Source organism: Anaerobacillus alkaliphilus, assembly GCF_004116265.1.
GTDB classification, from domain to species: Bacteria; Bacillota; Bacilli; order Bacillales; family Anaerobacillaceae; genus Anaerobacillus; species Anaerobacillus alkaliphilus.
In genome coordinates this window covers 1-115343 of the sequence record NZ_QOUX01000046.1, presented here as the reverse complement: position 1 = coordinate 115343, position 115343 = coordinate 1, and the positions used below count along the sequence as shown (strand labels likewise).

The window sequence follows — 115343 nt, the reverse complement described above, 5'->3', positions numbered from 1 at the left end:
TATCAATCTTATTGGTGGATTTTGTTTTTTGGTATTCTCATTGCGTCGCTACAGGCCGGGGGTGTTGTCACGTTTATTTATATGATGGCAAAATCGATACGTAGATGGGGTTGGTTAGTTGGAATAGCAATTGTCATTGCAGGTAGTTGGTTATGGGTGAAATTTCAGGAAACGGTTGTTTATCGAAGTGTAACAGAATGGGGAGCACTCCTCAGTGAAAAAAACATCATGGAAACTTTATCATTTCATTTTGACTCGTTCAAAAACGATCCAAACATCCACATGGAAGTGACGAACAATGCTGTTTTATATGTAGGAACAGCAGTTGTTGATGTTCTGATTGTCGTGATTATTTTATACGCTTCTGCATGGCTATTAGATCATAAGGTAGAAGCTTAACTAAAGAAAAACCATTACTTTTAAGGAGTAATGGTTTTTTTATAGGTTAGTTATTGTCTCTAAATGGCAAATAAATCATAATTGCAAGAGTAACAATTGATAATAATACAAGAGGCCCCTCATATGCTGAAACAGCAGCAGCTTCTTTTTCTCCGCCACCACCAGCAGCTAATGTTGTACCAGCGAAAACAGTTAAAAACGCAAGTAAAGTAGTAAAAAGTGCAAACATCTTTTTCATGTAAATTCCCTCCTCCAAAAATTTCAATCCTATGTATATAGTATTAATACTAACATTATAGAATTAACTTACCTGAATAGCAATAAGTGAAAGAAAATGGCAACAAATATGTTGAATTTTATTGTTTTCTTTGGTGGATAATCTGTGGAATATTCAAAAAATTATTACTTTATAGTATCATAATAAAAATAAAACCATGCTATAATGATTTAATCAAATAAAAGTACTATGGGCAAGTTGTTCGTAAGTAGGAAAGGGTTAAAAATGAAGAAGGTAAAAATTGAGGATATCGTAATTGCACACCATAGTTTAAAGGATGTTGTGGTTCACACACCACTTCAATATAACGATGTTTTGTCTGAGAGATATAACTGTACCGTCTATTTGAAAAGAGAAGATTTACAAGTGGTCCGTTCGTTTAAAATTCGCGGAGCTTATTTTTTCATCCAGAGTCTTACAAAGGAAGAAAGAGACTTAGGAGTAGTTTGTGCAAGTGCTGGAAATCATGCGCAAGGTGTCGCTTACTCTTGTAGGCATTTAAAAATAAATGGAAAAATATTCATGCCAAAAACAACCCCAAGGCAAAAGGTTTCACAAGTAAAACGTTTTGGTGGTGACTTTGTCGATGTTGTACTCTGCGGGGATACATTTGACGATGCCTTTCATGAAGCGATGGAGTATAGTACAGCAAATAACAATATTTTTATCCACCCATTTGACGACCACAGAATTATTGCCGGGCAGGGAACGGTAGGTATGGAAATCATGGATGATATGGATGAACCAATAGACTTTCTATTTATGTCAATAGGAGGCGGGGGGCTTTCCTCTGGAGTTGGCACTTATATTAAAGGTGTTAGTCCAACTACAAAGCTAATTGGAGTTGAGCCTGAAGGAGCACCTGCAATGAAATCTTCAATTGCCAAAGGTAAAGTTCTCTCATTAAAGAAAATTGATAAGTTTGTGGATGGAGCAGCGGTGAAAAAGGTTGGTGAGCTTCCCTTTGCCATTTGTCAATCTTTACTGGATGATATTGCTATTGTCCCAGAAGGAAAAGTATGCACGACAATACTAGAATTATATAACGAGAATGCGATTGTAGCAGAACCAGCAGGAGCATTACCTATATCCGCTCTTCAATTTTACCAAGATGAAATTAAAGGGAAAAATGTTGTTTGTATCATAAGTGGTGGAAATAATGATATCGGTCGTATGCAAGAAATTAAAGAACGATCGTTAATCTATGAAGGGCTTCAACATCATTTTATTATAAACTTTCCACAACGTGCAGGGGCTTTGCGTGAGTTTTTAGATGATGTTTTAGGACCTGATGACGATATTATACGTTTTGAGTATACAAAGAAGAATAATAAAGATAATGGTCCAGCTCTAGTAGGGATTGAACTCAAGCGTAGCGAAGACTATCATGATCTAATAGTCCGAATGAAGGAACACGAAATTGAGTTTATAGAAGTAAACAAAGATGAAAATTTATTTAACCTATTGATCTAGTAATTCAAGATTGTTCTAGAACATTTAATTAATTAATGGTACTCTATGCATATACAGGGGAAGTAAAACTATTTAACGATAAACCCTTTGATACAGAACTGTTTTATACTTAAGGAGGAAATCAGGGTGGCTAGCGATCATAAAGGAATTTTATTAGAGAGTGGAACAAATGAACTAGAGGTCATAGTTTTTTCAATAGGAGAGGGCGTATTTGGTATTAATGTAATGAAAGTTAGGGAGATCATTAACCCCCTACCAGTTACAAAGATGCCTAACGGTCATCCAAATGTAGAAGGAATTATTAGGCTAAGGGATGAAGTAATACCCGTAATTGACTTAGCAAAAGTTATTGGATTTCCAGCTTCTGAGCGACCAGAACAAGATAAAATTATCGTTGCAGAATTAAATAAAATGAAAGTGGCTTTCCATGTTCATAATGTATCTAGAATTCATCGCATTTCATGGGAGCAAATTGAAAAACCAACAAAGCTTTCACAAGGCCTTGAAGGCTCGACAATTGGTGTTATAAAAATGGATGAGAACATGATTTTGCTACTTGATTATGAGAAGATCGTTGTTGATATAAGTCCAGAGTCAGGAATTAATGTCGGTCAATTGAAAGCATTAGGACCTCGTGAGCGTTCAAATAAAAAAATTGTTATTGCTGAAGATTCGCCTGTCTTACGAAAATTATTAGAAGATACGTTGTCTAGTGCAGGGTATAAAAACTTGCATTTCTTTGAAGACGGGAGACAAGCATGGGATTACTTAGAACAATTGGGTAATAATAAGAACACAATCTCAGAACTACCGCATGTGATTATTACTGATATTGAGATGCCAAAGATGGACGGGCATCATCTAACAAAACGTATAAAAGAACATAAAGTCCTAAATGACATTCCAGTTGTCATCTTTAGTTCACTAATTACTGGAGATTTATTTCACAAAGGTGAGCGTGTAGGTGCAGATGCTCAAGTAAGTAAACCGGAAATTGTTCATTTAGTTCAAAAAATTGATCAATTGTTATCATAATAGACAAGTGAAACATACCTAACCAAGGTATGTTTTTTTATTGCCTATTTTCCAAAAAAAATAAGATTTGTTGTTGTAATACAGATATTGTTGTAGTACAATTATGTTATAGTACAAAAGACAATCATATTTACAGGGGGAATGCAGCGATGACTTTAGGATCTGTAGTCGAATTTTTTAGGAATTTACCACCGAAACAATGTTCATGTTGTGGAAAAGAAGTACGTGAAATGCATGATTGTTATACTCACGAGTGTGAAAAGTGTGAAACGGAAAATCTAAAATAGTGAATGAATGATATTCCCTACAAGGAACCTTGTAGGGAATTTTTTTGTGTTATAACAGACAGGTTAAGAAGATGACTGAATAAGACCAAACGTAGTTACAAAAGCTATCACTACTAACGAAGTAAATCGGGGGGAAAAACATGAGAGGAATTATCGCAGCAATCGTTTCGATCGGACTTGCCCAATTTTTAAAGGTTCCAATCAACGGGATAATTACAGGGAAATGGGACTGGAGGCAACTAGTTGGGTCTGGTGGTATGCCTAGTTCCCATGCCGCAGGAGTGACCTCGCTAGCTACATATGTTGGTTTGAAGCTTGGATCCCGTTCATTAGATTTCGCATTATCTGTCATCTTCGGGTTAATTGTCATGTATGATGCTCAAGGTGTTCGAAGACATGCAGGAGATACCGCTATAAAGGTAAATGAACTTGAAAAAAGAATAGACCAATTAAGCGGGCAAGACAATGATTCTTCGCATGATAACAAGACGAAGGAATTAAAAGAAAGTATTGGGCATCAACCAGAGGAAGTACTTGGTGGAGCTTTATTAGGCTTCTTTGTAGGATTAGTTTGTTTCTTTAACGGAAATAAGAAATAAATAAAAACGAAGGCTTAGCCTTCGTTTTTGCTATTCAAAAGGGGGGAACCTTTATGAATGAATTATTTAGTTGTAGTTAATTGCAACATAGTAGCCATGTCTTCTTGTGCGTTACCAATTAACTGCAAGTTAAATGTTTCTTGAAGTACGTTTAGAACACCTTCACTAATGAACTCTGGTGGTTTTGGTCCGATACGAATATCTTTAATTCCTAGTGAGAATAAACCCAAGAGGATAGCAACAGCTTTTTGCTCAAACCAGGATAAGACGATGCTAACTGGTAGGTCGTTTACTTCACAGCCAAACGCCTCAGCAAGCGCAATAGCAATTTTCACTGTTGACCCAGAGTTATTACATTGGCCTAAGTCAATATACCGTGGGATGTCTGTTCCAGGAACAGTTCCATAGTCTACATCATTAAATCTAAACTTACCACAGGAAGTGGTTAATATAACTGTCTCAGGTGGTAGTGAAGTAGCTAACTCTCGGTAATAGTCTCCACCTTTTCCAGGAGCATCACAGCCTGCAATAACGAAGAAGCGCTTAATTTTACCCGCTTTTACTGCATCAATAATCTCAGGAGCAATCCCTAAGACTGTTTCATGATGGAAACCAGTCACTAATGTTTCGTCTGATTCTATGTTTGCTTCTGGTAACTCTAACGCTCGCTCAATAAGTGGAGAGAAGTCTTCACCTTGGATTTTAGTTACCCCTTCTAAACCAGCAATTTCGTATGAGAAAAAGCGATCAGCATAGGAACCTTTAATTGGCATGACACAGTTCGTTGTAGCCAAAATAGCCCCCGGAAATTTTTCGAATAAGCGTCTTTGATCAAACCATGCTTTCCCAATATTTCCTTTTAAGTGTGAATATTTCTTTAAATGAGGATACCCATGGGCAGGCAGCATTTCTGAGTGAGTATAAATATTGATGCCTTTACCTTCAGTTTGTATAAGTAGCTCTTCCAAAGCAAATAAATTATGTCCAGTTACAACAATACATTTACCTTCAATTTTATTTTGAGAGACACGAACTGGCTCAGGAATACCTAATCTTTCTGTATGAGCACGGTCTAATAAATCCATCATTCTTACTGTTGCCGTACCTACTTTTAATGCCATTTCGATATGTTCTTGTAAGTTAAAATTTGAGTTCGTTAGTGTTAAATATAGTGCCTCCTGAGTAATTTTTTCTACTTCAGGATCTGTATAGCCTAATTGTCTAGCATGTGTAGCGTAGGCAGCTACCCCTTTTAGTCCAAAGATGATTGTGTCTTGTAAGCTAGCAATATCTTCGTTTTTCCCACAGACCCCAATTACTGTACAGCCACCTGTTGGCGTTTGTTCACATTGATAACAAAACATGATGATTTCCTCCTAGTACCCAGTTGTATTTTTTCTCTATATTGTTGTTAGAAACGACAGGTAATCGTTTCCTTTACCTGTACTAATCATACTTTGTAACTTCTAGAGAGGCAGTGATAATTATCACGCGAAATAACGTCTTGAAAAAATTTATTAATATTTTTACTGTGTTTAAGTTGAAAATTATAGAAATTTTAAAACAATTTTGAATAATGTAAAATAGTATATAGTAATTCATGAGTACAAAAATTGAGGTGGGGAGTTGTGGTTGTAACAGAAAAAGATGGGGAAATCTTATTGTTTGAGCAGCATGAGCATGCAAGAGTTTGTGGAGAGCTAGCACGTTTGTGGAGAGATGATTATTTTATCGGGCACAAATACAAAGACTCAGTCATTTATGCTATTGATGAGCATGATAACGGTTGGATTGAATTAGATCAATATCCACTAGTAAATGAAGAGACAAAACTACCGTATTCTTTTGTAGATTACCCATTAACACCGAAGCTTGAGGCATACGTAAATGGTATTAATCGCATAGCAGAATGTGATCCGTATGCTGGGTTAATTTGTAGTCTTCACTACGCTTCATTTTTTGAGCACTATACTAACGGTAGAGGGCAAGATTTTCTTTGTCAGGAACGACGTCGACAAAATAAGTTACGTCAGTATGTAAGTGTGAATTTTGCTAGCTTAAAGTTCCATTATGACCTATTGCAGTTTTGTGATAATTTATCTTTGTACTTATGTATGAACGATCCAGGGGTTAACAAAGAAGAAGAGTTTTCCTGGTTCAGACGAGGATTTTCACAGGTATTTCCTTATAACAACCATCAAAAAATAATAGCTCATTGGCTCGATCGAGAAACTGTGTCTGTTACTGCTTTTCCTTTTTGTCGAGAGGTAACGGTTTCGCTAGATTATAAAACTATAAGGAGAAGTCAACTTCCTTCATTACAGTATCAATATGAACATAGTGAAGTTAAACAAAGGGTCGTGACGTTAGTGAAGGGATAAAAAATCTCCTTATTAAATCATTCTATAGGTAACAATGAACGCTAGGTATTTAAAAGCCTAGCGTTTAAAAATTATATTAAAGTTTTTAAGTTTTTTCCAAGTGACGAAAAAAGCCTAAATCATACTTTTTTGGTAAAATAGAGATGTTACATAATCAATCCCACTACAATTTGACAATTCTCCCACATATAATCATTATAAATAGAGTGGATATTCCTGTTGTGATGGCAGTCACAGTTTTTTTAAAAATTTACGTTTTATTAGAGTACACATGCATATCTGAACCTAAAAATGCTAATTTTGTTGAGAATATCACTATAATTCAGAAGTTTATTTGTTGTATGACATAGTTGGGTTTGTAAGTGCTGGGGCTTGAAAATAAAAATATGAGGTGTTTTCCTGATGAACGAACTGAAGATATTAATAGAAGCAGAGCAATATGTAAGATCCATATTAGAAAATGATAGTAGTGGACATGATTGGTGGCATATCCACCGCGTAAGAAGCCTGGCTAGGCAAATTGCTGCCCACGAAGGAGCAGATATCTTTATTTGTGAGTTAACCGCGTTGCTTCACGATGTGGCTGATGATAAGCTTTTTGAGAATGAAGAAGAGAGGTTAGCAGAATTAGACGATTGGTTGTATAAGAATGATGTGGAAAAAGACATTCGTGAACAAATCGTGGCAATTATTAAAACGATGTCTTACAAGGGTGGAAATAATACGCCAGTTGAGTCGTTAGAAGGTAAGATTGTTCAAGATGCGGACAGGCTTGACGCTATAGGGGCAATTGGGATTGCTCGTACCTTTGCTTATTCAGGTGCAAAAGGACAGTTAATGTATGATCCATCGATCGCTGTGCGCGAGGAAATGAGTAAAGAAGAATACCGTAAAGGTCAAAGTACTGCGATAAATCATTTTTATGAGAAATTGTTAAAACTTAAAAGCTTAATGAATACTGAATACGGAAAACAACTAGCTGAAGAGAGACATCAGTATTTAGAGGGATTTCTAAATAAATTCTTAGAAGAATGGAACGCTTGATATGATATAAGACAAGGTTGGCCAAATGGCCAACCTTGTTTTTAATTTATCCGTCTAGCCCCTAAGTATCTTGAACTCCAATATGTCATTGTCATATCACTGATTGTCACCCCTGAGGATGACCCAGCATGGAGAAACTTCTTATTTCCTAGGTAGATCCCAGCGTGTGAGGGACCCTTCCGATAGGTCTGAAAAAAGACAAGATCACCGACCTGTAAGGTATTAACAGGTTTCCCGTAACTCCAAATATCAGCTACTGTTCGTGGAATAGTAATTCCTTGTTTTTTATATACATACATAAGAAAACCACTACAATCGAAGCCGTTCGGAGTAGTGCCTCCCCACCTGTAGGGTGTACCAATAAATTTCTTTGCATACTCAATGATTGTAGTAGAGTGAGTTTGGCCACTGTCAACAATCTTTTTTTCTGACTGAGCAGGTGGCGAGCCAGATCTAGAAGGCATTGGTGCTGATGGAGCAGTCTTTAGATGTAATATTGTATTTTTTCCTGCAATTCCATCTACAGCAAGATTATTTTGAATTTGATAGTTACGAATAGCAGCCTCGGTGATTGGTCCAAAGGCTCCGTCAACTAGTGAATGATAATATCCTTTATTTTTTAATAACCGCTGTAGATCTTTAACTGCCTGCCCTGTGTCACCGTTTTGTAACAGGTCAACGGTAGTAATATCATTTTTTTCTGCTTTTTTAATGGTTTGGTTTATCGTAGGTGCTGGAATGTCAATCATATCTTCACTAGCCGCAAAAACGGTAGAAAGCACGTTTTCATCCTTACTGTTTTCGTGAGTAACGGTAATGGAAACCCCTGCTAAGTGCTGATAGGTTTGCTCACCAACGATGCCATCAATAAAGAGACCATTATCTTTTTGATAAGATTTAACCGCTTCTTTTGTTCTTGAACCGAAAATCCCGTCCTTATCAAAATGATAGTAGCCAGCATCTTTTAATTTCTTTTGAATTTCTGTAATTGCATCTCCATTATCACCGATGCGGAATAATTGTCCTTCTTGAATTTCTAGTAAAACATGGTCTTCTACTTCAATTTCAGCAATATCTTTATTAATAAATAAAGCCGCTATTGTTTGAGGACCAGCAACTCCGTCGACATTTAGCTTTTTTAATTTTTGAAATTGTCTTATAGCTGCGTGTGTTTTAACACCATAGACACCAATTTCTTCTTGAGCAATTTCTAAATCATATTCTTTCAGTTTATGTTGAATTGAGAAAACTTTAAACCCAGTATGACCAAAACTAAAACGTTCACTAGGATCAAGCGTGACATCTTTAATTACTATTTTGTGGTCTATAGCTTCAACTGGTAAGGGATTAGTTAAAGCAACACTAGCAGCTAATGATGTTAATATTACCTTTTCACTAACTGTATCTACTTTCATAAAACCAGTACCTCCTTAACTAAGTTGTCGTAAAATTAATGCTGTAGAGGCTTTTTTGGCGTTGGCTTAAAACATTTTATGCAAAATAAGTTAAAATAGAACAAGGAGTATAAGTTAGGAGGAACCTAGAGATGAACGAGAATATTAAAGTATTCAATAATCCGAACGAGTATCTATCTTTTTACGGTATTAACACAGGGTTATCCTTTTACTATCAGAAAGAGAGACTAGAAGAGAAAACGTGTATTCATATTTTTGAGCCAGCCAGTAGTACCGAGAAAACAGTCTTACTTATCCATGGTTACTTTGATCATACTGGTTCTTTTAAACATGTCATTAATCACTTTCTTGCTTGTGGGTATCGGGTTATTGGCTACGATCTAGAGGGCCACGGATTATCAGCTGGAAAGAGGGGAGAAATTCAAAGTTTTAATGATTACGTTCAAGCCTTTAGAGGGGTCTTATCGTTTTGTAAGCAAAAAGACTATTATCCCAATATCGTGATTGCTCATAGCACTGGGGCGGCTATCTGTACACAATATCTATTACAGTACCGGGATAACTTTGAGAAGGTGATTTATCTGGCCCCTTTAGTTCGTGCTGCAAATTGGTATTATGTAGTAGCTTCTTCAAAAGTAGTACCGAAGTTTAAACAAGAGTTAACAAGGAAATTTGCTGAAAATTCCGGGGATCAATCTTATTTAGAATTTGCGAAGAAAGATCCATTACAATGTAGAAACATTTCAGTTCCATGGGTATTAGCGATGATCGAGTGGAATAAAAAAGTAGAAGAGCTTCCGCCTTCTACTCAGGATATCTATATAATACAAGGTACAAATGATAAAACAGTTGATTGGAAGTACAATTGTGAGACGTTACGAAGGAAATTTCCTTTTGCACAAATTGCTCTTGTAACGGATGGAAGACACCAAATTATGAATGAAGAGCCTATAATTAAAAACCTTATTATTCATTTGATCGAGAAATATCGCCTGCAGTAATTCGCCGATAAATAAGCGAAGCTAGCAATCCGATGCAAATGGCCCCAATTAACAAACCTTGATTTGGTAGGACGTTTAATGCACCTATGAAAAACGAACCAGCTACCACACCTAATGAGAAAAAAGCATAAAAAAGCCCAAACGCTCTCCCACGTTCATTTTTATCAGAATGGTCAATAACCAGAGCTGTAACTGAAGGGAAGATTAAAGCGAACCCAATTCCGTAAAAAAACATTCCGATAAAAAGCACGCCAACTAGGTTAAAGGAGCTAAGGATTATGAGGGCAATCGAAATAAATAACATCCCTATAATCATTAATCTTTCTCGTCTAACTCGGTCAAACACTTGGTTCGTAGGCAAAACAAAAACCAAAATGGCTACAATGCCAAATGTGCTCAAGAGAATTCCGGATAGCGCAACACTTTGGTCGGCAGCTTCAATTTTTAAGGGAAGCATATAAGCTAAAATTCCCATTGTTAACATCAACGAAAAAGCACCGATATAAGCATTTACTAGAGGCGGCAAGCGGAGTAATTTATTTATGCTTGCCATCGAAAACTTCTCCTTTTCTGATCTAGGGGAGTAATTCTCTTTTAATATTATTGATACTAGTAGAGCAGAAACAAAAAATAGAATACTAATGATATAGAACACCCAGTCGATTCCGAACGAATTTGTAATGATCGCTCCAAATGCAGGTCCAATAATTGCTGCTATGCCAACGCAAGCCCCTGAAAAAGCCATTGTTTTTCCTCTTGTGGTAGTACGAGAATGATCTCCTAAAAATGCAAAAGCAGCAGGAACAAGTAATCCTCCACCAATACCATGAATCGTCCGGATGGCTAGCAATTGAAGTGGGGTGGTTACCATTGTATATCCGAGTAGACAAATACTCACGAAAAAAAGACCAATGACAAGTATTTTCTTTCTTCCAAACTTATCAATCCATACACCGGCAATGATGTTACCGCCCATATTGGCAAATGAATACATTCCGATAATCAATCCAATTAGCAGGCTATTCGCCCCGAGGCTAAGGGCAAAAGGAGCGATAATTGGTAGTTGAGCAAATGTATCTAGAAATGCTATGACAATCATAACGTAAAGGAAATATAACACAGCTATCCTCCTAATTTGTAATACAGGGTAAAATACGTAATTATACATTACCTCACATGTAGGGATGATAACAACTGATAAACACATCATTTTGGTGTGTTTTTTTTCGGGAAAGTTTTTATGAAACATAGAGATATAACCGAAATTTACAAACACTAAACTAAATCTACGTATGTTTCTTAAAGAATTACCAAAACTAACAAAGGAAAAAGGAAGGGGGCTAACTGATGGGAAGTATCCCAGTCGAGCAAGCAATGCTAGCTATTCAACAAGCAAAAGTGGCGATCCAACAAGGATTGAAACGAACAGATAGTGAGCAGTTTTCAGCAGTCGAAAAACAGTTGCAACAAGCTTTGCAAATCATTGATGATGCAAAACAAAAGTCTAGTGCTAATGAAGGTCAGCTACTTGAACAGGCGAATGTTGCCGTTTTAGATACGATTGAACAGCTTCAGCAAACGAAACTCCCGCCTAATTTACAGAATGGTTAAACTACATCTAGATTGAAACTAAGGAGAATGAGGAAAGTATGTTAAAAATATCTCGATTGCTTCTATTATTAATTATCACATTATCAATAACAGCTACACCGGTTACTGCCTTTTATGAAAACGTTCCTGAAGCCGGAATTGCTATTAACGGGAAAATGGTAGACGGAATAAAACCTATTAGAATAAACGGCAAATACTACATACCCTTTACAACAGTTTCTAAGATATTAGGTTATAACTTTATCCAGTTTGAACGAAACACAAGTACGTTTGAAGTGACAGATGGTTCTACGGTTGTACGTATGACAATGGGGGGATCAAGAGCGAGGCGAGGCGATGAGTATATGAATATTGATCCAGCCCGCTGGGTGAATAATACGGCTTATGTCTCTTTAGATGCAGCAAGTAGCCTGTTCAATTCATTTATCTATTTTAAACAAGAGAATGGCTCCATTCAGGTTGAAAAGCCAGCAAGTCGCTATCGTGTTCAGGCTGGCGACACTCTATGGCTAATTGCGCAAGCTCACCATACTACTGTACAACGGTTAATGGCAGCAAACGGACTGACTTCATCCCAAATTTTTGTCGGACAAGTCTTAAGATTACCACCACGTGAACATACAAAGGAAATGGAGCCAATTAAAGAAAAAAGACCTGTTGAGAGAGCTCCTCAAGGAAGCACGACAATCCAAACTGAGGTAATAAATGTAGCGAGAACAGCCATTGGTGCTGGATATAAATTTGGAGCCACTCTAGCAGAAGCTCCACGCTTATTTGACTGCTCTTCTTACACACAGTGGGCGTTTGGCCAAAGAGGAGTAACAATTCCACGAACCTCAAGAGAGCAAGCTGGGATAGGAGTATCAGTAGCGACAAATTCATTAAGGCAAGGAGATTTATTGTTCTTTCAATCGCCAACCCTCTATTCCGACGGTAGAGTTGGACATGTAGGAATATACATGGATGGGGGACATATGATCCATGCATCCTCGTCCAATGGTGTACACATTACGTATAATGTATTAAATAACAGTTATTGGGGAAGAAATTATCTTTTTGCGAAACGTATTATCCAATAGAATCAAACAAACGAAGATCCTATAGGGTCTTCGTTTGTTATGCAGTAATTTGCTGTAAAGGTGTAGTCATATGTTCATGAAATATAATAATTTTACAGCCATATGAATAATGTTTGTTGTAGCTTCCGATGAGATTATGATAGAAATCAACAAGTAAGCGCACATATAGTAGAATTTCTTCGTTAAACATTCGGGAACGATTTAAGAGGATGTTTTCATACTTTTTAACCAACTTACCTGTTCGCTTAAGAAGCTTTTTTGCACTACGAATATTTGAAATGATAGAAATATCATTAAAAAGGTGCTGAAGGTCTTCTTTTAGTAAAGTTTTTAATCGTCCGTTGATGTCATCTTCTACGGTAACTTCTTGGTTCTGAAAAATAAATTGATTTAGCATAATTAAGTCAGTTTTCACAAACTCTTCGCTAAAGGCTAAATAAATACGTAGTGTGTTATAAGCATCGTACATTGGATTATGCTTATCACCCTCAAATTGTAACCCGTACAAGGCTAGTGCATTTTCTACAGAGGGATTTGTTTTTGAAACCCTTTTTGAAAAGATCGCTTGAAAATCTACATACCGGTTTTTAATAGGTGCTATTTTCGATCGAGGGACGTCATGACTGAAAGCATCTAGCTCTAACCGGGAAATATCGTTTGAAGACCATGAAAAGAAACGACTTTGCTTTATATTACCTATCCACTTGATGAAATCATCTAATACAAGAGGAAATGAGTCAGCGCTAGCAATATCATTATCACTAATTTGTGTTAACTCTTTACAAAAAATACTTAGTGGTTCCGTTTGTTTAGGTTTAATAAACCGATCAAAATAGGTAATTTTCTGTGTGTCAATATCGTATTTCGCTGCCCCAAGTCGGATACTTTCCATGTTCGCATAAGACATACCTTCTTTAGAGCAAAGCATCTCAAAGTCAAAAAAGACAAATTGTCTCACTTCAGTCAATAGACTCCCTCCTTTCTCACAATTGCTAATTATAAAAGAATCATATAGAAGATACAATGCGAAATTATTTCCATACAGTATTGGGTCTACTTAAAGTCATGTGAAAGTGTGTATTGGAAAAACTGAAAAATCACCTATTTTCTATTATAGGTGATTTTTTTCTATTAGGAATTTGCAGCATCTTGTAAAACGCTGGTGTCTTCAGTAACAACCCTTGTGGTCTCTATCGATTTATAGCGACCAATGATATAAGAAGCAATCACAATACTAATAATAGATACAATCGCACTATGCCAACCTACTAGAAATGCTGCAGCTATAATGATAAGCGAATCGCCAATCAAAATACATAGACCGCGGTTAATTCCAAATCTCTTATCTAGGTATAAAGCTAGAATATGTATACCACCTAGTGAGGATCCATTATTAAGTACAAAGGAAACACCGATTCCAATGAATATGCCAGCAATAATGGCAGCTACAATAGGATCCATTTGAATTGAGGGTACAAGTAAATCAAGAGAGTCCCTCATAATGGATATTCCGATAATCGACATAAAACTAGATAATGTGAACCAACGCCCTAACTGTTGGAATGAGATCAGGAAAAAAGGTAGATTTACGATAAAGAACAAAGCACCCCACGATAATGGAATTATGTATGTTAGGATTGTCGCTATTCCGGCTGTTCCTCCAAAAGTTAACATATTTATAGTTAATAACTTAATCCCTAGAGCAGTCAAAAATAAACCAAAAAGTACCAAAATAAACTTTTTCCCCATAACCAATCCCACCTAAAATAGTTTTATCATTTTAATAGGTTAAAGCAATAAAGGTTAGAGGTCAATATAGGAAACTTAGAAATATTAATAAAAGTTTATTCTAAATATTTAGTGAAACGGTAATAAAAAGCTAAGTAACTACAGGAAGCCCCTGCTGATACTTAGCTTCATAATTTAGGTGTAAGATGGCTTTGTTAGTGGGCATTGAGCAGCCTGATTACTTAATTCAGGCGCATAATAACTTAATTTCTTAATAAAATAACACGTTTCTGGAAGATGATGTTCAAGAAAACGAAGAGTTGTTCTTGTAAACATTTCTGAACCTAGGTAGAGTCCAATGACTTCTTTGACAAAATTATACATGTCTATTGTTGTTTGACCAATTTGTCTTGAGAGACGTTGTTGCCTAGGTGTATTAGGTGGGGAAAAACGCAAGATGGAACGCATTTGTTTATTTTGGACGATATAACCTTGAAATCTAGTAACATACATCTCTGTCTGACTAGATAATGTTAGTTCAATAGGATCAAGTACATTTCGGAACAGAACAGCGTGACCTAATTGATCTTCTAACCATAAGTCAAGAAGATCCACTAGTGGTAGTGGAGGAAAGTTCTGACCAGTAACATAATAGGTTAATATCCGGATGTATTCTTGGTTTTCTCCTAATGTGCCATTTAAATATGTCGGGGAAAGGTTTAAATTTACTTTATTTTGTACGCGTAAGCTTTGTAAATGTCCTTCAAATTGGAAATAACCTGTTACAATTGGCCAAGCCTCTTTAGAAAATTCAATTAATGCATTTGAACTAAATGATAAGTTAGGATCCAATTGGCTCAACTTGACTCGTAATTGCTGAAACGCTTGTATATATTGATTTGCAGTGTCTACGTATTGCTGTTCACTAGGTGACAAGTGGTCTCTGACGAAGTAAGCATGATCTTCTAATATCTCTAACCAAAACGCATGTTCTTCCCATGGACGAATTAAGTTTGCTGTATCTGTCACTGATAATCCCCTCTCACTAAATCATTTTCAACTCAAAACATTTATATGTCTAAATTCAGTAAAAAGAATGAAGAATTGCGAAGATTTGTACCCAATGGAATAATTTTGTAGGTGTTAGCAAACGTTAACGATAAGTTACATTTATTGGAGGACTTTTCACAATGAATGAAAAAAATTGGCAAAAGAAAAATAAATTAGCTTCACTTAATGAATCCTCAGAAAACGAAGCTAAACAACCAGCTTCCTCTGATGAAGATGAAAAGCCTTCGTTGGAAGTAATTAAAGAATTTTTTAATGATTGCGGAGATTTTTTAGAGAAAACGTATTGTGAAGAATCCGTTAAAGTGGTTTATTTAAGTACAATCATAGACGGAACCAGACTAGAAAAGGATATTTTAGACCCTATATCTTCATTAAAAAAAGAAGACGTTTCATCTTGGCTTAAGGAAAAAGATATATCGGAAGCCACAAAACTTAAAGATCTAAAAGATGAAATATTGGCTGGAAGTGCCGCGATTTTCTATAAGGATAAAGCCTATTTTTACAATGTCTTCGGGCCAGAACAACGAGGCGTTGAAAAAAGTGACACCGAGTCAATCATTATTGGTGCACATGATGCGTTTGTTGAAGACATAAACAAAAATTTATCCTTAATTAGGAAACGTCTAAGAAGTTCCAATCTCAAAGTAATTAAGCTTCGAGCAGGAGAAATCACCAAGACGAATATTTATGTCATATATATCGATGACCTGGCCAACATGGAGTTAGTGGAGTTGCTAAAAAGTAACATAGAGAGCATCGAAACTGATGCTATTTATGATTCAAGTATGGTAACACAATTAATTGATGAGGCGCCTGATTCATTGTTTCCACAGTATTATACAACAGAAGTTCCTGAGGTTGTCGTATCAAAGCTTGTAGAAGGAAAAATCGTGGTTTTAACGGATGGAAGTCCAATTGCGTTTAGTGCACCTACGAATTTCTTTGAATTTCTACAATCACCGGACGATTATAATCAGCGATATTGGATTGGGACGAGTTTACGGATCCTTAGATCAATAGCAATATTTATTACAGTGTTTTTCACAGCTCTCTATGTGGCAGTAATCACGTTTCATTATGAGGTGTTACCAGAAGATTTACTGATCACTTTAGCCGAGTCAAGAGCGAGGGTTCCGTTTCCGCCATTAGTAGAAGCACTCATCATGGAAATAACAATCGAGTTACTCCGAGAAGCTGGAGCTAGATTACCGACAAAGGTTGGTTCAACCATTGGTATTGTAGGTGGTATTGTTATCGGTACGGCGGCAGTTGAAGCAGGATTTACAAGTAATGTCTTAATTATCGCAGTAGCAAGTTCGGCAATAGCCTCATTTGTTTTACCTAGCTACAACATGAGTAATGCTATTAGGATTGTTAGATTTTTTATCATAATACTTGCAGGATACTTGGGTATTTTTGGAATGATGATTGGTTTAGCATGGTTTACGATTCACGTAGCTAGCTTAACAAGCTTACGAACACCGTATCTAATTCCATTAGCACCTTTTTATTGGAAGGAGTGGAAAGATATTTTTGTACGGTCGCCTTTTTACCTTTTGAAGGAACGAGGGGCTCAAGCGAAAACAGCAAACAAAACCCGAACGAAAATGAAGCAATAAAGGATTGATGCCGATGAATGAAAAAATCCATTTTACACAGATAGCCGTAATAGTTTATTTGATCCAATCAGGGATCATTCTCTTTGCTTTACCCCGGCTTGTAGCTGAAGCCTTTGGCACAAATGGTTGGCTAGGGATATTTGGATTATCAGGGATTGTCTTAGTGAACATATATTTGATTCATCTTGTCTACAAAAAAGGAAATGGAAGATCGATTTTTCTAATCCTAGAACAGAACTTACCAAAATTTTTGTTGTATCCATTGTATCTGTATTTAATTGTTACTTTGGGTTTATTAGGGATTTTAGTCGCGAAAAACTATTCGTTGTTAATTCAGTTAACAATGTTTGTTGATGTAAACCCAAATCTTTTACTATTCTACTTTGTGATTGTTTCAATCTTTTTTGTTTCAAAAGGAATTTATAATATGGGGAAAATTGCAATTGTTTTCTTTTTCTTTACGATATGGACAATATTTTTATTACTTATTGTCGCTCCGGAGTTCAGCTTTACTCGTTTAACACCGTTTTTGTTTCAAAATCCCTTAGATCCGATGAAAAGTGGTCTTGAGTCATACACGGCCTTTCTTGGCTTTGAGATAGTCTTGTTTCTGTTCCCATATGTCCAAAAAGATGGAAACTTCGGGAAAGCAATCGTGATTGGACATTTGTTCACTACATTTATTTATGCAGCTGTTTGTTTTATCGCGATGGGCTTTTTTAGTTTAGAGCAGTTGCGCAATATCCTTTATCCAACCCAGGTAATTCTTAAGCATATGGAGACGCCTTTAATAGAACGAATTGAGAACTTAGTATTTGGGGTGTTTCTATTAAAAATCATGGTGACGGTTGTTTTTTATCATTGGGCAGCATTAGAGGTTACAAAGCAAATTTTTCCTAAAACAAAAGAATTAAAGCTAATTATAGGTCTATTTATGGGTACTTTTTTGGTTGCGCTGATCCCAACGATTCAACGGGAAGTTAATGAGTTGTTTTCGATGGTTGTTACGCCGTACGTTTTCTTTGCTTTTTTCTTTCCGATACTCCTATTGTTCCTATTATGGGTAGAAGGAAAACGAGCTAGGAGGGAAAAAGACATTGCGTAAGTTATTGCTACTTTTTTATATCACATCACTCATTTTGTCAGGATGTGCCCAGAAACGGATTGTCGAGGATATGGGCTTTATTCATAGTATCGGTTTTGAGCTAAATGAAGCTGAAGATGCTGAGGAAGAGGGAATTTTAACTATTACAATCACTTTCCCACAGGTTAGACCATCAGCAGCGAAAGATCATGTCGTTTTGTCAACCATAGCCCATACAAGTAAGGAAGGCCGTACAAAGTTGGCGAGACAGACAGAGCGTGTCTTAGTAAGTGGGCAATTACGTAGTGTAATGTTTGGTGATACTCTAGCGAAAATGGGTTTTTTTGATACGATTGATACATTTAAGCGAGATCACGCAGTAGGATTAAATTTAAAAGTGATTGTTGTCAACGGAAGCCCAAAAGAGATGTTAATGACTGAATTTCCTGAGCATCCACGAATTGGTCGCTATATTTTTGAACTACTTGAGAAAGAAGCTCAAACACATGTAACCGTTGATACGAGCCTTCATGAATTTATCCGTGATTATTATGATGATGGGATTGATCCTATTGTACCTTTAATGAAAGCAGGGAAAGAGGAAGTGATTCTTGACGGAATTGGACTCTTTAATGGCGACAAGTTAGCTATGCAAGTTGACCCGAAAAAAGCTCGAGTATTTCTTATGTTACATGAAAATCATCTAGGAGGTACTCTCACAAAACAAATGCGCTTAAAAAATGAGACAAAAGAGGATGATTATTTATATATCACCTTTAACACGTTAGAATCAACTAGAAAAGTGAACGTGCAATCTCCGAGTGAAATACAAGTGAATATTGATGTGAAGGGATCTATCGATGAATTCACTGGTTATGTTAAGTTGTCTGATGACGAAGCACAAAAAGATATTGAAAAAAAATTAGCAGCCTACATTAAAGAGACATCTGAAGAGATTATTGAAGAAATGCAACAGAACCAGACGGATAGCCTTGGTTTTGGGCAGTTTGTACGAAATAGTTTGAGTTATAAAAATTGGAAAGAAATGAAGTGGAAAGAAGAAATTTATCCAGACGCAAAAATTGATGTAAACGTAAACGTAAAATTAAAAGGCTTTGGTGATGTAAAATAGAAAGACCTCACCTGTTTCCACGTGTATACTAAATGATTAAACTGTAACACCGTACACTGCTTTTTTTCATCCGTTCATAATTAATGAACATTTGGGAATAGTATAAGGAAAATAGAGGTAAAGGTGGTAGGAGAATTGGAAGTGAAAGACGTAGTAACTGAAACCAAAAATATCTTTAAAAAGTTAACGAATAAAGCGCAATCAATGTTTGAAACGTTAGGTGAAATGGTCCAACGGGGGGTTACAGTTGAGGAAGTTTCTGAAATGGTAAAAAACAATGAAGATACAAAAAAAACATCGAAAACATTGTTAGGGATAACATACGATTTTTATAAATTGAAAATTCAAGACCTTACGTTTCATTTAGAGGTCAAGAAAGAAGTAGTAGACCGAATTCTTTATTTTAAAGTATCAACGCCTGAACATACGGTTTTTACTTATCGTTCTTATGAGCAGGGAATGACCTTAAAAGACAAGATTAAGCTTGATCATCTACCCGAGGTTGTTAAACAGAACACATAGTCTAAAGAACCCTTAAGCTGGGTTCTTTTATTGTTGCTAGTAGTTTCTTCCTAGTAATTGTCGAGAGAGATACCTATCATTTTGTGTGTTAATCGGTTTCTAGCATTTGCACATTTTCTAATAATTAGGACGAAATATGGTTACTTAGTTTATACATGAGGTAAAGACCATTCATATTCTATCGTATAAAGGAGGGATAGAAATGGATTTTAATTATTTTGACGGTGATTGTCGTAAGGATCGTAAAGAACGTAGAAAAAAGCCAAGAAGAGGCGTTGATGGGGCTTTTAGTTGGCGTTGCTGTTTTGTCTCTAGACAATACCAACTAGATTTTTCAAACATTGATGATCCATGTATTCCGAAGAAAAAACACCGCCACCGTTGTGGTTGTTAATTCAATGAAAAGAGCGAATCAAACCGTTTACTAGGACGGTTTGATTCGCTTTTTTTCTAGTGAAATATCTATCACTACCATACTAATGTCATCGGCATTCTTCTTTTCCCTGACGAGTTCCCTTAACATGACTTTCATAATCCCCTCCTGTGAAAGAGATAAATTATTTTGAATTAGCAATTGCAATCGATCAATCCGCTCCTTAATGTTTTTATCGGCAGACTCGACTAATCCATCTGAAAATAACAAAATTCTCTCATTACCTGAAAGCAGTAGTGTTTCTTGCCGACAGTTATAATCAGAGGTTAAACCCAATGGTAAAGACAATGAGTGTAATTTTGTTGAGGTTTTACCTGTTGTTTTTATACCAGACACATGTCCTGCGTTTGCATAGGTTAACGTGTGTTGGTTTAAATCCAAGTGCAAATAAATGGCTGTTGTAAAGCTGACTTGATTGTTAGTCGTAAATAACTCAAATAAATGAGTATTAATTTTCTCCAGTACAGTTTTAGGTTCTTTAAGGTTTGTTCTTAGGAGGTAGTGTAAGAAGGAATGAATTGACATAGAAATAAGGGACGCAGGTATGCCGTTACCCATCACATCCAATAGCAGTACACCATATTCATTTGGACCTAACTCAAACCAAGAATAAGAATCGCCCCCTATTTGTTTACTAGGAAGTAGCATCCCACTTATTTTTATATCTTCATTAAGTATCGGAGTACTTAAGCTAAGTTCCTGAATTTTCCTAGCTAACTGAAGATCAGATTGAAACTCTATTTCTAATGTCTTTCTTCTAGTAATATCATTCTGTATTCCTACAAAATACTCTAGTTTTCCGTATTGACCATAAACAGGATTAACAATAAGTTCGTTCCAAAACGGATCGCCACTTTTGCGGTAGTTTAGTATTTCTCCTTTAAATGTCTTACCTGATAAAATGGCGTTTCTAATCTCAGTAACAGTTTCTGCATTTGTATCTTTCCCTTGCAGAAACCTACAATTCTTACCGACCACTTCTTCATGTGAATACCCAGAAATTTCTCTAAACGCAGGATTAGAATATAAAATTGGGTTATCTTCTTTCGTTGGATCAGTGATTAATATGCCAACTGATGTATGCTCGAAGATAGTTTCTAACCATAGCGACCTCTTGTTTGGATCTGCTTTCAATATCTCACGACCTTTTTGGAATTACTAGCTAGTAATTCTTACCAAAAATAGAGAGGATTAGACATTGGGAAACTAACTATGTACACAAAAAAAACCCCATGAGGGGGGATCATAGAGAGTAACTTAAACCGATAGTTTAGTATTTAATCACCAAATGTTTGTATCGCTTTAAATAATCCATCAGTACCAAAATATAGTGCATCAACAGGAATTCTTTCATCTTCTGCATGGACAGTTTTTAAGAACTTAAATTCAGATGGAAGTTTCATCGGTGTAAATCCATAGGTTTGAATTCCAAGGCTAGAAAAAAAACGGCCGTCTGTTACTCCTGGAAGGACGAAAGGAATAGGAATACCTGAAGGGTCACTCTCTCTTATTATGGATGCTAACCGGTTGAATAGCTTCATATCTCGTTTTGCAGAAGTTATATCAGAACGGATGACCTCTAATTTAATAGAAGGGTCGTTAATTAGAGCTTTTAACTCTACTAGAAACTCTTCTTCTTTGAAGCCAGGTAAAATTCTTCCGTCCAATTCAACTGTAATTTCTCCAGGGATAACATTGATTTTGTCGCTTGTTCGGATAACTGTTGCGGATACAGTGTGGTGCAATATCGCTTCAAACGTTTTTCCTTGCTCTCCTAGTAATTTTAAGACTGTTCGTGTCATTTTAGGATTAAGTAATTGCTTTAAAATTTGTTTTTTGGGAAAAGGCATTACGTTCGCTATACCTTCAATCATTTCGGTGATAACAGGAGTAATATGGACAGGTAAAGGTTGGTTCAATTTATCTAAAACCTCTGCTAGTTTACTCATTACTCCATCCCGGACAGGCATTGATCCGTGCCCACCTTGTCCTCTGATGGATATTTTTAACCAGCTCATTTGCTTTTCAGCAACCATAATTGGATAGAAGCGTTTTCCATCTAGTTCCATTGAAAATCCACCAAATTCTCCTAAAGCATATTTAACTCCTGCAAATAGTTCAGGGTGTGTTTCTACTAAGAACTTTGCACCAAAATTCCCGCCATTTTCTTCATCACTTAAAATGACTAAAAGTACATCTCCTGGTAGAGGGGTATTTTCTATTTTTGCTTTTAGAAAGGCAGAGATCATCATTGCTACACAGCCTTTCATATCTATGGCACCGCGGCCCCATACATAGCCATCAATAATCTCACCTGAAAAAGGCGGGTATGTCCAACTTTGATTTTCTGTCGTAACGACATCAACGTGTCCGTATAACATTAGAGGAGAGGCTGTACCTTGCCCTTTTATTCTTGCAATTAAATTGGGTCTATTTTCATCTCGACTGACAATTTTAGACTCAATTCCATACCCACTTAATAGCTCATTAATATAATCTATACAAGCTTTCTCATGACCTGGAGGGTTAGTAGTATTAAATTGAATAAGTTTTTGTAAAATAAGTTCTGGTCTATTATGAATATTGGTTTGTTGGTTCATTTTTGTATCACTCTTTCAATGATTAATTTTGGTTCTAACCATTCTGTGGTAGCTTTGAATTAAGATAAACACAAAGGGTTATTGTTACAAGGAGACTAACGAAAATATTTTGCAAAGCTGCTGGTGCGAGTAAATGTATGGAAAGTGCAGTAACAATTCCTACGACACCAAACAATGGCTTTTTAATCGCAAATTGTCCAACAATACCTCCAAAAATTGCAGGTAATATAAATTCAAACATTTTGTAAATGGTTTCCGGTAGAATTGATAAGAGGTATGAACCTAGAAAAATAATAGGTAATAGAATAGCTATATTAACAAGGGAAGCAGCACCAATTCCTAACGTAGCTGCAATTTCTCCTTTTTTTGTACCAGGTTCAGCTCCTACTGAGTTTTGTGCAGCAGCTGCTGAAGGAAGACACATATTTGATATATTGCCTGTTAAAAAGGCCAAATAAGTACCTGATGTACCTAAAGTTGGATAATACATGACGGGTTCCATCGTCCATGCTAAACCCATTAAAGCTGCGTAAGCTAGATACCCTGCAATAATAGGTTTCCAACCTGGGTGATAACCTAAGATGAAAGAGAGATAAAGAGGAAGTAATAGCGATAGAATAATAACTATCCATATGGATGTACGTCCCCAAAAGTGAGCTCTTTTATAATAGAACTCCATATTTTCCGATGAAGGTAATATAGTAGTATCTTCTTTTTTTACACCTTCCATAAAAATTCACCTTTTTCCTGTTAAATGATGATATAGCCGAAAAATAATCCACTTACTATTGCTAGACCTAGGGACCATTCTTTTAACCACCTTATTTGGAATTTATTAGAAATTAGAACGATACCCATCATCGTGATTCCAGAAGCAAAACCAACCATTGTATGTATGGACCCCTTTATCATTTCTCCACTAGCTAAAAAACTAAAAGCACCGATCATTGCAGCTGTTGTAACAACAATCATAATTTTTCCATCACCCTTTTTGGCAATGATTTTCTTTTCCATCTTTCCCATAGATTTTGTAAATGTGGCTACGACAAAAAGCCCACCAGCTCCTCCAAGGCATAAAACCCATACGACTGTTGTAAGAGCTTGAGGGCTGAAGTTTTCTGCGCCAAGGTCAACTCCATAGGCGTTTGCCCCAAGACTAGCACCTAAAGCCTCGATTGGTGCAGATCCGATAATTCCGATTCGCATAAGTGTAAGTGGGTCTCCTAGAAAAGTTATCAGCGAAATCGCAACGACCATAATCCCTAAAGAAGGCCCAATAGAGCTAATTGCTCCTGTTTTTAAAGCACTACTCACCTCGGAGTTGGTCATGCCTAGGCTCTTACCAGCATTAGTAGCTAGCTTAATAAAAATAACACCTTGAATGAATACCATAGTAATAACCAATGAGGCAAACAGCCAAATTACGTTGCTATTTGCTATTTCCATTACCTGTTGCACGTTAAAGACCCCATTTCTGCTGAAAGTATTAATTGAATTATCGGAATATTAGAATAATATCACAAAATAGCGATTTATGCTATAAGCAATCAAAAATGTACCAGGTGAGAAATTTTGTCCGTCTATTCCAATATTGTTATTTAACATAATAATATTATGTAAACAATAGCTGGAACTTTCCTCTTTACAAAGCAAACGTATATTCTCTATAATTTTACTATAGAGAGGTGTGGTCGGTTTGTTGAAAAAGTTATCGCTACAACAATTTATTGAAGAACTTAGAGATGATGAAAATGTCGTGCATTGGCATGAAATTGAAGGCCAAGAGGCAAAAACGGTTCCTTTTCCTTCGACAATAGATAGACGAATTATTGAGGCCCTTATTTCTAGAGGGGTTAACGAATTATATACACATCAAGGTTCAGCCTTTGAGCTAGCACTTGCAGGGAAGAGCTTTACAGCGATTACCCCGACAGCTTCAGGGAAGACGCTTTGCTATAATCTACCAGTCCTACAGCAAATTTGTGAAGATCCATCGAGTAGAGCCTTGTATATCTTTCCAACGAAGGCGCTAGCACAAGATCAACGTAGTGAGTTAAACGAAGTGATTGATGCTATTGGTGCAGATATTAAAGGATTTACTTATGATGGTGACACGGCACCTAATATTCGCCAAGTAGTTCGAAAAGCAGGACATATTGTAATAACAAATCCTGATATGCTACATTCAGCTATTTTACCTCATCATACAAAATGGGTCTCATTGTTTGAAAACTTGAAATATGTCGTTATTGATGAACTACATACATACCGTGGTGTGTTTGGAAGCCATGTGGCAAATGTTGTTCGAAGGTTAAAGAGAATTTGTGCCTATTATGGAAGTGACCCTGTGTTTATTTGTACATCTGCAACCATTGCTAATCCAGAGGAACTAAGTGAGACTCTGACGGGGAAAAAGATGACGGTTATTAATAATAATGGTGCCCCTCGTGGGAAAAAGCACTTTGTTTTCTACAATCCGCCAATTATTAATAAACCGTTACAAATAAGAAAAAGCACAACCGTTGAAGTAAAAAGACTCGCTTCTAAACTACTATCAAACCAAATCAAAACGATTGTTTTTGCGAGAAGTAGAGTTCGAGTGGAAATCATACTTAGTCACTTACAAGAACTTGTTGCGAAACAACTAGGGAAAAAGTCGATTAGGGGGTACAGGGGTGGGTACTTGCCTAAGCAGCGCCGCGAGATTGAGCAGGGGCTAAGGTCTGGTGATATCAAAGGGGTTGTCAGTACGAATGCCCTAGAATTAGGCGTAGATATAGGACAACTTCAGGCATGCGTGATGACTGGGTATCCAGGAAGCATTGCTAGTGTTTGGCAGCAAGCAGGTAGAGCCGGTCGTAGGCATGACGAAGCGTTAATCATTATGGTTGCTAATTCTACCCCGATCGATCAGTTTTTAGTTCAGCAACCAGAATATTTCTTTGAAGCAACACCTGAACACGCGAGGATTAATCCAGACAATTTAATCATCTTAGTGGATCATTTGAAATGTGCAGCATATGAGCTTCCGTTTAAACAAGGAGACTTATTTGATGGTGTAGATGTAGAGGATGTCCTTCATTTCCTAACGGAAGAGCAAGTATTACATCACCAACAAAATAAATGGTTTTGGATGAACGAGTCTTTTCCTGCTCACAATATTAGTTTACGGTCAGCTGCACAAGAAAACGTCGTTATTATTGATCAAACTGATGTGGCCAACCACCAAGTGATAGGTGAAATGGATACCTTTAGTGCGATGACGTTACTTCATGATGAGGCACTTTATCTGCATGAAGGGACGCAATACCAAGTAGAGAAATTGGATTGGGAAGAAAAGAAAGCTTTTGTAAGAGAAGTCGATGTTGACTATTTTACCGATGCGAATTTAGCCGTTCAATTAAAGGTACTAGAGGTAGATAAGCAAAAAACTCATGCGAATTGTTCGATTGAGTTTGGCGATGTCACCGTGAATGCCATGGCAACAATTTTCAAAAAGATAAAACTTTCGACGTTCGAAACCATTGGCTCTGGTCCAATTCATTTACCTGAGCAAGAGTTACACACGAATGCCACGTGGATCCAGTTTGAAGAAAGCGTACAAGAGGAAATTGGTAAGGAAGCCATGGAGAATGCGTTGCTTGGCCTTTCTCACGTCCTACAGGCAGTTTCAAGCGTGTATGTGATGTGTGATCGAAACGACCTACGAGTTGTACCACAAATGAAAGCAGTTCATTCCGGCAAACCGACTATCTTTTTATACGACAGATACCCAGGTGGGGTTGGTTTAAGTGAGGATGTTTATAAACATATCAAGGTAATCCTAGAACGAACAAAGCATTATATCAGAGCATGTACCTGTGAGGAAGGCTGTCCGTCTTGTGTTGGCGTAGGTTCGAAAGAAAACACGAAAGAACTCTCCCTAACATTACTAGCGAGACTATTAGAAGCGAGGGACGCTGATGTCATTAAAAAATAAGCTTTCTCGAATGAAAGGTCATATGCAGTTACCTGAAAGGCAAGTAGCCGAAACAAAACTAGTTGAAATTGGTGAAGATTGGTCCCAGTTAAATGGTCAAGCGCTATTTTTAGATGAGCAGTGGACAATTTACCGAGAGATAAACTATCCTCTTGATTTTCAACTAGGGGTACATCGCTTCTCGGAATTGAATGAAATTGTCCAGTTATGGAATGAGGCAGGAATGCAGCATCCTCTATCAACAAAAGGTGTTAGTGGCGAGCAATTGCTATTTTTTGATACGGAAACGACAGGACTTGGTACTGGTACTGGGAACACGATTTTTTTACTAGGTTATTGTTATTTAGCGAAAGATCATGTGAAAGTAAAGCAATTCTTTTTACCTGGTCCGGCTCATGAAGCAGCGATGTACTATCATTTTCTTGAAGATGTAAAAGAGTTATCGAATTTAGTGACTTACAATGGCAAGGCGTTCGATTGGCCTCAAGTAAAAACTAGGCATACTCTAGTCAGGGATCAAGTTCCAAAACTACCGAAATTCGGACACTATGATTTACTTCATGCTTCTAGAAGACTGTGGAAAGATACACTGCCGTCTTGTCGTCTTTCTATTGTAGAAAAGGAAATTTTGCAGATTCATCGAGATGGGGACACACCTGGAAGTCTTGCTCCACTCTTATATTTTGATTATTTACGAGAGAAAGACCCTACAATCATTGAAGGTGTTCTAAAGCACAATGAGATGGATGTCTTATCGTTAATCGTTTTATTTATCCATCTATCTAAAAAACTACTAACTAATACAAATAATACGATGAAGGAAAACTATGAAATTGCCCGTTGGTTTGAGAAAGAAAAGGAATTGGGCAAAGCAACAGAGCTTTATGAACTAGTTGCTAAAAACACTTCTAGTAGCCAAAGTCAAGCATTATTAGCTTTAGGTCTACTGCTTAAAAAGCAAAAACAGTTAGAGGAAGCAATGGATTGCTTTCATTTGTTAGCTGAAAGAGAAGGCACTACCTCGATTGCTGGCTGTATAGAGCTAGCCAAACTTTACGAGCACCAATGGAAGGATATCGAGAAGGCGTTCTTTTTTACTGAGCGTGCTTATCAAAGACAAAAGCAAATTAGCAGATTATTAAAAGAGAAAAAGCTCTTAGGTGATTTTAAAATACGGCTGGACCGATTAGAAAAAAAGCGGTAAATCATTTTTATCATACCTCCATTGCTTGGAGGAAAAGATAAATATGATTTTACCGCTTTTCTTTCTTCTCATTTTTTCGAAAATTCGCTATAGTAGAAGAGGTAAGGATGGTGCATATAAAGTGATCAAAGAAAAATTACAGTTAACCCTTGAGGGAGCGTTCCCTTTTACGAGTGAAGAAGAACACCGATTAGTAAAGCTCCGTGAGAAAGAACAGACATCAACGTTTGAAGTGGCTTTTTGTGGACATTTTTCCGCTGGCAAATCAACAATCCTAAATACATTACTAGGAGCGGAAGTACTGCCAACAAGCCCAATACCTACGAGTGCCAATATCATTGAAATAAAAAATGGCATTCAAGGTTTAACCGTTCACTCAAAGGAAGAGGAACCAAAAGTATGGCATGGCGAAATCCCTTGGAACAAAGTGAGAGAATGGGGAATGAATGGGCATGCGATATCGAAAATGACGATAACAGCGCCGCTCCCGTTTTTAGGTGATCATAGCTGTATACTAGATACACCAGGTGTTGACTCAACAGATGAAACACATGAGGCTGTCACTGTTGAACAGCTTTATACGACGGATGCAATTGTCTATGTGATGGATTATAATCATGTGCAATCAGAGACAAATTTATATTTTTTAAAACAATTATCCCTGGAAAAGAAGCTTATTTATATTGTCGTAAACCAAATTGATAAACATAACGAAGAAGAAATTCCTTTTTCAATGTTTAAGAGGTCTATGGAAGATGTTTTTGGTAATTGGGGAATTAAGTATATGGGCCTTTATTTTACGTCGATGAAAAACCAAAGCCACTCATTAAACCAGTTTCCTATCTTTGAAAAGCAATTAAAATCTTTGCTTTATCAGAGTAAACAGTTAAGTGAAAGTACTCAATTAAGGTTAGAACACGGGTTTTACCATGCAGTTGAAAACCGTCTTCAAGAAGAGAAGTTAGATAGTGTTAGTGAATTACTCACTGAAATGAAAGAAAAAGGCTTCCAAACAGAACAGCTACATGAAGAGCAAGAATTATCTGAGCAATTACATGACTTAACGAACTACGAGGAAAAATATTGGGAACATTTTGATCTCGAGCTTGGAAAGCTATTTAAAAATGTGACGCTTTTTCCTGCGACGACAACAGATAAAGCACGCGATTGGATTGAGAGTCTTCAACCAGATTTTAAAGTTGGTCTTCTATTTGCGAAAAAGAAAACGATTGAAGAGCAAGAAAGACGTTTAGAAAAATTAACGTCGGAACTTCAAGATAAAATTAAATCTCAGCTGATCTTCCATATTCAAAGCTATTTTCAAAAGGTCGATCGAACGCAGTTAAGTAATGCAAAAGAATTTGAAGAAGCTTATGGAAACTTATCTTTTGAAGTGACTGGGGAGTACTTGAAATCTCGAGTCCTAACAAATCATTCAAGTAGGGAATATGTGTACACGTTTACTGGAGAAATCACTAGTAGTATTGTGAGGGAATTCAGAGAAAAAACAAGAGCATTACAGCAATTGTGGATTCAAGGGATAAAAGAGTTTATACAAATAGAAATTAGGAACCTGGAAAAGCGGTTGGATAGGTTCAAGGAAATTAAGCAATACAGTGAAAAAATCAATCGTGTGGAAAACGAGTACGGTGCGCTAATAGAGGATGTCCAAGACATTCTTAAGCAATTTCCACTAGACCGACATTTTCAGGATCAAATCCTAAAAGCGATGGAAGGAACGTACCCTGAAGAGAAAAAAGCAGCTTTTACAAATGTAATCTTAGCTCAAGAGAGTGTGATTGAAGCTGAAGAAATGACGGAAAGAGAAGTTAGGAACATTGATTTCTCCGAAGAAGACACTCTTCATTGGTTGTCTAACGTTAAGAAAGCATTATACAAGCATCAGACAACGACCATCTTAGCGCAGGAACGAAATCAATTGCTGGATCGAATTGAACGTTATGAGAAACAGACGTTTATCATATCATTATTTGGCGCGTTTAGTGCTGGAAAGTCTAGTTTTGCCAATGCACTCCTAGGCGCACCTGTATTACCTGTATCACCTAATCCAACAACAGCGACAGTTAGTACTGTTCAACAAGCAACTGAACAATATCCACATGGCACGGTTGTCGTTTATGTTAAGTCTAGACAGAGCTTAGAAGCCGAAATCCAATCTGTTTCAGAACAATTAGATGTGAAACTCTCACTAGAGACGATTTCATCATGGACACCGAATATGAAAGTGTTTATCTCTAGTTGGCAAAAAACCTATGCGGAGTACCTTTTAACCATTAAAGAAAGTTTAGCAGGAACTGATTGGAAGTTAGGTTCGGAGCGGAGCGTTTCGGTTGATGACTTACAGGGACTAGTTGCTGATGAAAGTAAAGCTTGCTTAATCGAAAAAGTATTTATATACTACGATGCACCAATTACCAAAAAAGGGATTGTTCTTGTCGATACACCGGGAGTTAACTCTATCCACGGTCGACATACGAACGTGGCGTTTCAACAAATGAGGTCTTCTGACGCCATCTTCTATCTAACGTATTATAATCATGCGTTTTCCAAAGCAGACCAATATTTCTTACAGCAAATGGCCAAAGTGAACGAAAGCTTCCAGCATGATAAATTATATTTTGTCATTAATGCGGCAGACTTGGCTGGTAGTGAAGGTGAATTGCACGGTGTTCGTAAGCATGTTCATGACCAATTACTAAGAAATGGTATTCAGGAACCTCGTCTGTACCATCTATCAAGTAAAGAGGGTCTGAAGGCTAAGAAAGAAAATTTAGGAATTGAAACTACATTTTCAAAATTTGAAAGAGCCTTTTATGACTATACAATTTTAGAGTTAAAGCAGCTTAGCTTAACAATGATCACGAGCGAGTTAAAACAGTTCGTAAATAAAGCTAACGACAGCCTTTTATTTATGAAAGAAGAAACCACAACAAAGCAAAAGAAACACGAAGAGCTTAAGATTATTGTGCAGGAGCAAACCCTTAAGGTAGAAAATGCTTCGCTCACATATGCTGTTCGTGACGTATTGCATGAATTTGAACAACTAGTGTTATATCTTCGCGAGCGAATGCGTTACGTTCTGAGTGACTACTTCGGCACAGCGATTAATGTGTCTGTTATTACTGGAAACAGTAAAAAAGAACTTCAAGAACAACTAGTGGCTCAAATAAAGGAATGGCGGGGCTTAGGAGAATATTTCTTAAAGCAAGAACTTGAAGCAACAGTCATTCGTATGGAAGAAGCGATAAAGGAAAGAGCAAAGAAATGGTTGGCCGACGAAGCAACACTATTACAAAAAGAATTACCATTCTTATATGTAAATCAAGAACTTTCAATGGATCCAATTCAAGTAGATTTAGATGATCTTCATATCAAAATTGAGACGGGGAACTATCTATCGTTTATTAAATCTAAAAAGGACTTCTTTGAAAATGGAATGGTAAAAAACTTGAAAGAAGTATTAGTAGCTGATGGCGTAGAAAAATCTAGTTTCTTAATCAAAGATAGCTCTGAACGCTATATTCAAGCATTTGAAGAAAGCTTTGTTTCTGTTGAAGATGAATTAAAAGTGCAATTAAAGGTAGCGATAATTAACGAACTACGACGTTTTGAAGCGCTATTCGATCAGGGTGAACAATCTTCTTTAGAAGAGGAATTTGAAACGTTACGTAAGTATCTAATTTAGTGAGAGTAAAAAAGCGAAAGAGACCAACGTCATCTTTCGCTTTTTTGTGTTGGTTTGTTGGTGCTATCTGCGAGATAGAAATTGCTAGCATGTTGATATTAACCGAAATGTGATAGTAAAGAGTGCGAGAGGAGTTGCGGTGCTGAGGATATAGAGTCGCTAATTAGGCGGAATAGTAGTAATTGGATTTACTAGTTATTTACATACCAGGTCGCTAATCTTGGTTTGGACCGTAAGTTACTCAGTTTGGACTGTAAACTACTCAGTTTGGATTATAAAATTTCATTTTGGACTGTAAATCTCTCATTTTGGACTGTAAACTGATTTTCACCCATTAGTTGGACTGAAAATTCCTTCAGATATACATGAAAACGACAGTATCAACATAGATGGAGCGCGACATGAACCAATTTTTTAAGATTATTCTTATTTTTTTCTTACTAATAAGCCACTTTCCGATGCTGACCACGGCAAATTCGACCACGCTCTTGATTTATTATGTTAATCCCAGGTTCTAACCCAAACTACTAGATAAAATTCCTCAATCACTAACAAAGCGTTAATTAGAACACAAAAAGAGGTAGCCACAAATGCTACCTCTTCTTTCATTATGCTTTGAAAAAAATTACTCAACCGGTCTTGGTCCTGGTTCTAAGTTAGAGTTTGTTTTCGTCATCACAGGTTTTACCGTAGCGTCACCATTGACACGAATTTGACAGGATAAACGAAGGTTTTCGTCGGTGAACCCCTTATTTGCTAATGTTTGCTGTTCTTGTTCTGATTTAGGGCCGAAATCTCCTTCAATTACCTCTACACGACAGGATGTGCATTTAGCATTCCCACCGCAACGATGTAAGATATCGACACCATTATCTTCGAGAACATGTACAAGTTTCTTACCTTCTTCACCTTCAATAATCTGATAGTCAACTACATTAATTTTTACCATGTTTCTTTCCACCTTTCATTTGTTATAACAACATAACTCTTCCCATTTTTCGTGACAAATAAACAGGGAGCTATATTTCCTGGGTAAGCGCAAAAACAGCGTTAATTCGGGCTTTTTTGCTCTGGTTTTCTAGAAATCAAGCGAGTAATTTGTAGAAATAGTTAGAAAAAAATCACAAGACCGAAAGTCTAATGAAATATACATAAAATTTCCTGTTGTTTTTGCTTTATTTTCTAACTAAAATATACGAGGACAATATTATATTATTATATATCGGGGAGATAATAAATGGCTTTATATATATTAATTATGTTTTTCGTGATGATTGGAGTAACTTTTCTTGTAATGAGCGGAATTTCATAAGCTTCTGCTGAAAATAGGTGAATACACTAGTACATCTGCGGTCCTTCTTTCATAGGTTGTTATTGTACCAAGAAAAAAAAGGAGGAACCAAACATGTTCTATGGACCAGGAACAAGACCAGTTGTATTACCACCACGTATTCACCCAACTAAACAAAATGTAGTTTATAATTGCTGTGAGTATATCGTACCAGAGGTGCACCCTACTCATACAACTGTTATGAACAAACATTTATACAAACACTATCATAACTTCCCGCAAACTGTATCTCAAGTTGATCAGGTTGCAAACCAACAATTTATGTGCCCTCCAGGACCAGTAATGCCTGCACCAGGACCAGGTGTAGCAGGAGCTGGCTTCGGAGCACCAGGCGCTGGCTTCGGAGCGCCAGGCGCTGGCTTTGGAGCAGCAGGGGCTGGAGTTGCACCACGTCGTCGCTTCTTTTAATTGAATGACTACTAAGGGGTATGGCATAATGATTATGCCTACCCCTTTATCTTTAGAAATCGAATGACTGAAGGTGTTAAATATGATAAAAGTTGTAGCAGTGACTGGTTACAAATCTCACGAGTTAGGGATTTTTGATGAAAAGCATACAGGTATTAAATACATAAAAAAGGTTTTAAGAAAAAGACTTATTTCTCTAATAGAGGATGGTTTAGAGTGGGTAGTAATTAGTGGGCAGTTAGGGGTTGAACTGTGGGCTGCTGAAGTAGTTCTTCAATTAAAGCATGAGTACCCGCAAGTGAAACTCGCAGTTTTGACGCCTTTTTATAATCAAGAGAGTAACTGGAACGAATTAAGAAAAGAGCAATACAGCCAAGTTTTACAACAAGCTGATTTTGTCGATAGTATTACAAAGAGAGATTACGAAAATCCTGGTCAACTAAAATTAAAAAACCAATTTATTATTGAGAAGAGTGATGCTCTTTTAGTTATTTATGACGATGACAAACCAGGTTCACCAAGTTATTATCTAACGTATGCAAAGGCACGTAGTGAAAGTTCTAATTACCAGATATTTTATATTTTTCCTGATGAAATAGAACTCGCCTATCAAGATGAAATGTTAGAATGGTAAAGCTAAAAAGTAATAAATCATGTTTACAATTTAATTCTAGAAAATCTTGGTGTATAATCATATCATTAACAATTTTCTAGAAAGTGATTTTGGTAATATGTACTTTGATGAGATCTTATATAAATGATTGAGGTGATCTGAGCATGGTTGAAAAAAGGATTTCACATCTAACTCCTAAGGAAATATTAGAAAAAGAATTTAAGACTAGCTTGAAAGGTTATAATCAAGACGAAGTTGATAAATTTTTAGATATAGTTATAAAAGATTATGAAATGTATCAAAAGAGAATTGAAACATTAGAAAGTGAAAATGCCCGACTTAAGCTAGAAGCTGACAAGCTTTCACAACAGCAAACGCGCCAAACCCCAATAGCTGGTAACACGAACTATGACATCTTAAAACGCTTATCTAACTTAGAAAAACATGTCTTCGGTAGTAAACTTTTTGATTAAGGGGTATGAACATTGATTGAAGTATACATCGATGGTGCGAGTACTGGTAACCCTGGTTTGGCTGGTGCGGGTATATTTATAAAAGCAAATGGGACAGTAGAAAGTTTTTCGTTTCCTCTAGGAGAAATGACTAGCCATGAAGCAGAGTTCTGGGCATTAATCAAGGCTTTAGAAATTTGTACCGAAAGAAACTATACAATCGTGTCGTTTCGTACTGATTCAAAGATCGTGGAGGATACAGTTGAAAAACGCTATGCCAAACGTGAGCCTTTTTCCAGTCTCATGACAAAAGCACTGCCTTATATAGACAAATTCGACTTATTCTTTATTAAGTGGATACCTGGTAAGAACAACGTAAATGCTGATCAACTTGCCAAGAAGGCAATACAGTTGAATAAGAAATAATTACCAGTTGGTTTTGCTGAACAATAGTGGTATACTTAATTTTGTCGTCATGACGACAGCCATTAGGCGTTCAGGTAATTGCTGCATCTTTACGATGTTGAGGAAAGTCCATGCTCGCACGGTCTGCGATGACCGTAGTGTTCGTGCCTAGCGAAGTCATAAGCTAGGGTAGTTCGGTTTCGACTGAGCTAACGGCAGGGAACGCACCTAAGTCTTTTAGATATGGTGTTAATACCTTGAAAGTGCCACAGTGACGGAGTCTACTCGGAAACGAGTAGAGTGGAACGAGGTAAACCCCACGAGCGAGAAACCCAAATTTGGTAGGGGAACCTTCTTGAGGGAATTGAACCAAGAGAAGGACAGGAAGCAACTTCCTGTAGATAGATGATTACCACCCTAGTACGAGGTGAATAGCCGTTTGCAGTACAAAGGAACAAAACATGGCTTATCGAACGCTTATAGCTAAAATATTTCTTTAATAATGAGAACTCTACACAATGATGTAGAGTTTTTTATTTGTGCTTTCGTCAACAAAGATTTACACTGATATTTTACATTCAACATAGTTAAATCTATAATAGTAAGAGCAAATTTAACCGAAAGAGGAATTGTTTATGGGAAAAGTAAAATTAATTGCAACAGCTGCTATGGGACTTGAAGCACTTGTTGCGCGTGAAGTAAAGGACTTAGGTTATGAAAACGTTCAGGTGGAAAATGGGAAGGTAATTATTGAGGCCGATGAAAAAGCAATTTGCCGTACAAATTTGTGGTTAAGAACTGCTGACAGAGTTAAGCTAGTCGTTGGAGAATTTAAAGCGACAACGTTTGATGAGCTTTTTGAAAAAACGAAGGCACTCCCTTGGGGACAATGGATACCAGAGAACGGGGAATTCCCGGTGATTGGAAAATCAGTCAAATCTACATTGTTTAGTGTGTCAGACTGTCAAGCAATTGTAAAGAAGGCTGTTGTAGAAAGTTTAAAAAAGACGTATAAGCGAGCTTGGTTTGATGAAGATGGTCCATTTTTCCGAATTGAAGTTGCTTTATTAAAAGACGTTGCAACCCTAACAATTGATACAAGTGGAAGTGGTCTACATAAAAGAGGATATCGTTATTTACATAGTGAAGCACCATTGAAGGAAACAATGGCTGCAGCGATGATTATGCTTACAAATTGGCAACCAGACCGTCCTTTTTGGGATCCTTTTTGCGGTTCAGGAACACTTCCTATTGAAGCAGCGATGATTGGGCAAAACATTGCACCTGGCTTTAATCGCGATTTTGTTTCTCAAAAATGGGATTGGATTGGGAGAGAAAATTGGGATTTAGCGATGGAAGAAGCTGAAGATAAAGCAAATTACGATCAACCTCTACAGATTATCGGTACTGATATTGACCATAAGATGGTTGACTTATCAATTAATAATGCTCAAGAAGCCGGGTTTGGTGACATGCTCCAATTTAAACAAATGCAGGTAAAGGATATTTCTACGAAATTAGAGTATGGTTGCATTGTTGGTAATCCACCGTATGGCGAGCGTATCGGTGAAATCAAAGAAGTTGAGCAAATGTATCGAGAAATGGGTCAAGCATTTGCGAAACTTGATACTTGGTCTGTGTACATGTTAACTTCGAATGAAGGCTTTGAAGAGCTATATGGCAAAAAGGCCTCTAAAAAACGCAAATTATATAATGGAAATATAAAAACCGATTTTTATCAATACTTTGGGCCAAGACCTCCGAGAAATTAATGTAGAATGTAGAATTATGATTGAAGAATGTGTGGAATTAAGAATGTGGAATGGACAATGGTGTGGTGGGTTGCTGCAGATTTGTTCATTCTGCATTTTTTTATAAGAAGTTTCGGGGGTCTAAACTTTCATGATTTCTGATTATTTGTTACAATTATGATTGTATACATACAAATATTCGAATAGGGGTGTTACATATGGCAACGAAATTAAGTCAAGTGTGGGATTTAGACTCAATTTTCCCAGGCGGTAGTGAATCATCTGAATTCCAAGCTTTTTTAGAAACGATGGAGAAAGATTTAAAGCAGCTTCATGATCAAATACATGGAAATGAAGCTTCGGTAGAAGAAGTAACAACTTGGATTTTAGAGGTGCAAGAATTAGCAAAGCGTTCTAGACAAGCAGGTGCGTTTTTAAGTTGCTTAAGTGCACAAAATGTCAAGGATGCCAAAGCTAAACAGCTTTTAGGAACTGTAAGTCAAACTAGGACTATTCTTGAAGCTATTTTAACAAATATTGATGATCAACTATTAAATATGCCTGAAGAACAGTGGGCAACATTTATTGCGCAAGATGTATTTACGGAGGTAACACATCCTCTTTTAGAAAGACGTTTACGAGCGAAAGAGAAGTTGTCACCACGTGAAGAAACATTAATTCAAAAATTAGCAGTTGATGGCTACCACGCTTGGGGTCAACTGTATGATACGATTGTTGGTCGTATGAAAATTGCTGTAGAAGAAGATGGCAAGGTGGAAGAGCTTTCGGTTGGGCAAGCGGCAAATAAGATGAGTAGTGGGAATCGTGAACTTCGTGAGCACGTTTCTCAAAAATGGGAAGAAGCTTGGGCGAACGAAGCTGATCTTTGCTCAGATGCATTAAATCATTTAGCTGGCTATCGTTTACAGGTTTATGGTGAAAGAGGCTGGGAGCAAGTATTAAAAGAGCCACTTGAAATAAACAGAATGACCCAAGAAACGCTAGATGCCATGTGGAATACAATCACTGAAAACAAGCCTAAATTTGTTCAGTTCTTGGATAGAAAAGCAGAGTTACTTGGAATAGAAAAGCTAAGCTGGCACGATGTGTTTGCACCGCTCTCAAAAGATGTTCCTGAAGTAAGTTATGACGAAGCCGCTGACATCATTGTAAATCAGTTCGAACAACTAACACCTAAAATGGCTGAATTCACAAAAGAAGCGTTTGCGAAAAGTTGGATTGAAGCAGAAAGCCGCGCTGGAAAACGTCCCGGTGGTTTCTGTACTAGCTTCCCGTTAAGCAAGGAATCACGTATCTTCATGACATATGCTGGTACTGCATCTAATGTCTCTACGCTAGCTCACGAATTAGGGCATGCGTTCCACCAGCACGTGATGAATGATCTTCCATATCTAGCACAAGGCTATGCGATGAATGTCGCTGAAACAGCTTCTACTTTTGCAGAGATGGTTGTTGCCGATGCTACAGTTAAAAATGCGACAACGAAAGAAGAACATTTAACATTATTAGAAGATAAAATTAGCCGTAGTGTAGCATTTTTTATGAACATCCATTCACGGTTCCTATTTGAAACAAGATTTTATGAAGAGCGTAAAAATGGTTTAGTCAGTGTAACGCGCTTAAACGATCTAATGGAAGAAGCCCAAAAAGAGGCCTTTAACAATTCCTTAGGTGAGTATCATCCTCACTTCTGGGCATCTAAATTACATTTTTATATCACAGGAGTTCCTTTTTATAACTTCCCGTATACGTTTGGTTACCTATTTAGCATGGGGATTTATGCGCTTGCCCTTAAAGAGGGAGAAGGATTTGAGGAAAAGTACATTAACCTACTCCGTGATACAGGAAGAATGCGCGTAGAAGATTTAGCAATGAAGCATTTACATGTTGACTTAACTAAACCAGAGTTCTGGCAAGAGGCAGTAGATCTAGCTGCAGCTGATGTGGATGAATTCTTAAAATTAACTGAAAAGTAATCTTGCATAAAACCGTTGTAATTTGTGCATCCTATCAGGGAAAAATGTAAAGGTGGGATGTACGATGTCTGAACCGTTTAACGATATTCGCCAAGTAGAAATGGCTATAAAAGCTGCACAAAGAATGGTAGGTCAAGCGACGATGAGTATGGATGAAGATCAACTTAAGTCTGCAACTGATGCTCTCTCTCAAGCTAAGAAGCAATACGCAGATGCGCTCTCGCACGCAACAGGGGTTGATGAAGAGTTCTTTGAATTTTCTTCTGAGCTAATTGAAAGATTAGACCACCAGCTAACTGAAGCAAAAGAGTAAAAATATCTAAAAGGGTGTGTCTGAGAAGGCACACCTTCTTTCTTTATCCATTTTAATTGACAAAATCAAGATTTTAATCATATTATTGAATGTTAGGAAATAATGTAGTCACGAACGTTTAGTAAACTCGGGATTGTTCTACATTTACTATTTTACATTTATTTCAGGGGGAAGTTATGCAATCGTTTGAGAAGTTACCTTTTACATATGATCGGACAAAATCTTTTATCAGCCAGCTCGGAGATTGGGTAGGCGATGTTTTTTACGATATTCTGCCTGAAGCAGGATTTGAAATTCGTGATGAACAAATTTTTATGGCGTTTCAACTTGAACGGGCATTTGCAGAAAAGAAAGTCATATTTGCCGAAGCAGGAGTAGGGACTGGTAAGACGATTGCATATCTTTTATACGCAATTTGTTATGCACGGTACATTGGTAAGCCTGCAATTATTGCCTGTGCTGATGAGGCACTAATTGAACAGCTTGTTAAACCTGAAGGTGACATTGCTAAATTATCAAAAGTATTAAATTTAAATATTGATGTAAGGTTAGCGAAAGCTCAGGAGCAATACTTATGTGTCCAAAAATTAGAGAAATTACGTGAAGACGAAGACCATACGGAAGTTTATGAAGATGTTTCTGAGACGATACCAGCTTTCGTATACAATAATGCGCCAATGCAACAGTTCCATTTCTACGGCGATCGAAAAACCTATCCAGATCTAAATAATGAGACATGGAGAAAAATGAATTGGGATGCTTTTCAAGACTGTTCTGTTTGTGAAAAGCGACACCGCTGTGGAATGACTCTAACTAGGGAGCATTACAGAAAAGCAGGGGATTTAATTATCTGTTCACAGGACTTTTATATGGAGCATATTTGGACAGAGGAGTCTAGAAAGCGTAAAGGACAATTACCGTTTTTGCCAGAAGCTAGTAGTATTATTTTTGATGAAGGCCACTTATTAGAATTTGCTGCACAAAAGGCATTGGCATATCATGTTCGTCATGATTTGTTAGAAGAGATTTTGGAAAGATTACTTGCCAATGACGTTCGTGAGGAAGCTGCTGTCTTAGTGGATGAGATCATTTCACATAGCCTTTATATGTTTCAAGAAATTGAAAAAGGAACGACAGAGGTGAAAGGCTCTCTACGGAGAGAGTTACAAATTTCACCACAACTCATTTCAGAAATTAAGCAGTTTAAAAAGTTACTATCAGCTCTTGAAGATGCCCTAGTCTTTGAAAGTGAATTGTATACGATTGAGGATTACCAACTGAAGATCGTTGAGGAGCACTTAGAAATGCTACAATACTCCTTGTCACTCTTAGCTGAAAAAAGTAATGTGATTACATGGGTAACAAAAGTTGAAGGTGTAACGACACTTGTGATTATGCCTAATCTTGTAGAAGATGTTCTGCAAGAAAAAGTCTTTTCAAAGAAACTACCTATTATTTTTTCATCAGCTACCTTATCAACTAACAATGACTTTGGCTATATTTCTGGAAGCCTAGGAATTAAAAATTATCTTTCGTTTACTGTTCAGTCACCTTTTAATTACAAAGATAATATGAGGGTTCTAATACCAAGAGATTCTGAGAAAGAAAAGCTGCAAACTGTTATTGAGGTTTTAAAAGAAACTGAAGGTAGGTCGCTTTTGTTATTTAACAACGAAGATGAACTCGAGACCTTTAGACATTTATCTAAGACAAACAACGAATTAGCTGGGTATAAATTCTTATTTGAAGGCGATCAAGAACTAAGCAGCATTGTTCATACCTTCCAACATGAAGAGCAAACTTGCTTATGTGCCATCCATTTATGGGAGGGGTTAGATATCCCAGGACCATCGCTATCTAGTGTTATTATTTGGTCATTACCTTTTCCTCCGAACGACCCTGTCTTTAATGGGAAAAGGAAAAATGCTCATGATCCATATCAAGAAGTTGATTTACCATACATGCTCCTTAGATTGAGACAAGGGATTGGGAGATTAATTAGAACAAGTAGTGATCGAGGGATTATCGCGATTGTTGACGAACAACTGAGTAAGAATGAACAGCTCTTTGAAGAGGTAAGATCCATTCTTCCTGCAGAGGTTGATATTTCTAATAGATGATTGAAATAACAGGTACACCTTTAGTTACAAAAGCCCCCCTGTGTGATATAATTGGACTATTAACTATATGCTACTATTCTATGGGGAAATAGAGTAGTGGCATTTCTTACCAGTATATAGAGAAAAGTATTACGAAGGAAAAGGGGGAATAATTCAAATGGAAAAAAAGCGTTTACTTGATAAATTAGGACGCCCGCTTCGTGATTTGAGAATATCCGTTACAGATCGTTGTAATTTTCGTTGCAGCTATTGTATGCCAGCAGAAATATTTGATAAAGATTTTATGTTTCTACCAAGAAACGAAGTGTTAACCTTTGAAGAGATTACCAGGTTAGCTACTTTATTTGTAGAAGCTGCAGGTATAAAAAAATTACGTATTACAGGTGGTGAACCACTTGTACGAAAAGATTTGACTCGTTTAATAGAAATGCTCTCTGAAGTGAAGGGAATTAATGATATTGCCATGACTACGAACGGCTCACTTTTGGCCAAGCATGCAAAAGACCTAAAACAAGCAGGTCTAAACCGGGTGACGATTAGCTTGGATAGCTTAGATGATGAGCGTTTTCGTAAAATAAATGGTAGAAATATTGGTGTAGACCAAGTGTTTGCTGGTATTGAAGCGGCTCAAGCTGTGGGTCTAGGTGTGAAACTTAATATGGTTGTCCAACGGGGGATGAATGATGAAGATATCATCCCAATGGTCCGTCATTTTAAAGATACGAACATCATTCTTCGTTTTATTGAGTTTATGGATGTTGGAAATTCAAATGGTTGGAAATTAGATCAAGTAGTTTCGAAAAAGGAAATTTTTGACCGAATTAATAAAGAAATACCAATTGAACCAGTGAAACCTAACTATACGGGTGAGGTGGCTACTAGATTTCGCTTTAAAGATAACGAGAATGAAATTGGTATTATTTCTTCTGTCACAGATGCATTCTGTTCTACTTGTTCAAGAGCAAGGTTAAGTGCAGATGGAAAACTTGTTACCTGTTTGTTTGCTTCTGAAGGTCATGATCTTAGAGATCTTTTACGTTCAGGTGCAAGTGATGAGGAAGTTATGGATCGTATGGATGCTATTTGGAGTGGAAGACATGACCGATATTCAGAAGAGCGTCTTAATCATACAGACAAAAAACAAATTCGTAAGATTGAAATGTCCCACATTGGTGGTTAAAGAAAAAACACAAGGAAGGTGTCCTTGTGTTTTTTTGTATAGGTTATGAATTTGGGTTATCAGTATCTTTAATATTTGGATTTTCAAACGTTAGGAAGTTTAGATCTAAATCAAAGTCGATCGTCATACCATCTAAATACCAAAAATCTTCTTCCTCAACAAAGAATTTTATACTGTCTACTGTTCTCGCAAAAGCTTTAGGTGATGGCTGATCCTTTGTGACTCCTACTGAAAAACCACCTGAACCACACCCACCGACACGGACGTACAAACGTAAAGAGTCTCCTTTCTGTAAGCCCATTTCTTGTTTATATAAATTTGCAGCCTTTTCGCTAATTATAAATTCCATTTGTAAAACCCCTTTGCGTTCTTAATACTATGTTTATACCATAACCGTTAGGAAACTCAAAATAAAAGGTTCTTTTCGTAAATATTTGCTTTTTTACCCTAAAATAATCGGAAAAAATACTCTAGATTGAAGATATCAGCCAATAAATTAGGTAAGAAAAGAGCAATACTAACTAAATTAGTTGTGAATTCTTAGTATTTTTAAAGCAACAAACTTTGCGAAAACAGCCAAATAAAAGGGTTAATGATATCGCTTCATTTAGTAAAAAATAATCTCGTTAAGAAGGAAAGAAAGATACATATGAAGAATATGTTAGTTTGAGAAAAGAAGGGAGTGTCATTTATGCAAGAAAATATTAAAGAGATTGAACAATCATTTCTAAGCTTAGTGAAAAAAATGTCTAGCTACGGCGAAGCAATTTCTCTTATGTTTTGGGATTTACGAACAGGAGCACCAAAAAAAGGTGTTGAACAGCGTTCAGAAACGATTGGTACATTATCATCTGAAGTGTTTAATATGAGTGTATCCGAGGAAATGGGTGGCTATTTAGAAGCGTTGTCAGCACCTGAAGTGCAAGGAGAACTTTCTGATATTACAAAAAAGATGGTAGAAGTAACGAAGAAGGAATATGATAAAAACAAAAAAATACCTGCAGATGAATATAAAGAATTTGTCATCTTAACATCAAAGGCAGAATCTGCTTGGGAAGAAGCAAAAGAAAATGCGGACTTCGTTGGTTTTTCTCCGTACTTAGAGAAAATTGTTGACTACTTACGTAAATATGTAGAACGTATTGGTTATGAAGGTCACCCATACAATGCCTTGTTAGATGATTATGAGCCAGGAGTGACAGTTGACGTTCTTGATCGCGTTTTTGGAGAGCTTAGAGAAAAATTAGTTCCTCTAGTGAAAGCTGTAACAGAAGCACCAACTCAACCAAAAACTGACTTTTTATTTGAACATTTCTCGAAAGAAAAGCAGAACGCTTTTTCATTAGATATCCTAAAGCAACTACAATATGATTTTCAAGCTGGTCGTTTAGATACGACTGTGCACCCTTTTGCTGCAACGATTAATCGTAATGATGTAAGGATTACAACAAAATACGATGAGAAAGATTTCAGAACAGCCATCTTCGGAACCATTCATGAGTGTGGGCATGCTCTTTATGAACAAAACATAGCTGAAGAGTTAATCGGTACCCCTTTGTGTGACGGAACATCGATGGGAATTCACGAGTCTCAATCCCTTTTCTGTGAAAACTTTGTTGGTCGAAATTATTCTTTTTGGAAAAAGAACTATAGCCTCTTAAAAGAATACTCAAACGGTCAATTTGATGATGTTTCACTAGATGATTTTTACAAAGCAATTAATGTAGCCGGACCTTCGTTAATCCGTATTGAGGCTGATGAGATGACGTATTCTCTTCATATTATTTTACGTTATGAAATTGAAAAAGCATTGATTTCGGGAGAAATTGAAGTAAAGGACCTTCCGCAAATTTGGAATGACAAAATGGAAGAGTACTTAGGAATTCGACCATCTCATGACGGAGAAGGTGTACTACAAGACGTACACTGGTCTGGAGGAGCGCTCGGTTACTTCCCTTCATATGCCTTAGGTTATATTTATGCTTCTCAAATCAAAAACAAAATGAACGAGGCAATTCCAAATTATGATGAATTACTTGAAGCAGGAGATTTCACGCCTATTAAGGAATGGCTTGTTCAAAACGTTCATCAATATGGAAAAATGAAAAAACCACTAGAGATCATTCAGGACATTACAGGTGAAGGCTTAAATCCTAAATATTTAGTTGAGTATTTAGAACAAAAATATAAGGCTGTATATGAGCTATAAATTTTTTTATAAAAGATAGGATTGATCAAAAAACTCTCTATCCAACAGGATAAAGAGTTTTTTATTTTGGTAAAACATTTTGGTTTTTAACTTTTTTAGGAAACAATACGTAATAAGGAAAGAGGTGAGAATTGTTGACGTCATCAGAAAATCAATGCTTTTATTGCCAGGCTGAAATGGTAAGTAACATTTCTTATCATGCTCATTTTCTCAGTCAAGGAGAGCATGTAGAAAAACAATTATGTAAGGACTGTTATAGAGATTGGCTAGATGGAATGAAAGAGTAAATAGTTGATATCCATCATGCATAATGGTCACATGGAAGTTTCCGATGTGACCATTTACGTTTATTATAAAATTCTTTACTTTCACTTAGTGCAATGCCTATGCTGCTTAATTTGAAGAACAACCATCTTAGCGAAGTAACCTATTAGATAAACGAAAAGGAAGAATTCTCTGTCGATAAGATGAATTGTTTTAATAAATTTTTAGTTGCCTCTAAGTCCTTCAAATCAATTACCTCTACAGGAGAGTGGGCATAGCGTGATGGAATCGAAAGAACACCAGTAGGTATACCTTTGTTTGCTAAACTTACTGCACCGCCATCTGTCCCAATACCTGGGAAAACTTCAAACTGAAATGGAATTGTATGTTTTTTAGCCAGATCTACTAATGTTTCTTTCACTGCTGGGTGAGCAATTAAACTAAAATCAATAATTTTAATTCCAGTACCTTGCCCTAAGAATAAGGTTTGATCCATCGTTTCCTCAGGTGTATCACTAACAGCCGTTGTGTCGATCGCGATCGCAACATCTGCCTCTACTCTTTCAGCAGCCACTTTGGCACCACGGAGGCCAACCTCTTCTTGAACAGTAAAGATGGCGATGATTTCACCGCTAAAGGAAATATTATCTATTTATTGTAATGTTTGGATGGTAACAGCACAACCTGCGCGGTCATCAAACCCTTTTCCAACAATTTTTCCAGTAGAGTCGTTACCTAAATACTCCATTACTGGGGCCCACGTAATCGGATTACCTATTTCAACTCCTAGTTTTTCTGCTTCTTCTTTGCTGCTAGCACCCACGTCTATGTACATTTGGCGATGATTTCGAACTTTTGTAGCGTCATCAAACTTCACGAAATGAGCCGACATAGTTCCAATAACACCGGTTAACAATCCAGAGCGTGTACGTAATTGTACTTTTTGAGCTAACAAAATTCGATCATCATGTCCACCTAATTTTTCAAACCGAATTAAGCCGTTGTTTTCTATTTTTTTTACGATAAAGCCTACTTCATCCATATGAGCAGTAATAATTATTTTTGGTCCAGGTTTATCTCCCTTTTTTCGGGCTATGACATTACCAAGTGGATCTACTTGTACTTCATCAACCAAACTCTCTAACGTATCTCTAATCCAAGTAGTGACAGGTTGTTCGAACCCACATGGACCATGCAACCCTGTTAACGTTTTAAGTAATTGATACATAGAAAAACACCTCACGAAATATTTATTTAGGTAATCGAATTATGCTTATTATAGCATCACTCCTATGAAGGTCCAATTTAAGTGTTTATTGCTATACGTGAAGGGGTTATTTGTATTAGATAATAAATATAAAGGAGATGATATAATTGTCGATAAAAAAAATTTCGCCAAAGGAACTAATGGATAAACTTAACGAAGATGAGCGTATTTTTTTAGTGGATGTACGAGCGGAAGATAAATATAATACATATCATATTGAGGATGTAAATATAGAAGGAATAAATATTCCTAAAACAATAATTTTTAACTTATCTGATGAGGACTCTATTGAGGAATTACCAGTAGGCAAGGAAATCATTGTCACTTGTTCAACTGGAAATTCAGCTACCAAGTGCGCAGCTATCCTCTCGGCTAAAAATTTTGATGTTGCTGTTTTAGAGGGTGGCATAACTGCATGGAAAGAATATGCAGGTAAATAAATACCGTAGTATGGAAGGAAGTATTATGGAAAGTAAAGAAACGAAAAAGCAACAGATTTTAGAAGCATTTCAATTTAGGCATGCAACGAAGAAGTTTGATCCAGACAAAAAAATATCTGAGGATGATTTTCAATTTATCTTAGAGACAGCCCGATTATCACCAAGTTCAATTGGTATTGAGCCGTGGAAGTTTATCGTCATTCAGAATGAAGAATTAAGAACTAAGTTAAAAGAAGTGACATGGGGGGCCCAAGGACAACTTCCGACTGCCAGTCACTTTGTGGCAATTTTAGCTAGGACAATGTTAGATACCAAGTATGACTCTGACTATATATACGATCACTTGAGGGAGGTCAAAGGCTTTCCTGAAGAAATCATTCCTAGAATTCATGAACGATATAAAGCATTTCAAGAGGACGATCTTCATTTATTAGATAGTGAGCGAACCATGTTTGATTGGGCAAGCAAACAAACCTATATAGCTCTCGCCAATATGATGACAGCAGCCGCACAAATCGGCATAGACTCTTGTCCAATTGAAGGTTTTAATTATGACGCTGTACATCAACTATTTAAGCAAGAAGGACTTCTAGAAGGTGGGCACTTAGATATTTCAGTAATGGTTGCTTTTGGTTACCGTGTGGAAGACCCACGTCCTAAAACAAGAAAAGAGACGGACCAGGTAGTTAAGTGGATTACTTAAACACTAAATGAGCAAGAGCAGAAATTAATCATCATTAATCACAAAAAGTACCCTATACAAGGTAGTATAGGGCACTTTTTTTATGGGGTCGGAATGGTAATAAGGAATGTTGTCCCTTTTCCAACCTGACTAGTCACTTCTATTTTTCCATCTAGTTTATTGATCGTACTAAAGACCATCAACATCCCAAGTCCTGTACCTTCGTGTTTTGTTGAATAGTAAGGTTTTCCTAGCCTCGAAATTTCCTCATTGGACATTCCAATCCCAGTATCTTTAATTTTAATAATGATATTATGATCTTGGCTTGACACATCAATTGAGAGAATCCCACCATTGTCTTTCATTGCTTCAATCGCATTTTTATAAAGATTTAGTAAGCACTGTTGAACTTGGTTTTTATCATATGTTTTAGATAGAGTATTGCTAAAGTTCAATTCAACAGACACTTTATGAAGATTTGCATACGGAGTGATAATATTCTTTACATATTCAGTTTCATCTTTGAAGTTACAGTGAACCATATTTACCGACTGAGGCTTCCCAAAGGCAAGAAAATCACTAACAATTTTTTCAGCACGATTTAATTCTTGTAATGATAACTCAATGTACCATTTTTCTTGTGGAGTTATCGACTCAGATTTATTTAATAGTTGGAGGAAGCCACTTGTAACAGTCAGTGGATTTCTTATTTCGTGAGAGATACTTGCTGATAGTTCACTAATAACGTTCATCTGTTCAGTAGTCACCAATTTATCACGCAATTGACTGTTTGAGATAATTTTCTCTACTAAACAGATAATAATTACAATTCCTACAACATAAATCGTAATAGAATTAATTGAGATGATCCAATATTCGGTATTTAACGTTTCGTAATATCTTGTGAGCGTAATTAGAAAGGTAAAGATGATACCAAAAGCTACTCCCGCTGCACACCAAATTCTCTTCGTGGTATTAAGAGTAAGAAACTTTTTATGAAGTAACGGTACCACCATAAAGATCGCTGTCGAGAGGATAATCGACTGAATTACGCCATTTCCACCAACGATTAGACGGTAAACGATGATGACAAATATTAAAGGGAAGCTTACTTTGTATCCGCCATACAAGGCAGCAATAATAAAGGGAAAATAACGTAAATCAAAGGTGAAACCAAGCTCAAGCGTAATTGGGTAGCTCATGCACAATATCGTTGAAAGAGAGCCAAGTAAGATTAATACTTTTTTATTTCGAAAGGTATATTTGTACTCTAAAACGATTAAATAAACTAATACGGGTAAAAGGAAGATTAGGAAATTAATAAGTAATGTTTCAGTCAATGGAGAACTCCTTTTCTTTGCAGTAATCGTATAGTTTTACTATATCGTTATTAGCAAAAGAATTCTAGCAAAATATCATATAAATTTCCCTAAGACAAGTCTTGAAAATACTAGACTATTTTTAATAAATGGATTTCAACTATTTTGAGGAGGAAAACTATTATGAAGCATACACAACAACCAATCTATTATAACGGGGACAGTATCAATAAAGTTAAATTGATAGAAAGTAAAAATGGATGTATTATTAAGCCCGAAAATGTTGTCCAAACATTAAAGTATCCTTATTTCCCATGTTTAAAGTAGGCTCTTTTCGTAAACATTGTGGTTTTTTCACCCTAAAGTAATCGGAAAAATACCCTAGAATAAATTATCCGCCAATAAAATGTAAGAAAAGAGCAATACTTACTAACTTAGTTGTGAATTCTTAGTATTTTTAAAGCAACAAACTTTGCGAAAACAGCCTTAAAGTAAAAAGGTACATAGGGTTATTTCCTCCCTGTGTACCTTTCTCATTTTAGTAATTTTTCGCAATTGAGGCTGCTTTATCAAGTCCTTCGGAAATAATTGCTTCAGATTGATCTGGAAACTGATTGTGTCCTTCTATTATTACCGTTGTAATATCGGTAACTCCCCAAAAGTGTAACATGTTCGTAATGAAATTAACGGCCATTTCAGCGCTCTGAGCCGGTCCTTCCGAATACACGCCACCTCGTGCATTCAGAAGAACAACTTTCTTATCGTTAAGCAAGCCAACTGGACCTTCTGCTGTATACCTGAAAGTTTTGCCTGCTTGGGCCAAGTAATCTAAATATGTGTGCAAAACAGCTGGTACAGTAAAATTCCATAACGGGAACGCAAACACGACCTTATCTGCAGCAAGAAATTGATCTAAATACTTTGTGACTAGGTTGGTTGCTTCTTCTTCTGAAGGTGTTAGTTCAATTCCCTTAGATACTTTAAACATGCCGTTAATCATGTCAGTATTGTAATAGGGTAGGTTTTCTCTAAATAAATCAAGTTCTGTTACTGTATCTTCTGGATTTGCAGCCAGGTAATTTTCTAGAAAAGAATAGTATAGCTTAACGCTAACAGACTGCTCAATCGGTCTTGAATTTGCCTTGATAAATAATACATTTGCCATCTGGTAAAACCTCCAATAGTTTATGATAACAGTTGCTATAGCAACCAAGTGGTTAGATGTTTAGTTGTTGTAGCAACATTTGTAGGGTAGGCCAGAACTACAGGGTAGTTCGGACATTCTCATTGATGATTGAAAGTAATCTTTCAAGTTCAAAAAGTTCTTCTTTTGATATTCCATTAGTAATGATCTGGTTAAATTCTGCGGCGATAGGCGTCACTTGGTTCTCGAGATCTCTACCACACGGGGTAAGGTAAAGCTTAACTGAACGACGGTCGTCAGTACAAGGAATTCGTTTAATAAATCCCTTTTTCTCAAGGTTTGAAGCCATCCTAGCTATATTCGTTTTATCCTTATTCAATTTTTCTACTAACTGATTTTGAGTAATACCGTCTTTTTCCCATAATAACATCATGATAAGATTTTGTTCAGGTGCTAAGTTATACGGGTCTAGCTTAGCCTTAATAAGGCCGGTAAGTAACAAGTCAGTTTTATGAATTTTAATACCTATGTGATCATGGAAAGTTAGTTTCAAGAAGACCCCTCGCTTTTTAGTTGCTATACATACTAAATACAAACGTTAGTATAATCAAAAATTATTGTAGCTGTCAACAAACACGCTTTGAATTTGTTTTTAGTAATTAACATATTTTTCTCTTCTAGCGTAAAAAATACACATAGTGTCATAATGAAAGGGTGAGAAAACAATGAATACCATTGATCCAAAGGATGTAAAGCCAGGGGATGAAGTACACGTGATCTATCATAATCCACATACCGCAACAGTAGCTAATATTGTTCCAGCTGAAATTGTTCAACATCCAAAAGATCCTAATAAAGTCGCTCTTTTTTTGCATGAAACGTTTCATACAATTGAAGATGATGATGCTTTATTTTCTTCTGAAGAGGCTGCAGAAGCTGCATATCAAGAGTTATACGGAGAAGAAGGCTAGAATAGGGGAGGGAAAACTCCCCTATTTCTTGCTTCACTTATTTAAGTTCCCTTAGGTGTCGTCTTTGTAACAATGTTACTACCTTTTTTTAGGAAATAAAAGGCGATGACAAAGCTAACTGCTGCACCATAAAAGAGGGCAGGATGGGAGAATACGTCCATAAGTAATCCTAATATTCCGGGTGCAATGATAGCTGAGGCCATTGAAAACAAATAATATAAGCCAGTAAAAAAGCCAATTTTACTTTTTCCACCTAAGTCTGCAACTAAGGGGTATGCTTGAACATTAATACAAGCCCAAGCCAAGCCACCTAAAAACAAAACGATTTGTAGCAAAAGTACCTCATTGATGTTTGGAAAAACCTCATCAATCATAGGCAAGAAAGGGATACAAATAAAAACCATCGGTAAAAGAATTAACCCGATTAACATCATTGGGGTTTTCCCTCGTTTACTACCTAATAGTCCAGCAGGAATGGCAAATAAAACAAAAGCTAAGCTGAAAAAACCTAATGTAAATCCCGCCGTACTTTCTGCCATTTCTAGATGCTCAACAGCATAAACTGTAAACAGTGCTTCTACACCGGTATAGCCAATAAAGTACACAAAAATCGCAATTAAAATAAATAAATGACCTCTAAATTCAGGCTTCTTTAATTGTCGAAGTCCCTCAAAAAAAGAGTTCGAAGCTTGCGTTTCCTCTAATTCATCTTTCGTACTACTCACATAAGGTGGGTGTCGATCAACAGTAAAATAAAGGAAAAGAAATGCTAAAAAAAGTAGTAGGCCTGCAACTATAAACGGATAGGTACGATCAATACCGTAAAGAGTTGATAAACCGAATAAAGCGATAATTGCCCCGACGCCACCCATAAAATTAATAATTCCGTTTGCTGTAGAACGTTTTTCTGAAGGAGTATGATCAGGCATTAGAGCGATAATTGGTGCTCTGTAAATTGTCATAGCAAGTAGGAAAATGATATCAATAACCAAAAGCACCCAAAGTGCAACTGCTGCTCCATAAGGGATGATGACAAAAAAGATCGCAGCTAAAGGCATTCCAATGACTAAGAAAGGAAGCCTATTACCGATTTTTGTATTCATTCGATCAGACCATGCACCGATAATTGGGATTAAAAGAACCGCAAGTAAGTTATCAAGCCCCATAATAGCACCACGAATTGCTCGACTTTCGATGTAATCACCTAGAATAAGAGGCATATAGGCATTATAAAACGTCCAAATAAGCATTAGTGCAAAGAAACCACTACCAATGACAAATATCTTCCCGTAGGAGAATGGTTTATTAGCTATCATCTTCTTACCTCCAGCACGTTAGCGCTCAGTCATTGTCGTACGTATTTTAAAAGCTTTTTCTGGCCAATCGGTAATAATAGCGGAACATCCTCCGCTTATTAATGCTTGAATATGATGATCTTCGTTTACTGTAAATGGTCGAACAGGAGTACCTGCTTTAGCAGCGCCAATGATAAGTTCAGGTACAGCTACTGCTAAGAAACAATGTAAACCGCTGGCTCCGATCCCTTTTGCATAGTTCCAAGGTTCGTAAAGACCTTCCATGAATAGGATTGCTGTTTCTATTTCACTATTAAGTTGATTTATTTCTACTAAACTATAATGATTAAACGAGGAAATAATTACGCGATCCATTAAGTTAAATTGTTCAACTAATTCTAGAACTTTTTTTTCAATGTCGGGGTACCTTACGATGCCATTTTTTAGCTCAATATTTAGAATTAGTTGCGTACCAGAAACCCATTGAAGCACTTCTTGTAAAGTTGGAATTCGTGCTGTCGAAAAGGAAGGGGAAAACCAACTCCCAGCATCGAGTTGCTGAAGCTCCGCAAGTGTGAGATCTTTAACCCAACCTGTTCCATTCGTCGTTCGTTCAACCGTCTCATCATGAATAACTACCGGAATAAAATCTTTTGTAAGTTGAACATCTAACTCAATACCGTCAGCACCAGCGTCTAAAGCTGCTTGAAATGCATCCATTGTATTTTCTGGATGCGTCCCTGCAGAACCTCTATGAGCAAATATTAATGTCTTGTTCATTACTTAAAACACCTCTTTATTATGTTGTTTTGTTACAATTCGCCTAGTGACAAACATTCCCCTTCATTAATTGAGAAACTTTACAAATAATTTACAGAAACATTGCGAAAATCCAAAACTAAAACAATTGACGCGTTTTTAAAGGTGTGATACATTTATTACGACAAAAGAATAAGCCCAAAAAGGGGAGTAGCGACCAAACGGTTAATGAATCGTCAATTCGGTGAATGTATTCACTCGGTTCATTAAGCTTTGTGTTTTACAAAGTACGCAAGACCTTTTTATGAAAGAGCTTTTATTTCGAGAGCTTTTTCATAAAAGGGTCTTTTTCTATTTTCGCAAACTTAGGGGGAATGTATTCATGGTCTTTGTCTTATTTATCTTAGCAGCAACAATCACAGTAATCGCAGCGGTGAAGCTCTCAACCTATGCAGATGTACTTAGTGAGCGTACGTCATTAGGGGGCTTACTGATCGGAACCATATTTCTAGCGGGGGCTACATCGTTACCTGAGGTGACAACAAGTTTGACAGCGATTGGTATTAACAATCCCGATTTAGCAGTGGGAAATGTATTGGGAAGTAATCTATTTAACTTATTAATTATAGCTAGCTTTGACCTTTACTTCCGAAAAAAACAAATTTTTAAAGGTGCATCAGAAAGTAACGTTTATACAGTTTACCTAGGAATGCTGTTGACATTTCTTGTATTTGTCGCGCTAACTTTAAAGTTACCATATACTATTTTAGGAATTGGGCTAGATTCGTTGATTTTGTTAGCTGTTTATGTTGGTGGTATGTACTTACTATCTAAAAAAGCGTCCAGCACAGAAATGGAAGTAGCTGAAGAAAAAGAATTGCCAGAAACTACTGTTTCATTAAAAAAAGCCATTACTGGCTTTGGAATAGCGGCTGTGGTCATCTTAATTACAGGTAGTGCGTTATCTATTACTGGGGATAAAATAGCAGTAATTACTGGTTTAGGTTCTAGTTTTGTAGGAAGTTTTTTAATTGCTGCGAGTACATCGTTACCCGAGGCAGTTTCTGTGCTAATTGCTATTAAACTACGAAATTATAATCTAGCAATTGGATCAGTCCTTGGAAGTAATTTATTTAATATTTTAATATTAATAGGTGCTGATGTATTTTACGGTCCAGCAACAATTATTGGTGCTGTTTCCTCTGTACATGAAATTACAGCTATCGCGACGTTTGTATTAAGTATTATTGTTCTTTATTCGTTAGTTCGCTTTAAGTTGCCAAGATTTCAAACCGCTTATTGGCTACCTTCGGCTGTACTCGTAGCCGTTTACTTTGTATCTAGCTATTTAATTTTTACTCATTAAGGCAATTTTCCAATTGTTAGGATTAATGGTACTATAGAATTATATTTCTAAGTACCAAAGGGTGAAATGGTATGGTAGACAAGGTAATTATTGTTGAGGGAACGAGTGATCGCAAGAAAGTGAAGCAAGTCCTTGCTGAACAAGTGAACATCATATGTACGTATGGTACGTTAAGTGAAGAAAAGCTAGAACAGTTAATCTTACCTGTTGAAGAACTTGATGTATATATACTGGTCGATGCCGATGAATCTGGTGAAAAGCTTAGGAAGCAGCTAAAACGAGAGTTGCCAAACGCGACTCATTTATTCACTGAAAAAGTCTATGGCCAAGTTGAAACAACACCATTAGATGTTCTTGCTAAAATCTTAAGTGAGTATTTTGAAGTGAAAAATGGTAATTGAAAGGAGAATTCATTTGAATTTTAAACATTTTCCAAGGAATCAATATACCCAATTTCAAACACCGCTAGAAAAAGCGTCACGTTTTTCTCAGGCCATAGGAGGTCCAAATGTCTATCTAAAAAGAGATGACCTACTCGGCTTAACAGAAGGCGGAAATAAAACGAGGAAGTTAGAGTTTCTTATTGCAGACGCCGAAAAGCAAGGTGCTGACACAGTCATCACAGCTGGAGGTATTCAGTCAAACCACTGTAGGTTAACGTTAGCGGCATGTGTTAAGGAAAATATGAAGTGTATGTTAGTACTAGAGGAAAATGAAGTATCACAGTTTCATACAGATTCGAATGGAAACTTTCTCCTTTATCAATTATTAGGAACAGAGTCAATGGTAATTGTTCCAAATGGAACAGATGTCTATGAAAAAATGAGGGAACTTGCCGAACAAGTAAAAGAAATGGGGCGGACCCCTTATGTCATTCCAATTGGTGGATCTAATGTGACCGGAGCAACTGGCTACGCTGCCTGTGCTGAAGAAATAGTTCAACAGGGAAGAGAACAGGGAGTACGTTTTGATTATGTCGTGTGTGCAAGTGGTAGTGGTGGCATGCATGCAGGATTAGTTGCTGGGTTTCTTGGCTTAGATTACGACACTAAGGTAATTGGAATAAATGTAAGCAGGAACAAACTCGAACAAGAAGGTAAGGTTTATCAGTTAACAAAGGAAACAACAACACATCTTGGAGTTGAAAAAAGCCTCAAACGCGAAATGATTACTTGTTTTGATGAGTATGTCGGTCCTGGTTACGCATTACCAACAGAGGGAATGGTTGAGGCGGTAAAACTTGTGGCAAGTACGGAAGCGGTTTTGCTAGACCCTGTTTATACAGGGAAAACGATGGCAGGTCTCATTGACCTATCTAGAAAACACTTTTTTAATTCAAATGATAACGTTTTGTTTGTTCATTCTGGTGGAACACCCGCTGTTTATGCATATGCTCCTCTTTTTTTGAAAATTTGATTTTTGAATACATCTGGACTCTTTGACAAATGCTAGGAAAGGTTAGCATATTTGTCTGGAGGTTGTATAAATGAAGCAAAAAGATCATAACGAAGTACCAAAAACTAAGCAAAAATCAATACAAACAACAGAACAGCAAAACGTAGAGGAAACTTCTGCGCAAACAGATGGTTTCCGATACGACTATGATGATAGTTCTGACGTAGATTGAGTGATTCTTATAAGACAAGACAGGCGCATAGACCATAGAGTCTATGCGCCTGTTAGTTTTTCTCCGTACCCATTTACTACCTTTTTCCCTTTACAAACCCCTTCTGCTTTGCTAAAAGCAGCTTAGCCTCGTTATAAGAAAGACCGGACTTGGAATTGAGCCGTTTCACTTCTTCAATATCTGTTCCTGCGATTGTTTTCTTATCTGTCATCATAACACCCCTTTAAAGCTAGTTTGAGGTGCTTTGTGTAAAATATACAGAGTAAAGAATGTACAAATGTTTTGTCTAGGGATTAGAATAGAAATAATGAATTATCCAGTGAATAGGGAGGGATTGTCAATTGAAGATCTTAAAAATAGATATGAATAAGCTAACGGTTAAAGAGGAAGATGGGACTAATTATTCGAGGTTGGGTGGTAGGGCTCTAACATCAAAAATAATTCATGACGAAGTCCCAGCTACGTGTCATCCGCTAGGAGCTCACAATAAATTAATTTTTGCTACTGGCTTGTTAACTGGTTCAGGAGCTTCTAGTGCTGACCGATATTCGGTCGGAGCAAAAAGTCCATTAACAGGTGGAATAAAAGAAGCTAACGCAGGTGGCATAACTGGACTGACCCTAGGAAAGCTCGGGATTAAAGCGTTGGTATTTGAGAATATACGGGACGATTTTAAGATTATTCACCTATCTAAAGATGGTGTGCAATTTGCAGATGCAACACCAATTTTAGGGAAAGACCTGAGTGAGACAGCTACGTGGTTACGAGACTCCTATGGAAAACACGTTGCTGTTTGGCTAATTGGTGTTTCAGGCGAACAAAAAATGAATCTTGCCGCAATTGCAGGACAAGACAAAGACGGTGAGCCAACTCGTTTTAACGGAAGAGGAGGTTTAGGCGCAGTAGCTGGTTCAAAAGGAATAAAAGCAATTGTCATTGATGCTAGTGGTGTGGAAAAGAATAGACCGAAAGATAAAGAACGCTTTAGACAGGCGTTAAAGCAATACCATAGTTGGTTAATGGAAACTCCAGGGACGGCAAAGGTACTCCCAGAACTCGGAACTGCTGCTCTAGTAGAAACAACAAATGCCTTAGGCGCGCTTCCAACTAGAAATTTTTCAATAGGCTCGATGGAAGACTATAAAAATATTACAGGAGAAACGCTACGGAAAACGATCATGGAACGGGGAGGAGAAGGCACACCAACACATGCCTGCATGCCTGGCTGTATCATCCGTTGTTCGAATGTGTATGTAAATAAAGCTGGAAAAAAAGTGACTGGACCAATCGAATACGAGAATATTGGGTTACTAGGATCAAATCTTGATATTAGTGATCTAGACGATATAGCAGAATTAAACCGTCTTTGTAATGAATATGGGATAGACACAATTGAAACAGGTGGAGCATTAGGAGTATTAATGGCACAGAATGTCATCTCTTTTGGCGATGCTAAAGCGGCAATAGAAGCATTGCATGAAGTTAAAAAAGGCAGCCCACTAGGTAGAATTATTGGCAGCGGTGCTGATATTATCGGGAAAATTTATGGTGAACCCCATGTTCCGACAGTGAAAGGTCAAACGATGCCAGCGTATGATCCTAGGGCCGTGAAAGGGTTAGGTGTGACCTATGCGACTTCGCCAATGGGGGCAGACCATACAGCAGGTCAAACTGTACGAGTGCAAATTAATCATCACGCACCTGAGGGGCAGGTAAATGTATCCAAAAATGCCCAAACTGTTAATACGATTTGGGATCACTTAGGGATGTGCATGTTTAGTTCAGGCGCAGTACAAAATCGTTGGGATATCTTAGCTGACTTAGTATCAGGCTATAGCGGCGAGCCATTTACCGGGGATGATATGTTAAAAATAGCAAACGAAACGTTAAAGCTAGAACACACTTTTAATCGCAGGGCAGGATTTACGAAGGCTCAAGATAAATTACCAGATTATTTCTATGAAGAAGAAAACAAAGCTAGCAAAACGGTATTTGATGTTCCTGCGAATGAATTAGAGACAATTGGTGTTACTAGAAATGACCTATAAAAATAAAATGATAGTTAAGGTAGTTTCGTTTATCCCTTATCTAGATATTATTCAAGAAGAGTATTACTTGGAACAAACACTATCAATTGGAGAATTTTTAGTAACTCTTGGATTAAAATGGGATGAAGACGCTTTAGTAGTTGTTAATAGAGTTATCTGTAGTGATGAAGCTAAAAAGCTACAAGACGGTGATGTTATTGAACTGCTTATTCCATTATCAGGTGGATAAAAACGCTGGGGATGAACCCTGGCGTTTATTTTTTTAGAAAAATATTGGAAAAAATTGATATAATTGTTATAATTTTTTTAAAATTTAAATAATAAAATAATAGGAGTGTAAAAAAACCTTTTTGCTTAGGTGGTGTTTGAATTGTCATTAACAATTAGCATTAATGATGAAGCAAGAAGCTGGATCGAGAAAAAAGGAGGGTTCTTAACAGTCAAAACGCTTAAAGCTGCTGGGTGTTGTGGCGGTGGACCAATCGAATTGGCAACTGATTTTGGAAAACCAGAAGATGTGAATTTTTTTGAAGAAATTACGTTAGATAATCTTACCATATTTGTTCAAAAAGGAATTCCTACTAAGGACAATCAGCTTACATTAAAGCTTTCAGGCATTGGATTTTTTAAGCATATAACCGCGCTAGGGATTTCTCGTTTTTAAGAAAGGATGGATGGAATGCTAATGACGCAGCAAACAATGAAACACTATATCAATGAAATTATGAATAAATATGTCGTATTTTTTGATGTTTATCGAGGAGACAAAATCGGACAGACACCACTAGCGTTTTCTGCATTGTATAAACGTAGAGATGAGAAATACTTAATTACGAAGACGATTAAGGTATGGGGGATTGAAAATCAGCAATGTGTATTCGCTGCGACTAGAGAGGAACCCCTAACTAAAGAGTTTATCCAACAGTTTGAAAGAGATATAAGGGAAAACATCAATTCGTATGTTGCTCATCATAAGGAACATATGTCAACGATTTTCCTAGGGGTTGTCGTTACTGATCAGCCTGTAACAGAGGCATTCATTAAGGGGGTGAGGAAATATCGAAAAGTAAAATTCATTAAGTACGGAATGCACGGGTGGGCGGAACTATACCTAGCAATTGTCGATTTACATGCAGAAAAAGTTTATGTCCATCGCAAGGGTGATACCTATGTGGAACCATTTTTAAAATCGTTATTGAAAAAGGAGGAACAAACTTGAACTTATTACTTTTATTAGCTATAGCTGGAAGCGTTTTCATTTTTGCCTATTATACGTATGGGAAGTATATCGAAAACAAATTACGTATTGATCCAAATAAAGAGACTCCCGCCAATACAATGTATGATGGCGTAGACTATGTTCCGGCGAAAAAACCAGTTTTATTAGGACACCACTTTGCGACGATTGCTGGTGGAGGACCTATTGTTGGTCCGATAACCGCGGTAGTATTTGGATGGGTTCCAGCTGTACTTTGGATTATCTTTGGAAGTATTTTTGTTGGGGGAGTTCATGATTACACTTCCCTGCAGGCCTCAATCCGACACAGAGCACAATCAATTGGAACCATTATTAAAGAGTATATCGGTAAAAGAGGTCAGGTCTTATTCCTTACGTTTTCAATTGCAACTTTGATCTTAATTGTTGGTGTGTTTATCATTCTAGTTTCTAACACATTTGTTGCATACCCATCTGCAGCAACTGCGTCCGTAGTCTTCTTAGGAATTGCAATCATTTTCGGTTTTCTAGTCAATCAATTAAAAATGAATTTAGTATCTGCGAGTGTCTTAGGAATTATCGCCATGCTGTTAGCGGTTTGGGTTGGTTTAGCGTTCCCGTTATCACTAAGTGCATCAGTGTGGTCTTTAATCCTATTAGCATATGCGTACGCTGCATCAGTCCTACCGGTTTGGGTACTGTTACAACCGCGTGATTACTTAAATGCGTTTCTTTTATATGGAATGATTATTGGTGGAGCAGTGGGGATCCTTTTTGCGAATCCGACACTTATCTATCCAGCATTCACAGGTTTCCATAACCCTACATTAGGGTTCTTGTTCCCAATATTATTTATTACAATTGCTTGTGGAGCAATTTCAGGTTTCCACTCACTTGTATCATCTGGGACAACAGCTAAGCAATTAGATAATGAGAAAAATGGGAAGTTTATCGCTTACGGATCAATGTTACTTGAAGGTTTCTTAGCTATTATTGCGATTGGTTCAGTTGCTTACTTAACGCAAGCGGAGGCTGCTACTCGATTAGCTGAGTTAGGTGGACCGATTGGTGCATTTGCGGCAGGTGTTGGTTTCTTCATGTCTCATTGGGGAATTAGTCAAGCAGTGGCAACGTCTTTTGTTGCATTAACTGCATCGGCGTTCCTATTAACAACACTTGACTCTGCGACTCGCCTAGGGCGATATGCTGTTCAAGAGTTAGCCGAGCAAAAAATGCCTGGTTTAGCAAAGAGTAACCACCTTTCTACAGTTATCGTGTTAGTAGGTGCTGGAGCGTTAGCTCTTTCAGGAACTTGGAGTTCGGTTTGGCCATTATTCGGTTCAGCGAACCAAATGTTAGGAGCCCTTGCGTTACTAGCAATTACTGCTTGGTTAACCAAAATTGGTGTAAAAGCATACTTCACAGCTATCCCAATGGTTTTCATGTTCATTGTAACAATTTCTGCGTTAATGCTTTTAATGTACAATAATTTTCTAGCCCAAAAGTATTTCTTAGCAGTTTCTGCGTTCGTATTATTTGTTCTTTGTATCTTCTTAATAATCGAAGCTTGGAGAGCATTAATGCCACCAAAAGATAAGGATCGTTCGGTAAAGGCATAGTCATTTAGTAAAAGGGGAACTCAATTTCATTGAGTTTCCTTTTTTTAGTTAAAGAGGACGTTAGTTTTTATTATTTTCACTTTTATTATCAGGTATGTTATTCTCACGTCGATAACGTTGACAGTCTAACTTTAAGCAATTGCCTGTCACGTGATTCCCGTATTTTTTTCGAAAAATTTCAAGGCAATAACATTTATCAGGCTTGCTCATAAGTATGGCTCCTTCTGGAAGTATTTAAGCTTACTTTACAACAATGTTTTAGAAAAGAAAATTAATTTGAATTTCTACTAGTTTATGATTATATTATTCTTAGAATGTGAAAGGAGGAACAGGTATGGATGTAATTAAACATCGAACGAGATCAGATGACTTTAAAATACTTACGTCTTTGTATAATCGAGGTGATTTATCGGACAATGAAAAATGTAATTATTTGAATGCTGAGAAGGGACTTGAAGGTGAACAAAATTTTGATCATCTACTTAGCCACAAACTTTCAGAACATGAATGCTTGATTTTGCATGATTTGCTGCTAGAGTATAAGAACTCCTTTTTTCAAATTGATACATTAGTTTTAACTCCGCAAAAAATGTACAACCTTGACGTTAAATACTCTGAAGGTGTCTACTACATTGATGATGATCATTGGTACTTTGATTCTGGCAAGGAGATTAAAAACCCCGTACACCAACTTAACCGCTGTGAAACCCTTTTTAGGCAGTGGCTTTCAGCTCACAATATTACAATCCCAGTAGAATCTTACCTCATCTTTAATAACCCTGAATTTACTTTGTTTCAAGCCCCAAGAGATCTTCCGATTATCCTACCTACTCAATTAAATATGTTTTTAAAAAAATTCGTGAAAACAACGTCTAAAATTACCAACAAGCACCGAGAGATAGCCAATCTCATTCATGCTAATCACTCTACAAAATACCCCTTTAATAAATTACCCAGTTATACATATGACCAATTAAAAAAAGGTGTCATTTGCGCAAAGTGTAACTCATTCCAAGATGCTCTTTCTAGTAGAAAATTAGTTTGTAAGACATGCGGCACCGTTGAAAAAGTTGAAGTGGCACTAATGCGAAGTGTTGAAGAGTATAACTTACTGTTCCCAGATAGAAAAATAACAGTTGGTGCCATTCAAGAGTGGTGTAAGATCATTAAGTCAAGAAAAGCGGTGAGGGTAGCTTTACAGAGAAATATGAGGATGGTTAGGTTTGGAAAACATTCTTATTATGAATAGTGCTATGAAAAATAACATAGGTTGACTAGCGTTACGAAAAAAGAAAAGAGTCGCTCAAAAGGAAACGCAAGAAGATCTTGCGTGCCCTAAAAGAGAGGAGAGTCTCTGTTTAGGTAACGCAAGAAGATTTAGCGTTCCCTAAAAGAGAGGAGGGTCTCTGCTGAGGTAACGCAAGGAGCTTTTGCGTTCCCTAAAAGAGAGGAGAGTCTCGCAAAGAGGAAACGCAAGAAGCTCTTGCGTGACCAAAAGGAGAAGAGAGTCTCGCAAAAGGAAACGCAAGAAGCTCTTGCGTGACCAAAAGGAGAGGCGAGACTCTCAAAAGGAAACGCAAGGAGCTCTTACGTGACCAAAAGGAGAAGAGAGTCTCGCAAAAGGAAACGCAAGAAGCTCTTACGTGACCAAAAGGAGAGACGAGACTCTCAAAAAGTAACGCAAGAAGCTCTTGCGTTACCAAAAGGAAGGGGGAGTCTCCAAAAAGGAAACGCAAGGAGCTCTTACGTGACCCAAAGGAGAGGAGAGACTCTCAAAAGGTAACGCAAGGAGCTCTTACGTGACCAAAAGGAGAGGAGAGACTCTCAAAAGGTAACGCAAGGAGCTCTTACGTGACCAAAAGGAGAGGCGAGACTCTCAAAAGGTAACGTAAGGAGCTCTTACGTGACCAAAAGGAAGGGAGAGCCTACAAAAAGGAAACGCAAGGAGCTCTTACGTGACCAAAAGGAGAGGCGAGACTCTCAAAAGGAAACGCAAGGAGCTCTTACGTGACCCAAAGGAGAGGAGAGACTCTCAAAAGGTAACGCAAGGAGCTCTTACGTGACCAAAAGGAGAGCCTACAAAAAGGTAACGCAAGAAGCTCTTGCGTTACCAAAAGGAAGGGTGAGTCTCCAAAAAGGAAACGCAAGGAGCTCTTACGTGACCAAAAAGGAGAGGCGAGACTCTCAAAAAGTAACGCAAGGAGCTCTTACGTGACCAAAAGGAGGGCGAGACTCTCAAAAAGTAACGCAAGGAGCTCTTACGTGACCAAAAGGAGGGAGAGTCTCCAAAAAGGAAACGCAAGGAGCTCTTCCGTGACCCAAGAGAGGGGAGAGACTCACAAAAGGAAACGCAAGGAGCTCTTACGTGACCAAAAGGAGAGGCGAGACTCTCAAAAAGTAACGCAAGGAGCTCTTACGTGACCAAAAGGAAGGGAGAGTCTACCAAAAGGTAAGGAAAGGAGCTCTTCCCTTGACAGACGTAACTATTCTAATGGGAATTCACTCGCCTATTTATTTTAACCGTTGTGAAAAAATAGCGATGAAAAAAGGTCTTATAGGGTAATATTAACTAGCATAAATCTAGTATTCTGAAAATAAACTTCCCTAGATACTATTTACTAGGGAGGTTTTTTTTTGAGGTATATCATCGTAACTCTAGCAATATTGATTATGCTAGGATCTACCCATGTTCATGTTCATGCAATGGAATCAATAGATGGTGGATTGTTGGTAGAAGGGAGAACCCTTGTCCCAATGCGTGTGATCTTTGAGCATCTAGGTGCTGAAGTAAAATGGAACGAGGTAGACAAATCTATTATTGCATCAAATCAAAACGTAACGATTACCATGGAGATCAATAACCCGATTGTAAAACTAAATCATAAATCTATCCATTTAGATGTTGCACCTCAGATTATAGCAGGTAAAACATATGTCCCGCTCCGGTTTGTAGGCGAGGCATTTGGGGGAACAGTGAAATGGGATGGTAAAAGCAATCAAGCGGTTGTAACGACAAATGAAAAAGAACTAAGAATACATGTAGAGCCAGAAGTTATTACCATTACCATCAGCGCAGCAGGTGATGTTACCTTGGGAAGCGATGAATCATATGGATATCAAGGTAGCTTTAATCAAACTGCAAAGAATAATGGACATGCCTTTTTTATAAAAAATATCAAAGATCTCTTTTCAAAAGATGACCTTACTATGGTGAATTTAGAAGGTCCACTTACTACTGCAACTACAAAAGCAAAAAAACAGTTTGCATTTAAGGGAAATCCGGATTATACAGAAATCTTAACTCTTGGTGGTATTGATGTTGTAAATCTAGCAAATAATCATACGTTTGATTACCTACAAAAAGGGTATGACGATACGAAGAAACATTTGAAACAAGCAGGTGTCGGCTATTTTGGTTATGAAGACTACCATATTCATGACATTAAAGGTGTTAAAATTGGATTTTTAGGTTATACAGGTTGGAACGATACAACAACAATTAGAAGTCAAATTAAAGAGGATATTCAAGCACTAAGAGGTCAAGGTACACACATCATTATTGTTAACTTCCACTGGGGGCAAGAAAAGAGTTATGTTCCTAATCAAACACAAAAGTCATTAGGTAGACATACCATTGATGCTGGTGCCGATTTAGTGGTTGGTCATCATCCCCATGTTGTGCAGGGGATAGAAATGTACAAGGATAAATTTATCGTCTATAGTCTTGGGAATTTCATGTTTGGAGGGAATAGGAATCCTTCTGATAAAGATACTTTTGTATTTCAGCAAACATTCCATGTTCAAGGTGGAAGTCTAACAACGAAGAAGGATATTAATGTCATCCCTTTTAGTGTTTCATCGGTCAGTGATCGCAATAATTTCCAACCGACACCGCTGACAGGGACAAAAGCACAAACTCTAAAAGACAAAATCATCCGCTTATCTAATCAAATTAGCAATTCAGACTGGACAAAGTATGAAAACAAACAAACCATCAAATAGAATGATGGTTTGTTTGACTATTCCTTTTCTTCCTTCTCTTCCTTCATAAACCAAAGTGGCTCACGATCATCTACGTCACCATTATAATTAATTAAAATTTCTTCTCCGGCCTTAATATCTTTGTAAGCGTAATATTCAAATGTATGAGTTTCAAATTTGATATCATATGTTGCGTTAGGCTCGTAAGAATGGTTAAATAGCATGCCGTAGCCTAGAACTATAGCACTGTGATTTATTCCGTATTCAAACACATAGTCTGCTAGCGCTGTTTCTTCAATTAGTATGTGCTCTACATTCGGATATGGGATTACAGGAGCTACATGAAATAATTGCCCTTTTCTTATATCTTCTGTTGCAAACACACCTCTATTAAATTCACCGTCTGTTAGTGGGGAAGTCTTTATCTCGATCATGAAAATCTCCTTTAGTTACAAAAGTATGTGAATATATATTATAACTCAAAACTTTCAAAGTAGGAAATCATCTAAAATGGGAATAGTTAACACCATTAAAATGGTGATATTTTGCTAAAATGATAGTAAAACCATCCGAGGCGGGGAGATATTAAGATGAGAAGAACAATTGGAATTGGGACAGCAGTCTCAGTCTGTATCTATACTTTGCTATTCATAACTTCATTAATGCTTACAAAGGGAATAGACTTGGAAAAGATAAAACTCTGGGGATTTGGGTTTTCTGTATTGCTTCTACTTGGAACTTTTCCTCTTCATAAGACGCTTACCCATGGTAGAAGTGCTGTTAGCCCAACTTATACAACATTTACTCCTCCGGATGAGCAGTACCAAGATAAACTTCAACAAGACTATAAAGCAACCAAGGAACAAGTGAAATTTCAGGGAGTCTTCCTTTCGGCAGGTCTAATTACATTAATCATTACAATTCTATTAGCAAAGCTTTAAAAGGGACATTACGAAATGTCCCTTTTCCTTTTAACCCCAGATATCGACTCGCTTTTTTATACTTTCAATAAGAACCTCTAATGGCTCATCAAATAATTCCTCAGTTAAATTATCTAAATAACTTGTTCCTTGATCTGGATAGTCTCCATAAATTTCGCTTGAAAAATATGGTGCGGTAAAGTAATCATAATGAGTATCTGAATAAACAAAATTTCCTTTAATACATCTAGTAAATGAACGAAAAAGCTCATCAATTAGAATAGCTTCGTAATCTAAATCTAGTCTTTTCATATCCTGTTCAACTAATTCAAATAGACTATCAACGTTAAGAGGATCGCTTTCTGTTGGAGAAACTTCTTCTTTGGAACTGTGTTTTAATACAAATGAGTAGACGAGGTAATCTACTCGTTGTCGTAGTTTGTTCCAATATTCCGTAGAGTCGATAATCAAACGAATGATATTACCATATTCCTGTAAAAAGTCGGAATCGTAAAGGCGATTATGAAGTGATTTTGCATAGGTAGGTCTAAAATTACTGTGGATTTTCTGATAAATCATCTGGTCACCTCTCTATGGTTTGATTTAGAAAGTTCGGCTAGTTTTACTATATGATGGTCTGTCTTCACAATTTCCTTTTTTGAAAGTTTTTTCTTCATGGTGAAACTTCCCATTATTCTAATTCGTAGGATACCTCAGAGGTAGGACGATAAAATGCAACTTTTAAAGGTTCAGTTTTTGATGCAGATTGTATTCAGTTTCTTCCTAGGGACTTTATGTAGTATTCATTCACACCTATTTTTTTTTCGTTGAAAAATCTTTGGATCAATTAAAACCTATTCATAATGTGATAAGATAGTAGGTACAAAAATGTAGGAAAGGGTTTTAAGATGAGTTTACAAAACGAAAACAACTATGAACGAGCTTCAAGCAAAAGAAAAAAAAGGGAAATGGGAAATGGGAGACGACTTGTGCTAGCTGTTGTGTCTATTCTCATATGGATAGGGCTCCTATACGGCGGCTATACATATGCCACTAGCTATTTTACAGAAATCCATACGTATATAGATGAGCAAATGGAAGAAATGAGTCAACAGAATGAGGAAGTTGTTGAACAGTTGCAACGGTTTAATGCGGAATTGAAACATTCAACAGAGGAACTAACAATCATTTCTAATGAAATTAGTGTTATTAAAGATGCATTAGAAATTACTGGGGAGACAATCACTGGGAGCGATCAAACGAGAGTTGCATTGCAAGAAAGGATTACGGAACTAGATAAGCGTTTGAATGAGCTAACGGCGCAGTTGAAAAAATTGGAGGAAGCAGCACGTGCTCACTAAGGTTCAACTCTTTCTAGTCTCCCTACTAGCTCCTGTTCTAGGCGTAGCTTTGTACTTAAACATAACAAATCCCTATATTGGTCTAGAAGACCCTAGTTTCAGTGAAGATCAACAAACGATAAAAATTCAACACGAAATCATGAGACAAAATCTCTTTGAGAAACGAGAGTTAATTTCAGAAGTCCAGTCCGTAACAAAGATTTCCAATGAAATCTTAGAACTTGTCCAAGAAAGTGCTCACGAAGAGTTACTTGCGTATATGGAACAACAGGCGAGGCTTGAGTCAATTGTCGATGTAAGTGCGAGACAACAGAAAATGTCTGCGGATTTAATTGAACAATTATTAGCGACAATGCTAGGTGATCCAATAGGGCAAACATTTGGAGAAAATTCTATTGTTAAAATTTATTCTTTAGAAGAAGCAGGTTACAGAGGCTATATGGCGAAAGTGCGTCTCCAAAACCCAAATGCGATTCGGATGGTTTTAGCAAATGATCAAATTGCCAGTGATGGTGAAACTACTAGTCAATCAGCAGCTCGAACTGGAGCAATCCTTGCGATCAATGCAGGAGGATTTACAAGACAAAATGGCAAGCTTTATCCAATTGGGATAACGGTTGTTGATGGAGAAATTGTGACCTTTTATGATACCAGTTTGAGTTTTATTGGGTTTAATAAACAGGGTAGACTTGTTGGTGGAAACGTTACTTCAAGAGCAGACGTTGAAAAACTTGAAGTCATGCAAGGGGCGAGCTTCCTACCTACCTTGTTAAAGTCGGGAGAAAAGCAGCCAATCCCTGCAAGGTGGGCCAACACTAGACACCCTCGAACACTAATTGGCCACTTTGATAATGGGGACCTATTCTTCATGGTGGTCGATGGAAGGCGAGGTGGCTGGAGTAATGGGGTTACACTTGAAGAAGCACAAGATAAACTTCTAGAGTTTAATATCCGTGATGCTTATAATTTAGATGGTGGTGGCTCAAGTACTTTTTACTATAATGGGAAAATATTAAATAAACCATCGGATGGGGTAGAACGAAGAGTTACGACAAATATTATTGTTATTCCTTAAATTGGTGCAGTATTCCTCGTATCTATCGTAACTTGCTAACAAAGGAAGGATGACCTAGATGACAAAGCCAAAAATCCAATCAATAAATATTGGAAAACCACAGAATATAAAGTACAAAAACAAGGAAATTCAAACAGGGATTTATAAAACTGCCATTACAGAAGCAATTTTCTTGGGAAAAGAGAATTTTGATGGAGATCAACAGGCCGATCTCGTTCATCATGGTGGAGTGGACAAGGCTGTTTGCGTATATCCAGTTGAACATTACCAATATTGGGAAAAGGAACTAAACCGAAAATTAGAGTACGGTGCCTTTGGTGAAAATCTAACAGTTAGTGGATTGACCGAAGGCGATGTTTGCATCGGGGATACTTTTCAGGTAGGAGAAGCAGTTGTTCAAATTAGTCAACCTAGACAACCGTGTTTTAAGCTCGCTGCCAAACATAGTATTTCTCAATTGCCAGTTTTAGTTGAGGAGACAGGCTACACGGGCTACTATTTCCGAGTCATAAAAGTAGGAATTGTCGAGCCTGGTGCAACCATCAATTTGTTGGAAAAACATCCACATAAAATTTCAGTTTATTACGCTAACAAGATTATGCACCACGATAAGAGTAATTTTGAAGCGATAAATACACTTTTAGAAGTAGATGCACTTTCAGCGAGTTGGCGTAAGACGTTATCAAAACGACTAGCTGGTAACGAGATAGATCCTAAGCAAAGATTAGAAGGAAACTAAGAAACCTAATGTGAAAACACGCAGAGTGCGTGTTTTTTTTGTCATAACATAAGAAAGTATATAATTTTTAACTTAAAAATGGTCTAGCTCCAGGCGCCATCGGCTCGAGGTCAAATAACCTGACCGAAGAAAAAGTGAAATTCTTTTTCCTAGATTAAAAGTGAAAGAGCACACTTTTTATCGGTCAGAACATTTGCTTGTCGCCGATAGGCGGGCGCCTTGCGCTTTTCTTATTCTCAGATGCCTTTTTAAAATTTTCTCTTCATAAATAGATAAGATACTAAAATTTGTCGTTTATGGAATGCTAATCACTAGGATTTGCCCACAGAATGACGATAAAGAGAGGTTCGCTAATGGAAATAACAGAGCAAGTCAAGACAATCGTTGTAATCTTCGGTGCAACTGGGGATTTAGCAAAGAGAAAATTATTCCCATCTATTTATAACCTTTATTCCAAAGGACAGCTCTCAGAAAAATTTGCAGTTGTTGGGATAGGTAGACGTGAGTTATCACAAGAAGAATTTCAAACAAATGTTGTAAAATCCGTTGGTACAGATAATGCATACACTAGAGAGTTTTCACAGCATTTTTATTATCATCCTTTCGATGTTACAAATAGGAATTCATATGTAGACCTGAAGGGCCAGTTAGTGCAGTTAGATGAGGAATATCAGGTAGAAGGAAACCGAATTTTCTATTTGGCAATGGCACCTGAGTTTTTCGGTGAAATAGCCCAGCACTTAAAAAGAGAAGGTCTCACTAACACAAGTGGTTATAGCCGTTTAATTATTGAAAAGCCGTTTGGACATAACCTTCCTTCAGCGCAGTTATTAAATGAACAGATTAGCCAAGCCTTTACCGAGGATCAGATCTACCGAATTGATCATTATCTTGGAAAGGAAATGGTTCAAAATATTGAAGTCATCCGTTTTGCGAATGCTATTTTTGAACCGCTCTGGAACAATCGCTACATAGCTAATATACAAATAACTTCAAGTGAAGTATTAGGTGTTGAAGATCGGGGAGGTTACTACGAAAAATCTGGGGCATTGCGAGACATGGTTCAAAATCATATGCTTCAAATGGTTTCACTCCTTGCGATGGAACCACCGATTAAGTTAACAACTGATGAAATTCGCAGTGAAAAGATTAAGGTGTTACGGGCGATGAGGCCTGTTAAGGAAACAGAAGTTCATGAGTATTTCGTTAGAGGCCAGTACAGCAGTGGGGAAATTAATGGAGAGCGTGTCATAGGTTATCGAGAAGAAAATAATGTAAGTGAAAAATCAACGACTGAAACGTATGTGGCTGGAAAAATTTTGATAGATAATTTCAGATGGGCTAATGTACCTTTCTACATCCGAACTGGGAAAAGGATGAAAGAAAAATCAACAAAAATTGTGGTTCAATTTAAAGATATACCAATGAACCTTTATTATAATAATAGCGAACAACATCTAAATCCCAATTTATTGGTTATCCATATTCAACCAATGGAGGGGATTACGCTTTCTTTGAATGCTAAAAGACAAGGAAAAAAAATAGGGATTGCACCAGTCAAGCTAGATTACTGCAATAACTGTGAAGATGTACTTAATACTCCAGAGGCATATGAAAAACTTCTCTATGACTGTGTGCGAGGAGATGCTACGAATTTTACACATTGGAATGAGGTAGCTTTGTCATGGCAATTTGTTGATCCAATCTCTAGAATATGGGAGAATGATGAGGTTACAAGTATATCTACATATCCCGCGGGGACAATGGGACCTGACGAAGCAAATGTATTACTGGCTAAAGATGATTTTCATTGGTGGTCATTATCTGACTCAATGTAGAACAGAAAGGATTGATAGACGTGAAGGTGTACGATATTTCATCACCTATTTTTGAAGGCATGCCTGTCTATAAAGACAAGAAGGAAAAGCAACCAAAACTTACAACAGTTACAAATGGTTATGTAACTGAAACGAGGTTAGAAATAGATGCTCACACGGGTACGCATGTGGATGCACCACTACATATGATCGTAAATGGAGAAACGATTGAGACTATCTCCATAGAAAAATTAGTTGGACAGTGTAAAGTATTTGATTTAACCGGTGTAAATGATAAGGTAACCAAAGAAGATTTAGAACGTTTTGAGATCCAAAGAGATGATTTTATCATCTTAAAAACGAAAAATTCATTTGACGAAGAGTTTAATTTTGACTTTATTTATTTAGAGGAGTCTGGAGCTCGGTACTTAGCTGAAATTGGCATTCGTGGAGTTGGTATTGACACTTTAGGAATTGAGCGTAGCCAGGAGGGACATCCAACCCATAAAACCTTATTCACAAACAATGTGATTATTGTAGAAGGGTTGCGTTTAAAGGAAATACCAGAAGGACAATATTTCATGGTGATTAGTCCATTGAAGCTAGCTGGAATTGACGGCGCTCCTGCTAGAGCATTATTATTTGAGGGTTTAAAAGAAGAATAAAGTAGTAAAGGAGTGCAAAAGTGCACTCCTTTATATTTTTGGAAAAGCTCCTCATCTTAATTATGAGATTATTTTTCCATCCATTCTGTATGAAAAATTCCTTCTTTATCTATTCTTTGATACGTATGCGCACCAAAATAATCACGTTGTGCTTGAAGAAGGTTGGCAGGTAAGGAAGCAGTACGGTAACTATCAAAATAAGCCAAGGCACTTGAAAAACAAGGGACAGGAATTCCACGAGTAATCGCATGACCGATTACTTCTCGTAGAGCTCCTTGATAGCCCTCTACAATATCCTTGAAATAAGTATCAAGCAGTAAGTTTGGTAGATGTGGATCACGATCGTAAGCATCTTTAATCTTTTGGAGGAATGCGGCTCTAATTATACAACCACCCCTAAAAATCATCGCGATATCACCATAGCTTAAATTCCAATCATACTCGTTTGAAGCAGCTCTCATTTGTGCAAAGCCTTGGGCATAGGAACAAATTTTGCTCATATAAAGAGCTTTACGAACGGCCTCAATGAATGACTGTTTATCCTCATTTAATGTGACTGGTTCTGGGCCTTTTAATACCTCACTAGCTTTTACACGTTCATCTTTCATAGCTGAAATAAATCGTGCAAAGACAGACTCCGTAATGATTGGCAACGGTACACCAAGATCTAAGGCACTTTGACTGGTCCATTTTCCAGTCCCTTTTTGCCCAGCTGTATCTAAAATAACATCAACGAGTGGCTTTCCTGTTTCTTCATCAGTTTTTGTGAAAATATCAGCGGTGATTTCAATTAAATAACTGTCTAGTTCACCTTTGTTCCACTCGGCAAATATTTCGTGAAACTCCCTGGCGTCTAAGCCTAAGGCATGTTTCATTAAAAAATATGCTTCTGAAATTAACTGCATATCACCATACTCAATTCCGTTGTGTACCATCTTTACATAATGGCCAGCACCATCAGGACCAATATAAGTACAACAAGGGTCATCATCTACTTTTGCAGAAATATCTTTAAGAATATTCTCCACTAGATCGTAAGCTTCTTTTTGTCCACCTGGCATGATCGAAGGTCCTTTAAGAGCACCTTCTTCGCCGCCTGAAACCCCAGTACCAATAAAATGGATTCCTAGGGCACTTAATTCTTTATTTCTTCGTTGCGTATCGACAAAAAAGGTATTTCCACCATCGATAATAATGTCACCCTTATTGAGTGCCGGCTTTAGTTGTTCAATTGTTGCATCGGTTGGTGTTCCTGCTTTGACCATTAATAAAATTTTTCGAGGTGTTTCTAATGATTGAACAAACTCTTCAATGCTATATGTACCTACAATATTTTTTCCACTAGATTCTCGTAACATTTCTTCCGTTTTTTCTGAAGAACGATTAAAAACGGATACTGTGTAGCCTCTGCTCTCAATGTTTAAAGCTAAGTTTTTTCCCATTACCGCTAAACCAATTACACCTATTTGTTGTTTCGACATAAGTTAGCCGCCTCTCTTGACTTGAACAATAAATTCCATGTCTATTGTTCCAAGAAAAGCTTAATATTACTCACATTGGCGGAATATAAAAAGAGCGTACGCTAAAAACCACTCAATAAATGTTACGAGTGTTGTTTTGTAAATATAAGCGCTATAAAAAATATCAGGATCCTGTTTGTTAAGAGAACTATTAAATTCTTACATCTATCGTTGTTGATCTTTCTTGTTCACTATATAACTCAATATAAGTAGCAAATGATGGTTGATTTTCTATGTTTATTGTCAGATTTTTCTCGGGCAATTGTTGTTGGCGATTTCGGCGGTCACTTCCTTTGTAAACATTATCTGGCCTTGTAATCAGTGGGTGTCTTTTCATGTAAGTAACATTATGTATCATGTCATCAATCTCCTCTCTATATTGGGAATTTTCTTCTTCTTATTTATCTATACGGAGCTATACACTATTTTGAGGGGTCTAAAGCGAAAAGGTGGGAAATTGAGCCATAAGTCATGTAAGAATACTAGAAGATTAGTTCAAATAGTAGAGAAGAACTAGGGTAGAAGAATGTTTTTTTAAAACGGGAATTTAAAAAAGTATGAAAATCAGTGGAGAACAAACTTTTCTAGGGTAATTTACTATTTTTTTGCTAGGACGCTAGCATTATTCGACAAAAACTATTATTATGTGATAGTAGAATAATAGGAAATCTTAATAGTAAAGAGGGAAATAGGGTATGGTACCAAAAGAATTAGGATATACAATGCCACCAGAGTGGTCAACTCATGAACGAACTTTAATTTCTTGGCCAGTGCAAAGCTCGATGTGCTTTCCAGAGGATTACGAAACTGTTTGCCAAGGATATGTTGAACTTATTTTGGCCATAGCAGAATTTGAACCAATTACAGTTTTGGTAAATCAAAATCAACTGAAGGATGTTCAAGAAAGAGTTAGTGGAGAAACTATTGAGTTATTAGATATTGAACATAATGATGCTTGGTTACGTGATAACGGTCCAACATTTATTTTAAATGAACATGGGGTACGAGCAGCTATTAATTGGCAATTCAATGCTTGGGGTGAAAAATATTCGCCATGGGATTTAGATAATGAAGTAGCACCAAAAATTCTTGAACACTTTGGTATAAGACGTTTTGATGCGCCTATCGTAATGGAAGGTGGATCATTTCATGTGGATGGTGAAGGAACACTAATTACAACAGAAGAATGCTTACTTAATGTTAATCGAAACTCTGAACTATCAAGAGAAATAATTGAGGAAACATTACGTCAGTATTTAAATGTTGAAAAAATAATATGGTTAAAACGCGGTCTAAGCGGTGATGAAACAGATGGACATGTAGATAACATTGCTTGCTTTGCTGCGCCTGGGAAAGTTATTATTCAGGTCTGTGAGGATCCAACTGATGAAAATTACGAAATTACTAATGAAAATCTTAGCATTCTAGAAAATGCTGTTGATGCTAAAGGGCGAAAGTTAGATATTATTAAAATTCAACAACCGCCAAAGCGATTTTTTGAAGAGCAGCGTCTAACCTTAAGCTATTTAAATTTTTATTTCGTGAATGATGGCATTATCCTTCCTGTTTTTGGTGAAGATGCTAAAGATACAGATCGTTTAGCTGTAGAAGTGTTAGCAAGCCTATATCCAACGAAACGTATACGCACAATTGATGGGATGGCAATTATTAAAGAAGGTGGAAACGTCCATTGTACTACACAACAAATGATTGCAGAAAAAATTGAGGTGAAATAAATGAGAAAAGTTGTCGTAGCAGCAACGCAAATGAGCTGCTCTACTAATATAGAAGAAAACATTCAAAAAGCAGAAAAGCTAGTGAGAGAGGCAGCGGCTAAAGGTGCACAAATCATCCTTTTACAAGAATTATTTGAGACGCCGTACTTCTGTCAAAAAGAAAAAGCAGATTACTATGTTTATGCCACTGAGCTAGAAGAAAATAAGGCGATTAATCACTTTAAGAAAGTTGCCAAAGAGCTTCAAGTTGTTTTACCAATTAGTTTTTACGAGAAGAAAAACTATGCTCGTTACAATTCGTTGGCTGTAATTGATGCTGATGGTGAAGTTTTAGGCAAGTATCGTAAAAGTCATATTCCAGATGGACCTGGGTATGAAGAGAAGTTTTACTTTAATCCAGGTGATACAGGTTTTAAAGTCTGGAAAACACGCTATGCAAAAATTGGAATTGGAATCTGTTGGGATCAGTGGTATCCGGAAGCAGCTAGATGTATGGCGTTAATGGGTGCTGAGTTATTGTTTTACCCAACAGCAATAGGATCTGAGCCACAAGATGCAGGAATTGACTCGAAGGATCATTGGCAAATGTGCATGCTTGGACATGCTGCATCTAACCTTATGCCGGTTATTGCTTCTAACCGCATTGGCCTCGAAGTAGATGAGGACTCAAGTATTACGTTCTATGGTTCATCGTTTATTGCTGGCCCTCAAGGAAACAAAGTTGTTGAAGCAGGACGTGATGAGGAAACAGTGTTGGTTGCAGAGTTTGATTTAAATCAACTAGAAACACAACGTATTGAATGGGGTATCTTCCGCGATCGTCGTCCTGATTTGTATAAGATTATTACAAGCTATGACGGTGAATTAATGAGAGATTAACAATACTAAGTAAGAGTACGGATACATTCGTACTCTTTTTCATTTTGAGGAACTCTTTCGTATAATTCTTCACCACAAAAAGAGAGAACGTTTCAATTCCGACTAATTACCTTTTCCCCTTTATAGTAGACAGCTTTAATTTTATTCACGTCTGTGATCTCTAAGCCAGGTATCCCCTCTGACACAAGGAAATTTGCATCCATCCCTTTCGCTAAACTACCGAATAGCTTTTCTTTACCGAGAATTTGAGCAGGATTAGCTGTAAGAAGGGCTAGAATTTTGTTTTCATCAAAATTTTGTTGTTTTAACAGTTGCATTGCTGGATGAGCGATTTCCATGAGTACTTCAGGACCGCGGAGTTTTTGATCCTGAAATGGTAACCATGAAACATTAGGGTCTGGCGGAAGATATGCATCAGTTGCAATTGATACCGGGATATTATGAACTGTAAGCTCAACTATGTTCTCAGGTGAGTTTGGCGGTAAATGAGTACCACCTAATGGTGTGGCAACAATTTTTGTTCCTTGTATTGCCGCCAATATGATTAACTCGGTTGTAATGCCATGGGCGTGGTGAAGGACATCGACGTTTGCTTCCAACGCCATTCGGATACCTTCCTCTCCAGCAACATGAACACCAATTTTTTTATTTAAGGTGTGAAATGTCTTGACGATGTCTTTAAGTTCAGAGATGGTGTACATGAATTCTCCTGCTTTTGGTCCTTGTTTCATTATGAAATTTGCTGGGGGTACATTAATGAATAAATTCTCCCCTGGATAGTCACTTTCTCTTGCCAGCTGAAAGACAAGCATTGGATTGGTTAAGTCACCTTTTTCAATATCCTTTGGTTTTGTAATTGAATTGTTAGTAGTGATCGTTTTAAGGTAAGTGGAGATACTAGTGGCAGCAAAAGAAACATTGATTGGTAAACTCCGGACGACCTCTCGATAATCTTCTATTGAAAAATCGCCTTGTGGTTGCCCAGAAATCTGTTCTCCTATAGCGGTAATTCCTGATAACAGAGCTTGAAGTAGGAGGGCATTTCCAGCCATAAAATGAGTTGCATTTGCCACTGGATACAAAGTTGAAGGGCCATATTCTAGTAAATGCGTATGGCAATCCACCAATGAGGGTGTAATTATGTGATTTGAACAATCAATGACTTCTAGGTCAGCAAATTGTTGTTTTATCATCTCCCATTTACCTACTTCACGGACTTTACCAAATCTTACGACCATTGCGCCGTTTTCAATCGATCCCTTCTTACTTACGGTTACTATTTTTTTCGCTTTAATTACATATGCTTTCATTAAATAACACCACCAAGTAAGGTTATGAGTAATGGTAAATTTTGCACCTAAAAGAAGACAGGCCAAAGCTTGGACCTTCTAGCTATATATCTTAATAATAGAATATGGTTAATACAAAAATATGTGTTTGTCTAGTTAAAATTTTTGATGACACAAAAGGAAATTGGGAAAGTTCAGTTATATATATAAAGTAGAAAGAGATGCTTCAGAATTTAAGCATCTCTTTCTACTACATGTGGATTTCTTTGCATTCTTAAGAACAAATTCGTAATTAATTTTGAAAAGAGGAAGATAACACAATACAAAAGAAATAAGATAAGATAATTCGTGCCCTTATGCAATTGAAATAATTCAAAATATACAAGTGAGGGTTTAAACACAAAGGATAATACAGCAGATAGTGCTAGTGAATAGAGATAAAAGTTTTTCCTATGTTTGATCGTCCACTGGTAAACAAGCATAAAAAGAACCGGAATTAAGGCAGCATCTAAAGCTAAATTTCCAGGTATGAAAGGAATTAATTCAAAAGGATAGGAAAAAAATCCCCATCTAACCCCAGTTATATTAATGTAACTAAACCATACATGAATGTTTAATCCATAAAAACCTATCAAAAGAATGTTCTTTCGATCAATCGTAAAATACAGCAAAACTAAAGGGGCAATGAACATTAGGAGTACGGTTTTGAAACCCCAAGTATCTATATTGGCGTATTGTTGCCAGTAATCAAGGTGTAGATTACTTAGTTGTTCAGTCTTTTCTGTAATGTTTTTCAAAGCATCTAATTGTGCATTCCCCATTAATTCACCCCATCTTTTTTATGTATTATTTGTAAATTATCATGGTTTATTCAAAACTTTTATTTAGAAAATTCATGCTATTCTAAACACTAGTGTTTCTTATATAATTAATAAGAATAAAATTTGTAAGAAAGAGGGGAATAAGGTGGAGAAATTATCATGTCAGTCTGTTATCTATGATTTCAATAAGAAGCATTCACCAATTTTAACTGTTTCATCTGGAACAACCATTGAAATTTCTACATATGATTGCTTTGAAAATCAAATCCAATCTGAGGAGATGGCAATTGCTGAATTAGATTGGAACCGGGTAAATCCAGCAACGGGACCTATCTTTGTTGAAGGAGCGGAAGTTGGTGATGTTCTTAAGGTAAAGATCGAAAAACTTGAAATCGGTGAGCAGGGGGTAATGGTTGTTGGGCCAAACCTTGGTGTGATGGGCCACCGTTTTTCTGAAATGAAATCAAAGATCATCCCAATTCGTGAGGGGAAAGCGATCTTTAATGAGCTAGTTCTACCACTAAATCCGATGATCGGTGTAATTGGAGTGGCTCCAGCACGAGAAGGGGTTTCTTGTGGTACACCAGGTGCTCATGGGGGGAACATGGATAACAAGATGGTGAAAGAGGGCGCAATTTTATATTTTCCGGTATTTGTTACGGGTGCTTTATTCGGATTGGGTGACTTCCACGCTGCTATGGGAGATGGAGAAATAAGTGTTTCTGGTATTGAAGTTGAAGGAAAAGCGACGGTTACGCTTGAAGTTATAAAAGGGGAGTCATTGGAACAGCCAATGCTTGAAAATAGTGAAGTTATTACTCAAATTGCATCGGCAGAAACATTGGATGCAGCGGCGAAATTAGCTACTGAATTAATGGTTGATCGTATCGTGTCTAAAACAAATATGTCAGTTGAAGAAGTTACGATGCTCATGAGTGCTGTTGGTCAAATTGAAATAAGCCAAATCGTTGATCCGTTAATTACAGCACGTTTTGTTGTACCAAAATGGTTGCTAACTGATTTAAATGTATCGCTGATATAGGCTAATAAATGGAAAGAAGTTAGATGAAACAGCTCTTTATCTTACTTTTTTCAACATAATCTCCCAACTCATAATAAAAGGCTGTTTTCGCAAAGTTTGTTGCTTTCGTAAAAATCCCAAAAACCGGATTTTTACACAAATCACTAAGAATTCACGACTAATTTAGTAAGTAATGCACTTTTCTTACATAATTTATTGGCTGATATCTTCATCTAGGGTGTTTTTCCGATAATTTTAGGATAAAAAAGCCACAATGTATACGAAAAGAGCCTAAAAAAAAGACAGGATTAACCTGCCTTCGTTTGTTTGTGTGTAAGAGATTGGTTAATTAGTAGATTTTTGAAAAAGCTGTAAGAACAAATTCCTGCAACTACTGAAATGAAAATCATCATTCCAGTCATTATGTACAGATGTGAACCCGAAAAGATGAAAAAGATCGGTGCTCCTGCAAAAATAAGAGAAAAAATAGTCACTAGTAAACTTTTAAAAATAATTTTGTTTGTTTTTAGACAAACGATAATTGAAAACATTGCAGGAATAAACACGCTCAATAATCCAATTAAAATAACAATATCTAACCATAACATAGCCATAAACTCCCCTCAAAATTAACGTTCATAATTTAGTCAAAAAATGTTCACTTTTTTGTCACATTCTTGTTATCTAAAGTATAATACACATAGTTTTAATTGTAAGTAGGTTATTTATGGAAAAAACTGCACAACACTGGAAACATAAACATTGTAAACATACTCTATAGGACAAGGGTGGGAATGGATGCTAGGAGAGAGTTATACAAAATATGATGGATTAGGCTTAGCAGAATTAGTGAAGACCAAACAGGTAAAAACTTCAGAAATTATAGAGGAAGCAATTAAACAAATAGAAACTCAAAATCCAAGATTGAACGCAGTTATTGATAAATTTTACGACCAGAACAAAACAGTAGGACAGAGTCACGAAATGGCCGGGCCATTTGCAGGTGTCCCATTTTTGGTAAAGAATATTACACAAGAAGTAAAAGGTGAACGTATAACTTCAGGTTCACAAGCTCTTAAGACTTACATTGCGAAACAAGATTCAGAATATGTTCGTCGAATTAGAAAAGCAGGATCAATTTTCTTAGGAAGTACCAATGTCCCAGAATTAGCTCTAATGGCAATTACAGAACCTAAGCTTCATGGACCAAGTCGCAACCCATGGAATGAAGACTATTCTCCTGGAGGGTCAAGTGGTGGGGCCGCTGCGGCTGTTGCTTCTGGCATGGTTCCTATAGCGGGCGCTAATGATGGCGGTGGATCTATCCGGATTCCTGCTGCTTATTGTGGATTGTTCGGGTTAAAGCCAACGAGAGGAAGAACCCCAGTTGGTCCAACTACAGGGAGAAACTGGCAAGGTGCATCAGTTGACCATATCCTAAGTAGATCCGTTCGTGATAGTGCTGCGATGCTTGATGTATTAGCTGGAAATTTAAAGGGAGCAGCCTTTCATGCACCAGAGGTAAAAGAAAGCTATTTAGGATTAGTAAATCAGCCCTTAAATAGAAAATGTAGAATTGCCTATACTGTTCGATCACCGTTGGGGACTGATGTACATCCAGAGTGTAAAAAGGCTGTTATGAATACGGTGAAGCTATTAGAAGAAATGGGACATGTTGTTGAAGAAAAAGAGGCACCCATTGATGGGAGGAAAATTGCTAATAGTTACTTAATGTTATATTTTGGTGAAGTGGCGGCAACACTTGCAGAGCTAGAAGCGATAAATGGTCGTAAGGTAAAGTTGCAAGATGTGGAACCAACTACTTGGTTATTAGGGTTAATTGGTCGAACTGTTTCAGCAGGAGATTTCGTCATGAGTTTAAAGCAATGGGATCTAGCCGCTTTTGCGATGGAAAACTTTCATGAAACCTATGATTTTTATATTACACCTACAACTGCTTTTCCGCCTGCAAAGATTGGAGAATTAGAGTTAAGTTCGACAGAGCAATCAATTATTGGTCTTGTCAGTAAATTAGGTTTAACCAAACTTCTTTTAAAATCAAATTTCGTAGATAGATTAGTAGAGACAAGTTTAATGAGAACACCTTTTACTCAACTCGCTAATCTAACAGGTCAACCGGCGATGTCATTGCCTCTTCATCTAACAGAGGATGGTTTACCATGTGGGGTACAATTTATGGCGTCACGAGGGCGTGAGGATTTGTTAATTCAATTAGCTCGGACATTTGAAGAGACTCCTGCTTGGATACCTCTACGACCGATATTGACTAATTAAATTACTAGTATTGTTTGGCTGGGAGCTTGCTCTCAGCCTTATTTATTTTAAAATCTGTAAGGTATTATTGTTGCTTCTTCAGAAAAATACAGATATGATGTACATAACATATACAATAGATGGATATTTAATATACAATAAATCTGTTAAGAGGTGTAATAGGGATGAGTGATAAGCGAATTGCCGTTATTGGAGCAGGTCCTGGAGGACTAGCAGCAGCAATGTTATTAGCTTCTTCAGGTTACAAAGTTGATGTCTTTGAAAAGAAACCATATGTAGGTGGCCGAACTTCTAGTGTTCAAATGGGAGATTATACGTTTGATATGGGACCGACGTTTTTTAGTATGCCGCACATCCTAGAAGAAATTTTTGCAGCAACGGGTCGTAAGCTTGAAGATTATGTCGATCTAGTAGAAATAGAGCCTATGTATGAATTAAAGTTCGCGGACAAAAGCTTCTCACCATCCCGCGATCAAATAAAAACGAAAAAGAAAATTCAAGCAGACTTTCCAGGAAACGAAGAAGGTTATGAAAAATTTATGAGGGATACAGAAAAAAAGATGGCTACATTAATGCCAATTTTACAAAATCGTCATAACTCACTTTTTGACTACATGCGGTGGAGAACGATTCGCGCACTTCCAAAACTTTCTCTTAATCAATCACTCTACGATGTCCTTAGTCAATACTTTACTGATGAAAAATTAAAATTAGCGTTTACTTTCCAATCCAAGTATTTAGGAATGTCGCCATGGGAATGTCCTGGAGCTTTTAGTATCCTTTCGTATATGGAGCATAAATACGGTATCTTCCATTCGATGGGCGGATTAAATCAATTAACAAAAGCAATGGCAAAGGTGGTTAATGAGTTAGGCGGAACCATTCATGTAGACTGTGGTGTGAAAAAACTAACCATTGATAAACATAAAAATGTTACGGGCATCCAATTGGAGAATGGCGAGTCGCTAAGTTTTGATGAGGTAGTGGTAAATGCGGATTTTGCCCATGCCATGACATCGTTAGTAGAAGATGACATCTTAAAGAAACATTCAAAACAAAAGTTAGAGATGAAGGATTATTCTTGTTCTACATTTATGTTGTACCTTGGAGTAAATAAAACGTTTGATTTACCACACCATCTGATTGTTTTTTCAGATGATTATAAAAAGAACGTTGAGGAAATTACGAAAACGAAAAAGCTTTCCAAGGATCCATCGATTTATATTCATAATCCATCAATTACTGACCCAACGTTGGCCCCTATGGGAAAATCGGCGTTATATATTCTAGCTCCGGTTCCAAATAATTATAGTCTAATAGATTGGGAGAAGCACAAGCATGAATTCCGAAAGCTTGTATTAGAGCAAATAGAGACAAAAACAGATTACAAAAATCTCGAAGCTCATATAGAAGAAGAAAAAATGATTACCCCATTAGATTGGGACCAAGACATTCATGTATACCGTGGCGCCACCTTTAATTTGGCTCACCATTTACGACAGATGATGTACTACCGACCACATAATCAGTTTCAAGAATTAAACAACTGCTGGCTTGTTGGCGGAGGAACACATCCTGGCAGTGGTTTGCCAACCATTTTTGAGTCTGCTAGGATTACCGCTCGTAGCATTGTTGAGTCTCATAATAAGAAAAAGAGGAATGCGTAATGAAAACAGCTATTATTGGCTCGGGAATCGGTAGTTTAATTACAGCTCTCTATTTAAGTAAGCACGGCTATGAGATCACCATTTTTGAGAAAGAAAAAGAAGCTGGTGGACGTTTATCGTTTATCGGAAATGGTGAATACAAAATTGACCGAGGCCCAACGATCGTTCTGTTACCTGAAATGTTAAAAGAGATTTTGACAGAGGTTGGAATTGACTTAGACAAAATTGACTTAGTCCGTTGCGATCCGTTGTATCGACTTCAGTATAAAGATGGGCGTTCATTTACTAAGTGGAGTGATCTTACCGAACAGGTAGCAGAAATTGAAGCAAACTTTCCTGGTGAAGGAAACAACTTTCATCAGTATTTGCGAGATATGGAGTACAACTTTACAGAAGGCAAAAAAGCATTCTTAGATCGTGAATTCGTGAATAAAAGAGATTTTTGGAACGTACCTAACCTTCAAACATTATGGAAGTTAAAGGCCTATCAAACAGTTAAAAATCAAGCTAAACAGTATTTTCGTCACCCTATTCTGCAAGAAGCATTCTCATTTCAAACTTTATATATTGGAGGTGCGCCTTTTAGATCACCAGCCCTCTATTCTCTAGTCCCTTTTAGTGAACATTTTCATGGAGTCTGGTATGTAAAAGGTGGTTATGCAAGTCTAGTCTCTATTTTAGTAGAGGAATTACACGCAAGAGGTGTGAAGTTTTGTTTTGACACGAAGGTAGAAGAAATACTAGTTGAAGGCAAAAGGTCTACTGGACTTGTTGCAAATAGCCAACAACTAGATTTTGAACAAATCATCTACAATGGAGATTTTCCTCAAATAAAGGAACTACTACCAAATGTGAAAATGAAGAAACAATTTGTAGCTTCTTCTGGGTGTCTATTGATCTACTTAGGTCTTTCGAAAATATACGAGAATGATGTTATTCATCAATTCTTTATGAGTGAAAATTTACAAAAGCATATGGAAGAAGTCTTTGTTCATAAGAGATTGCCAGAAGACCCTGCTGTTTATACGTTTCATCCCTCGATTATTGATGCGAGTCTGGCACCTATTGGTCATGGCGTCTTGTATGCGCTTGTTCCGGTACCGGCAAGCCTCGATATTGATTGGGAAAACATTGATACCTATGTTGACAAGATCATTGGTGAATTAGAAGAGCGAGGGTTTCCGAACTTGCGTGACCATATTACTTGGAAAGAAATACGTACACCAAAAGACTCTTATGTTGATGGGTTATACCAAGGAGGAAGTTTCGGTATAGCGCCAACATTAACTCAATCAGGTGTTTTTAGACCACAGGTCAAGCCATTTGAATACGAAAATTTGTATGTAGTAGGAGCTAGTGTGCACCCAGGGGGTGGAGTTCCAATTGTCATGCAAGGAGCAAAACTCTTAGTCAACCATATTCTAACGGAAAGGAATAAACACTATGAGCAAATTACATGAAGCTTATCAATATTGTTATGAGGTAATGAACGCAAATTCGAAAACATTTGTCAAAGCATTTTCATTTCTACCTGAGCAACAACGAAAAGCTGTTTGGGCAGTCTATACATTTTGTCGGGAAGTGGATGACATTGTCGATGAACTTCATTCACTCGAAAAATTACAACAATTCAAGTGCGAATTTGACCAGTTTATTCAAGGGAACTTTTCACCAAAGAATAAGTTATGGGTAGCACTAAACGATGTTTTTACTAGTTTTACAATGGATCCTGAGCCTTTCTATTACATGATTGAAGGACAAAAAATGGATTTTGAGAAAGTAAGATATCGTACATTAGCTGAGTTAGAACATTATTCATTTCGAGTTGCGAGTTCTGTTGGATTAATGCTTTTACCAATCCTTGCTCCAAATCCAACACCGAGGTTAACTGAGGGTGCAATAAAACTTGGAATTGCAATGCAGATAACCAATATATTACGAGATGTAGGAGAGGATTTGAACCGAAATCGCGTTTATCTTCCAGGAGAATATCTACACAAGTACAATTTGCGTGAGGAAGATCTCTTAGCGCATACTGTTGACGTACGTTTTACCGGTCTTGTAGAAGACTTGGCTATCTATGCGGAAAGACTTTATGATGAGGCGTTAGAGTCAACGTATGATTACCCGCTTTCTGCCAGACTCCCTGTCCAGGCAGCTAACTATAGTTATCGGGCGATCTTAACTGAAATTCGAAAAAACAACTATAATGTTTTTACAAAGCGAGCAGTTGTTTCTGCTACTGAGAAAATGAATATCTTTACAATGTTAAAACAATCAATTAAGGCATTTGCATAGAGATTTTGCACACTGGGCAGCAGTTTGGTGTGCTTTTCATTTGAAACAAATAGGGTTTAGCTTAGGATAAAACTATAATAATAAAAGAAGTAGCAAATGAAAGCGAAGAGCTTTCATTTGCTACTTTTGTTTTAATAATGACTCAAGTTGTTGGACAACCTCTGGTTCCCGAGGGTTTATAGAGCTTGGAAAATGATTTATGATTTGTCCGTCGCGGCTAATTAAAAACTTTTCAAAGTTCCACTTTATTTCTCCGGTTGTAGCAGTTAACCATTGGTATAAAGGATGCTTTTGCTCTCCTTTCACATGTGTAAGATCAAACAAAGGGAAGGTTACTCCGTAATTTAACGTGCAAAAATCTACGACCTCTTCAATTGATCCTAGCTCTTGGTTAAAGTCATCAGAGGGGAAAGCTAACACTGTAAAACCATGTTTTTGGTATTTGTCATATAACTTTTGTAAATCGTCATATTGTGAGGTATAGCCGCACTTTGAAGCTACATTGACAATGAGAAGAACATCCCCTTTATATTGTTCGAGTTTTACTTCGTGACGATCTGCAGTTACTACATTAATATCATAAACTGATCCTTCTGGCTGTGGGTAACTATTTACTTCTGTTTCGAGCTTTGTTTGACAACCAGTAAGCATTAATAAACAAAGCAGAGCTATAAACATAGACTCTTTAAAATTCATACGTTTCACCTCATATCCATTGTAACAATTTTTCCTTTGTTCTACACCTTAGGAGTAAAACAAAACAAATTGTGAAATAAAATTAGAAATATGATATTCTAGAATTTACCAATATGGTTTTGAAATAGTAGATCGCTAGATTGAATTAGACGGAGTAGTGAACGAATGGAAATTACATTTAATGATTTTTTTAGAGAAGAATTAACAGTTAACGACATACAACTAGCATTGCAAAATGACGAAATAACATCAAAAGAATTGGTCATGTATTATTTATATCGGATTGCTAAATTTGATCAAGATGGTCCGATGATAAATTCTATTCTTGAAATCAATCCAGATGCAATCTTTATTGCTGAAGCCTTAGATCATGAGCGTAAAACAAAGGGGCTGAGGGGCCCGTTACACGGTATTCCTGTTCTCCTTAAAGACAACATTGAGACAAAAGATTTTATGCACACTAGTGCTGGGACGATTGCGCTAGAAAACTATAGTAGTAGTCAAAATGCTTTTCTTGTGGGAAAACTACGTGAAGCTGGTGCCATCATCATTGGGAAAACAAATATGACAGAACTAGCAAACGGAATGTCAAGTGAAATGTGGGCAGGGTATAGTTCAAGAGGAGGACAAGTTCGTAATCCTTATGGAGATGAGAACCTATTCGTTGGTGGTTCAAGCTCAGGTTCAGCAGCTGCTGTTGCAGCAAACTTTACGGTATTGTCTGTAGGTACTGAAACAGACGCTTCCATTCTAAGCCCAGCTATTCAAAATTCAGTCGTAGGAATTAAGCCTACGGTTGGCTTAATTAGTCGTAGTGGTATCATTCCGTTTACGTATTCTCAAGATACTGCAGGACCAATTGCTAGAACAGTGACGGATGCAGCAATTTTGTTAGGAGCACTCAGGGTGTTGATCATAGTGACCCAGCAACCTATAAAAGTGAAGGGCTAAAAGGGGATTATGCACAATATTTAGATATGAATGGACTAAAAGGAGCAAGAATAGGTGTATTCATGAATGGAGCGGAGGAGTTTTATCAATCAGAAGAATACGATGAAACCCTCTTTCATGATGCTATTGAGACTCTTAGATTATCAGGGGCTATTATAATTGATGATATTGAAATCCCTTCTTTTCATAGAGACTGGAGCTGGGGTGTTTCTTATTATGAGTTAAAGCATAGCCTTGATAACTTTCTAGCTAAGTTACCACCGCAAATCGCGATCCATTCAATCAGTGATTTAATTCAATTTAATCGAGACAATGCAGAAAGAGCTCTTAAGTACGGTCAAAATAAATTAGAGCTTAGGGAAACCTTTCCTAATACATTAAGAAATCCAGACTATTTGTTAGCAAAGATAGAAGACCTGTATTTTTCTCAAGGACAAGGGATTGACTTTGCTTTACAGAACTATAGCTTAGATGCGATATTGTTTCCATCGTATATTGGCTCAATAATTTGTGCGAAAGCTGGCTATCCATCGATTGCCTTGCCAGCGGGGTATAAAAAAGGTGGTAAACCATTTGGAATTACTTTTGCTGGTACTGCTTTCAGTGAAGGAATGTTAATAAAGCTTGGATATTCATTTGAACAGGCGACAAAGCATCGCAGAAGTCCAAAAGTAATGTAAGAAACAAGGGAGCCGTCACAAAGAAATTGTTTGTGGCGGCTCTTCTTGTTTTAGATATTAATAATTTGCTTTGCTACGTTTTGGCCGCTAATGACTACCATTGGTGAACCACCTCCTGGGTGTGTAGAACCACCACAGAAATAGACGTTTTCAATATCTTTGGAGCGATTAGCAGGACGCAGAAACGCGTTTAGCATCCGGTTAGATGCTAACCCATACAGAGCGCCTCGATGTGCAAAGAACTTGTTTTGGATATCAAGTGGTGTGATTACTTCTTCGAAAGCAATATGATCCTTTAGAGACAACCCTTTTTCTTCAAGAATTTGATAGATCCGTTGTTTATATTGTTGAGGATTTACTTGGAGGCTACCATCTCTTGAAGTTGCAGGTGCATTCACTAAGATAAACAAATTGTCTCCGTCAGGTGATAGAGTAGGATCAGTATAGGAAGAGTTACAAATATAGATGGTCGGATCCAGACTATAGTTTCCTTTAGTAAATATATCAACAAATTCTTGTTTATAATTAGCACCAAAATACACTTGATGGTGAATAAGGTTTGGTAACCGTTTCTTTAATCCAACTAATAACACAAAGGCAGAGATCGATGGTTCTAATTTATCAATTTTCTTATCCCGAAAATGAGGCCGTTCTGACTCTGATAAAAGGTTCTTATACGTCGTGATTAAATCACCATTGGCTATGATATAGTTAGCTTCAATCATTTCACCATTTGCAAGTGTAAGAGCTGTTGCCAGTTTATTTTTAGTATGAATTTTCTTGACTGTTGTGTTGAAGAAAAATTCTACCCCTAACTCTTCTGCTCGTTTCAGAAACCCATCTGCAATCGTTTTATTGCCTCCTTTTGCGAAAAAGACGCCGTCTACTAGCTCTAGGTAGGTAATAAGAGAGAATGTCGCAGGTGTTAAGTAGGGTGATGAACCGATGTAGGTTGCGTAACGATTAAAGGCTTTTATTATTTGTTCATTGTGAAAATAGTTTTGGTGAAAGCGATCTAATGACTGAAAAGGTCGTACCTTGAAAAACGCTTTCGTTAAATCTGGAGCTAAATAGTCTTTAAAGCTAGCGAAACTACGATAAAAAAATTGATCATTGGCTAGCTCATAAATTCTTTTAGTCTCTGCAAGATACTCGGGGAATTTCCTAGCAGCATATGGGTCTAAACGTGATAATTGTTCTACGATTGCCTCGCTACTCGTGCTCATCTCAAAACTTGTACCATCATGAAAATGATTTCTAGTGTGAGTTTCTAACTTTAAAAATGTAAAGTAATCGTTTGGATCTACATTTGTTTCTTCAATGACACTTCGAAACACATGGGGCATCGTAATTGTGTTTGGTCCAAAATCAAAGTTATAACTACCCGAAGTGACTCCTACTAGTTTCCCGCCAGCATGGCTATTTTTCTCAAAGACTTTTACTTGATAGCCGTTGTAAGCTAGGGTTATTGCTGCAGACAATCCACCTAGTCCAGCACCAATAATGGCAACCGTTTTTCTCATGAGTAGTTCCTTCCTTTCCAATGATAGCCTTTATTGGTGAAGTTCCGTAGCATCGACGCTAGTAGGACAGCGATAAGACCTAGAGCAGATATAGGGATGAAAAGACACAACATTAACCTTTGCCTTGCTAAACTATCTATAATACATCTCTGAATGATAGAAAGTAAGAGTGGTAGTACAAATAGCCATTGTGTTGTAGCGACTCCGTAAATTGCCAAAAACAATGGTAATACGTAAAAGAAGCTGTAGAAGCTAATGACAAAGCTGGCTAACACATACGAACGTCCTAATCCTGGGAAGATGTTTTTAGTGAAGCCGTCCCAAACCTCTTTGCTAGTTTCGTACATATGACAATTCACATAGCTTGTGACATTGGCAAGAACCATTTTTTCGCCAGCTTTTTTCATTTGTTTTGTAATTGCAACATCCTCGACTAATGATGATTTCACAGATTGATGTCCATTTATTTTTTTGTAGCTGTTTTTTTCGAAAAACATGAAGGCACCATGTGCTGCTGTGAACTGTTGCTTATTTGTGTAATTGGCCATGAATAAGGGAAGATGAAACAGGACAATAAAGTGCTGCATCGGAATTAGTAAGTTTCCAAGCAATGTCTCAGTAGGAAAGCGGGGGAAACCGCTTACAAGAGAGGCATTCCTTTGTTTAACTAAGCCTAGTACGGCTTCAATGGTTCCTTTTTCAAGTCTAACATCGGCGTCGATAAATAAGTAATAATCTCCTTTTGCATGTTGGCTTAACTGATGACAGCCAAATACTTTTCCGACCCAATCAGGTGGTAGGGGAGCGCTACGGATCACATGAAAATTAGCTAAGTCTCTAGTATGTTCGATTAATAAGTCGTAGGTACGATCTGTTGAATGATCTTCTAGTAAACACACTTCGATATTTGAGTACGTTAGTTGTTTTAAACTTGTAATAAGTCCCTTAACATTCTTTTCCTCATTACGAAGTGGTACTAGGATAGAAACGAGTGGACCATTGGTTAACTGATCGTTTTTGGGCAGACTTGGTAGGAATAGACTGTTTATGAGCGTCCATAGTAAAAATAACGTTAGTGAAACAATTAGAAATAGGATCATTTAGACACCTCTATCTGTTTACTTATTGATTTCTTGCCATGGATGATAACATCGTAGGCTTCAAAGGTTTCATTAACGACCTCCTGCTTTTGATTGTTTAGTTGTTCCGTAAGAATATCTTCTAAAAACGTTGTAAGGTCTTTTTGTAAAGAGAATGCTTGCAACCTAGGAGCCGGTAGAGACTCACCAATCGAAATAAAGACTTCTGGCCGCTGCTCGTGGAGAAATGTATAGTAAAAAGTGATCGGAACAACTGTCACAGTGTTTACCTGGCGAATAACTCTAGAAACCCCTGGTTGAAACAAAAGGGGTCTCTTTTCCAAATGTTCTTCTTTACCTTGAGGAAAAACCCAAATTCCTTTTGAAAGATCTAGCAATCTCCTAGTATAAGCTAGTGATCTAATGACATCTTTTGGGTTGTCTTTGTTAATAGAGTATCCACCTATTTTTCTGAAAAAGGGATAAGCTTTCAATCCAACTTCAGTCATCATTGCGTAGCAATCTCTTTTTAGTACCGTCCTTGTTAGGTAGAAGGCTAGCAATCCATCCCACCAACTACTGTGGTTGGCAATGTAGAGTGTAGGTCCTATTGTAGGTAGGCTTTTGGCTTGTTTTAAAGAGATACGATGAAACGTCTTTTTTAAGAGCCTTTGATTATAAAGATGAAACAAGTTGCTGAAAAGTTGGCTCTTCTTAGCTTCTATCACTTGTTTTCCGCCTTTCTATAAAGAGCAATAAAGCTAGCAGTTGCAAAAAGAGTAACAATAACAGATAGGAATAACGCTCCTTTTAACGCCAATACGACAAACATCAAAATAATGAGTATGTATAAGATGACCATCTTCTTTTTCCATTCAATGTTTTGATCTTCTTGCCATTCGCGTTTTAGCACAACGTAGACAAATAAGTGTAGAACAAAGGCTAGGAAAAACCAACCGGCAAAGTTAGAAAACGGGATTTCATAATACATTCCGCCCTGATACCAAAGCCAATACTCCTTAACATGGAAAGCAACAGGATCAATGACCAGATCAATTACAACGGCTGCAAACCCTCCTACGGTCGCGTAGCAAATCGCCCTTATATATGTGTTTTTTAAGGAGAAAAATCTTATTATTTGTTTTGCAAGAACATGAGTCGTACTAATAACCATTAGCCAAGCAAAGCCGATGGCTATCGGTACACCTGCAATTTTAAATCCAAAGTCAGAATTGTAGTCATATTGACCAAAGAAGAGGTTGTAGTTTACTCCTAACCATTCAGCGAACATAGTACAAGCAACTACCGTCAAGCTAATGAAAATCCCTTTAATTTTAGGATAATTAATACTGAAGTAAATGCCCCCGAGAGTTCCTGCTAAAATAAGAAATACAGCATTTGCCCACTCTAATGCAGCGGGTAATAAATCAAACGCTAGTAAAAAAATGCCAACAATATACCAAAAAATAAACAGTCGAAAAATAAATATTTGTATCAAGCTTGCATCCCCTTTTTGTATACCTTATGTATATTTATTGTACACCAATTGTTTTGGTACGTAAAAATAAATGCTCAGTGTCTTTATGTTTATTTTTATTAGATTCGATAGTAGAGGCGAGAAAAATGTAGTAAAATGTTGAAAGAAGTCAAATTAAAATCTTCGGACGTTATAGTTCAAAAAATCATAGTGAATGAAAAGTAGGAATATTAATGGAGAATAAAATAGATGGAATATAAACGTGATTTGATTGAGATTAAGGATATGTTCAAAATGATGTCCAATCTTTTTGATATGGTTTTTTTAATGAAGTTACGCAAAGATGGCAACTTTGAATATGCAGATTATAGCGAACAAGCAAAGGATCTTGCGAACTTACCGGATGATGCAATTGGTAAAACTCTCTTTGATATCTACGGTGAGGAGATAGCAACAGCTCTACATGAAAAATATACTGAGGCAATCGTTAATCGTGAACCTGTTACGTACTTAGAGGCAATGAATTTACGTAACAATAATCAATTTAAAGTAGCAGAATCGACACTCATTCCGATTACTATTGATAAAGAAAAATATGTTTTGGCATTTATTAAAGATGTGACAGAGTTAGAACTCAAAAAGCACGAAGTTTTTGAACAGAAAGAACGGTTTCACTCGTTATTTACGTATAATAATGACCCAATTATTTCTACAGATGTAAAAGGAAATATCCAAATAGTTAATGAAGCTTTTCGCAAGAAGTTTAGTATTGTTAAAGATGAATTTGAAAGAGCTACCATTGTAGATTTTTTCCCACAACTTTCTGTTTTCAATGAAAAGCCTCATACAATTCCAGTAGAAGAAGAGGTAATCTTGGAATTTGGTTCAAATACGATTATTTCTCTCGTGAAGAGAATACCAATTATTGTTAATGAAGAAAATATTGGTTTCTATTTTATAATAAATGATGTTACCTCTCAACGAGAAGTCATTGTGACAAACAATGAGATGGAAGAACGATATAAAAGACTTATGGAACTATCACCGCAAATGATTATTCTGGTCAAGAATAAATCAATTATCTATATCAATAAGATAGGATTACAGTTATTAGAGACAAAAAATGAAGATATTATTGGTAAAAATATTTCTTATATTATTACTGGGGATATCGAGGCTTACATTCATGATGGGAATGTAGCAACCATCCAAAAAACGAATAACGAACTCATCTATGTAAGTGTGAAAAAAACGGTAGTCTTTCTTAATAAAGAGAAAATCCACTTATACTCATTTACCGATGTTACGAGTCAGTTGGCAATTAAAGAAGAGTTAACTTTTATGGAGAACTTTGACTATCTGACTGGGTTGCATAACAGGAAATCGTTTGATCAGTTAATTGACTTTCATATAGTTGCGGGTGAGAACTTTTATCTAATTCTATTTAATATCGATAAATTTAAGTTTGTTAATGATTTAATCGGCACTTCTAATGCTGACTTGCTTCTAGAGCAATTTGCAAGCCGTCTGAAAAGTATCAGTGATGAAAATACGATTGGACGAATTAGTGGTGATGAATTTGCAATCATTTTACCTCAAAAAAAATCAATTGATGCATTCCTAATGAACGTTCAAAAAGAATTACATCGTCAGTTTGATACGATTAAAGGACCAATTCACGTATCTACTTCGACTGCCATTTCGCGGTTTCCAGAACATGGATCTAGTGCAGAGCAACTTTATTTAAGTGCGACAAAAGCCATGACTTTGGCTAAAATAGATGGAGCAAAACAAGTAATATATTATCAAGAAGAAATGCAAGAAGTATTTACTAGGAAGTATGAAATCGAAAATGAGTTGAAACTATCACTAAAAGAAAAACATTTTCATGTGGTTTATCAGCCCAAAATCCATTTGAAAGGAAAGCCTCTTGAAGTAGAAGCTCTAATCCGATGGGAACACCCAAAACTTGGCATGGTTAGCCCAGCTGAATTTATACCAGTTGCCGAGGATTCGGGTCTCATCATTGATATTGGAAAGTTTGTCATTGATCAAGCATGTAAAGATCTACTAGAACTGCATAAGTCGAACCCAACGCTTCGGGTTGCGATTAATCTATCGCCAAAACAGTTTATGGACTCGAAATTAGAAGAGAGTATTCTCGCTGTCATCGCTAGATATAATTTAGACCCTGGTTTTATCGAGTTTGAAATCACTGAAACAGCAATCATGAGCGACCCTAGTAAGGCTGTTCAAATATTGAATAGACTTAAAGAAGTAGGCATAACGTTTGCAATCGATGATTTTGGAACAAGCTTCTCATCCTTTAATTATCTAAAGAAGCTTCCTGTTGATACGATAAAAATTGATCGTTCATTCATTAATGGTATCGGGGAAAATGAGAAAGACAGCCGATTGGTTGAAGGGCTTATTGATTTAGCCCATAAAATGGGTCTCAGCATTACAGCTGAAGGGGTTGAAACAAAAGAACAACTTCACTTCCTACTGGAAAAAGATTGTGATGTTGTACAAGGTTATTATTTTGGACGTCCAGAGAAGCTTGATCAGCTTGTTCAAACGTTAACTACATTACGTCAAGTGGTTTTGGATTAGAAGGTGAACAGTAAACTTTGAGCTAGGATAATTGAATATCCTAGCTTTTTCTTTTCTCGATACGTAGGTAAATGTTACAATTTTGATGGAATAGGAATTTATTGAAACGTATAGGGGGCTTACAATGAAAGAAGGATTTGTGGAAGTTACAGGTGGTAGGGTTTGGTACCAAATTCATGACGAAGGACAAGATAATACACCAGTTATCGTAATACATGGTGGTCCTGGTTCATCTCACTACTCTTTGCAAGGATTAAAAAAATTAGCAAAGCAACGCCCTGTTATCTTTTATGACCAATTAGGGTGTGGACATTCTGATCGACCCGAGGATCAATCGTTATGGCAAATTGATCGGTTTGTAGAGGAATTGGGGCAACTTAGAGATGCCTTATCACTTGAAGAAATACATATACTAGGACACTCTTGGGGAACGACACTGGCAGCAGCTTATATGTTAACAAAACCTAGTGGCGTAAAAAGTGTTATTTTTTCAAGTTCATGTCTTAGTGCTCCGCTTTGGGCAGAAGATCAAGAACGGAATCGTCAGAAGCTACCCAAATCTGTTCAGGAAACGTTAAAAAGGTGTGAAGAAAACGGAACGACAGACTCCCAAGAATATCGAGATGCGACGATGGAATTTAATAAGCAGTTTGTTTGTAGGATAGATCCATGGCCAGAATTTTTGAAAAAAGGTGCCCATATGAAAAATTCTGAGGTCTACAATATTATGTGGGGACCGTCTGAATTCCATGTTACAGGAAATTTAAAACATTTTGACTGTACCTCTCAATTACATGAAATCACAGTACCAACTCTATATACATGTGGACGATACGATGAGGCTACACCGGAGTCAACGAAATATTTCTCTAGTCTTACACCTAACTCAAGGTTTCATGTGTTTGAGAATAGTGCACATATGCCCTATTTAGAAGAACCAGAAGAATTCTTAAGCGTAATAAACCATTTTCTAAAAGAGGTTGATAGATAACCTGCAATAAAGCTGTCTGAGGAAAGTCATTGTTCTGACTCGGACAGCTTTTTGGTATGGATAAAAGTAAGCTTTGAAGGTTTGCGACTGTAATGCTATGGCTAAAATTAGTATTACATTAGAGTTAGAGGGGGGTTCGTGGTGAGTTATATTGAGCTAACTGATGTTGCAAAAACAATGAAAGATAAAAATGTCATTCAGGAATTGAGTTTTCGTATACGAGAAGGTGAAACGTTTGGTTTATTGGGTCCCAATGGTGCAGGAAAAACAACGCTTTTATCAATGATGAGTGCAAATCAATTGCCAACTAGTGGTAGGATAACAGTTGGCCAGTATGATACAGCCATGGACCAGAAAAAAATAAAATCAATCGTTGGAATTGTTCCGCAGGATATTTCTCTTTATAGTTCCTTAAATGCTTATGATAACCTTCGTTTTTTTGCTTCTCTTTATGGTATGAAAAAAAGAGACATACAAAAGCGTATGGAATGGTTACTTGATCTTGTTCAGTTAACAGATCGGGCCCATGAGCCGATTAGTCAATATTCAGGGGGAATGAAACGTAGAATTAATATCGCTGTTGCTCTTATGCACGATCCACATATTGTATATATGGATGAGCCTACTGTTGGTATTGATCCTCAATCACGAAATAAAATATATGAGTTAATTGAGGAACTTAAAGCTTTGGGAAAAACAATTATCTACACTACCCATTACATGGAGGAGGCTACAAACCTATGTGACCGGGTTGCGATTTTAGACCAAGGTGAAGTGGTTGCCTTAAATGAAACGATGGAGCTTCTTAAAATAGTTCAATCAGGTATTGTCGAGTTAACCATGACTTCTGAAAATGCTTCTGAAATGGCATTTAAAACGTTAAAACAACTTATGTGCATAACATCATGTCAAGTCAATGGAAAGAAGTTGACGTTAGTCGTCTCTATCAAGGTACAGGATGCAATAAGTAAAATTATGGCTGCTTTAAATCAACAATCACTTCCTATGGAAGACGTAAAAATTATGCAACCGAACTTAGAGACGGTATTTCTTTATTTAACAGGAAAAACATTAAGAGATTGATTGGAGTGGTATAGTATGCCATTTTTTGCGATTGTTAAAAAGGATCTAAAGATCTTATTAGGAGACCCTGGTGCCCTTGTTGTCCTGTTTTTGTTACCGATTATGTTTATTAGTGTGATGAGCTTTGCTCTTATGCCTGTGTATAAAGGGAATAATAGTAATATTGAAATAATAGTTGTAAATGAGGACGATAGTTTAAAATCGAAGGAATTTTTGACTGAATTAGCTTATATTGAAGGATTGGACATTACAACGACGATAGATAACGAGATAAATTTTGATGCTCATACAGCCCAACAGCTAGTTCAGGACGGAAAATATCCAATGGCGATTGTTGTACCAAGTGATTTTGGTCGTAACATAACAACAAATCAGGTATTTAACTTAGTTAGTATTAAAGATCCCGCTCAGCAAACAACTGTGGAAATACTAGAAAAAGCAATTGAAGGTGTTGTCAGAGGCTTCTCAGTAAAGAATAAAGTTGATCAAATGGTAGAACAACAACTAGAGTCTATAAATCAAACGATTCACTCAGAAATGCAAAAAATTGAAGCGGTCTATACGAATGAAATCGATCAACTTATGGCATCGCTTAATTCTATGGCATTGAGTGGACTTCCTGTTGATGTACCAGCAACTGCACCTGTTACACCTCAGTTTGACGGTATTGATATTGATACGTTAAAAGTCAATTTGGCTAAAGAAGCAAAGGAAACATTGGACAATCCTACGATTGGTATTCATTCACTAACAACAGACGGAAAAAAGACGCTACAACCAGATCCATTTCAGCAGAGTGTTCCAGCCTATACAGTCATGTTTGCTTTTTTTATCGTCACGTTTGCTGGGCGTTCCTTCTTAGTTGAAAAAAATGAAGGGACTTTTCAGAGAATTTTATCTAGTCCTATAACTGGCTGGTCGTTTATTTTAGGAAAGTGGATTCCAAATTATCTCGTCGGCTTGGCTCAAGTTGTGGTCATGTTTTCGATCGGACATTTTATTTTCGGGATGTCACTAGGAAACTCTTTGTTGGGTCTTTTGTTAATTAGTTTTGCTTTAGTGTGGGCTAGTTCATCACTAGGGATGATGATCGCATCGCTAGTAAAAACAGAGGCTCAAATTTCGGGTTGGTCAGTGATGGCCATTTTAACTCTTGCAGCTCTTGGTGGAACGATGGTCCCGTTATTTATTATGCCAGAATTTATGCAAAAACTGGCATTGATCACCCCACATGCCTGGGCACTCATGGGCTATCAAGATATACTCGTCCGAGGCCTACATGCAACTGATGTGCTCCTTCATGTTCTAGTATTGTTCTGTTTTGGCTTGTTTTTTATTGCTATTTCAATTTGGAGATTTACGCATCATATTTTACAAACATAGATAGCAATACTAGGCAAAGGGAAGTTGCCCTTTGTCTATTTTGTATAAGCCGCATTACTAGCTACAATTAGCACCATTGTGTAAGATAAGTCTCGTAGAACTAAACTAAGTCCGTTGGACATAAGTCTACATTTTACTCATAAAAAAGGTAGGTGGTACTATGGGAAAAACGCTAAAAAATATCAAATTTTCCGTGCTTGACTTAGCACCTATTCCTGAAGGGAGTAACGCTACACAGGCTTTTCAACATAGTTTAGATTTAGCGCAACATGTAGAAAAATGGGGCTTTCATCGATATTGGGTAGCTGAGCATCACAGTATGCCTGGGATTGCCAGTTCAGCAACTGCAGTCTTAATTGGTTTTCTAGCAGCAGGAACAACTACATTAAAAATTGGTTCAGGTGGAATTATGCTACCCAACCACGCCCCTTTACTAATTGCAGAGCAATTTGGTACGTTAAATGCTATGTACCCGGGAAGGGTTGATCTTGGCTTAGGCAGAGCGCCGGGAAGTGATCAACTTACTGCAAAAGCCCTCCGACGGGACATGCAAAGTGGAGATGATTTTCCACAACTTCTTGAAGAATTACGATCCTATTTTTCTGAAGCAGAAAAACCTGTACGTGCAATTCCTGGAGAAGGTCAGGATATTCCTATTTATTTACTAGGATCTAGCGGATTTAGTGCAAGGTTGGCAGGTCAACTAGGATTACCTTTTGCTTTTGCTAGCCATTTCTCCCCAGAGAATACTTTGCCGGCTTTGAAGCTATATCGTGAAACCTTTCAACCTTCTGACGTTCTCGAAAAACCATATGTGATGGTGGGCATGAATGTTACAGCAGCAGAAGATGATGCTAAAGCACAGTGGTTGGCCACTTCCCAACAACAGGCGTTTTTAAGTTTAATTAGAAGAACGCCAAGTCAATTAAAACCGCCAGTAGAGTCGATGAATTCAATTTGGAATTCCTATGAAAAAATGATTGTTGAACAGCAATTACAGACTGCTGCGATAGGAAGCCAAGACACGGTAAGGCAAAAACTACAATCATTTCTAGAAGTGACCGATGCAGATGAATTTATTTTGAATACACATGTCTTTGACCATAACGAAAGACTTCGTTCATATGAAATAGTGAGTCAGCTTAACCAATAGAACTATCTAAATATGACAGAGAAAGTGCTGCATGATGGTGCTTCATTTTCAAATACTTTTATAAGAGGTGACCTATCTATATGAAATATGCATTTATTTCAGATATTCATGGTAATGCAGTAGCTCTAGAAGCAGTTTTAGAACATATAAAAAAACAAGAAGTAGATAAGATTATTGTCTTAGGTGACATATGTTATCGCGGACCTGAACCAAAGAAATCACTTGAATTAGTCCGTTCATTACAGACGGAGGTAGTTAAAGGAAATGCAGATGAGTGGATTGTTCGAGGAGTAAAAAGTGGAGAAGTACCTGAAGATGTCTTGGAGTTGATGAACAAAGAACGCGCTTGGGCATTTACCCAATTAGAACCAAGTGACACAGACTATCTCCAAGGTTTACCTCACTCAATACAGTTAGATTTAGAAAAAGTTAAAGTAAGTGTCTTTCATGCTACTCCAGATAGCTTATTTGATATTATTCTCCCAAACGAGGAAGATGAAATCATTGAAAAAAGCTTAATGACCACTGAAGCGCAAGTTTATATTTACGGTCACATTCATGTTCCGTATATTCGATTTTTAAAAGGGAAAATCGTTATAAATACTGGTAGTGTTGGTTTGCCCTTTGATGGCCTTTCTAAAGCATCGTATGCTATTGTTGAGTGTAATGCGGGGAATATCAAAACCTCGATTGAACGAGTAACTTATGATAAGGAACGCGTAATTGAACTTTATAAAGAAGTAGGTTATCCAAATGCAGAGATGATGAGCAATATCATTTATCATGGCAAAAGATAACGATAAAAATTATGGTAGGACAAATAGTTTGCCCTACCATTAGTTAGTTCGTATTATTGGATGTTATTTATCCCGTAATTATTCATCATAGTTGGTTGCATATTAGTTACTGGTTGGAACATTCCTGTCATTTGTGATACTTGAGTTTGGCTAAATGTCGGAGGTTGGTAGTAACCGTTGTGGTTCATCCAAGTCCAAATTTCATAGGACATTTCCTGGCACATATTAGCGCAATTTACATGATACATTCGAAGTTGTGGATCAACACATTCGTTTGCCCATTGCATCCCCATCATCGAACCTGACTTATGAGTACATAAAGCTAATGTAGCAATAGTTTGATCGGAAAGAGATTGAGTATTGGCGCTAGGCGCAGACATTGTTGTTTGGTTTTGTATACCCATCGTAATTTGATGTGCGTTAAAATTAGGGGCTTGATGTGTTACTTCAACACCTTTTCCTGTCATCATGTTTATACCTTGTTGATATAAATTCATCATTTGGTGTTGATGTTTTGTTAAGATGTTTTTTAACGTCTGATCATTACATTGGTTTACGAAAACACCGTGTTGCTCAATTTCTGCTGCTTTGGTGCGTAATGCTTCTGATGTTTCTAAAAGTTCGTGTGCTGCAAAATTCATGTTATACCTACCTCCATGAGTACTGTTTACGGGAAAAATCCCAAGGATATTTTTCATCAAATTTTCTAATTACATACCACTTTTTTTATGGGAATAATCAAGAAGCATAGAAACTTATTTTTGGTGCAACTTATATAGTAGGTGACATAAACCAACTTATCCTTGGAGGTATAATGATGAAACCAAAAGATCATCAGGAAAAACAGCGAGAATTAGAGCAAGCGTTTCAACAAAATCAATCAAATGCAAATACGATAAAAAATAACCAAGAAAAAATAATGAGCCAGTCAGATCTAGTCGAGATGAGTGGAATGTTATTTGAGACTGAAGTGAAAACATCACCAACAATAGGGATGGGTGCACAACCAGCTACATTCCAGCCTAACCAATCGAATCAACAAAACATGTCAAATCAACAAAATCAATCAATGCAAATGCCCATTGAACTACAGCAAGCGCAACAAGCTGTACATTCAGCTCAACTAACGTTACTAAATGAAACTCAACAACTTGAACAAGCACTTTACCAGCTTCACAAAGCTCAGGACAAAGTAAAACAGTGTCAATTTCAGGTGCAGCAAGCTCAAAAACAGGTTCAAATGGCACAAAATACGGCATCAACATATTTAAATAACATGTACCATTAATATTTTTTCATTAATACTGGTATATCATATACCAGTATTTTTTGTTTTTGTACCCGAAATAGTTTTCATTACATCAAATTTCTTATATGATGATAGAAACTATAAAAAAAGAGGTATAGAAAAGAGATGTTAGCGAAATTTAACCGTTTGTTAGAAAAATTGATGCCGTTGATTACACCCACAAGTGTTTTGGTAGGTATTGTTCTCTTTGCTATGCTAGCTCCTCTTACGTATTTAGTTCCATGGATTTTTGCCTTTATGACTTTTTCAGGAAGTTTAAATTCAAACTTTTCAGACCTTAAACGAGTCATCCTTCATCCAAAACGTATATTAATCTGTTTAGCCATTCTCCACCTAATCATGCCATTACTTGCGCTCGGGACTGGAAATCTACTTTTCTCCGGAGATAGTTATACGATCACAGGTATCGTGTTGGCGTTTGTAATCCCAACTGGAATTATGAGTTTGATTTGGGTTTCCATTTATAAGGGGAATATTGCGTTAACATTGTCTATTATTCTAGTAAATACGATGCTATCGCCCTTATTAATTACCTATAGTTTAAAATTACTGGTTGGGTCAAACGTAGAGATTGATCAATGGGGAATGATGAGTGGATTGTTTTGGATGATCGTTCTCCCGTCATTACTAGGAATGGTCTTAAATCAGTTGACAAAAGGGAAGGTTAAAACAACGGTGAGTCCAAAACTAGCCCCTATTACAAAGATTTGTTTAGGTATAGTTGTTGCGATTAATAGTGCGGCTGTGGCTCCCTTTTTAGCAGACGTAAGTTGGAAGTTAGTTGGTATAATTATAACTGTTACGTTGCTAGCTTTTGTAGGCTTGTCATCGGCGGCTTGACTGCCAAATATATCTTCAGATGGGGGTATGAAGACATTGTCGCACTTACCTTCAATAGCGGGATGAGAAATATTAGTGCTGGTGCAGTAGTTGCCATTACATTTTTTCCAGCACCAGTGGCAATCCCGGTAATTTCTTGCATGCTTATTCAGCAGTTGTTAGCGTCTTTATTTGGGCAGCTACTCAAAAGATATTCGAGTGAGTCGGTGGAGTTGAAAAGAGTAAAAATAGGTTAGTAGTATACTAATAAAAATTTTAAAGTCAGTTTTATCATTAAAGGCTTAAGATCTTGTATTGGATCATTAAGCCTTTATTTGTTATGCCGCTTCCCTTTGAACATCCTTCCTAAAATACCATTTTAAAAAGCTAGGAACGAATATGATAATGACTAGAATACGAATGAGCTGAAGGGCACTGACGACAGCGGGATCACCACCGACTGAAGAGGCCGTTAAAACCATCTCAATAAGACCTCCTGGAGCAATACTTAAAATAGCTGTAGCTAAATCTAATGTTGTGAGGGCAGAAAGTAGGATGCCTAACCCAAATGAAACTGTAATGATCGCTAGAGAAACGCCAAAATACACAACACAATACTTTCCGCCTAGTTTTAAATCCTCAAATGAAATATTTTTCCCTAATCCAATTCCGACGGCAACTTGTGCCGAAAGCAAAATAAATGGTGGAATAGTGGCCAAGTCGATCGGGCTAATGTTCATAGCAGCAGTGACCGCTAGAGGTGCAACAACAATTCCAGCTGGTATACGATTACGAACGAGGACACCGACAATGATCGGAATTACATACCATAAGTATCCAAAGCCTTCAAATTGGATAGCTTCTGAACCAAATATGCTAGTTGATTGCCTTTCACCTCCACTGAAGAAATACATAATCATCGCAGGTACCGTAAACAAAACGGTAAGTAAACGAACGGTCTGAAAAATGACCACATATGACGTTTTAGCATTTAACGCTTCACTAGCGAGAACCATCTCAGATAAGCCGCCTGGAATTGAACCGAACACACTCGTAATTTTATCTACTTGGATCCATTTTGTTACGATCGTAGCGATTAGAATACTTGCAAAAATCAACACACAAGTCATGAAAATATAAGGAAGCACATAAGGTCCGATTGTTAGAAATGTTTGGGTCGTAAAATATAATCCAAAGTAGATACCGAGAATTAAAAAGCCACCTTGTTTAACTGGATTTGGCCAATAGGCTTGCCTCTTTGTAAGACCTTGCCAAAGTAAGATAAAAGTTAACGCCCCTAATACCCATGGGAGTGGAAAGTTGATTAATGTAAAGACATATCCCCCTAAATAACCAACCAACGTTGATTCAAGTAAGCGGAGAAATTGAACATTCTTCATATAAAAGGCCCCTTTACGTGCGATTACTTTTCGTAATACGAAATATTATACAGTAGGTTTAGGAAGATTTGAAATGTTTTTATGCTCGTTTCAAAAATATTATTTTTGTAGTCTAAATAGTTTAATTTATCTGTCTTTTCGTATATTCTAAAAAGAGAGCTAGTCTCATAGTTTAAAATAGGTGTCCATTCAGCGTGGAAAATTACTAAAAAATGTCCACGAATGGTGCCAGGCACCTAGAAAAAAGAACGAATACAAGGAGGGAAAGCAATGCTTCAACAATCATTGATTGAAGATTTAATTACGGCTGCTTTAAGTACAGGTGGCGATTTTGCGGAAATATTCGTTGAGGATAAGTTTAATACGAATATTGCCTTAGTAGGTGGGAAAATAGAAACTAGTATTTCAGGAAGAGATTATGGCATTGGAATTCGTATTTTTCAAGGGCTAAATAGTGTCTATGCTTATACTAATGAGCATGACAGAGATAAACTGATCGCAGTTGCTCTTGAAGCAGCTCAAGCGATTAAAGGGAGTCCAATCAATCTAACGCTCAATTTAACGAGACAAGCGATAACAAATCAACACCCTATTATACATACGCCAAGGGAAGTACCAAAAAGTAAGAAAGTAGATGTGATGAGGGAAGTTTACGATATTGCTAAGGATTATCATGAATTAATCTCTCAAGTATCTGTAGGGTATAAGGATGAGCAGCAACGAGTGTTGATTGCCAACTCTGAAGGACGGTTCGTGGAGGATGAACGAATTAGAACACGACTTGCGATTCAGTCAGTCGCATCAAGAGGGAATGAGATGCAAACCGGATCCTACTTGCCTGGTGCACATAAAGGATTTGAGCTGCTAGAAACAATGAATCTTCATCACTATGCTACAGAAGCATCAAGAATTGCTGTTACCATGCTTAACGCTGAGGAATGCCCAAGCGGTAAGTTCCCAGTCATTATTGATAATGAATTTGGAGGCGTTATTTTTCACGAAGCTTGTGGACACGGCTTAGAAGCTACATCTGTTGCCAAGAAAAATTCAGTGTTTGCTGATCAAGTGGGTGAGCAGGTTGCCCCAGAGATCGTCTCTTACATAGACGATGGTACACTAGCAAACGAATGGGGTTCAGCTAATGTTGATGATGAAGGAGAAGCAACAAGGAAAAATGTCCTTATTGAAAATGGAATTTTGAAAGGTTACTTGATTGATAAATTAGGTGCAAGACGTATGGGGTCAGAATCGACAGGGTCTAGTCGAAGAGAGTCTTATAAGTATGCACCAACCTCAAGAATGACCAATACGTTTATCGCACCGGGGAAATCAACTCCAGAAGAAATTATTGCAAATACTGAGTTTGGTATATACGCCAAGTACATGGGCGGTGGCTCGGTCAATCCCGCTACTGGAGATTACAACTTCGCAATTAACGAAGGGTACATTGTTCGAAATGGTAAGATCGCTGAACCAGTTCGTGGGGCAACTCTAATTGGGAATGGGCCTAAGACGTTACAGAAGGTCGATATGGTTGGAGATAACTTAGCACATGGTCAGGGAATGTGTGGTTCTGTGAGTGGTTCAATCCCTGCCAATGTTGGTCAACCAATGATCCGTGTTAGCGAAATTACTGTCGGCGGACGAAAGGGGAAATAAGTGATGGATCTACTTATATTTAAAGAAAGTCTTTTTGCAAAAGGCGAAGAGTTCGGATTTTCAGATATGGAATTGTATTATCAAAGCAATGGAAAATTTAGTACAAAAGTGTTTAAAGGCGAAATTGATAGCTATAATCTTGCTGTTGAAGGTGGCGTTTCTTTTCGAGGCATATTTAATGGTCAAATGGGTTACAGCTATACCGAAAAAATTGATGAGGGTGCGATTCTTTTTTTACTAGAAGAAGCTAAAGAAAACGTAACTATCATTGATAGCGAAGAATCTGAGGTTATCTTTGGCGGTTCTGAACAATACGAAGACATAAACTTATATTCAAAAGAGCTAGCCTCTGTATCTACAGAAGAAAAAATAGATCTTTTAAAACAAATCGAAGCGGAATGCTTTGCGTTAAGTGATAAAGTGGCAAGTGTCAATTATTGTTTACTAGAGTCGCATGACACGGAGAAGCTGATAGCCAATACAAAAGGGCTAGAAAAGTATGAAAAAGGTAATGTGATTTACACATATATTTCTGTGGTTGTAAAAGACAAGGAAGACATAAAAACGGCTGGTAAGTTAATCTTAACCAGGGATTTTTCGACGATTGAGCCAGTTACCTTAGCAAAGGAGATCGTAACAGAGGCTCTTAGTACATTAGGTGCAACCTCGATAGCTAGTAAAGAATATCCAGTTATATTAAAAAACACTGCAGCAGCATCTATGCTACAGGTTTTTACACAAGCCTTTTCAGCTGACAACGTTCACAAAGGTAAATCTAGATTAGCAAATAAGCTTGATACAGTTATAGCTAATCCACTTGTGACTATTATCGATGATCCATTTTTGAAAGAGGGTTTTATGAGTCGTTCTTTCGATAGTGAAGGTGTTGCCACTCAACGCTTACAGATTGTTGAAAATGGTGTCCTAAAGACGTACCTTCATAACTTGAAAACAGCAACAAAAGATAACGTTCAGTCTACTGGTCATGCCACAAAGTCTTCTTATAAAGGGACAATCATGGTTGCCCCGTCCAATATGTTTATTAAGCCAGGTGAGCTAAGCTACGAAGATTTACTTGAACGAGAAGAGGAAGCGCTTATTATTACAGATGTTCAAGGGCTCCACTCAGGTGCTAACTCTATTTCAGGGGATTTTTCTCTAGCTGCTAACGGTTATTTAGTTAAAGGTGGGAAAATTGAACGGCCTGTAAACCAAATTACGATCGCGGGTAATTTCTTTACAATGCTTGAACAAGTGGAGGCAATTGCAAGTGATTTAGAATTTGGTTTTCCGATGGGTGGTTATGTCGGTTCTCCTTCACTAAAAATTAAAGGGTTAGCTGTAGCAGGCGAATAAAAAAGAATGAGTTTAGAGAAAGCACATCACGAAATGAAACTTCTGATGTGCTTTTTTAAGTCAACAAAGGGTGTTGGTGTCTGTTCACCTCTAGACAGGTCGAGAGAGCATAGAAAAAATAGCAACTTAAGTATGTGATTAAACCGAGTACTACTTGATATAAGAGTATGATTACGGTACCATTATTAGTATATTGAGGCTTTTCAGAAAGTAGATGTTCTGAGAAACTGTGGAGTAGAAATCGTATGTTACTTTCTAGCGGAAGAATAGGAGAATAGGATGGATTACCGAAATTATAAATTAGCAGAATCAATCGGATTTCAAATTGTCGACGCGGGGCGATTAGTGATTAACCGTTTAAATTCAAATTTTAAAGATAATGGCTATCCGGTTACACATGAACAATGGTCAATTTTAATAAGGCTATGGGAAGAAGATGGTTTAACGCAGAATAAACTTGCTACTCTTACTGGTAAAGATCAACCAAGTGTCTCCCGACTAATTAATAATTTAGAAAAAAATGATTTAGTGATGAGAGTCGAACATCCTGTCGACAAACGGACAAATCTTATATTCTTAACTGCTAAAGGGAAGAAACTACAGATTGGACTAATTGAGCAAGCTCAAAAAACAATTGAACAGATTTCACATGGAGTTGATAAGGATGAACTCGAGCAATTTCTCCGTGTGTTAAAGCAAATTACACAAAACTTAAGTACATAAAAAAGAGCACTTGTATCGTATACAAGTGCTCTTTTTGCATCTGAAAAGTAATTGTCTGCACAAGTAATGCGTAAAAAGTGTGGATATAATTCAACAATCTAGACATTATTTAGAGAAAAATATACTTGTTCATGCAATTATTTTTATAATTGTTATTGACAATCATTATCACTTAGATATAATGATAATTGTAAACGATAACCATTCTCAATTGTTTTATCAACAATATTCAAGCAGGGAGTTCGTAATGAAAAAACGGTATTTGTTCATTAGTTTAATCATTTTATCTTGTATCTCGCTTTTTATTGGGGTAGGGTCGTTAAATCCCTCAGACCTTTTTCGTCTAACTGAAGACCAATTACAGTTACTATTTGTAAGTAGGTTTCCTCGATTAATAAGCATTATTATTGCGGGTGTAAGCTTAAGCATTTGTGGACTTATTATGCAGCAGTTAACAAGAAATAAGTTTGTTTCACCTACGACGGCAGGTACTATGGATTCTGCTAGATTAGGAGTTTTAGTAGCATTACTACTATTCGCATCAGCAAGTCCGTTCCAGAAGATGCTAGTAGCTTTTGTTTTTGCCTTAGCAGGAACCTTTATTTTCATGAAAATATTAGACAAAATAAAATTTAAAGATGCGATCTTTATTCCATTAGTTGGTATTATGTTTGGAAATATCATTGGCTCAATTACAACATTCTTTGCTTATCGATATGATCTCATTCAAAATATGTCGTCATGGATGCAAGGTAACTTTTCGTTAATTATTCGTGGTAGATATGAATTACTTTACATAAGTATACCGCTCGTTATACTCGCATATCTTTATGCGAATCGATTTACGGTAGCAGGTATGGGAGAAGAGTTTTCAGTTAACTTAGGACTTAATTATCGTGCAGTCGTGAATCTTGGTTTAATTATTGTTGCCCTAGTAGCTTCAGTGGTTTTACTGACAGTCGGAATGATCCCGTTTTTAGGGTTAATTATTCCGAATATTGTTAGTATCTATAATGGCGATAATCTGAAAAAGAACCTTTCTCATACAGCACTTTTAGGGGCAGTGTTTGTTCTTTTATGTGATATATTAGGACGTCTTATTATCTACCCTTATGAAATTCCAATTGGTTTAACAGTAGGAGTTTTAGGAAGTGGAATTTTCCTTTACCTACTATTGAGGAGAAGGGCTTATGAATAAAAAGACAAAAATTAGCCTACTAGCAGTTATGGCCATAGCTCTGATCTTACTATTCATATTTTTAAACATAGGAAACAACTGGGGCTACATAGTTCCAAGAAGAGGAATGAAGATCCTAGCGATCGTTATTACTGGAGCAGCTATTGCCTTTTCCACAGTCGTGTTTCAGACGATTACCAATAACCGGATCTTAACACCAAGTATTATTGGTCTAGATTCTCTTTATCTATTACTACAAACCTTTATCGTTTTTGTATTTGGTTCTACTAGTTTCATTGTCATGAACAAAAATATGAATTTTCTCTTGTCAGTAAGTTTAATGATCATCTTTGCAGGGGTGTTTTATAAAATTCTCTTTAAAAAAGAAGGTCGTAACATTTATTTCCTATTATTAATTGGATTAATTGTTGGTACGTTTTTCCAAAGTATCTCAACCTTTATGCAAGTACTAATTGATCCAAATGAATTTATGATTGTTCAAGATCGTATGTTTGCCAGCTTTAACAATGTTAATACGGATATCATAACATTGGCTATTATTCTTCTACTAGCAACAACTTTATATTTCCTTAGATTTATGAAGTACTTAGATGTCTTGTCATTAGGGAGAGATGAAGCTGTAAACTTAGGCGTCGATTATGACTATGTAGTTAAACGTTTATTGGTGGTCATAGCTATTTTAGTATCGGTTGCAACTGCATTGGTAGGCCCGATTACGTTCTTAGGTTTATTAGTTGCTAACGTAGCTTATGAGTTTATGAAAACCTATCAACATAAATATCTTTTTCTAGGTTCAATCTTAATAGCCATTGTAGCCCTTGTTGGGGGGCAACTATTAGTTGAACGAGTGTTTACGTTCTCAACAACGATCAGTGTCATTATTGATTTTGTAGGTGGAGTATACTTTATCTACCTGTTATTAAGGGGGAATAAATAATGGTAGAAGTAAAGAAACTGTTTAAGAAATACGGTCAAAAAAACGTCGTCGAGGATGTTACGGTCAAAATAAAAAAAGGGACGATTACTTCATTTATTGGCCCTAACGGAGCAGGGAAGAGTACAGTTATTTCGATGATTAGTAGGTTAATTCAAAGAGATAGCGGCGAAATATTTATTGAGGGAAAAGAAATAAGTCAGTCAAAAAGTAGAGACCTAGCAAAAAAGATTTCCATACTAAAGCAATCAAACAATATTAATCTACGTTTGACGATTAGAGAACTAGTTTCGTTTGGACGGTTTCCATACTCCCAAGGAAATCTAACAAAAGAAGATTGGAAGCACGTTGATGAGGCAATTCGTTATATGGAGCTTGAAGAAATGCAACATAAGTTTCTTGATCAGCTGAGTGGTGGTCAAAGGCAAAGAGCTTATATCGCTATGGTTATAGCTCAAGATACTGAGTATGTCCTCTTAGATGAGCCTTTAAATAACCTCGACATGAAGCACTCTGTTCAAATTATGCAAGTGTTGCGAAAGCTTGTTGATGAACTAGGAAAGACTGTTGTTATTGTAATTCATGATATTAACTTTGCATCTTGTTATTCAGATTATATTGTTGCTTTGAAAGATGGGAAGGTTGTTCGTGAAGGGACTACACCAGAGATTATTAATACAGAAGTATTAAAAGAAATATATGACATGGATATTCAAATTGAATCTATTAATCAAAATAAAATCTGTGTGTACTTTACATAGATTTCTACGGGCAGTGAGACTCATAGTCTAAAAGCTTCTCATTGCCCCATTGTTTCAATGTTTGTACTGTAAAAAGCGCTACTAGACGCTGCAAATTAAACTTCGTTTCCCCCTAAAAAATGAAGTAATCATGCGCAGCCTTGTAATAGAAATCCATTTTTCAGTACAACCATTTAAATAATTTAAATGAAAAATTTAATGAGGTGAAGAGAATATGAAAAAAATATTTTTTACATTAGTTGCTTTTCTTTTAGTAATTACGATAGCTGCTTGCGGTACTAAAGATGCAACATCTGGAACGACTACAGTAGAGCCTACTGAACCTGTAACAGAATCAACAGTTGAAGTTGAAGCACAAGAAGAAGTAGAAACAGAAGTTACTGTAAAACACCAATTAGGTGAAACTGTTGTACCAAAAAATCCTGAAAAAGTAGTTGTGTTTGACTTTGGTGTACTCGATTCGTTAGACAAAATCGGTGTTGAGGTTTTTGGTTTACCACAAGCGAACATCCCACCATACTTATCTAAATTTGCTGATGCAAAATACGTAAACACTGGAAGCTTGAAAGAACCTGATTTTGAAGCAATTGCTAATGAAGGTGCTAATTTAATCATCATCTCTGGTAGACAACAAGAGTTATATCCTGAGTTTTCAAAACTTGCTCCAACAGTGTACATGGCAGTAGATAACGCAAATTATATGGAATCGTTTAAAAACAATATGACAATCTTAGGTCAAATTTTTGATAGAGAAGATGTCATTGAAGCAGAGTTAGCTCAAATTGATGCTTCAATTGCTGAACTAAATCAAAAAGCTAGTTCGGTTGAAAATGTACTAATCGTTTTAGCTAATGAAGGTAACATTAGTGCTTATGGTCCTGGTTCAAGATTTGGTATCCTTCATGGTTTATTTGGATTTACTCCAGTGGATGATACGATTGAAGTTTCTACACACGGTATGAATATTTCTTATGAATATCTACTTGAAAAAGATCCTGAGTATTTATTTGTTGTAGATCGTGGGGCAGTAGTGGCGGGTGGCGAGTCAGCTGCTAAGCAAACGATTGAGAATGAGTTAACCGAAAAAACTAGAGCTTATCAAGATGGAAAGATTGTTTATTTAGATCCTAACTATTGGTACCTATCTGGTGGTGGTCTAGTTTCAGTAAGTGAAATGATCAGAGAAATTTCTGAAGGTGTAAAATAACAGTTCTTTTTGAAAAACACGTACCATCATCGGTACGTGTTTTTCTTTTTGGACATGTTTTAACTTTAAAAGACAAATATTTTGGAAATATGTTCTTTTCAAGGTATAATAGGTAAGTCACAATAATTTTTTGGAGGTTTACATATGCCGTATATTGCTTTATATCATCCACACGCGTATTTTTGGATGCTTTTGGTCCTATTGTTTTTTGTTTCGTTCTTCCTTTATCGAGCGAATATAGCAAAAGGTGCAAAAATCACTCATATGGTTTTAAGGCTTCTTTATGTAATTATGATTGGTACTGGAGTTGGAATGCTAGTTATGATCGGCTTCCCACTTACTCACATCATCAAGGGAGTTCTTGCCATAGCGTTAATTTACTTTATGGAAATGATTCTTGTTAGAACAAAAAAAGGTACATTAAAACCTCACTTCTGGTTTTACTGTCTAGGAGCACTTGCGTTAGTACTGTTACTTGGTTACCGGATCATTAGCTTCTAAAATAAAAAGCAGGACATGCATTTTTCATGTTCTGCTTTTTTAAATAGTATAAGAAAGGGTGACTTTACATGAGTAAAAAAGTGGTGTTAGCCGGCGGTTCAGGGTTTTTAGGTGCCTCTCTTGCTGATTACTTAGATGCAAAAGGTTATGAAGTCGTTATTTTAACTAGAGGTTCAGCAAAAGTTAACGGCAATATTACGTATCTACAATGGGACGGGGAAAGTTTAGGTGAATGGGCTCAAGAGATTGATGGTAGCTATGCTGTAGTGAATTTTACTGGGAAAAGCGTAAACTGCATCTATACCAAGAAAAATAGAGAAGAAATTATCTCTTCAAGAATTCAGTCAGTAAAAGTATTGATAGAAGCGATTGAACAAAGTCAACAGCCTCCTCAGGCGTTTGTTCAGGCAGGCTCATTGGCGATATTTGGCGACACTCAGGACCTGTGTGATGAAAAATCTCCAATTGGAACCGGGTTCTCAGTAGATGTCTGTAAGCTTTGGGAAGAGGAGTTCTTTAAAGATGATTTACATACTACACGCCAAGTACTCCTTCGAATTGGGTTTGCCTTAGGCAAAGATGGTGGTGCACTTGAACCGTTGAAAAAACTAGTTTCATTGAATTTAGGTGGAACTGTAGGTTCAGGAAAACAATATATTAGTTGGCTTCATATCGATGATTTAAATCAAATGTTTCTAACTGCGATAGAAAATGAGAGTTATTCAGGCATATATAATGCGACGGGTCCAACGCCTGTAACAAATAAGGAATTTATGAGTACATTACGTAAAGTCATGGGCAAAGGCTGGACACCTCCAGCACCGTCACCTTTTGTTTGGTTAGGAGCCTATTTATTTTTACAAACGGAACCTAGTTTAGCATTAACAGGGAGAAACTGTATTCCAAAGAAATTAGAAGAAAGCGGTTTTAACTTTCAATACACGAACTTAGAGATAGCGTTAAAAGATTTAGTTTAGTGAAGGTAAAAGTCCTTCACTTTTTTAGGAAAAAAGGAAATTGATGGATAAACTCGAATATTACTAGAAGTAATAATAGTGGAGGTATAGTTCATGAATGGATTCATTAATTCTCTTTTTCAAGCTGCAAAACTAAATAATGTTTCAGAAATAAAAAAGCTGTTAGAGTTACAACCATCTTTAGTGAACACCGAAAATAATGATGGTTTAACGCCATTAGGCTTTGCGGCTCACTATGGCAACAGAGAGGCAGTTCAATTACTCATCGACCGCGGTGCTGAGATAAATGCCGTTTCGCATTCAAAGATCGCCTATATTCCTTCGAATACAGCCTTACATGCTGCGATTGCTGGAGAACGAAAGATTGAAGTTATTAAACTATTACTGGATAACGGAGCGCAAACAACCATCTTTGATAGTAACGGTCACACTTGCTTACACAGCGCTGCTTATCATGATAACAACCTTGAACTTATCAATTTATTATTAGATTACGAGGCAAAACCTGATCTAATCGTTCAGGGTGGCAAAACTCCTTTTGAACTTGCTGTTGAAAAAGGAAACACTCTTGTGGCAGAGCGTTTACAGAATGTAGTCAGGAATTAGCCGGGTAAAACAAGTAAACTAGCTGCTTTGTTAGAGAATTAGAAGAAGCTCAACTACATTGAAGTTGAGCTTTTTACTTTGGTTGCGATTAGATCATGTGTATTCCGAGGGAATTCCGAAAACCGTTGCTACTACTACATTTTGAACTGCTTTCACTAATCAGTATGATAAATTTCCATCATAATTCTACTTTCGTTATAATGGTAGGTAGAGGAGTGGTAAAGAAATGGTAGAAGTAACAGAAAAAATGGTTGAATGGCATTTGTTAAATAAGAAACAAAATATAAAAATTTATTTTTGTTATACTCCGTTATGCGGAACATGTAAATTAGCAAAAAAGATGATTGAGAGTTGGAATGAAGTAAATCAAGATACAACGATTTACTCGATAAATCTTAACATAAACCGGAAGCTTGCGATGGATTGGAAAATTAAAAGTGTGCCATATATTGCGGTTTTTGTAAACGGGATGAAAGCCCATGAATTTTATGCTTTCCATTCAATCGAAAATATTCACCGCCAGCTTGCTCCGTTTGTCAGGCATGCTGGGATCATAGATGAAGGATAAAGTGGTTACGATGAAAAGGGGGGAACCCGATAGACATGAAGAAACATCGTGTTTTTGTTTATGGAACTTTACGACAACATGAAGTAAATCATTCATTACTAAAACAGGCTATGTGTCTTGCGAGACAGGCGTGGACAAATGGGATATTGTATGACACAACTTACGGCTATCCGGCAATGGTTACCGACAAAGAGGAACGGGTGTATGGAGAGGTTTATGAGATATCAGAAGACCAACTGAGAAGGCTTGATGAGTTAGAAGGGTATACTGGCAATCCAAAAGAAGATCTTTATGACCGTGTCATTCAAACGATCCATACCGATCATGGTCGTTTTGATGCGTATGTATATATATTTGACGATACTAAGGCTGCTCATTTAAACAGAATAGATTTCGGAGATTGGAAGTGCCATCAATACATCCAACAAGATCAACACCTCTATTTTGCCTACGGCTCTTGTATGGATGACGAGAGGTTTCGTAAAGCTAATGTAGACCATCTCTTTACGAGAATTAGGGGCTGTGGCATCGCTAAGAATTACAGACTCGCTTATGCGCGGCGTTCCAATGATGGTAGTAGAGCAGACATGGTAGAAGCGGAACAATGGGTTGAAGGTAAGGTGTATGAAATAACCAAAGATGCATTAGACTATTTATTTTTCCGTGAGGGAGTTTATAGCGGTATTTATCGACCTGCCTTTCTTGACGTTGAAATTGCTGGTAAAAAACATGAAAATGTCTTGACATTTTTAGTCATCGACAAAGTAGAAGAACTAGCACCACCAGAGCATTATGCACTAGAGATATTGAGAGGCTCAAAGGATTTTGTAAGTGACGAATATTATCAAAAACTTGTAAATGATTTGAAGGAGAAATTCAATTTAAAAATCAAGTAAATTTACATCAATGTGCGAATGAAAGACTAATTGTAAAAGGTGGATATAATGAAAAAAGTAGGCTTAGTCATGAGGAAAATTCAATTTGCTGAAGCACAAGGACCGCGTGTTTTTGCAGAGAGATTGAAAGAAATAAGTAAAGATTTTGGTGTTGAGATTGTTTTTATATCTCCTGAGCGACATGTTAGTGGTTATGACTGGCTCCCAGGGTATGAACATGAAAAAGGCGATCTTGTAAATTATGATATCGTGTTGGATAAAATTTATTCTCAAAAGATTGACCATGTCATCTATACAGTTTCTGGATTTACATATTTGAAAATGTTTCTTAAAAATAGTGTGTTATTCCCACATAGCTTCCCCGATCCAGCCTTGACAGGGTATGAGATGATGAAGCCATTCTATCAGATTGTCGATAAGGCTGTTGTTTCAACAGAATTTCTTAAACAAGAATTAAATACGAAGTTCGGTGTCACCGATGTAAATGTAATTCCTATTGGCTTCGATGAGATTTTAGCAGAAAAGCATTTTGATCCCAATCAAGTAATTGAAAATAGAGTTCTTTGGATTGGGAGAGATGAAGAAAATAGACGTCCTGATATTGTCTTAGAATATGCTAGGCAAAATCCTGATAAAGAAGTGTTTATGGTGTTTGGCGGTGAGCGGTACAAGGAAAGTATGAAAAAGTATCATATACCTGACAATGTGAAGCTAAGGTTTGCCTTATCTCAGAACGAAATCTTTCAGCTTATGAATTCTGCAAAAGTTTATTGGAATAGCTCTAAATTTGATACATTTTCAATGCCCCTAACAGAAGCACTGGCAATGGGGAAAATTGTTGTTAAGCCTGAACATCCTTGTTATAACCATATTAGTTGCAGTCATACATTTTCGGGTAATGAGAAAAATTGGTTCGAATTAGTAAATATGGCGGTAGGGTCCTCTACGAAGGTCTCCTTAGAGAACAGACAGTATGCACTTGAGAGTTTTTCAAGTTCAGTGATGAAGAAAGGATATAGAGCTTTCTTTGATCAATGGTTAAAGTAAACATTGGAGAGGCTGACTCAAAAGATCATTGAGAAATGACTTTCGAGGCTCAGCCTCTTTCTTATATAAAACTTAATGTGGACACCGTATAAATGTTTATAAAGGAATTACATAGCCCTAAATGGAACGAGTTTACAGGGGAGACTCTCTTACGTTCCCTTTTGAAACAATTTCTCGCTTCAAATGTCACGTGAGGCGGTCTTGCGTTCCCTTTTGAAACTTCCTCTGCCATCAAATGTCACGTGAGGCAGTCTTGCGTTCCCTTTTGAAACTTCCTCTGCCATCAAATGTCACGTGAGGCAGTCTTGCGTTCCCTTTTGAAACTTCCTCTGCCATCAAATGTCACGTGAGGCAGTCTTACGTTCCCTTTTGAAACT

Annotated in this window: 110 protein-coding genes, 1 other RNA gene and 3 pseudogenes (1 of these 114 running past the window's edge); 80 read left to right on the top strand and 34 right to left on the bottom strand. The window is 37.0% G+C overall.

Translation table 11 applies throughout. The features are described 5' to 3' along the window. On the top strand, positions 1–399 hold the 3' portion of the coding sequence (locus DS745_RS15800) for a hypothetical protein (RefSeq protein WP_129079206.1). Its footprint begins 402 nt before the window's first position; the window shows 399 of its 801 coding nt (coding positions 403–801); its start codon lies off the left edge, out of view; its stop codon occupies positions 397–399. 46 nt (positions 400–445) lie between these two features. On the opposite strand, the gene DS745_RS15795 is transcribed toward DS745_RS15800, so the two are convergent. Beyond that, complete coding sequence (locus DS745_RS15795; protein ID WP_129079205.1) at positions 446–637, bottom strand: hypothetical protein; 192 nt, start codon at positions 635–637, stop codon at positions 446–448. 264 nt (positions 638–901) lie between these two features. On the opposite strand from DS745_RS15795, the gene ilvA reads away from it, so the two are divergent. The 4 genes from ilvA to DS745_RS15775 all read left to right on the top strand — a co-directional run bounded on the left by ilvA (position 902) and on the right by DS745_RS15775 (position 4070). Further along, positions 902–2149 (top strand): threonine ammonia-lyase IlvA, encoded by a 1248-nt coding sequence (gene ilvA, locus DS745_RS15790; protein WP_129079204.1) that lies wholly within the window; start codon positions 902–904, stop codon positions 2147–2149. A gap of 126 nt (positions 2150–2275) precedes the next feature. Further along, positions 2276–3184: a chemotaxis protein gene (locus DS745_RS15785; RefSeq protein ID WP_129079203.1), complete on the top strand. Its 909-nt coding sequence runs from the start codon at positions 2276–2278 to the stop codon at positions 3182–3184. A gap of 149 nt (positions 3185–3333) precedes the next feature. Continuing rightward, a complete protein-coding gene (gene yhfH, locus DS745_RS15780; RefSeq protein ID WP_129079202.1) occupies positions 3334–3471 on the top strand; it encodes a protein YhfH in 138 nt (45 codons plus the stop codon). A gap of 140 nt (positions 3472–3611) precedes the next feature. Next, on the top strand, positions 3612–4070 hold the full coding sequence (locus tag DS745_RS15775) for a divergent PAP2 family protein (protein ID WP_129079201.1): 459 nt from the start codon (positions 3612–3614) through the stop codon (positions 4068–4070). A 62-nt stretch (positions 4071–4132) separates the two neighbouring features. On the opposite strand, the gene hcp is transcribed toward DS745_RS15775, so the two are convergent. Then, positions 4133–5434, bottom strand: coding sequence for a hydroxylamine reductase (gene hcp / locus DS745_RS15770; RefSeq protein WP_129079200.1), 1302 nt, complete (start codon positions 5432–5434; stop codon positions 4133–4135). A gap of 264 nt (positions 5435–5698) precedes the next feature. On the opposite strand from hcp, the gene DS745_RS15765 reads away from it, so the two are divergent. After that, entirely contained in the window at positions 5699–6451 is a 753-nt protein-coding gene (locus tag DS745_RS15765) for a DUF3891 family protein (protein ID WP_161568286.1), read from the top strand. Between the two features lie 402 nt (positions 6452–6853). Then, entirely contained in the window at positions 6854–7495 is a 642-nt protein-coding gene (locus DS745_RS15760) for an HD domain-containing protein (RefSeq protein ID WP_129079198.1), read from the top strand. Between the two features lie 41 nt (positions 7496–7536). Here the strand turns inward: DS745_RS15760 and DS745_RS15755 are convergent, their stop codons facing one another. Beyond that, positions 7537–8910, bottom strand: coding sequence for a C40 family peptidase (locus tag DS745_RS15755; protein ID WP_129079197.1), 1374 nt, complete (start codon positions 8908–8910; stop codon positions 7537–7539). A 131-nt stretch (positions 8911–9041) separates the two neighbouring features. On the opposite strand from DS745_RS15755, the gene DS745_RS15750 reads away from it, so the two are divergent. Further along, a complete protein-coding gene (locus DS745_RS15750; RefSeq protein WP_129079196.1) occupies positions 9042–9911 on the top strand; it encodes an alpha/beta hydrolase in 870 nt (289 codons plus the stop codon). Here the strand turns inward: DS745_RS15750 and DS745_RS15745 are convergent. Beyond that, positions 9877–11031, bottom strand: a complete 1155-nt coding sequence (locus DS745_RS15745; RefSeq protein ID WP_338324547.1) for an MFS transporter — start codon at positions 11029–11031, stop codon at positions 9877–9879. The genes DS745_RS15750 and DS745_RS15745 overlap by 35 nt on opposite strands. Before the next feature lie 227 nt (positions 11032–11258). Between DS745_RS15745 and DS745_RS15740 the strand changes: the two genes are divergently transcribed. Then, positions 11259–11522 carry a hypothetical protein gene (locus DS745_RS15740; RefSeq protein ID WP_129079195.1) on the top strand — a complete coding sequence of 88 codons (264 nt, stop codon included), beginning with the start codon at positions 11259–11261 and terminating at the stop codon, positions 11520–11522. A gap of 38 nt (positions 11523–11560) precedes the next feature. Then, the gene (locus tag DS745_RS15735) at positions 11561–12601 is read left to right on the top strand and encodes a C40 family peptidase (RefSeq protein WP_129079194.1); all 1041 of its coding nucleotides are present in this window, start codon (positions 11561–11563) and stop codon (positions 12599–12601) included. A gap of 37 nt (positions 12602–12638) precedes the next feature. Here DS745_RS15735 and DS745_RS15730 read toward each other — a convergent pair whose 3' ends face one another. The 3 genes from DS745_RS15730 to DS745_RS15720 form a co-directional block, all read right to left on the bottom strand. Further along, positions 12639–13559, bottom strand: coding sequence for a 3'-5' exonuclease (locus DS745_RS15730; protein WP_241657877.1), 921 nt, complete (start codon positions 13557–13559; stop codon positions 12639–12641). Between the two features lie 173 nt (positions 13560–13732). Beyond that, entirely contained in the window at positions 13733–14350 is a 618-nt protein-coding gene (locus DS745_RS15725) for a DUF6198 family protein (RefSeq protein ID WP_129079192.1), read from the bottom strand. 174 nt (positions 14351–14524) lie between these two features. Continuing rightward, positions 14525–15358: a DUF2935 domain-containing protein gene (locus tag DS745_RS15720; RefSeq protein ID WP_129079191.1), complete on the bottom strand. Its 834-nt coding sequence runs from the start codon at positions 15356–15358 to the stop codon at positions 14525–14527. A gap of 161 nt (positions 15359–15519) precedes the next feature. Here DS745_RS15720 and DS745_RS15715 point away from each other — a divergent pair, with 161 nt between their 5' ends. The 5 genes from DS745_RS15715 (at position 15520) to DS745_RS15695 (ending at position 20151) form a co-directional block, all read left to right on the top strand. Then, positions 15520–17019: a spore germination protein gene (locus DS745_RS15715; RefSeq protein ID WP_129079190.1), complete on the top strand. Its 1500-nt coding sequence runs from the start codon at positions 15520–15522 to the stop codon at positions 17017–17019. A 13-nt stretch (positions 17020–17032) separates the two neighbouring features. Beyond that, entirely contained in the window at positions 17033–18124 is a 1092-nt protein-coding gene (locus tag DS745_RS15710) for a GerAB/ArcD/ProY family transporter (RefSeq protein WP_161568285.1), read from the top strand. Next, positions 18117–19235, top strand: a complete 1119-nt coding sequence (locus tag DS745_RS15705; RefSeq protein ID WP_129079188.1) for a Ger(x)C family spore germination protein — start codon at positions 18117–18119, stop codon at positions 19233–19235. The genes DS745_RS15710 and DS745_RS15705 overlap by 8 nt, the downstream gene beginning before the upstream one ends. Positions 19236–19370: 135 nt before the next feature. Then, a complete protein-coding gene (locus DS745_RS15700; protein WP_129079187.1) occupies positions 19371–19757 on the top strand; it encodes a hypothetical protein in 387 nt (128 codons plus the stop codon). A gap of 202 nt (positions 19758–19959) precedes the next feature. Next, the gene (locus DS745_RS15695) at positions 19960–20151 is read left to right on the top strand and encodes a hypothetical protein (RefSeq protein ID WP_129079186.1); all 192 of its coding nucleotides are present in this window, start codon (positions 19960–19962) and stop codon (positions 20149–20151) included. A 30-nt stretch (positions 20152–20181) separates the two neighbouring features. Here DS745_RS15695 and DS745_RS15690 read toward each other — a convergent pair whose 3' ends face one another. From DS745_RS15690 to DS745_RS15675, 4 genes are all read right to left on the bottom strand, one after another. Continuing rightward, entirely contained in the window at positions 20182–21324 is a 1143-nt protein-coding gene (locus DS745_RS15690; RefSeq protein ID WP_129079185.1) for a PP2C family protein-serine/threonine phosphatase, read from the bottom strand. 143 nt (positions 21325–21467) lie between these two features. Beyond that, positions 21468–22790, bottom strand: a complete 1323-nt coding sequence (locus DS745_RS15685; protein ID WP_129079184.1) for a M20/M25/M40 family metallo-hydrolase — start codon at positions 22788–22790, stop codon at positions 21468–21470. Between the two features lie 34 nt (positions 22791–22824). After that, complete coding sequence (locus tag DS745_RS15680) at positions 22825–23520, bottom strand: small-conductance mechanosensitive channel (protein ID WP_129079183.1); 696 nt, start codon at positions 23518–23520, stop codon at positions 22825–22827. A 20-nt stretch (positions 23521–23540) separates the two neighbouring features. Then, positions 23541–24248, bottom strand: a complete 708-nt coding sequence (locus tag DS745_RS15675) for a DUF5058 family protein (protein WP_129079182.1) — start codon at positions 24246–24248, stop codon at positions 23541–23543. A 241-nt stretch (positions 24249–24489) separates the two neighbouring features. On the opposite strand from DS745_RS15675, the gene DS745_RS15670 reads away from it, so the two are divergent. From DS745_RS15670 to DS745_RS15660, 3 genes are read left to right on the top strand one after another with little or no spacing between them, the layout of a single operon-like run. Continuing rightward, on the top strand, positions 24490–26769 hold the full coding sequence (locus DS745_RS15670; RefSeq protein ID WP_129080053.1) for a DEAD/DEAH box helicase: 2280 nt from the start codon (positions 24490–24492) through the stop codon (positions 26767–26769). After that, complete coding sequence (locus tag DS745_RS15665; RefSeq protein WP_129079181.1) at positions 26753–27973, top strand: ribonuclease H-like domain-containing protein; 1221 nt, start codon at positions 26753–26755, stop codon at positions 27971–27973. Before DS745_RS15670 ends, DS745_RS15665 begins: the two co-directional genes overlap by 17 nt. 43 nt (positions 27974–28016) lie before the next feature. Next, positions 28017–31679 carry a dynamin family protein gene (locus tag DS745_RS15660; protein ID WP_129079180.1) on the top strand — a complete coding sequence of 1221 codons (3663 nt, stop codon included), beginning with the start codon at positions 28017–28019 and terminating at the stop codon, positions 31677–31679. A gap of 625 nt (positions 31680–32304) precedes the next feature. Here the strand turns inward: DS745_RS15660 and DS745_RS15655 are convergent. Further along, the gene (locus DS745_RS15655) at positions 32305–32628 is read right to left on the bottom strand and encodes a 2Fe-2S iron-sulfur cluster-binding protein (protein WP_129079179.1); all 324 of its coding nucleotides are present in this window, start codon (positions 32626–32628) and stop codon (positions 32305–32307) included. Between the two features lie 456 nt (positions 32629–33084). On the opposite strand from DS745_RS15655, the gene DS745_RS15650 reads away from it, so the two are divergent. The 10 genes from DS745_RS15650 (at position 33085) to moaA (ending at position 42269) form a co-directional block, all read left to right on the top strand. Further along, complete coding sequence (locus tag DS745_RS15650; protein ID WP_129079178.1) at positions 33085–33438, top strand: spore coat protein; 354 nt, start codon at positions 33085–33087, stop codon at positions 33436–33438. Positions 33439–33523: 85 nt separating this feature from the next. Further along, the gene (locus tag DS745_RS15645; protein WP_129080052.1) at positions 33524–34072 is read left to right on the top strand and encodes an SLOG family protein; all 549 of its coding nucleotides are present in this window, start codon (positions 33524–33526) and stop codon (positions 34070–34072) included. A gap of 143 nt (positions 34073–34215) precedes the next feature. After that, entirely contained in the window at positions 34216–34524 is a 309-nt protein-coding gene (gpsB, locus tag DS745_RS15640; RefSeq protein WP_129079177.1) for a cell division regulator GpsB, read from the top strand. Between the two features lie 12 nt (positions 34525–34536). Continuing rightward, positions 34537–34929: a reverse transcriptase-like protein gene (locus DS745_RS15635; RefSeq protein WP_129079176.1), complete on the top strand. Its 393-nt coding sequence runs from the start codon at positions 34537–34539 to the stop codon at positions 34927–34929. Between the two features lie 66 nt (positions 34930–34995). Beyond that, positions 34996–35382: RNase P RNA component class B (gene rnpB / locus DS745_RS15630), an RNA gene on the top strand. A 161-nt stretch (positions 35383–35543) separates the two neighbouring features. Beyond that, the gene (locus tag DS745_RS15625; protein ID WP_129079175.1) at positions 35544–36680 is read left to right on the top strand and encodes a THUMP domain-containing class I SAM-dependent RNA methyltransferase; all 1137 of its coding nucleotides are present in this window, start codon (positions 35544–35546) and stop codon (positions 36678–36680) included. A gap of 197 nt (positions 36681–36877) precedes the next feature. Continuing rightward, a complete protein-coding gene (locus tag DS745_RS15620; protein WP_129079174.1) occupies positions 36878–38656 on the top strand; it encodes a M3 family oligoendopeptidase in 1779 nt (592 codons plus the stop codon). Positions 38657–38720: 64 nt separating this feature from the next. Next, on the top strand, positions 38721–38969 hold the full coding sequence (locus DS745_RS15615; RefSeq protein ID WP_129079173.1) for a DUF2564 family protein: 249 nt from the start codon (positions 38721–38723) through the stop codon (positions 38967–38969). Between the two features lie 176 nt (positions 38970–39145). Then, the gene (locus DS745_RS15610) at positions 39146–41089 is read left to right on the top strand and encodes an ATP-dependent DNA helicase (protein ID WP_129079172.1); all 1944 of its coding nucleotides are present in this window, start codon (positions 39146–39148) and stop codon (positions 41087–41089) included. Positions 41090–41246: 157 nt separating this feature from the next. Then, positions 41247–42269 (top strand): GTP 3',8-cyclase MoaA, encoded by a 1023-nt coding sequence (moaA, locus tag DS745_RS15605; protein ID WP_129079171.1) that lies wholly within the window; start codon positions 41247–41249, stop codon positions 42267–42269. Positions 42270–42312: 43 nt separating this feature from the next. Here moaA and DS745_RS15600 read toward each other — a convergent pair whose 3' ends face one another. After that, entirely contained in the window at positions 42313–42618 is a 306-nt protein-coding gene (locus DS745_RS15600) for a HesB/YadR/YfhF family protein (protein ID WP_129079170.1), read from the bottom strand. Between the two features lie 342 nt (positions 42619–42960). Here DS745_RS15600 and DS745_RS15595 point away from each other — a divergent pair, with 342 nt between their 5' ends. Together DS745_RS15595 and DS745_RS24640 are read left to right on the top strand one after the other, a co-directional pair. Further along, on the top strand, positions 42961–44478 hold the full coding sequence (locus DS745_RS15595) for a carboxypeptidase M32 (protein ID WP_129079169.1): 1518 nt from the start codon (positions 42961–42963) through the stop codon (positions 44476–44478). Between the two features lie 134 nt (positions 44479–44612). Further along, complete coding sequence (locus tag DS745_RS24640) at positions 44613–44765, top strand: hypothetical protein (protein WP_161568284.1); 153 nt, start codon at positions 44613–44615, stop codon at positions 44763–44765. A gap of 143 nt (positions 44766–44908) precedes the next feature. On the opposite strand, the pseudogene DS745_RS15590 reads toward DS745_RS24640, so the two are convergent. Continuing rightward, positions 44909–45970 (bottom strand): annotated as a pseudogene (locus DS745_RS15590) (M42 family metallopeptidase). 146 nt (positions 45971–46116) lie between these two features. Between DS745_RS15590 and DS745_RS15585 the strand changes: the two are divergent. Both DS745_RS15585 and DS745_RS15580 read left to right on the top strand, forming a co-directional pair. Next, a complete protein-coding gene (locus tag DS745_RS15585) occupies positions 46117–46449 on the top strand; it encodes a rhodanese-like domain-containing protein (protein ID WP_129079168.1) in 333 nt (110 codons plus the stop codon). Positions 46450–46474: 25 nt separating this feature from the next. Beyond that, positions 46475–47152: an NAD(P)H-dependent oxidoreductase gene (locus DS745_RS15580; protein ID WP_129079167.1), complete on the top strand. Its 678-nt coding sequence runs from the start codon at positions 46475–46477 to the stop codon at positions 47150–47152. An 80-nt stretch (positions 47153–47232) separates the two neighbouring features. Here DS745_RS15580 and DS745_RS15575 read toward each other — a convergent pair whose 3' ends face one another. Continuing rightward, the gene (locus DS745_RS15575) at positions 47233–48471 is read right to left on the bottom strand and encodes an ATP-binding protein (protein WP_129079166.1); all 1239 of its coding nucleotides are present in this window, start codon (positions 48469–48471) and stop codon (positions 47233–47235) included. Positions 48472–48633: 162 nt separating this feature from the next. On the opposite strand from DS745_RS15575, the gene DS745_RS24635 reads away from it, so the two are divergent. Beyond that, positions 48634–48777: a hypothetical protein gene (locus DS745_RS24635; protein WP_161568283.1), complete on the top strand. Its 144-nt coding sequence runs from the start codon at positions 48634–48636 to the stop codon at positions 48775–48777. A 211-nt stretch (positions 48778–48988) separates the two neighbouring features. Here the strand turns inward: DS745_RS24635 and DS745_RS15570 are convergent, their stop codons facing one another. Further along, complete coding sequence (locus tag DS745_RS15570) at positions 48989–49615, bottom strand: FMN-dependent NADH-azoreductase (RefSeq protein WP_129079165.1); 627 nt, start codon at positions 49613–49615, stop codon at positions 48989–48991. Between the two features lie 97 nt (positions 49616–49712). Continuing rightward, entirely contained in the window at positions 49713–50147 is a 435-nt protein-coding gene (locus DS745_RS15565; protein WP_129079164.1) for a MarR family winged helix-turn-helix transcriptional regulator, read from the bottom strand. Positions 50148–50319: 172 nt separating this feature from the next. On the opposite strand from DS745_RS15565, the gene DS745_RS15560 reads away from it, so the two are divergent. Then, entirely contained in the window at positions 50320–50565 is a 246-nt protein-coding gene (locus tag DS745_RS15560; protein ID WP_129079163.1) for a transcriptional regulator SplA domain-containing protein, read from the top strand. Positions 50566–50606: 41 nt separating this feature from the next. Here DS745_RS15560 and DS745_RS15555 read toward each other — a convergent pair whose 3' ends face one another. Both DS745_RS15555 and DS745_RS15550 read right to left on the bottom strand, forming a co-directional pair. Then, the gene (locus DS745_RS15555; protein ID WP_129079162.1) at positions 50607–51881 is read right to left on the bottom strand and encodes an MFS transporter; all 1275 of its coding nucleotides are present in this window, start codon (positions 51879–51881) and stop codon (positions 50607–50609) included. A gap of 18 nt (positions 51882–51899) precedes the next feature. After that, positions 51900–52640, bottom strand: a complete 741-nt coding sequence (locus tag DS745_RS15550; RefSeq protein ID WP_129079161.1) for a glycerophosphodiester phosphodiesterase — start codon at positions 52638–52640, stop codon at positions 51900–51902. A 361-nt stretch (positions 52641–53001) separates the two neighbouring features. Between DS745_RS15550 and DS745_RS15545 the strand changes: the two genes are divergently transcribed. The 4 genes from DS745_RS15545 to DS745_RS24630 all read left to right on the top strand — a co-directional run bounded on the left by DS745_RS15545 (position 53002) and on the right by DS745_RS24630 (position 55612). Continuing rightward, positions 53002–53985 carry a sodium:calcium antiporter gene (locus DS745_RS15545; protein ID WP_129079160.1) on the top strand — a complete coding sequence of 328 codons (984 nt, stop codon included), beginning with the start codon at positions 53002–53004 and terminating at the stop codon, positions 53983–53985. Positions 53986–54056: 71 nt separating this feature from the next. Next, positions 54057–54386: a toprim domain-containing protein gene (locus DS745_RS15540; protein WP_129079159.1), complete on the top strand. Its 330-nt coding sequence runs from the start codon at positions 54057–54059 to the stop codon at positions 54384–54386. 13 nt (positions 54387–54399) lie between these two features. After that, positions 54400–55401 (top strand): D-cysteate sulfo-lyase, encoded by a 1002-nt coding sequence (gene cuyA / locus DS745_RS15535; RefSeq protein WP_129079158.1) that lies wholly within the window; start codon positions 54400–54402, stop codon positions 55399–55401. A gap of 70 nt (positions 55402–55471) precedes the next feature. Continuing rightward, positions 55472–55612, top strand: a complete 141-nt coding sequence (locus tag DS745_RS24630) for a hypothetical protein (RefSeq protein ID WP_161568282.1) — start codon at positions 55472–55474, stop codon at positions 55610–55612. A 76-nt stretch (positions 55613–55688) separates the two neighbouring features. Here DS745_RS24630 and DS745_RS25395 read toward each other — a convergent pair whose 3' ends face one another. Further along, positions 55689–55823 (bottom strand): hypothetical protein, encoded by a 135-nt coding sequence (locus tag DS745_RS25395; protein WP_277750928.1) that lies wholly within the window; start codon positions 55821–55823, stop codon positions 55689–55691. A gap of 130 nt (positions 55824–55953) precedes the next feature. On the opposite strand from DS745_RS25395, the gene DS745_RS15530 reads away from it, so the two are divergent. The 7 genes from DS745_RS15530 to DS745_RS15500 all read left to right on the top strand — a co-directional run bounded on the left by DS745_RS15530 (position 55954) and on the right by DS745_RS15500 (position 64497). Continuing rightward, positions 55954–57660, top strand: coding sequence for an aldehyde ferredoxin oxidoreductase C-terminal domain-containing protein (locus tag DS745_RS15530; RefSeq protein ID WP_206662935.1), 1707 nt, complete (start codon positions 55954–55956; stop codon positions 57658–57660). Then, positions 57650–57889, top strand: coding sequence for a MoaD/ThiS family protein (locus DS745_RS15525; RefSeq protein ID WP_129079157.1), 240 nt, complete (start codon positions 57650–57652; stop codon positions 57887–57889). Before DS745_RS15530 ends, DS745_RS15525 begins: the two co-directional genes overlap by 11 nt. 141 nt (positions 57890–58030) lie before the next feature. Continuing rightward, positions 58031–58324 carry a CC/Se motif family (seleno)protein gene (locus DS745_RS15520; RefSeq protein WP_129079156.1) on the top strand — a complete coding sequence of 98 codons (294 nt, stop codon included), beginning with the start codon at positions 58031–58033 and terminating at the stop codon, positions 58322–58324. Between the two features lie 21 nt (positions 58325–58345). Continuing rightward, positions 58346–58879, top strand: a complete 534-nt coding sequence (locus tag DS745_RS15515) for a DUF8052 family protein (RefSeq protein WP_241657844.1) — start codon at positions 58346–58348, stop codon at positions 58877–58879. Then, positions 58876–60495 carry a carbon starvation CstA family protein gene (locus DS745_RS15510; RefSeq protein ID WP_129079154.1) on the top strand — a complete coding sequence of 540 codons (1620 nt, stop codon included), beginning with the start codon at positions 58876–58878 and terminating at the stop codon, positions 60493–60495. Before DS745_RS15515 ends, DS745_RS15510 begins: the two co-directional genes overlap by 4 nt. A 334-nt stretch (positions 60496–60829) precedes the next feature. Next, entirely contained in the window at positions 60830–61744 is a 915-nt protein-coding gene (locus tag DS745_RS15505; protein ID WP_129079153.1) for a nuclease-related domain-containing protein, read from the top strand. A 1385-nt stretch (positions 61745–63129) separates the two neighbouring features. Further along, positions 63130–64497 carry a CapA family protein gene (locus DS745_RS15500; protein WP_241657843.1) on the top strand — a complete coding sequence of 456 codons (1368 nt, stop codon included), beginning with the start codon at positions 63130–63132 and terminating at the stop codon, positions 64495–64497. A 17-nt stretch (positions 64498–64514) separates the two neighbouring features. Here the strand turns inward: DS745_RS15500 and DS745_RS15495 are convergent, their stop codons facing one another. Then, a complete protein-coding gene (locus DS745_RS15495; protein ID WP_129079152.1) occupies positions 64515–64910 on the bottom strand; it encodes an SET domain-containing protein in 396 nt (131 codons plus the stop codon). A gap of 156 nt (positions 64911–65066) precedes the next feature. On the opposite strand from DS745_RS15495, the gene DS745_RS15490 reads away from it, so the two are divergent. Then, complete coding sequence (locus tag DS745_RS15490) at positions 65067–65417, top strand: hypothetical protein (RefSeq protein WP_129079151.1); 351 nt, start codon at positions 65067–65069, stop codon at positions 65415–65417. Positions 65418–65447: 30 nt separating this feature from the next. Here DS745_RS15490 and DS745_RS15485 read toward each other — a convergent pair whose 3' ends face one another. Next, positions 65448–65975, bottom strand: a complete 528-nt coding sequence (locus tag DS745_RS15485; protein WP_129079150.1) for a hypothetical protein — start codon at positions 65973–65975, stop codon at positions 65448–65450. A 329-nt stretch (positions 65976–66304) separates the two neighbouring features. On the opposite strand from DS745_RS15485, the gene DS745_RS15480 reads away from it, so the two are divergent. From DS745_RS15480 to DS745_RS15460, 5 genes are all read left to right on the top strand, one after another. After that, positions 66305–66757, top strand: coding sequence for a coiled-coil domain-containing protein (locus DS745_RS15480; protein ID WP_129079149.1), 453 nt, complete (start codon positions 66305–66307; stop codon positions 66755–66757). Then, positions 66747–67832 carry a phosphodiester glycosidase family protein gene (locus DS745_RS15475; protein WP_129079148.1) on the top strand — a complete coding sequence of 362 codons (1086 nt, stop codon included), beginning with the start codon at positions 66747–66749 and terminating at the stop codon, positions 67830–67832. The genes DS745_RS15480 and DS745_RS15475 overlap by 11 nt, the downstream gene beginning before the upstream one ends. A gap of 58 nt (positions 67833–67890) precedes the next feature. Next, complete coding sequence (locus DS745_RS15470) at positions 67891–68571, top strand: MOSC domain-containing protein (RefSeq protein WP_129079147.1); 681 nt, start codon at positions 67891–67893, stop codon at positions 68569–68571. Positions 68572–68924: 353 nt separating this feature from the next. After that, positions 68925–70409, top strand: a complete 1485-nt coding sequence (gene zwf / locus DS745_RS15465) for a glucose-6-phosphate dehydrogenase (protein ID WP_129079146.1) — start codon at positions 68925–68927, stop codon at positions 70407–70409. 20 nt (positions 70410–70429) lie between these two features. Then, positions 70430–71053 (top strand): cyclase family protein, encoded by a 624-nt coding sequence (locus DS745_RS15460; RefSeq protein ID WP_129079145.1) that lies wholly within the window; start codon positions 70430–70432, stop codon positions 71051–71053. Positions 71054–71121: 68 nt separating this feature from the next. Here the strand turns inward: DS745_RS15460 and gndA are convergent, their stop codons facing one another. Then, positions 71122–72534 carry an NADP-dependent phosphogluconate dehydrogenase gene (gene gndA / locus DS745_RS15455; RefSeq protein WP_129079144.1) on the bottom strand — a complete coding sequence of 471 codons (1413 nt, stop codon included), beginning with the start codon at positions 72532–72534 and terminating at the stop codon, positions 71122–71124. Positions 72535–72724: 190 nt separating this feature from the next. Next, positions 72725–72931: a hypothetical protein gene (locus tag DS745_RS15450; protein WP_129079143.1), complete on the bottom strand. Its 207-nt coding sequence runs from the start codon at positions 72929–72931 to the stop codon at positions 72725–72727. A gap of 337 nt (positions 72932–73268) precedes the next feature. On the opposite strand from DS745_RS15450, the gene DS745_RS15445 reads away from it, so the two are divergent. After that, positions 73269–74309, top strand: a complete 1041-nt coding sequence (locus tag DS745_RS15445) for an agmatine deiminase family protein (protein ID WP_129079142.1) — start codon at positions 73269–73271, stop codon at positions 74307–74309. Next, positions 74310–75188, top strand: a complete 879-nt coding sequence (gene aguB, locus DS745_RS15440; protein ID WP_129079141.1) for an N-carbamoylputrescine amidase — start codon at positions 74310–74312, stop codon at positions 75186–75188. A 92-nt stretch (positions 75189–75280) separates the two neighbouring features. Here aguB and DS745_RS15435 read toward each other — a convergent pair whose 3' ends face one another. Continuing rightward, on the bottom strand, positions 75281–76498 hold the full coding sequence (locus DS745_RS15435) for an amidohydrolase family protein (RefSeq protein ID WP_129079140.1): 1218 nt from the start codon (positions 76496–76498) through the stop codon (positions 75281–75283). Between the two features lie 212 nt (positions 76499–76710). Continuing rightward, on the bottom strand, positions 76711–77298 hold the full coding sequence (locus DS745_RS15430) for a CBO0543 family protein (RefSeq protein WP_129079139.1): 588 nt from the start codon (positions 77296–77298) through the stop codon (positions 76711–76713). Positions 77299–77443: 145 nt separating this feature from the next. On the opposite strand from DS745_RS15430, the gene DS745_RS15425 reads away from it, so the two are divergent. Continuing rightward, a complete protein-coding gene (locus tag DS745_RS15425) occupies positions 77444–78340 on the top strand; it encodes an acetamidase/formamidase family protein (RefSeq protein ID WP_129079138.1) in 897 nt (298 codons plus the stop codon). 287 nt (positions 78341–78627) lie between these two features. Here the strand turns inward: DS745_RS15425 and DS745_RS15420 are convergent, their stop codons facing one another. Then, positions 78628–78933, bottom strand: coding sequence for a hypothetical protein (locus DS745_RS15420; RefSeq protein ID WP_129079137.1), 306 nt, complete (start codon positions 78931–78933; stop codon positions 78628–78630). 184 nt (positions 78934–79117) lie between these two features. Here DS745_RS15420 and DS745_RS15415 point away from each other — a divergent pair, with 184 nt between their 5' ends. The 4 genes from DS745_RS15415 (at position 79118) to DS745_RS15400 (ending at position 84579) form a co-directional block, all read left to right on the top strand. Then, entirely contained in the window at positions 79118–80614 is a 1497-nt protein-coding gene (locus DS745_RS15415) for an amidase family protein (RefSeq protein ID WP_129079136.1), read from the top strand. Between the two features lie 164 nt (positions 80615–80778). Then, positions 80779–82281 carry a phytoene desaturase family protein gene (locus tag DS745_RS15410; RefSeq protein WP_129079135.1) on the top strand — a complete coding sequence of 501 codons (1503 nt, stop codon included), beginning with the start codon at positions 80779–80781 and terminating at the stop codon, positions 82279–82281. Then, complete coding sequence (locus DS745_RS15405) at positions 82281–83741, top strand: phytoene desaturase family protein (RefSeq protein WP_129079134.1); 1461 nt, start codon at positions 82281–82283, stop codon at positions 83739–83741. The genes DS745_RS15410 and DS745_RS15405 overlap by 1 nt, the downstream gene beginning before the upstream one ends. Further along, the gene (locus DS745_RS15400; protein WP_129079133.1) at positions 83725–84579 is read left to right on the top strand and encodes a phytoene/squalene synthase family protein; all 855 of its coding nucleotides are present in this window, start codon (positions 83725–83727) and stop codon (positions 84577–84579) included. Before DS745_RS15405 ends, DS745_RS15400 begins: the two co-directional genes overlap by 17 nt. Positions 84580–84699: 120 nt before the next feature. On the opposite strand, the gene DS745_RS15395 is transcribed toward DS745_RS15400, so the two are convergent. Further along, a complete protein-coding gene (locus tag DS745_RS15395) occupies positions 84700–85275 on the bottom strand; it encodes a glutathione peroxidase (protein WP_241657842.1) in 576 nt (191 codons plus the stop codon). 165 nt (positions 85276–85440) lie between these two features. On the opposite strand from DS745_RS15395, the pseudogene DS745_RS15390 reads away from it, so the two are divergent. Then, positions 85441–86906: pseudogene (locus DS745_RS15390) on the top strand (amidase family protein). Positions 86907–86956: 50 nt separating this feature from the next. Here DS745_RS15390 and DS745_RS15385 read toward each other — a convergent pair. The 4 genes from DS745_RS15385 to DS745_RS15370 are packed head-to-tail and all read right to left on the bottom strand — an operon-like array spanning position 86957 to position 91006. Beyond that, positions 86957–88429, bottom strand: coding sequence for a phytoene desaturase family protein (locus DS745_RS15385; RefSeq protein WP_129079132.1), 1473 nt, complete (start codon positions 88427–88429; stop codon positions 86957–86959). After that, on the bottom strand, positions 88426–89529 hold the full coding sequence (locus DS745_RS15380; protein WP_129079131.1) for a glycosyltransferase family 2 protein: 1104 nt from the start codon (positions 89527–89529) through the stop codon (positions 88426–88428). Before DS745_RS15380 ends, DS745_RS15385 begins: the two co-directional genes overlap by 4 nt. Further along, positions 89526–90236: a lysophospholipid acyltransferase family protein gene (locus tag DS745_RS15375; protein ID WP_129079130.1), complete on the bottom strand. Its 711-nt coding sequence runs from the start codon at positions 90234–90236 to the stop codon at positions 89526–89528. The genes DS745_RS15380 and DS745_RS15375 overlap by 4 nt, the downstream gene beginning before the upstream one ends. Beyond that, on the bottom strand, positions 90233–91006 hold the full coding sequence (locus DS745_RS15370; protein ID WP_129079129.1) for a carotenoid biosynthesis protein: 774 nt from the start codon (positions 91004–91006) through the stop codon (positions 90233–90235). Before DS745_RS15370 ends, DS745_RS15375 begins: the two co-directional genes overlap by 4 nt. Before the next feature lie 228 nt (positions 91007–91234). Between DS745_RS15370 and DS745_RS15365 the strand changes: the two genes are divergently transcribed. The 6 genes from DS745_RS15365 (at position 91235) to DS745_RS15340 (ending at position 99005) form a co-directional block, all read left to right on the top strand. Beyond that, positions 91235–93598: a bifunctional diguanylate cyclase/phosphodiesterase gene (locus DS745_RS15365; RefSeq protein ID WP_129079128.1), complete on the top strand. Its 2364-nt coding sequence runs from the start codon at positions 91235–91237 to the stop codon at positions 93596–93598. Positions 93599–93722: 124 nt separating this feature from the next. Beyond that, positions 93723–94589 (top strand): proline iminopeptidase-family hydrolase, encoded by an 867-nt coding sequence (locus DS745_RS15360; RefSeq protein ID WP_129079127.1) that lies wholly within the window; start codon positions 93723–93725, stop codon positions 94587–94589. 141 nt (positions 94590–94730) lie between these two features. Beyond that, a complete protein-coding gene (locus DS745_RS15355) occupies positions 94731–95672 on the top strand; it encodes an ABC transporter ATP-binding protein (protein WP_129079126.1) in 942 nt (313 codons plus the stop codon). A gap of 15 nt (positions 95673–95687) precedes the next feature. Beyond that, positions 95688–97055 (top strand): ABC transporter permease, encoded by a 1368-nt coding sequence (locus DS745_RS15350; RefSeq protein ID WP_129079125.1) that lies wholly within the window; start codon positions 95688–95690, stop codon positions 97053–97055. Positions 97056–97215: 160 nt separating this feature from the next. Then, positions 97216–98208, top strand: a complete 993-nt coding sequence (locus DS745_RS15345) for an LLM class flavin-dependent oxidoreductase (RefSeq protein ID WP_129079124.1) — start codon at positions 97216–97218, stop codon at positions 98206–98208. 80 nt (positions 98209–98288) lie between these two features. After that, positions 98289–99005 (top strand): metallophosphoesterase family protein, encoded by a 717-nt coding sequence (locus DS745_RS15340; RefSeq protein WP_129079123.1) that lies wholly within the window; start codon positions 98289–98291, stop codon positions 99003–99005. 53 nt (positions 99006–99058) lie between these two features. Here the strand turns inward: DS745_RS15340 and DS745_RS15335 are convergent, their stop codons facing one another. Beyond that, a complete protein-coding gene (locus DS745_RS15335; RefSeq protein ID WP_161568279.1) occupies positions 99059–99646 on the bottom strand; it encodes a spore coat protein in 588 nt (195 codons plus the stop codon). A gap of 173 nt (positions 99647–99819) precedes the next feature. Here DS745_RS15335 and DS745_RS15330 point away from each other — a divergent pair, with 173 nt between their 5' ends. Together DS745_RS15330 and DS745_RS15325 are read left to right on the top strand one after the other, a co-directional pair. Further along, positions 99820–100293 carry a hypothetical protein gene (locus tag DS745_RS15330; protein ID WP_129079121.1) on the top strand — a complete coding sequence of 158 codons (474 nt, stop codon included), beginning with the start codon at positions 99820–99822 and terminating at the stop codon, positions 100291–100293. A 126-nt stretch (positions 100294–100419) separates the two neighbouring features. Next, positions 100420–101390, top strand: a pseudogene (locus DS745_RS15325) (bile acid:sodium symporter family protein). Between the two features lie 81 nt (positions 101391–101471). Here the strand turns inward: DS745_RS15325 and DS745_RS15320 are convergent. Next, positions 101472–102533 carry an AbrB family transcriptional regulator gene (locus DS745_RS15320; protein ID WP_129079120.1) on the bottom strand — a complete coding sequence of 354 codons (1062 nt, stop codon included), beginning with the start codon at positions 102531–102533 and terminating at the stop codon, positions 101472–101474. A 270-nt stretch (positions 102534–102803) separates the two neighbouring features. Here DS745_RS15320 and DS745_RS15315 point away from each other — a divergent pair, with 270 nt between their 5' ends. The 13 genes from DS745_RS15315 (at position 102804) to DS745_RS15255 (ending at position 114966) form a co-directional block, all read left to right on the top strand. Next, complete coding sequence (locus DS745_RS15315; protein ID WP_129079119.1) at positions 102804–104192, top strand: TldD/PmbA family protein; 1389 nt, start codon at positions 102804–102806, stop codon at positions 104190–104192. A 3-nt stretch (positions 104193–104195) separates the two neighbouring features. Next, positions 104196–105548 carry a TldD/PmbA family protein gene (locus tag DS745_RS15310; RefSeq protein WP_129079118.1) on the top strand — a complete coding sequence of 451 codons (1353 nt, stop codon included), beginning with the start codon at positions 104196–104198 and terminating at the stop codon, positions 105546–105548. Between the two features lie 279 nt (positions 105549–105827). Next, positions 105828–106271 (top strand): MarR family winged helix-turn-helix transcriptional regulator, encoded by a 444-nt coding sequence (locus DS745_RS15305; RefSeq protein ID WP_129079117.1) that lies wholly within the window; start codon positions 105828–105830, stop codon positions 106269–106271. A 247-nt stretch (positions 106272–106518) separates the two neighbouring features. Then, positions 106519–107469 carry an ABC transporter permease gene (locus tag DS745_RS15300; RefSeq protein ID WP_129079116.1) on the top strand — a complete coding sequence of 317 codons (951 nt, stop codon included), beginning with the start codon at positions 106519–106521 and terminating at the stop codon, positions 107467–107469. After that, the gene (locus DS745_RS15295) at positions 107462–108406 is read left to right on the top strand and encodes an iron chelate uptake ABC transporter family permease subunit (protein ID WP_129079115.1); all 945 of its coding nucleotides are present in this window, start codon (positions 107462–107464) and stop codon (positions 108404–108406) included. Before DS745_RS15300 ends, DS745_RS15295 begins: the two co-directional genes overlap by 8 nt. Continuing rightward, positions 108406–109164, top strand: a complete 759-nt coding sequence (locus DS745_RS15290) for an iron ABC transporter ATP-binding protein (RefSeq protein ID WP_129079114.1) — start codon at positions 108406–108408, stop codon at positions 109162–109164. Before DS745_RS15295 ends, DS745_RS15290 begins: the two co-directional genes overlap by 1 nt. Before the next feature lie 214 nt (positions 109165–109378). Then, positions 109379–110371 (top strand): siderophore ABC transporter substrate-binding protein, encoded by a 993-nt coding sequence (locus DS745_RS15285; RefSeq protein WP_129079113.1) that lies wholly within the window; start codon positions 109379–109381, stop codon positions 110369–110371. Positions 110372–110515: 144 nt separating this feature from the next. Beyond that, a complete protein-coding gene (locus tag DS745_RS15280; protein ID WP_129079112.1) occupies positions 110516–110872 on the top strand; it encodes a YisL family protein in 357 nt (118 codons plus the stop codon). A gap of 68 nt (positions 110873–110940) precedes the next feature. Beyond that, positions 110941–111849 carry a TIGR01777 family oxidoreductase gene (locus DS745_RS15275; protein ID WP_129079111.1) on the top strand — a complete coding sequence of 303 codons (909 nt, stop codon included), beginning with the start codon at positions 110941–110943 and terminating at the stop codon, positions 111847–111849. A gap of 93 nt (positions 111850–111942) precedes the next feature. After that, on the top strand, positions 111943–112455 hold the full coding sequence (locus tag DS745_RS15270; RefSeq protein WP_129079110.1) for an ankyrin repeat domain-containing protein: 513 nt from the start codon (positions 111943–111945) through the stop codon (positions 112453–112455). A gap of 226 nt (positions 112456–112681) precedes the next feature. Then, complete coding sequence (locus tag DS745_RS15265; RefSeq protein ID WP_129079109.1) at positions 112682–113023, top strand: thioredoxin family protein; 342 nt, start codon at positions 112682–112684, stop codon at positions 113021–113023. Positions 113024–113058: 35 nt separating this feature from the next. Further along, positions 113059–113919, top strand: coding sequence for a gamma-glutamylcyclotransferase family protein (locus DS745_RS15260; RefSeq protein WP_129079108.1), 861 nt, complete (start codon positions 113059–113061; stop codon positions 113917–113919). Between the two features lie 48 nt (positions 113920–113967). Beyond that, the gene (locus DS745_RS15255) at positions 113968–114966 is read left to right on the top strand and encodes a glycosyltransferase (RefSeq protein WP_129079107.1); all 999 of its coding nucleotides are present in this window, start codon (positions 113968–113970) and stop codon (positions 114964–114966) included. The last annotated feature ends 377 nt before the right edge of the window (positions 114967–115343 follow it).

Excerpts from the sequence above, each read along its gene's own strand:
- DS745_RS24630 (WP_161568282.1), top strand. The coding sequence starts at position 55,472 with ATGAAGCAAAAAGATCATAACGAAGTACCAAAAACTAAGCAAAAATCA.
- DS745_RS15335 (WP_161568279.1), bottom strand. The coding sequence starts at position 99,646 with ATGAATTTTGCAGCACACGAACTTTTAGAAACATCAGAAGCATTACGC.
- DS745_RS15400 (WP_129079133.1), top strand. The coding sequence starts at position 83,725 with ATGAGCAAATTACATGAAGCTTATCAATATTGTTATGAGGTAATGAAC.
- DS745_RS15395 (WP_241657842.1), bottom strand. The coding sequence starts at position 85,275 with ATGAATTTTAAAGAGTCTATGTTTATAGCTCTGCTTTGTTTATTAATG.
- DS745_RS15485 (WP_129079150.1), bottom strand. The coding sequence starts at position 65,975 with ATGATTTATCAGAAAATCCACAGTAATTTTAGACCTACCTATGCAAAA.
- DS745_RS15365 (WP_129079128.1), top strand. The coding sequence starts at position 91,235 with ATGGAATATAAACGTGATTTGATTGAGATTAAGGATATGTTCAAAATG.
- DS745_RS15600 (WP_129079170.1), bottom strand. The coding sequence starts at position 42,618 with ATGGAATTTATAATTAGCGAAAAGGCTGCAAATTTATATAAACAAGAA.
- DS745_RS15450 (WP_129079143.1), bottom strand. The coding sequence starts at position 72,931 with ATGATACATAATGTTACTTACATGAAAAGACACCCACTGATTACAAGG.
- DS745_RS15320 (WP_129079120.1), bottom strand. The coding sequence starts at position 102,533 with ATGAAGAATGTTCAATTTCTCCGCTTACTTGAATCAACGTTGGTTGGT.
- DS745_RS15350 (WP_129079125.1), top strand. The coding sequence starts at position 95,688 with ATGCCATTTTTTGCGATTGTTAAAAAGGATCTAAAGATCTTATTAGGA.
- DS745_RS15505 (WP_129079153.1), top strand. The coding sequence starts at position 60,830 with ATGGATGTAATTAAACATCGAACGAGATCAGATGACTTTAAAATACTT.
- gpsB (WP_129079177.1), top strand. The coding sequence starts at position 34,216 with ATGGTTGAAAAAAGGATTTCACATCTAACTCCTAAGGAAATATTAGAA.
- DS745_RS15570 (WP_129079165.1), bottom strand. The coding sequence starts at position 49,615 with ATGGCAAATGTATTATTTATCAAGGCAAATTCAAGACCGATTGAGCAG.
- DS745_RS15490 (WP_129079151.1), top strand. The coding sequence starts at position 65,067 with ATGAGAAGAACAATTGGAATTGGGACAGCAGTCTCAGTCTGTATCTAT.
- DS745_RS15775 (WP_129079201.1), top strand. The coding sequence starts at position 3,612 with ATGAGAGGAATTATCGCAGCAATCGTTTCGATCGGACTTGCCCAATTT.
- DS745_RS15685 (WP_129079184.1), bottom strand. The coding sequence starts at position 22,790 with ATGAACCAACAAACCAATATTCATAATAGACCAGAACTTATTTTACAA.
- DS745_RS15330 (WP_129079121.1), top strand. The coding sequence starts at position 99,820 with ATGATGAAACCAAAAGATCATCAGGAAAAACAGCGAGAATTAGAGCAA.
- DS745_RS15285 (WP_129079113.1), top strand. The coding sequence starts at position 109,379 with ATGAAAAAAATATTTTTTACATTAGTTGCTTTTCTTTTAGTAATTACG.
- DS745_RS15290 (WP_129079114.1), top strand. The coding sequence starts at position 108,406 with ATGGTAGAAGTAAAGAAACTGTTTAAGAAATACGGTCAAAAAAACGTC.
- ilvA (WP_129079204.1), top strand. The coding sequence starts at position 902 with ATGAAGAAGGTAAAAATTGAGGATATCGTAATTGCACACCATAGTTTA.
- yhfH (WP_129079202.1), top strand. The coding sequence starts at position 3,334 with ATGACTTTAGGATCTGTAGTCGAATTTTTTAGGAATTTACCACCGAAA.
- aguB (WP_129079141.1), top strand. The coding sequence starts at position 74,310 with ATGAGAAAAGTTGTCGTAGCAGCAACGCAAATGAGCTGCTCTACTAAT.
- DS745_RS15420 (WP_129079137.1), bottom strand. The coding sequence starts at position 78,933 with ATGGCTATGTTATGGTTAGATATTGTTATTTTAATTGGATTATTGAGC.
- DS745_RS15480 (WP_129079149.1), top strand. The coding sequence starts at position 66,305 with ATGAGTTTACAAAACGAAAACAACTATGAACGAGCTTCAAGCAAAAGA.
- DS745_RS15515 (WP_241657844.1), top strand. The coding sequence starts at position 58,346 with ATGACGCAGCAAACAATGAAACACTATATCAATGAAATTATGAATAAA.
- DS745_RS15280 (WP_129079112.1), top strand. The coding sequence starts at position 110,516 with ATGCCGTATATTGCTTTATATCATCCACACGCGTATTTTTGGATGCTT.
- DS745_RS15470 (WP_129079147.1), top strand. The coding sequence starts at position 67,891 with ATGACAAAGCCAAAAATCCAATCAATAAATATTGGAAAACCACAGAAT.
- DS745_RS15725 (WP_129079192.1), bottom strand. The coding sequence starts at position 14,350 with ATGGGGAAAAAGTTTATTTTGGTACTTTTTGGTTTATTTTTGACTGCT.
- DS745_RS15550 (WP_129079161.1), bottom strand. The coding sequence starts at position 52,640 with ATGAACAAGACATTAATATTTGCTCATAGAGGTTCTGCAGGGACGCAT.
- DS745_RS15610 (WP_129079172.1), top strand. The coding sequence starts at position 39,146 with ATGCAATCGTTTGAGAAGTTACCTTTTACATATGATCGGACAAAATCT.
- DS745_RS15295 (WP_129079115.1), top strand. The coding sequence starts at position 107,462 with ATGAATAAAAAGACAAAAATTAGCCTACTAGCAGTTATGGCCATAGCT.
- DS745_RS15260 (WP_129079108.1), top strand. The coding sequence starts at position 113,059 with ATGAAGAAACATCGTGTTTTTGTTTATGGAACTTTACGACAACATGAA.
- gndA (WP_129079144.1), bottom strand. The coding sequence starts at position 72,534 with ATGTCGAAACAACAAATAGGTGTAATTGGTTTAGCGGTAATGGGAAAA.
- DS745_RS15430 (WP_129079139.1), bottom strand. The coding sequence starts at position 77,298 with ATGGGGAATGCACAATTAGATGCTTTGAAAAACATTACAGAAAAGACT.
- DS745_RS15680 (WP_129079183.1), bottom strand. The coding sequence starts at position 23,520 with ATGGAAGGTGTAAAAAAAGAAGATACTACTATATTACCTTCATCGGAA.
- DS745_RS15275 (WP_129079111.1), top strand. The coding sequence starts at position 110,941 with ATGAGTAAAAAAGTGGTGTTAGCCGGCGGTTCAGGGTTTTTAGGTGCC.
- DS745_RS15385 (WP_129079132.1), bottom strand. The coding sequence starts at position 88,429 with ATGAGAAAAACGGTTGCCATTATTGGTGCTGGACTAGGTGGATTGTCT.
- DS745_RS15595 (WP_129079169.1), top strand. The coding sequence starts at position 42,961 with ATGCAAGAAAATATTAAAGAGATTGAACAATCATTTCTAAGCTTAGTG.
- DS745_RS15445 (WP_129079142.1), top strand. The coding sequence starts at position 73,269 with ATGGTACCAAAAGAATTAGGATATACAATGCCACCAGAGTGGTCAACT.
- DS745_RS15255 (WP_129079107.1), top strand. The coding sequence starts at position 113,968 with ATGAAAAAAGTAGGCTTAGTCATGAGGAAAATTCAATTTGCTGAAGCA.
- DS745_RS15695 (WP_129079186.1), top strand. The coding sequence starts at position 19,960 with ATGGATTTTAATTATTTTGACGGTGATTGTCGTAAGGATCGTAAAGAA.
- DS745_RS15310 (WP_129079118.1), top strand. The coding sequence starts at position 104,196 with ATGGATCTACTTATATTTAAAGAAAGTCTTTTTGCAAAAGGCGAAGAG.
- DS745_RS15435 (WP_129079140.1), bottom strand. The coding sequence starts at position 76,498 with ATGAAAGCATATGTAATTAAAGCGAAAAAAATAGTAACCGTAAGTAAG.
- DS745_RS15300 (WP_129079116.1), top strand. The coding sequence starts at position 106,519 with ATGAAAAAACGGTATTTGTTCATTAGTTTAATCATTTTATCTTGTATC.
- DS745_RS15735 (WP_129079194.1), top strand. The coding sequence starts at position 11,561 with ATGTTAAAAATATCTCGATTGCTTCTATTATTAATTATCACATTATCA.
- DS745_RS15305 (WP_129079117.1), top strand. The coding sequence starts at position 105,828 with ATGGATTACCGAAATTATAAATTAGCAGAATCAATCGGATTTCAAATT.
- DS745_RS15270 (WP_129079110.1), top strand. The coding sequence starts at position 111,943 with ATGAATGGATTCATTAATTCTCTTTTTCAAGCTGCAAAACTAAATAAT.
- DS745_RS15620 (WP_129079174.1), top strand. The coding sequence starts at position 36,878 with ATGGCAACGAAATTAAGTCAAGTGTGGGATTTAGACTCAATTTTCCCA.
- DS745_RS15710 (WP_161568285.1), top strand. The coding sequence starts at position 17,033 with ATGAATGAAAAAATCCATTTTACACAGATAGCCGTAATAGTTTATTTG.
- DS745_RS15405 (WP_129079134.1), top strand. The coding sequence starts at position 82,281 with ATGAAAACAGCTATTATTGGCTCGGGAATCGGTAGTTTAATTACAGCT.
- DS745_RS15525 (WP_129079157.1), top strand. The coding sequence starts at position 57,650 with ATGACCTATAAAAATAAAATGATAGTTAAGGTAGTTTCGTTTATCCCT.
- DS745_RS15495 (WP_129079152.1), bottom strand. The coding sequence starts at position 64,910 with ATGATCGAGATAAAGACTTCCCCACTAACAGACGGTGAATTTAATAGA.
- DS745_RS15410 (WP_129079135.1), top strand. The coding sequence starts at position 80,779 with ATGAGTGATAAGCGAATTGCCGTTATTGGAGCAGGTCCTGGAGGACTA.
- DS745_RS15540 (WP_129079159.1), top strand. The coding sequence starts at position 54,057 with ATGGTAGACAAGGTAATTATTGTTGAGGGAACGAGTGATCGCAAGAAA.
- DS745_RS15415 (WP_129079136.1), top strand. The coding sequence starts at position 79,118 with ATGCTAGGAGAGAGTTATACAAAATATGATGGATTAGGCTTAGCAGAA.
- moaA (WP_129079171.1), top strand. The coding sequence starts at position 41,247 with ATGGAAAAAAAGCGTTTACTTGATAAATTAGGACGCCCGCTTCGTGAT.
- DS745_RS15580 (WP_129079167.1), top strand. The coding sequence starts at position 46,475 with ATGGAAAGTAAAGAAACGAAAAAGCAACAGATTTTAGAAGCATTTCAA.
- DS745_RS15665 (WP_129079181.1), top strand. The coding sequence starts at position 26,753 with ATGTCATTAAAAAATAAGCTTTCTCGAATGAAAGGTCATATGCAGTTA.
- DS745_RS15625 (WP_129079175.1), top strand. The coding sequence starts at position 35,544 with ATGGGAAAAGTAAAATTAATTGCAACAGCTGCTATGGGACTTGAAGCA.
- DS745_RS15740 (WP_129079195.1), top strand. The coding sequence starts at position 11,259 with ATGGGAAGTATCCCAGTCGAGCAAGCAATGCTAGCTATTCAACAAGCA.
- DS745_RS15660 (WP_129079180.1), top strand. The coding sequence starts at position 28,017 with ATGATTTTACCGCTTTTCTTTCTTCTCATTTTTTCGAAAATTCGCTAT.
- DS745_RS15360 (WP_129079127.1), top strand. The coding sequence starts at position 93,723 with ATGAAAGAAGGATTTGTGGAAGTTACAGGTGGTAGGGTTTGGTACCAA.
- DS745_RS15560 (WP_129079163.1), top strand. The coding sequence starts at position 50,320 with ATGAATACCATTGATCCAAAGGATGTAAAGCCAGGGGATGAAGTACAC.
- DS745_RS15345 (WP_129079124.1), top strand. The coding sequence starts at position 97,216 with ATGGGAAAAACGCTAAAAAATATCAAATTTTCCGTGCTTGACTTAGCA.
- DS745_RS15340 (WP_129079123.1), top strand. The coding sequence starts at position 98,289 with ATGAAATATGCATTTATTTCAGATATTCATGGTAATGCAGTAGCTCTA.
- DS745_RS24635 (WP_161568283.1), top strand. The coding sequence starts at position 48,634 with ATGAAGCATACACAACAACCAATCTATTATAACGGGGACAGTATCAAT.
- zwf (WP_129079146.1), top strand. The coding sequence starts at position 68,925 with ATGGAAATAACAGAGCAAGTCAAGACAATCGTTGTAATCTTCGGTGCA.
- hcp (WP_129079200.1), bottom strand. The coding sequence starts at position 5,434 with ATGTTTTGTTATCAATGTGAACAAACGCCAACAGGTGGCTGTACAGTA.
- DS745_RS15315 (WP_129079119.1), top strand. The coding sequence starts at position 102,804 with ATGCTTCAACAATCATTGATTGAAGATTTAATTACGGCTGCTTTAAGT.
- DS745_RS15755 (WP_129079197.1), bottom strand. The coding sequence starts at position 8,910 with ATGAAAGTAGATACAGTTAGTGAAAAGGTAATATTAACATCATTAGCT.
- DS745_RS15750 (WP_129079196.1), top strand. The coding sequence starts at position 9,042 with ATGAACGAGAATATTAAAGTATTCAATAATCCGAACGAGTATCTATCT.
- DS745_RS15555 (WP_129079162.1), bottom strand. The coding sequence starts at position 51,881 with ATGATAGCTAATAAACCATTCTCCTACGGGAAGATATTTGTCATTGGT.
- DS745_RS15715 (WP_129079190.1), top strand. The coding sequence starts at position 15,520 with ATGAATGAAAAAAATTGGCAAAAGAAAAATAAATTAGCTTCACTTAAT.
- DS745_RS15795 (WP_129079205.1), bottom strand. The coding sequence starts at position 637 with ATGAAAAAGATGTTTGCACTTTTTACTACTTTACTTGCGTTTTTAACT.
- DS745_RS15615 (WP_129079173.1), top strand. The coding sequence starts at position 38,721 with ATGTCTGAACCGTTTAACGATATTCGCCAAGTAGAAATGGCTATAAAA.
- DS745_RS15380 (WP_129079131.1), bottom strand. The coding sequence starts at position 89,529 with ATGATCCTATTTCTAATTGTTTCACTAACGTTATTTTTACTATGGACG.
- DS745_RS15760 (WP_129079198.1), top strand. The coding sequence starts at position 6,854 with ATGAACGAACTGAAGATATTAATAGAAGCAGAGCAATATGTAAGATCC.
- DS745_RS15650 (WP_129079178.1), top strand. The coding sequence starts at position 33,085 with ATGTTCTATGGACCAGGAACAAGACCAGTTGTATTACCACCACGTATT.
- DS745_RS15655 (WP_129079179.1), bottom strand. The coding sequence starts at position 32,628 with ATGGTAAAAATTAATGTAGTTGACTATCAGATTATTGAAGGTGAAGAA.
- DS745_RS15545 (WP_129079160.1), top strand. The coding sequence starts at position 53,002 with ATGGTCTTTGTCTTATTTATCTTAGCAGCAACAATCACAGTAATCGCA.
- DS745_RS25395 (WP_277750928.1), bottom strand. The coding sequence starts at position 55,823 with ATGACAGATAAGAAAACAATCGCAGGAACAGATATTGAAGAAGTGAAA.
- DS745_RS15265 (WP_129079109.1), top strand. The coding sequence starts at position 112,682 with ATGGTAGAAGTAACAGAAAAAATGGTTGAATGGCATTTGTTAAATAAG.